This is a genomic window from Pusillimonas noertemannii (assembly GCF_003096595.1).
Classification (GTDB): domain Bacteria; phylum Pseudomonadota; class Gammaproteobacteria; order Burkholderiales; family Burkholderiaceae_B; genus Pusillimonas; species Pusillimonas noertemannii.
Genome location: NZ_QEKO01000001.1, coordinates 1184607 through 1296418 on the forward strand (window position 1 = coordinate 1184607; position 111812 = coordinate 1296418).

A 111812-nucleotide genomic window follows, 5' to 3' on the forward strand; every position below is an offset into this window, starting at 1 on the left:
GCCGGCGTTCGTTGGCCCACATGGTCTTTACCGTCGAGGTGCGCAACGGCGAGCAGATCAGCCGGGCCCTGACCGCGCTCAATGAGCTGTCCGGCGTGACGGCGGTTCGCCAGTAGGCAGGCGCGGGTCGGCGCAAGCGGCGCGGCACTGGTAAAATCAGGGATTAGGCCTTGAACCTGCGTGCCTTGCTACCCGCACACAACACAAAGAGTCATTCATTGAAACCTTATAGCTTGCCTGATGACCAGGGGCATTTTGGTCAGTATGGCGGTTCGTTCGTATCCGAAACCCTTGTCCATGCGCTGGACGAGCTCAAGCAGGCTTACGAAAAATACCGCAACGACCCCGATTTCCAGAACGAGTTCGCCTATGAACTCAAGCATTTCGTGGGCCGCCCCAGCCCGGTGTATTACGCACGTCGCTGGTCCGAGCGCCTGGGGGGCGCGCAAATCTGGTTCAAGCGCGAAGACCTCAACCATACGGGCGCGCACAAGATCAACAACTGCATAGGCCAGATACTGCTGGCCCGGCGCATGGGCAAGCCGCGCATCATCGCCGAGACCGGCGCCGGCCAGCACGGCGTGGCCACCGCCACGGTGGCTGCCCGCTACGGGCTCGAATGCGTGGTGTACATGGGCAGCGAAGACACGCGCCGCCAGGCTTCCAATGTGTATCGCATGAAGCTGCTCGGCGCCACCGTGGTGCCGGTTGATTCGGGTTCCCGCACGCTCAAAGACGCCCTCAACGAGGCCATGCGCGATTGGGTGACCAACGTCGAAGACACGTTCTACATCATCGGCACGGTGGCGGGCCCGCATCCGTATCCCGCCATGGTGCGCGACTTCCAGGCCGTGATCGGCAACGAGTGCCTCGAGCAGATGCCGGTCAATGCCGGCCGCCAGCCCGACTACGTCGTGGCAGCCGTGGGCGGGGGGTCGAACGCCATGGGCATCTTCCATCCGTACATCAACCACGAAAACGTCCGGCTCATCGGGGTCGAGGCGGCGGGCGAGGGCCTGGAAACCGGCCGGCACGCCGCTTCGCTGAACGCGGGAGCGGTAGGGGTGCTGCACGGCAACCGCACTTATATCATGCAAGACGAAAACGGCCAGATCATCGAAACCCACTCGGTTTCGGCGGGGCTGGACTACCCCGGCGTGGGTCCCGAGCATGCCTGGCTGAAAGACAGCGGCCGGGCCGAATATGTCGGCATTACCGATGAAGAGGCCCTGCAGGCCTTTCATGATTGCTGCCGAACCGAAGGCATCATGCCGGCGCTGGAGTCGTCGCATGCCATTGCGCACGCGGTTCGCCTTGCACCCACCCTGCCCAAAGACAAAATCATTCTGGTCAATCTTTCGGGCCGGGGCGACAAAGACATGCATACCGTTGCCGAGCGCAGCGGCATCACGCTGTAGATCAAGGTAGCACAAGCCATGAATTCCCCCAATAACCGGCTGGCCGCGGCGTTTGCCAAGGCGGCTCCGCGCGCGGCACTGATTCCCTACGTCACGGCGGGCGAACCTTCCGCCCAGGCCACGCCCAAGCTCATGCACGCTCTTGTGCAGGCGGGTGCCGACGTCGTCGAGCTGGGCGTGCCTTTTTCCGACCCCATGGCCGACGGGCCGGTCATCCAGCGAGCGGGCCAGCGCGCCATCGAACGGGGCGTCGGCCTGGCCCAGGTGCTTGAAATGGTGGCGCAGTTTCGCCAGCAAGACGACATGACGCCGGTGGTGCTGATGGGCTATGCGAATCCCATCGAGCGCATGGGCCAGCAGCATTTCGTCGACGCGGCGGCCAAGGCGGGCGTCGACGGCGTGCTGGTGGTCGACTATCCTCCTGAGGAAACGGGCGAATTCGCCGCCATGCTCGAGCGCGCGGGCCTGGCGCCCATCTTCCTGCTTGCCCCAACCTCTACCGAAGAGCGCATCGCAAAAGTTGCCCAGATCGCGCGCGGCTATGTGTACTATGTGTCATTGAAGGGTATTACCGGGGCGGGCCACCTTGATACGGGTGCCGTCGAGCAGCGGCTGGCCGACATCCGCCGCCACGTGCGTGTACCCGTGGGCGTAGGCTTCGGCATACGCGATGCTGAAAGCGCCCAGCGCATTGGCCGGTTTTCCGACGCCGTGATCATAGGTACCAAGCTTATCGAAACCATGGAAAAAGCCGCCCACGATGCGGTCGGGCAGGGAATTTCCGACAGCGGCCAGATCGACGCGAAGGTCATCGATGCCGCGTCCGGCTGGCTGGCCGGCATACGCAAGGCGCTTGGCTAGGCCTCGGCCCGGTATCGCGACAAAAATCAATATCAGGGATACTCAATGAGTTGGATCGAGAAAATTCTACCCCCCCGGATCAACCGCAACGACAGCAGCACGCGGCGGGTGCCGGAAGGCTTGTGGGTCAAGTGCCCGGGCTGCGAAACGGTGCTCTACAAAGAAGACCTGCAGGCCACCTTTAACGTCTGCCCCAATTGCAGCCATCATATGCGCATCGGGTCAAGGGCCCGCATCGACGCCTTGCTCGACCCCGAGGGCAGGGTCGAGATCGGCCAGCATACCCGGCCGGTCGACCCCCTTAAATTCAAAGATTCGCGCAAGTACCCCGAGCGTGTCGCCGAGGCCACCAAGCAAACCGGTGAATCCGAGGCCATGGTCACCATGAGCGGCAGCATCCACGCCATTCCGGTCGTGCTGTCCTGCTTCGAGTTCGAGTTCATGGGCGGGTCCATGGGTTCGGTGGTGGGAGAGCGCTTCGTGCGCGGCGTGCAAGAGGCCATCAAGAACCGTATCCCCTTCATCTGTGTCGCTGCCTCCGGCGGTGCGCGCATGCAGGAAAGCCTGTTCTCCCTGATGCAGATGGCCAAGACCAACGCCATGCTGACTCGCCTTGCCGATGCCGGCCTGCCTTTCATCAGCGTCCTTACCGACCCCACCATGGGCGGGGTCTCGGCAAGCTTCGCCTTCATGGGCGACGTGGTCATTGCCGAACCCAAGGCGCTGATCGGTTTTGCCGGGCCGCGTGTCATCGAGCAGACGGTGCGCGAGAAACTGCCCGAGGGTTTCCAGCGGGCAGAGTTCCTGCTCGACAAGGGTGCCATCGACATGGTGATCGACCGCCGTGAAATGCGCAGCGAACTGGCGCATCTGCTGGCTTTGCTCACACGCCAGTCGGTGGACGTCATCGCCGGGGTCGAATAAAGGTCAGGCAGGCGCCGGCCGGGCTTGCCCACGCCGGCCCGGCTTTCGGCCCGCAAATAAAAACCCCGCCAGGAAATTTCCGGCGGGGTTTTTATTTGGCTGTCTGTCCAGGCCTGCGGCCCCGGCTGGACCGCCCCGGACAGGCCGACGGCATGGAGCCGAGCCGGCCTTCATCCGCTGTTACGGCCCGGGGGAACCCGGGCCGGAAGCAGGGATCAGGAGCGCGTCTCGACCTGTTGCAGGGGCTCGCTGGCCGCGACCGCTGCGGCCTTGCGGGCACGACCCAGGCGCTCGACCGGTTCGGGGGCGCTGGCGGGCGCATCGGAACGGGTTTCGATCAGTTGCATGCCCGCGGCACGAACGATTTCGTCGAGTGAGCTCGAGTGCGCCGCCGCGACGCCATTGGCAAGGCCGACGGCGGGGGCCGACCCGTTGATCAGAGCGGGGGCCTCTGCTTCAGCGTCTTGAGGATCGATCTGGTCGTCGGCGGGCTCGGAGGCCGGGGCAGGGGCTTCGGAGGCCTCTTGCGCCTGAGCCTGCTGGTGTAGCGGTTCGGAAACCGCAACGACCGCGCTGGCGGCGGCAACGGCGACAGAGGTGCCGGTGGTCGACTCGATCGGCTCGACCGCTTCGTCAGGGGTGACGGAATCGGCCTGCTCGTCAGCAATCGCTACGGCTTCGGGCGAGGCGTGCACCGGCGCTGCGATGCCGGCCTCGTCATCGGCCTGTCCGTCTTGGGTAGCGCCGGCCTGGCCGACGGGCTGTTCGGCGACAGGTTGAGCGGGCTCGCTTGCCGCATGGGCGGAGACGGGAGTGGCTTCGTCCTGGTCCGCATCGGCGTTCTGCTGGGCATCGGCCGCGTCGGCCTGGCCCTCGCCCGAGCGACGGCCGCGGCGGCTGCGGCGGCGGCGCTTGCGTTCGGGATCGGCCTGCTCGCCGTTGGACTCGGGAGCGCCGTCGGCTTCGACCATGCCGGTGTCTTCGGCCTGCAGGGTTTCCGCCGGAGTCTGTGCGACGGGCGCGGGAGCTTCATCGCTCGCGGCGACGGCGGCCACCGAGGCTGCCGACGTCGTTTCGACAGCGGTGTCGGCAGACTCTTCGCGGCGGTTGCGTCCGCGTCCGCGGCGCCCGCGTCCGCTGCGCGAGGTGCCGCCTTCGGTATTGTCGGCCGTTTCGCTTATCGGCGTATCGAGCGTTGCCTGCTCGGTTGCGGCCTTGCCGCCGCGGCTGCCTGCATTGCGGCGCTGGCCACGTGCTTGTTCCTGCTCGGCGGAGGCTTCGGCGCCGCGTGTCGATTCGCCACGGCGATCTGTGCGGCGGGAGCGCTGCCGCTCATCGGAGGCACCGCGCTCGCGTCGATCGCCCGAGCGCGCGTTCTTGCGGCGGCCGGGCTGGGCGGATTTCTCGGGGGTCTTGGCTTGGGTTTCGGGCTGGGCCTGTTCAGGGGAGGACGAGCCGGTCAGCCATGCGATGATCCGCGAGAAAAGGCCCGGACGCGCGGCCGTTGCCGCAGGCGTCGGGGCTACGGGAGCCGAGGCGCCGGGAGCAGGCTGGGCGGGCGTGATGCCCTTGACCAGCGCTTCGGGGCGCGCCTTGGCGTCTTCGCCTTTCTGGGCGGACCAGGTCAGCGATTCTTCGGGCGGGCTTTGCACCAGCTCGAAGCTGGTTTCGCTGGCCTCGAGGCGGGGGTCGTCGTAGCGCAGGCGCTCGATGTGGTGGTGGGGGGTCTCGAGGTTCTTGTTGGGTATGAGGACCAGGTTGACCTTGAGCCGGGACTCGATCTTGGTGATGTCGTTGCGCTTTTCGTTGAGCAGGAAAGTGGCCACGTCGACCGGCACCTGGGCGTGCAGGGCCGCGGTGTTTTCTTTCATGGCTTCTTCCTGCAGCAGGCGCAGGACGTGCAGGGCGCTGGACTCGGCGTCGCGGATGACGCCGGTGCCGGTGCAGCGGGGGCAGGTGACGTGCGAGCCTTCATTCAGGGCGGGGCGCAGGCGCTGGCGCGAGAGTTCCATCAGGCCGAAGCGCGAAATCTTGCCCATTTGCACGCGGGCGCGGTCGAAATGCAGGGCATCGCGCAGGCGCTGTTCGACGGCGCGCTGGTTCTTGCTGTCCTCCATGTCGATGAAGTCGATCACGATCAGGCCGCCCAGGTCGCGCAGGCGCAATTGGCGGGCGACTTCGTCGGCGGCCTCGAGGTTGGTGCGCAGGGCGGTCTCTTCGATATCGGCGCCGCGGGTGGAGCGGGCCGAGTTGACATCGATGGCCACCAGGGCTTCGGTGTGGTCGATGACGACCGAGCCGCCCGAGGGCAACTGGATGGTGCGCGAATAGGCGGTTTCGATCTGGTGTTCGATCTGGAAGCGCGAGAACAGCGGGACGTCGTCGCGGTATACCTTGACGCGCTGGACGTTGTCGGGCATGACCACGCTCATGAAGGCGGTGGCCTGTTCGGCGATCTCGTCGGTATCGATCAGGATCTCGCCGATTTCAGGCGAGAAGTAGTCGCGAATGGCCCGGATGACCAGGCTGGACTCGAGATAGATGAGAATGGGCGCGGAGTTGTCGCGGGCTGCCGCGTCGATGGCGTTCCACAGTTGCAGCAGATAGGAAAGGTCCCATTGAAGCTCTTCGACGCTGCGGCCGATGCCGGCCGTGCGGGCGATGATGCTCATGCCCTGGGGCGTGTCGAGCTGTTCCATGGCTTCGCGAAGCTCTTGGCGGTCTTCGCCTTCGACCCGGCGCGAAACGCCGCCGCCGCGAGGATTGTTGGGCATCAGGACCAGATAGCGGCCAGCCAGCGAAATGAAGGTGGTCAGGGCCGCGCCCTTGTTGCCGCGCTCTTCTTTCTCGACCTGGACGATGAGTTCCTGGCCTTCGGCCAGGGCGTCCTGGATACGCGCAGTGCGTACATCGACGCCCTCTTTGAAGTAGCTGCGGGCGATTTCCTTGAAGGGCAGGAAGCCGTGGCGCTCTTCACCGTAGCTGACGAAGCAGGCTTCGAGGCCGGGCTCGATGCGGGTGATGACACCTTTATAGATATTGCCTTTGCGCTGTTCGCGCCCGGCGGTTTCGATGTCGAGGTCGATGAGTTTCTGACCGTCGACAATTGCAACGCGTAATTCTTCTTGGTGCGTTGCATTGAACAACATGCGTTTCATGAGTGTGATTCTCCGTAGTCATGGCGCGCCGGTAATCGGCGCACGACCGCGGGCCACTCGGTGTGCAGCGCAAAATCTTGCGTTTGGGGGCAGGGCTGGCCGAAACGGCAACACCTGCCGTTGTCGTTAGGCAGGCACGGCGTGCCAGCGGGCACGCTGTTCGGTCAGCAGGAAGGTCAGGGTCACGATAGTGGTTGACGAAAAATATTTGCTGGGAACGGCAGACGCACGGTTTGTGGGTGCGGCTGGTGCATAAAACGAGAGCTAAGCTTGCAAGACTACAGCGCCGCACGCGGCAGGCGGAACCTGGAACTTCTGGCTGGCATCTTGCCGCGCCATTGTTGCAACAGGCATCACCCCGGCGACCTTATGGCCCAGGGGCTGAAAACACAGGCAGTACAATGGGATCTTGCTACCGACGGAGACGCATCCATTGCATCTCTACGTCAGGGGTGGTTTCAGCCTCTATAGGCTGGTTCCGATTATATGCCGCTTTTTCACATATGCGCAAAACCGAAGACAGCAAAGCGCCGGCGCCCAGCGTACGGATGTTTCAAATTGATACCGAGCAGGCGGGCCAGCGCCTTGACAACTTTCTGGTGCGCATGTGCAAGGGCGTGCCCAAAAGCCATTTATACAAGGCCATACGAAGCGGCCAGGTGCGTGTGAACAAGGGCCGCACCTCGGCCGACTACCGGCTGCGCCCGGGCGATGTGCTGCGGGTGCCCCCCTTGCGGCTGCCCGCGCCCGACACGCCGCGCCCGGTTCCCCCGGCCGCCTTTCCCGTCGTCTACGAAGACGACGCCTTGCTGGTGGTGAACAAGCCGGCCGGCGTCGCCGTCCACGGCGGCAGCGGAGTCTCGTTCGGGGTCATCGAGCAGTTGCGCGCGGCGCGGCCCCAGGCCCTTCTCGAACTGGCCCATCGCCTCGACCGCGAGACTTCAGGGCTGCTGATGATCGCCAAGAAAAGGTCATCGCTGGTGGCGCTGCACCAGATGCTGCGCGAGGGAAAAGGGCGCAAGCACTACCTGGCCCTGGTCAAGGGCGATTGGGTCAACGACCGCCAGCATCTGCGCGCGCCCCTGCTGAAATGGCTGACGGCCTCTGGAGAGCGGCGGGTCAAGGTCGACCCCGGCGGCAAGCCCGCCCACACCATCATCACCCTGCAAAAGCGCTACGGGGAGTATTCCCTGCTCGACGCCGAGCTTCGCACGGGACGGACGCACCAGATACGCGTGCACCTGGCGGCTGCGGGGTATCCCATCGTGGGCGACGACAAATACGGTTCGGATGAAGTGCGCGCCCGCTTCGCGCGCATGGGCCTGAACCGCATGTTCCTGCACGCCCATCGCCTGGAGATTCCGCACCCGCTTACCGGCGACATGCTGAAACTGCAGGCCGACCTACCCGACGCCTGCCGGGGCATACTCGCCTGCCTGGAGCAAGCATGAACCGCTACAAAGCCGTTGTGTTCGACTGGGACGGCACGGTCATGGACTCTACCCATGCAATTGTCGCGTCGATACAGGGCGCCTGCGCCGACCTGGGCCTGCCGGTTCCCGATGCCCGCCAGGCCAGCTGGGTCATCGGGCTGTCGCTCGAAAGCGCCCTGTACCATGCGGTGCCCACGCTTACCGCCGACCTGTTTCAGGACTTCCAGGACTGCTATCGCAACCATTACCTGCGCCAGGACGGCCAGTTGCCGCTGTTCGACGGCATGGCCGAACTGCTGAACACCTTGGGAGGCCAGGGCATTCTGCTTGGGGTGGCCACCGGCAAGAGCAGGCTGGGCCTGGACCGCGTGCTGACGCAGCGCAATATGCATGGCCGTTTCGACGTTACCCGATGTGCCGACGAGTCGTTCAGCAAGCCGCATCCCGCCATGCTGCTCGAGATCATGGATGCGCTGTGCCTTTCGCCCGACGAAGTGCTGATGGTGGGCGACACCAGCCACGACATGCAGATGGCGCGCAACGCCGGCGTCGACGGCCTGGCCGTCACCTACGGCGCCCACGACCTCGAGGCCCTGAAGGCCGGCGAGCCCCTTGCCGTCGTCGACAGCGTGGCTCAGATGAACGATTGGCTCAGCGGCCGCATTGTGATTTAAGTAGATTGGGGCATCGGGCAGTTCGTCCGCCCGACGGTGCTGTTGAACCAACTGTTGCGGCTAAGTGCAAGCCGATGCCGGCGAACTATCGCGCGCCGGCGCGCTCCAATGAGCAGTAGGGTGCGCGGGGCCTGTTGGCACGAGGTCCGGCATAGCCCGCCTGCAAGCGCTGTATTTTTCAGGACGATGTCATGGCCAAAGTACGTATTCCGGCAGTTCCCGCTTCGCAGATCACGCCCGAGGAAGTCTGGCGCGAAAGGCGTTCATGGTTGAAGCGCTCTGGCCTGGCCGCGGCCGGCCTGGGCCTGATGGGCCTGGGGGCGGGCAGGGCGGTTGCGGCGCCGGCGCCCGGCGGTGCCGAACCGGCCGAAGCCGACAAGCTTTGGAAGGCGGCGCGCAATCCCGATTTTGATTTGTCCGATGCGCTGACTTCCGAGCGAGACGTCACCACCTACAATAATTATTACGAGTTCGGCACCGGCAAGGCCGACCCTGCCCGGCACGGGGGTGAGCTCAAGACCGAGCCCTGGACTGTTTCCGTCGAGGGCGAGGTGGCCCGCCCCGGCACCTTCGACCTTGACGACCTGCGGCGCCTGGCGCCTCTTGAAGAGCGGGTCTATCGCCTGCGCTGCGTCGAAGCCTGGTCCATGGTCATCCCATGGCTGGGCTATCCGTTGGCCAGCCTCATACGCAAGGTCGAACCCACGGGCGACGCGAAGTTCGTCGAGTTCACCACCGTAATGCAGCCGGAGGCCATGCCGGGCCTGCGCAGCCGCATCATCGACTGGCCCTATGTCGAGGCCCTGCGCATGGACGAAGCCATGCATCCTCTTTCATTGCTGGTATTCGGCGTGTATGGTAAGCCGCTGCCTTCGGCGAACGGGGCGCCGCTGCGGGTGGCCATACCCTGGAAATACGGATTCAAGTCAGGCAAGTCCATCGTCAAGATCCGGTTCACGCGTGAACAGCCCCTGACCAGCTGGATGAAGGTGGCGCCGCAAGAATACGGTTTCTACGCCAATGTGAATCCCGACGTGCCGCACCCCCGCTGGAGCCAGGCGACCGAAAGGCGCATAGGCGCGGGGGTGTTCGCGCCGCGTGAAAAAACCCTGCCGTTCAATGGCTATGCCGAGCAGGTAGCTGCGCTTTACCAGGGCATGGACCTGAGGCGCGACTTTTAATGGCCGCGTCGCAAGCGCGCCCCTGGACGGCGAGGCAGATCGGGTTTTTCAAGCCGCTGCTGTTCATCGTGTGTCTTTATCCCGTCATGCGCTGGCTCTGGCTGGGCTTTCAGGGCGCGCTTACCGCCAATCCGCCGGAGTTCCTGATTCGCTCATCGGGCATCTGGGCCCTGGTCGCCCTGTGCCTTACGCTGGCGGTCACGCCCCTGCGCCGCTGCCTGGGCCAGCCTGCGCTGCTGCGCTGCCGGCGCATGCTGGGCCTGTTCACCTTTTTTTATTCCGCCTTGCACGTGCTGGGCTGGGCCTATTGGGAACGAGGCCTGTCGCTGTCCGCCATGTGGGACGACATCGTGCAGCGTCCCTTCATTGCGATCGGAGTGCTGGCCATGGTGCCCATGCTGGCCCAGGCCGTGACCTCGACGCGCGGCTGGATGAGCCGGCTGGGGGCGCGTTGGCACACCTTGCATCGCGCCATCTACCCTGTCGCCATTTTGTCCGTCTGGCATTTCTGGCTGATCAGGGCCGGCAAGAACGATTTTGCCGAGGTGTATGCCTATGGCGCCGTGCTGGGCCTGTTGTTGCTGGCGCGGCTGGTGCCGCTTGAAGGACGCAGGGGCAATCGTCCCTGACCGGACCGATTGCGCCGGGGCAGGCAGACTGTCCCGGGCCTTGCCGGGCGGTTCAGGGCAGGCTCTTGAGTATGCCCAGTGTCTCGGCGTCGGGCTTTCCGTCGTACAGGCTGGGGCGGTAGTGCATCTGGAAGGCCTTGAGCACGTTCTTCGTGGCTTTGTCCAGTTTTCCGCTTTGGGGCGCGTCGTAGCCCAGCCTTTTCAGCTGGCCCTGTATCCAGCGCGCGTCGGGCAGGCCCTTGCGTTCGAATTCGCCCCGGTACTGCGCCGCCAGGGTTTCGTCGTACCAGCGCCCCAGGCCGGCGTCCGCCAGTCTCTTCCAAGGGAACAGTGGCCCCGGATCCACTTTGCGCTGGGGAGCGATGTCGCTGTGCCCGACGATGTTGCGCGTCTTGATCTGGTGGCGCTGTACGATGTCCTGCAGCAGCACGAGCAGGGTTTCGATCTGGGCTTCGGAATAGGGCGCCCAGTTCAGGCCGGCGCCGCCGGCATTGACGATTTCTATGCCTATCGAGGCGGAGTTCATGTCGGTGCGCTGGTACCACTGGCTGACGCCGGCATGCCAGGCCCGGCGGGATTCGTCCACCAACTGGTACACATGGGGCCGGGGTTCGTCGGTGATGAGATAGTGGCTGCTGACATTGCGGCGGGACAGCAGTTCAAGCGACCGCTCGTTTGACGCCGAGGTGTAGTGCAGCACGATGAATTCGACCCGGCTGTTATGGCTTTGGGCCTGAATGCTGCGGTCGATCTCAAGCCCGGGCGGGCCCTTGGGAGCCCCCGCGCAACCCGCAAGCAGCGCGCAGGCCGCCACAAGGCCGAGTGCGGCATGTTTCGGGGGTAAGAGGGTGCTGGACTGAAAGTGCATTGACGGCCGCTTGGCGATGGTCAGCCGGCCAGGAACAGGAAGATGGTCGGCTTCTTGCTAAGGTCGGGCGGCGGCAGTGTTTTCCAGTGCTCGACGGTATGGGTGCGTATCCATTCGTCGCCCGTGGTCAGCGAACGGGCGATGCATAGCCGGGTGCGCCCATGCAGCGCCTGTTTCAGGGTTTCGAACATGGCGTCGTTGCGATAGGGCGTTTCGATCAGTATCTGGCTTTGATGCTGTTTGCGCGATTCGGCCTCCCAGTGCCTGAGGCGCTTGGCCCGTTCGCCGGGCTCGACCGGCGCATAGCCATGGAAGGCGAAGCGCTGGCCGTCCAGGCCGCTGGCCATCAGCGCCAGCAGGATGGACGAAGGCCCCACCCAGGGGGCCACCCGTATGCCCATTTCGTGGGCCATGGCGGCCACCTTGGCGCCCGGATCGGCCACGGCGGGGCATCCTGCCTCGGAAACCAGCCCGATCTCGCCGCCCTTGGCGGCCAGTTCCAGCCATTGCCGGATCTCGCGGGCGTCGGTCTTGGGCCCCAGGGTATGAATGGTGATTTCCTGCAGGGGCGCGGCTGTGCCAACCAGCTTGAGGAAGGCGCGCGCCGTCTTGGCGTTCTCGGCAATATAGGTGGTGAGCCGGCCGGCCAGTTCCTGGACGGACGAGGGCAGCCAGGCCGATACGGGGGCGTCCCCCAGGCCTACGGGAATCAGATGCAGGGTTCCGCTGGGTTTCATGCAGGTGCGCCGTGTGTAATGGGATCGATACCAAAAGAGCGTAACATGCGGCAGAGGGCGATCAGCGGCAGCCCGATGATGGCCGTGGGGTCGTCGCTGTGCATGGCCTGTATCAGCGCGATGCCCAGGCCCTCGGCCTTGGCGCTGCCTGCTGTGTCGAACGGTTGTTCGTGATGCAGGTAGGCGTCGATTTCACCGGCCGCCAGGCGGCGGAATACGCAGCGCGTGATGACATCTTCCGTCTCGTGGCGGTGGCCGTCGTGTACGCACAGGGCACTGTGGAATTCCACGGTGCGTCCGCTGAGCATCTGCAGTTGCTCGCGGGCCCGCTCGAAGCTGCCCGGCTTGCCTATGGGGGTGCCGTCCACGGTCGCCACCTGGTCCGAACCAATGACTACGGCGCCGGGGTGCCGCGCACAGACGGCCTGGGCCTTGGCCAACGAAAGGCGCAATGACAGGGCCGCGGGCGTTTCGCCGGGCAGGGGGGTCTCGTCCACGTCGGGCGACACGGCCGTGAAGGGAATGTTTAGCCGGGACAGCATTTCGCGCCGGTAGCGCGAGCTGGATGCAAGAATGAGACGCATGGTGCTGGACTGGTATCGGGTCGGACTATTGGGTTTGACTGACTAAGCCGGAAAGCGTTATTATCTAATGTTTTCTTAGCTTTCGTTTTTGGTCTAGCCCGCTTTTCATTTTACGTGTTGCTTTGTGAGTGAGCGCTTTCTTTAGGTAGTTAGTAGTGCGTAAGCGTAAGGAAGGAAGAGAGGGCTAGGCGGGTGGAAACCGGCTTTGATGGGCGAAAAAGTTGGGGGCAGGCATGCGTGATGTGGTTGACCTTTTTGCGCTTACGGTCCCAGACGCCGGGAAAGGCAGCGGGGAAAAAGGCATTAAGGACGCCGAGCTTTCGGGCCGGCATGCCCTGGCGGGCTTTAAGCGCCTTGTGGCCGGCTTGCCGGCGCAGGCCGATACGCAGGTGCAGTGGTTTTTGCGCGGCGAGGGTACCGTAGCGGGCAGGCGCTTTATTAATGTGCAGGCCCAGGCCCAGGTTACGCTCGAATGCCAGCGCTGCCTGCAGCCCTTTGTATTGCCGCTGCAGGTCGACAACCGCCTTGAAGTAGTGCGCAGGCAGTCCGACCTCGAAGGCGACGACGATGAAATCGAACGCATTGTCGGCTCGGCGCGTTTCGACGTGCTGGATCTCATCGAAGACGAGCTCATCCTGAGCCTGCCCTCGGTGCCCAAGCATGATGTTTGTCCGTCCGTGCCCGGCGTGTCCGAATCTTCGGACGAACCCGAGGACGAGGCCAGGCGCCCATCGCCGTTCGCGGCGTTGAAGCGGCTAAAGAAAGACAGTTGAATTAATTTTATTTTTGCGGGAAACACGCCAGTAGCGGCGCCCCGTTTTCAGGAGTCATCATGGCTGTTCAGCAAAACAAGAAAAGTCCGTCCAAGCGCGGCATGCATCGTTCGCACGATTTCCTGGGCACGCCGCCCACGGCCATCGAGCCCACCACTGGTGAACTCCACCTGCGCCACCACATCAGCCCCAACGGCTTCTATCGTGGCCGCAAAGTGCTGAAAACCAAGAACGACGAATAATCAAACGGTCTCTGTGCGATCTTTCGCCGGCTTGCACGCTTGATGTCGTCAGCTCCGATACGAATCGCCATCGACTGCATGGGTGGGGACGTCGGCTTGCCGGTAACGGTGGCCGCCGCGTATCAGGTGGCTCAGCGCCATCCTGATACCTGTTTCCTGCTCACGGGCGACACGGCGGCCATTCAAGCCCAGCTAGATGGGCTGGGCTGCACGCGCACCGACTGGTATGAACTATTGCCGGCGTCCGAGGTCGTCACCATGGACGATCCGGTCGAGGTGGCGCTGCGGCGAAAAAAAGACTCGTCCATGCGGGTGGCGGTGCAGGCCGTCAAGGACGGCCACGCGCATGCCTGCGTCTCGGCCGGCAATACCGGCGCCTGGATGGCGATTTCGCGCTACGTGCTCAAGACGCTCGACGGCATTGACCGCCCGGCCATCGCCACGTCCATTCCCAACCAGAAGGGCGGCGCCACCACCATGCTCGACCTGGGCGCCAACGTCGATTGCACCGCCGAGCACCTGCTGCAGTTCGCCATTATGGGCACGGCCCTGGTCACCGCCCTGTATGGCCGTCCACGGCCTACGGTCGGCCTGCTGAACATCGGCGAAGAAGTCATCAAGGGCAACGAAGTCGTCAAGCAGGCCGCCGAGCTGCTGCGCGGCAGCGGCCTGAACTTCTACGGCAACGTCGAGGGCGACGACATCTGCAAGGGCACTGTCGACGTCATCGTCTGCGACGGCTTTGTCGGCAATGTGGTGCTCAAGTCCATCGAAGGCCTGGCCCGCATGGTCAGCCAGATGATGCATGCCGAGTTCAAGCGCGATGTGCTTTCAATGGCCGCGGGCGCCGTGGCCCGGCCGGTTCTCAACAGGTTCCGCGACAAGGTCGACAATCGGCGCTACAACGGCGCCGCGCTGCTGGGCCTGCGTGGTATCGTCATCAAAAGCCACGGCTCGGCCGATGTCTATGCGTTTGGCAACGCCCTTGTCCGGGCGCGCGAGGCCGTGCACAACGGACTGCTGGCGGGAACCACCGCCACGGTAGACCATCTTCGCCAGAGCCTTCAGGCCGCCGCCGCCAGCCAGGCGAAGATTTCCCACGAACTTTCAAGCCCTTACAAGCCGGGCGCTTGACGGAAGCGAATATGTCTTATGCAAGGATAATCGGGTCGGGTTCTTGTCTGCCGCCCAGGGCCGTTTCCAATGACGAACTGGCCGCCGACCTGGCCAAGCGCGATGTCGAAACCTCCGACGAGTGGATCGTCGAGCGCACCGGAATCCGCCAGCGCCATATTGCCGAGGCGGGAACCACGTCGAGCAAGCTGGCCACCGAAGCCGCCCGCATCGCACTCGAAGATGCCGGCCTGGCGCCGCAAGAGGTCGATCTCATCATCGTTGCCACCTCTACGCCCGACTACATTTTCCCCAGCACTGCTTGCCTGGTGCAGGCCAATCTGGGCATCAAGGGCTGCCCGGCCTTCGACGTGCAGGCCGTTTGCAGCGGCTTCGTCTACGCCCTGACCACGGCCAATGCGTTCATTCGGTCGGGCCAGGCCCGCAATGCCCTGGTCATCGGCGCCGAAGTGTTTTCCACCATACTCGACTGGAACGACAGGCGCACCTGCGTGCTGTTCGGCGACGGCGCCGGCGCCGTGGTGCTGAAGGCATCCGAACAGCCGGGCATCATCGGTGCGCAGCTTAACGCCGACGGCAGCCATATGGGCATACTGTACGCTGCGGGCAATGTCGCCAGCGGCCAGGTGGTGGGCGACCCGTTCCTGCGCATGGACGGGCAGGCGGTGTTCAAGCTTGCCGTCAATTCGCTTTCCCAGTCGGCGCATCAGGTCTGCGAGCAGGCCGGCATTTCACTCGACGAGATCGACTGGATGGTGCCGCACCAGGCCAATGTGCGCATTCTCAATTTCCTGAGCCGCAAGCTGGGCATCGCGCCGGAAAAAGTTATTATTACCCTGGACAAGCACGCCAATACCTCGGCTGCCAGCGTGCCGCTGGCCCTCGATGCGGCGCGCCGCGACGGCCGGATCAAAGAGGGGGATCTGGTGCTCATGCAGGGCGTGGGCGGCGGTTTTACCTGGGGTTCCGTACTGGCCAGAATGTAACAACACCAGCCGTAGATAAAAACCATGAAAATTGCTTTTGTTTTCCCGGGGCAGGGGTCCCAGGCGGTCGGCATGCTCGATGCCTGGGCGCAAGACGCCACGGTGTCCGACACCCTGGCGCAAGCCAGCGAGGCCCTGGGCCAGGATCTTGCCTCGCTCATCAGCGCCGGTCCGGCCGAAGAGCTCAACCTTACCACCAACACCCAGCCGGTCATGCTGGCCTCGGCCGTGGCCATGTACCGCGCCTGGCTGCAGGCGGGCGGCCAGGCTCCGTCATGGGTTGCGGGACACAGCCTGGGCGAATACTCGGCGCTGGCGGCCGCAGGCTCGATCGAGCTGCGCGACGCCGTCAAGCTGGTGCGAATCCGCGCCGACGCCATGCAGCAGGCCGTGCCCGTGGGGCAGGGCGGCATGGCCGCCGTGCTGGGCCTTGATGACGACACGGTGCGTTCAGTGTGCCAGCAGGCCGCCCAAGGCGAGGTTGTCGAGGCTGTCAATTTCAATGCGCCCGCCCAGGTCGTCATCGCCGGGCACAAGGGCGCCGTCGAGCGCGCCTGCGAGCTGGCCAAGGCGGCCGGCGCAAAGCGGGCCCTGGTACTGCCGGTTTCCGCGCCCTTCCATTCCAGCCTGCTCAAGCCGGCCGCCGACCAGCTGGCCCAGGCCCTGTCGGACATTCAGATTAGTGCGCCGCAGATTCCCGTGGTCAATAATGTCGACGTGGCCAATGTCAGCGATCCCGCGGCCATCAAAGACGCGCTGGTGCGCCAGGCCTGGCATCCGGTGCGTTGGGTCGAGACCATCCAGTTCATGAAGTCGCAGGGCGTCACCCACGTGGTCGAGTGCGGGCCCGGCAAGGTGCTTTCCGGCCTGGTCAAGCGCATCGACCGCGATCTGGTGGGCCTGTCCATCAGTGATCCTGCGTCGCTGCAGTCAACTTTGGAAACTTTGAAGGGGTAGGCTCGTGCAACAGCAAGAACTCAGCGGCAAGATCGCATTGGTCACAGGCGCGACGCGAGGCATAGGCAAGGCGATCGCGCTCGAATTGGCCGAGCGCGGCGCGAAGGTGGTCGGCACCGCCACCACGCAGGCGGGGGCTGACTCCATCGCCGAGATGCTGGCCGCCTCCGGCGGACGCGGCGTGGTGCTGAACGTGAATGACGCACCGGCCTGTGAGGCCCTGGTGGCCGAGCTCGCCAGCGATGACGGCGGGCCGCACATCCTTGTGAACAATGCCGGCATCACACGTGATACGCTGGCCATGCGCATGAAGGACGACGACTGGGCGGCAGTGCTCGACACCAACCTGACGGCGGTGTTCCGCCTGTCGCGTGCCGTGCTCAAGACCATGATGAAGGCTCGTTCCGGACGCATCATCAACATCACGTCCATCGTGGGTTCCAGCGGCAATCCGGGGCAGGCCAACTACGCGGCGGCCAAGGCCGGTGTGGCCGGCATGACCCGTGCGCTGGCGCGCGAACTGGGCAGCCGCAATATTACGGTCAACTGCGTGTCGCCCGGTTTCATCGAAACCGACATGACCCGCGCCCTGAGCGAGGCGCAGGCTGCGGCGCTGCTTACCCAGATTCCGCTGGGGCGCCTGGGTTCGGCTGCCGACGTGGCCAATGCGGTCGCCTTCCTGGCCGGGCCGCAGGCGGGTTACATTACCGGAACCACCCTGCACGTCAACGGCGGGATGTACATGTAAACAGGCGAACAGGGTAAAATCTGTTCATTTTAGAGGTGTTCCCAACAGGCGATTCGCCGGGCGGTGTAAAACAACCCGTCTTTGGAAATGCCATTTTTTTGTCATGGCCAGCGCCCATACCCGAGACGTTTGGCTATAATTCGCGGGATTTTTTCCCAATTGGAGATCTGCATGGAAAGCATCGAACAGCGCGTCAAGAAGATCGTCGCTGAGCAACTTGGCGTCAACGAAGCCGAGATCAAAAACGAATCTTCCTTCCTTGACGACCTCGGTGCCGATTCGCTCGATATGGTCGAGCTCGTGATGGCACTCGAAGACGAATTCGAAACCGAAATCCCCGACGAGGAAGCCGAGAAGATCACGACGGTTCAGCAAGCCATGGACTACATCAACTCGCACAGCAAGCAGTAATTTCAATCATTAGATGGGGTGCGGCGGCGTCACATGCCGCGCCAGAGGGGCGGTTCCTAGAAAACAGGCCTGCGGCGTCCGATCTCCGGGTCCGGCGTACCAGCGGGCATGTTTGCCTCGAACCGCTCTTTCAATTTAGGGGAGTCATCCGTGAAGCGACGTGTCGTCATTACCGGCCTTGGTATTGTTTCGCCCGTGGGCAACAGTATCGAAAGCGCTTGGGACAATATCGTCAATGGGCGTTCGGGCATCGGGCGCATTACGCGTTTCGATCCATCGGCCTTCAACGCGCAGATAGCGGGTGAAGTCAAAGATTTCGACGTAACCCAATACATGGCCGCCAAAGAAGCCAAGCAGATGGATACCTTCATCCATTACGGTGTTGCGGCGGGCGCGCAGGCCTGGAAGGACTCGGGCCTTGAAATCACCGAGGCCAACGCCGAACGCATCGGCGTCATCGTCGGCTCGGGCATCGGGGGCCTGCCACGCATCGAAGAAACCCAGGTCGACTACCTCGAGCGCGGGCCGCGGCGCATCTCGCCCTTCTTCGTGCCGGCTTCGCTCATCAACCTGGTCTCGGGCCAGCTTTCCATCATGCTGGGCCTGAAGGGGCCCAGCTATGCGGTCGTCTCTGCCTGCACGACCGGGCTGCATTCCATTGGCGATGCGGCACGGCTCATCAAGTACGGCGATGCCGACGTCATGGTGGCGGGCGGCGCCGAATCAACCGTTTCTCCGCTCGGAATAGGCGGCTTCGCAGCCATGCGGGCACTGTCCACGCGCAACGATGATCCCACCACGGCCTCGCGGCCCTGGGACGCCGACCGCGACGGTTTCGTGCTGGGCGAGGGCGCCGGCGTGCTGGTCCTCGAAGAATACGAACACGCACGCAAGCGCGGCGCCAGAATCTACGGCGAGTTCGTGGGCTATGGCATGAGCTCCGATGCCCATCACATCACCTCGCCTGACCGCGAGGGTCCTTGCCGGGGCATGGTCAATGCCCTGCGCGACGGCCAGATCGATCTGCAGGACGTCAGCTACGTCAACGCGCACGGCACCTCCACGCCTCTGGGCGACAAGAACGAAACCGAGGCGCTCAAGCTGGCCTTCGGCGATCATGCGCGCAAGCTGGTCGTCAACTCCACCAAGTCCATGACGGGCCATTTGCTGGGCGCCGCGGGCGGAATCGAGGCCGTGTTCACCACCCTGGCCGTGTACAACCAGATTTCCCCGCCCACCATCAATATCTTCAACCAGGATCCTGAGTGCGATCTTGATTACTGCGCCAACCAGGCGCGCGATCTCAAGATCGACGTGGCTTTGTCCAACTCGTTCGGGTTTGGCGGAACCAACGGATCCATGGTCGTCAAGCGGGTCTAAGTCTGGCTACCCCGACGCCGCAAGGTTTCGAATGGCCGGCCCGGCGGGCCGCATGGGCCCAGGCGGCCGCGTTCTTCCTGGGCGTGGCGGCGCTTGCCAGTCTTTGCATCGCCGTTTCGTGGTGGGCGGCCGTGTTGGCGCTATTGCTGGCGAGGCTTGCCGCAGGGCCCGGCCTGGGCCTGTACCCGCCGGTCCAAGGCCTATTGTCGGCTGACGGCTGGGACGGCGGCTGGGCCTTCGAACACGCGGGCGGGCGCCGTGTCCTGGCCTTGCGACATGTCTGGCACGGCCCCGCCTGGACCACCCTGGGCTTTCATGAACCCTCTGTCGGCGAAGCCCTGCAATTGACCGTCTGGCGCAGCGATGTATCATCGACTGGTTGGCGGCGCTTGCGTCAGCTCGCGGCGCGGGGCTGCAAAGAACCCCGCCTGCGCATCACGGAGGGTCAATGAGCGAACGCGACGTCGATGCCGAGCTGGTCGCCCGGGTACAACGGGGGGATAAAAGGGCCTTCGATATGCTGGTGCTCAAGTACCAGCGCAAGATCATGCGCCTGCTGTCGCGCATGATACGCGACCCGGGCGACGTCGAGGACGTCGCCCAAGAGGCCTTCATCAAGGCCTATCGCGCCTTGCCGCAGTTTCGCGGCGAAAGCGCCTTTTACACGTGGCTGTACCGCATCGCCATCAATACGGCGCGCAACTGGCAGGCGGCCAGCGCGCGGCGCCCCAGTGCTCCAAATGTAATAGAAACCGAAGACGGTGAAACTTTTAGTCAGATCGACAACCTAACCGATATCAGTACGCCAGAGTCGCTGGTGGCCAGCAGGCAGATCGTCGAGACGGTCAATGCCGCCATCAATGCGCTGCCCGAAGAGCTGCGCACCGCGATCGTCCTGCGCGAGATCGAGGGCATGAGCTACGAAGACATCGCGCAGACCATGGGTTGTCCCATAGGCACGGTCCGGTCGCGCATATTCCGCGCACGCGAGGCCATCGCGACGCAGTTGCGTCCTGTTTTGGACACCGACCCAGAACGTCGGTGGTAAGGAGTATTAAATGCAAGGTGTCAAATCCGACGCCCAGGCCGATTCCTGGGAAAGCACCGTATCCGCATGGATGGACGGCGACGGGGAAATCCGTCCCGAAGACCTCGACTCGCCTTATGGCAGGCAGGTGTGGGACACCTATCACCTGATCGGCGACGTCCTGCGCAGCGACGAACTCGCCGTCAAGCCGTCCGACCTGTTCTACGCCCGGCTGTCCAAGGCCATAGACGCCGAACCGGCCATCGTGGCGCCCCAGCGCCGGGCCTTCTCGGTTGCCCGCCTGGGCTTGTCGGGGGCGGCGGTGGCCGCGGCAATCGCCACGGTCATCTGGGTAGCCCTGCCCGAGCTTTCCGGGCAGGCCCCCGAAAACTCCCAGACGCCGGTGCTGGCCGTGGCCGATCAGGGCCAGGTCGATGACTACATCGAGGCCCACCGCCAGTTCGCCGGTGCGAATCCCATTCGCCAGGTGTCATTCGACATGGGAGCCTCGCGCTAATGGCGAAGCAGGTGCTGGCATTCCGGGCGCACAGGCATGCGGTGCGCGAGGGCACGCTGTCGCGGCTGGGAGTGGTGTTCATGCTGCTGGCGTGCACCATGGCCGCCGCCGCACAGGGCGCCCAGGCCGACGATCCGCTGGCGGGCGAAGTTACCCGTTTCCTGCAGCAAACGCAGCAGGCGGCCCGAAACTCCGATTACTCAGGCGTGTTTACCTATCAGCAGGGCGCCAGCATGCAATCTTCGCGCATCGTGCACGTGGTCGACGGCACCGGCGAGCGCGAGCGGCTGGTCATCCTTGACGGCGAACCGCGCGAATTCATCCGCCATAACGACACCGTACAGTGCCTGGTGCCGGCAAAAGAGCTGGTGCTCATTGAAAAACACCGCATGGACCGCTTCCCAGGCGTCTTGCTGGGCGAGGGCCATCATCTCGACGACCATTACACGCTGCGCCTGGGCAAGCACCCGCAGCGCGTGGCCGGCCACGAATGCGTACCCGCCGAAATTCTGCCTCAGGACAACCTGCGCTACGGCTATCGTTTTTGCGTCGACCCGGAAAGCAAGCTGCTGATCAAGGCGCAGACCATCGATGACCGGGGCGAAGTCGTGAATCAAATCGCCTTTACGTCGCTGCAGCAAGGGTCCGAGGTGCAGGCGCGCGAGCTTCAATCGTCCTGGGACATGCGCGGCTGGCGTACCGTCGAGCTTCCCACCAAGGCCGTCGACGTGGCCGGGCTGGGCTGGCGTGTGGCCTTGCCGCCGGGTTTTGTCCACAGTACACAGATTTCCCGCCCCATGAAGTCGGGCAAGCCGGTCATGCAGATGGTGCTAACCGACGGGCTTGCCGCCATATCGGTCTTCATCGAGCAATTCCATCCTGCACAAGAGTCGCGGCTGATGCCCAAGGGGGCGGCCCGCAATGGTGCCATGAGCATCTACGGCACCCGCATCGGCGACCATTGGCTTACCGCCATTGGCGAGGTTCCCGCCGACACTCTGCGTCAGCTTGTAGAGCACATCGAGTATGTGCCGCCCGGCGGCGCGCCGCAGTAATCAAAGCTATCAGTACTAGGAGTCAACAGATGCGTTCAGCATGCATGTCCGTGTATAAATTCAGGCAGTTCTTGTTTCTGGTCACCCTTGGCATCGTAATGGCCTGCGCTTCCATGGCCTCTATGGCCCAGGCGTCGGTGCCGGTTCTGAGCGTGCCCGATTTCACCGAGGTGGTCGCCAAGACCGAGGGCTCGGTGGTCAATATCCGCACCACCGAGACCGTTCCCGTGCGCCCCTCGCCCTTTGGGCCCGGCGGCGGAAGCGATCCCTATGAAATGTTCCGCTGGTTCTTCGGGCCCGATTTCGCGCCCCCGGGCATGCAGCCTTCGCCGCGGCGCAATGCGCCGGCTCCTTCCCAGGAAGAGCAAGAGCGCACCGTGCCGCGCGGGGTGGGGTCGGGCTTCATCATCTCTGAAGACGGCTACATTCTTACCAACAACCACGTGGTCGAAGGCGCCAACGGCATTTTCGTGACCATGACCGACGGCAAAGAGTACACGGCCGAAATCATCGGCACCGATCCGCGTACCGACATTGCCCTCATCAAGATCGATGCCAAGGGCCTGTCGCCGTTGCCCATCGGCGATTCCAAGCAGCTCAAGAAGGGCCAGTGGGTGCTGGCCATCGGCTCGCCATTCGGCCTTGATTCGACCGTAACCTCGGGCATCGTCAGCGCCATCAACCGTGAAACGGGCGACTATCTGCCCTTCATCCAGACCGACGTGGCGGTCAACCCGGGCAACTCGGGTGGTCCGCTCATCAACCTGGCCGGAGAAGTGGTGGGCATCAATTCGCAGATCATCTCCCAAAGCGGCGGCTTCATGGGCATTTCGCTGGCCATTCCCATTGACGAGGTCATGCGCGTGGTCGAGCAGCTCAAAGATCACGGCAAGGTTACCCGCGGCCGCATAGGCGTGCAGATCGGGCAGGTTTCCTCCGATGTGGCCAAGGCGATCGGCCTGGGCGATGCGCGCGGCGCCATGGTCAGCAGCGTCGAACCCGGCGGGCCCGCGGCCGATGCCGGTGTGCGTTCCGGCGACGTCATCACCAAGTTCGACGACAAGGAAATCAAGCACTGGACCGACCTGCCCCGCATCGTCGGCGCCACCAAGCCCGGCAACCGCAGCGAAATCGAAGTCTGGCGCAAGGGCAAGTCGCACTCCCTCAAGGTCAAGGTTGGCGAAATGCCGTCCTCGACCGATACCGTGGCCGCCACGGCGCCTGAATCGAAAGGCACCGCTGCAGACTCCCTGGGCCTGACGGTGGCCGACGTGCCCGCGACGCTGCGCGAGCGGGCCGGCATCAAGGGCGGTGTCCAGGTGTCGCAGGTTCAAGGGCCTTCCGCGGTCGCCGGCATCGCACCGGGCGACATCATTCTTACCATCAACAACGAAGACATCGAAAATGCCGCTCAATTCGCCAAGGTCGTAAAGGGCCTTGACAAAAAGCGCGCTGCCGCGGTGCTTATCTGGCGCGATGGGCAGACGCAGTGGGTTCCCGTTACGCCCGCAAAATAAACGGCTAAAATGTAGCGACAGCAAGAGGGGCGCCCGATGCGCTCCTCTTTTTTACGTGTTGCCGCGCTTTCGGCCTTTTCACAATTGCCCTTTCCGGGCTCGCTTTCGCAGGTTTATGGATCACATCCGCAATTTTTCCATCATTGCCCACATCGATCATGGCAAGTCGACCCTCGCCGACAGGCTGATACAGCGCTGTGGGGGCCTGGCCGACCGCGAGATGTCGACGCAGGTGCTCGATTCCATGGACATCGAACGCGAAAGGGGTATTACCATCAAGGCCCAGACGGCCTCGCTGGAATACAAGGCCCGCGACGGCAAGGCGTACGCCATGAACCTCATCGACACTCCGGGCCACGTCGACTTCTCCTACGAGGTCAGCCGCTCGTTGTCGGCCTGCGAGGGGGCTTTGCTGGTGGTGGACGCCTCGCAGGGCGTCGAGGCGCAGACGGTCGCCAATTGCTACACCGCCATCGAGCTGGGTGTCGAGGTGCTGCCCGTGCTCAACAAAATGGACCTGGCCTCGGCCGACCCCGACGCGGCCCGACAGGAAATCGAGGACGTGATCGGCATCGACGCAGCCGACGCCATCCTGGCCAGCGCCAAGACGGGCATGGGTGTCGACGACATCCTCGAGGCCATCGTGGCCAAGGTGCCTCCTCCCCAAGGCGACCCGGCCAAGCCGCTGCAGGCCCTGATCATCGATTCCTGGTTCGACAACTACGTGGGCGTCATCATGCTGGTGCGCATTGTCAACGGCGTGCTCAACGTCAAGGACAAAGTGCAGCTCATGGCCAGCGGCGCCACCCATCCCTGCGACCAGCTGGGCGTATTCACGCCCAAGTCGCAGCCGCGCACGCGGCTGTCGGCCGGCGAGGTCGGCTTCGTCATCACAGGCATCAAAGAACTCGAACACGCCAAGGTAGGCGACACCCTTACCCTGGCGGGCAGGCCGGCCGACAAGCCGCTGCCCGGGTTCAAAGAGGTCAAGCCGCAGGTGTTCGCGGGGCTCTATCCCGTTGAAAGCAGCGAGTACGACCAGCTGCGCGATTCGCTCGAGAAACTCAAGCTCAACGACTCTTCGCTGATGTTCGAGCCCGAGGTGTCGCAGGCGCTGGGCTTCGGCTTCCGCTGCGGCTTCCTGGGGCTGCTGCACATGGAAATCGTGCAAGAGCGGCTCGAGCGCGAGTTCGACATGGACATCATCACCACGGCGCCCTCGGTGGTGTACGAGGTCGAGCAGCGCGACGGTTCGGTGGTCATGATAGAAAGCCCTTCGCGCATGCCCGAAATAGGCAATATCGCCGAGATCCGCGAACCCATGGTGATTCTTACCCTGTTCATGCCGCAAGAGTATGTCGGGGCGGTAATGACGCTGTGCCTGGCCAAGCGCGGCGTGCAAAAGAACATGAGCTATCACGGCAGGCAGGTGCACCTGGTCTACGAAGTGCCGCTCGCCGAGATCGTGCTCGACTTCTTCGACAGGCTCAAGTCTGTTTCCCGCGGCTATGCTTCCATGGACTACGAGTTCAAAGAGTACCAGCCTTCCGACGTGGTCAAGGTCGACGTTCTCATCAACGGCGACCGGGTCGATGCCCTGTCCATGATGGTGCACCGCAGCAACGCCCGCTACCGCGGGCGCGAAGTGGTGGGCAAGATGCGCGGACTGATTCCGCGCCAGATGTTCGACATCGCCATCCAGGCGGCGATCGGCGCCGACATCATCGCGCGTGAAAGCGTCAAGGCGCTGCGCAAGAACGTTCTGGCCAAGTGCTACGGGGGCGACATCTCGCGCAAGAAGAAGCTGCTCGAAAAGCAAAAGGCCGGCAAGAAGCGCATGAAGCAGGTCGGCAACGTGGAGATACCCCAGGAGGCTTTCCTGGCCATCCTGCAGGTCGAAGACAAATAGGTAAAAACAAAAGGATTAGCTGGGCATGAGCTGGGATTTCGCACTGATACTTTTTGTGCTGTTGGTGATCACGGGCGCGGTCTGGGCCCTGGATTTCTTCTACCTGAGGTCGCGCCGCCTTGAGCGCGCCCAGGCGCAGATGGCGGTGTTCGACGCCAATCCCACCGGGGTTGGCACGGTCGAGGCGGCGCGCCTGCGCCAAGAGGCCTACGACGACGCCCATCGCGTGCCCTGGTGGATCGAATACTGCGTCAGCTTCTTTCCGGTGATCCTGTTCGTGTTCGTCCTGCGCTCCTTCGTGGTCGAACCCTTCCGCATTCCGTCCGGATCCATGTTGCCCACCCTGCAAAGCGGCGACCTCATCCTGGTCAACAAATTCCAGTACGGCATCCGCCTGCCTGTGATCGATAAGAAAATCATCGACATCGGCGAACCCCGCCGGGGAGACGTGCTGGTGTTCCGCTACCCGGTCGACCCGGATGTGGACTACGTGAAGCGGGTCGTGGGCCTGCCCGGCGACGAAATCCTGTACCAGAACAAGACGCTGTCCATCAACGGCCAGCCCGTGGCCCAGACGCGCGCCGGCGACTACTTCGAGCCCGACCGTTCGGTGTACGTGGGGCGTTATACTGAGCAGCTGGGCGAGACCGAACACAGCCTGCTGCTCAACAAGCATGCTCCCCAGGACTACATGCCGATTGCCGACTTTCCCTTCCGCGACCACTGCGAGTACCTTCAGAACGGGGTTCGCTGCAAGGTGCCCGAGGGCCATTTCTTCATGATGGGCGACAACCGCGACAACAGCCTCGACAGCCGCTATTGGGGCTTTGTGCCCGAGCAGAACATTGTCGGCCGGGCCTTTCTCATCTGGATGAACTTCAGCGAACCCAGTCGTATTGGCGGATTCCAATAATGGTGAGCCCGGCAACCCTAGAAACCGCACTCGATTATCGATTCCAGGATGCTTCCCTGCTCGAGCAGGCACTGACGCACCGCAGCCACAGTGCGCGCCACAACGAGCGCCTCGAGTTCCTGGGCGATTCGGTGCTGAACTTCGTGGTCGCCGCCATGCTGTTCAAGCGCTTCGCCAAAATAGACGAGGGCGACCTGTCGCGCCTTCGGGCCAATCTGGTCAAGCAGTCTTCCCTGGCTGAAATCGCCCAGAAGCTGTCCTTGTCGCAATATCTGCGGCTGGGCGAAGGCGAACTCAAAAGCGGGGGGTTTCGCCGGCCTTCCATTCTTGCCGACACTCTTGAAGCGATCTTTGGCGCCATATTCCTGGATTCGGGTTTCGATGCCGCGCAAAAGGCCATCGCCCGCCTGTATATGCCCATCATCCAGGGCGTTGACCCCAAGACTTTGGGCAAAGACCCCAAGACCCTGCTGCAAGAGCTGCTGCAAGGCCGCAAGCTCGATCTTCCCACCTATACGGTGGTCGCTACCCATGGTGCGGCGCACAATCAGATGTTCGACGTAGAGTGTTCCATACCGGCGCTCGACATCAAGGTGTCGGCGCCAGGGTCCAGCCGGCGCGCCGCCGAACAGCTTGCCGCAACCCAGGCCATCGCCGCGGTGCAGGCGCTGGGCCTGGGCAAGGGCGCGGCGCGGCGCGGCAGGGCGCGCAAGTCGGCGCAGTTGTCGCTGCCCGTGGCCGTTTCCCAGGAAAACAAATGAGCACGCCTTTTCGCTGCGGCTTCGTTGCCATCGTCGGCCGCCCCAACGTGGGCAAGTCCACCCTGGCCAATGCCCTGATCGGCAGCAAGATCTCCATCGTCTCGCGCAAGGCGCAGACCACCCGCCACCGCATACACGGCATTCTCACCCGCGAACACGAGCAGTTCGTCTTTGTCGACACCCCCGGCTTCCAGACCCGCCACGGCGGTGCCATGAACCGCATGATGAACCGCGTGGTCACCCAGGCGCTGGCCGACGTCGACGTGGTGCTGCACGTGGTCGAGGCGGGCAAGTGGTCGGCGGGCGACGAGCAACTGCTGCCCCTGCTGCCCAAAACGGGCAATACCATCCTCGTCGTCAACAAGGTCGACGCCATCAAGGATAAAAACGCCATGTTTCCCTTTGTCAGCAAGATCATGGCGCTGCATCCCTATTCGGCCGTCGTGCCCGTCAGCGCCGCGCGCGACATACAGCTCGACAATCTGCTGGCCGAGATCGCCTCGCGCCTGCCCGAGGGCGAACCCATGTTCGAGGCCGACTCCCTTACCGACAGGCCCGTGCGCTTCATTGCCGCCGAGCTGCTGCGTGAAAAAATCTTCCGCCTCGTGGGCGACGAATTGCCCTATGGATGCACCGTCGTCATCGAGCAATGGGAAGAGACCGAGGCCGGCGCGCGGGTGGCCGCCTGCATTCTCATCGAGCGCGAAGGCCATCGGCCCATCCTGCTGGGCGCCGGCGGCGGCCACATGAAGCGCATCGCCTCCGAGGCCCGCCAGGACATGCAGGAATTGCTGGGCAAGCCCGTGCACCTCGAGGTGTACATCAAGGTGCGCAAGGGCTGGTCCGACCGCGAGGGCAGCCTGCGCGAACTGGGATATGACTAGCCGGCGAGCCCATCGTATCCAGGACGCGGCCGGCTACATGCTGCATGCCACCGACTGGAAGGAAACCTCTCTTATCGTTCAGGCTTTCACGCGGGACCACGGCAATGTCGCGCTGGTGGCCAAAGGGGCCAAGCGCCCGTACTCCGTGCTGCGCCCCGTGCTGGCCGCTTTCCAGCCCCTGGCGCTGTCATGGAGCGGCGGCGGCGAAGTCAAGACCCTGGTGCGCGCCGAGTGCGCCGGCGTGCGTCCCCTGGGCGGCAAGTCGCTGATGTCCGCCTGGTACATGAACGAACTGCTGCTGCGCCTGCTGCCGCGCGAAGACGCCCATCCCTTGCTGTACGACGCCTACGACGCTGCCCTCGAGCAGTTGGCGGGCGGCTCCCGCGCCGCGGGGGCCTTGCGCCGCTTCGAATGGACCCTGCTGAACGAGGCGGGCTACGGCCTGGACGAGGCCCCCCCCGATTTTGACGAGCCTGGCATCGAGCCCGCGCTGCGGGTATCGCTGCGCCAGCGGCTGGACGAGCTGTTGACGCGTCCTTTGCAGACCCGCCGCGTCCTGATGGCGCTGCAGCGATTTTGAGCAGGGCGCCCGATATGTGCATGGTTCCCCTGCCGGCTGCGACTTTCCGCCTGGGCACAGCTTCATGAGCAAGGTCTTCGTCATGAGTGCGGCCCGGGACGTGGTTCCGGACATCGTCGTGCTGGACACCTGCGTGCTCATCTCCAACGTGCTGCGCCGCCTGCTGCTGCGGCTGGCCGACCAAGCCTGCTTCCAACCGGCCTGGAGCGAGATCATCGGCGACGAATGGAGGCGCAACGCCGCACGGGTCTGGGAAGTCGAGCCGGACATCATCGCGCAGGAATGGGAGCAGCTTCAGGCCCTCTACCCCGGGGCCGATCAGGGCGACGTCGCGCCTTTCAAGCAGGGCCTGGTGTACAGCGACCCCAAAGACTGGCATGTCATCGCTGCCGCTCGCGCGGTGCTGGCCAAGCGGCCAGCCGCCTCGGTGGCCGTCGTGACACGCAATCTGCGCGACTTCCGCCGCGCTGAACTGCGTCGCCTGGGCATAGAACTGATGGACCCGGATCAATTGCTGGTGCGATGCTGGGAGCACCATCGCGAGCCGCTGCGATCTGCCTTCGAGCATATGCCACTGGACTTGGCCGCCTCGGGCCGGCCCCTTGAAACCCTGGACGTCATCCTGAAGCGCGAGCGCCTGTTCCGGATGAACAAGCTGCGCACGGCAAAGCATTGAGCTCTTGTCGGCGGCACGCGCCTCGATTGCCCGGCGGCCCGCCATGCCTGTCTATGGCGTGCGGACCGGTCCGTCGATGGGCCTACATGTGATGGAGGGCCCGATGGGCTATGCGGAACGCGCCTTCAGTAAGAGGCCGTGCCCCGGACAAGCTCGTGGCTGAAGGGTTCCGTCAGGGGCGCGTTCCGGCCATCCTTCGAAGGCGTCTTCCATGATCGGGAATTCTTCCAGCAGAAGCCGGCCCTCGAAGGTGCCCGAGAGCTGTACGAACAATCCCGGCAAGAAGTGCGGAGCCACCGTCACGCCCTTGAGGGCCGCCATGCGCGCCACCTCCAGGCAAGGGGTCAGCCCGCCAGCCATCGCGAGATCGGGCTGGATGAAGGCGGTGATGCCGTCGTCCAGGTAGACCGAAAAACGATCGAGGCCCTGAAGGTGCTCGCCGAGGGCGATAGGAGTCCCGCTTTTTTGTGCGGCAAGCCGGCGATAGCCCAGGATGTCGGCAGAAGGCAGTGGCTCTTCGATAAAGCTCAGCCCATATTCCGCGCCCAGAGCCAGCAGTCTCGAAGCCGCCTCGAAATTGCCTTTTTCGTTGGCATCGGCCATCAAGCGGGCATTGGTTCCGATAGCGTTGCGTACTGCGTTCAGAACGGCTTCGTCGCCGTTGCCGGCGTTGATCCGGGGTTTCACTCCCGCATAGCCGGCTTCAATATAAGAAGTGGCCAGATCCGCAGTTTTTTCGGGCTCGTCCGTGGCACTGAAGCCGCCGCTTGCGTAAAGGGGGACGGGAAGGATGTCTCCGCCCATGGTGCGCGCCAGGGGCTCGTCTTTAAGCTTTGCGGTCAAGTCCCACAGTGCGACGTCCAGTGCGGCGAGCGCCAGAATGTTTGGACCGTCTCCTGTCCTGTTGAAGCTTTTCTGGATCTCGGTCCAGTGATCCGGCGGCTTCCGTAATGCCGTCCCTTCCAGGAATCGGGCCGCCTGCGCCTGGGCGAGCTGTGCGACAGGCCCGCCACCTCCTCCGATCACGTAGGAAAAACCCAAGCCCTCGGCGCCGTCGGCGTCACGCAGGGTCGCTGTGATGATATCGACGCCAGTTACGCCAGAACCGCCAATCGGTCTGGCGAACTTTTTTTCTATGAGCTGAATTCTTATTGATGCGATGTGCGCCATTGTCTACGTGTTGCTCTTTGATCGGTCAAAAAAAATGGACCGGCGTTGCGTCACCGGCCCATTTTAATGAAACTTCGTCGGCGACTTTTTCAATGAGTCGTCGACAGCGGCATTTCAGCCTACTCGCGGTCGCCCCCGAAAATGCCCAGCAGCATCAGCAGATTGGCGAAGATGTTGTACAGGTCGAGATAGATCGCCAGGGTGGCCGAAATGTAGTTGGTTTCGCCGCCGCGGATCACCCGCTGCAGGTCGACCAGCAGAAAGGCCGAGAAAATTCCGATGGCCAGCACAGAAACGGTAAGCACCAGCGCAGGCAGTTGCAGGAAGATATTGGCCACCGCCGCGACGATAAGAATTACCACGCCGATGAACAGGAACTTCTGCCAGTGCGAGAAATCGCGCTTGGTGGTCGACGCCACGCTTGCCATTGCGCCCAGCACCAGGGCCGTGCCGCCAAAGGCCAGCATGATCAGCTGCGAGCCGTTTGAAAAGCCCAGCACGTGGCCGATGAGCCGCGACAGCATGATGCCCATGAAGAAAGTGAAGGCCAGCAGCAGGGCCACGCCCAGCGAGCTGTTCTTGTTGCGCTCGATCAGGAACATGAGGCCGAAGGCCCCCACCAGGAAGACCACCACGCTCAGCCCGGGGCTGGTGGCCATGACCGCGTTCAGGCCCGTATTGAGGCCCACGAAAGCGCCCAAAACGGTAGGAATGAGCGATAGCGCAAGCAGCCAATAGGTATTGCGCAGCACGCGGTTGCGCACGACCTCGCTCTGGGCGGCATGGCCGCTGCGCGACAAGGTGGTTTGATCGTTCATATTGGTTTCCTGTTTCTGTATGAAATGCCATCGGCCGGGCGTGCTTGACCGCACGGGCGCCCTTGACGACGATTATTTAAAGTACCTAAAGAGGTTAACTTACAAAATACTGAATAATCAAGCTCTGTTTGACACATCATGGGCGTGCAGCTCGTGGCCCGCGTCCTTGTATTCGCGCCAGCGCCGCCGCGCTGCCAATACCGACTCTTCGTCCTGCGAAACGATCTCGAGCACGCGTTCGTACTGTTCCGCCCCGGGCGGGCAGCGGGCGTCAAGGTTGACCAGCCACGGCGAGGGCGATGACCCTTCGGGCGGTGTAACGGCCTTGCCCGAGAGCAGTATGGGTGTTTGTGCCGCCAGCGGGTCGCCGGCGTCGACGTGGGGAATGAAAGCCGTAGGCTCGAACCCCCACAGCATGAGGTCGAAGCGTTCGAGCAGTACCGCATCGCTGCAATATACGACCAGGCGCCGGCCCTTGTCATGGTGCTTGGCCACGACCTCGCAGGCCATGCGCAGGCGGTCGGGCGCGCCGAAGGCGAAGTCCACGCGCGCCATCAGCGCCCCCGGTGCTCGGCAGGCATGGCTGCTGGCCTGGCGGGCTGGCCGGGCATGGTTCAGGCCTGGTCCATCAGGAACTGCACCAGCAGCGGCACCGGGCGTCCTGAAGCGCCTTTGTCTTTGCCGCTGCGCCATGCCGTACCGGCGATGTCGAGGTGGGCCCAGCGGTATTTGCCGGTGAAGCGCGACAGGAAGCAGGCCGCCGTTACCGAACCGGCCGGAGGCCCGCCGATATTGGCCATGTCGGCGAAGTTGGAGCGCAATTGTTCCTGGTAGGCATCGTCGAGCGGCATGCGCCAGGCCGTGTCGTTCGCTGCGCGGCCCGCCTTGAGCAGGCCTTCGGCCAGTTCGTCGTCCGGCGAGAACAGGCCTGTGTTGACATGTCCCAGCGCCACGACGCAAGCGCCGGTAAGCGTGGCAATGTCGATGACGGCCGCGGGCTTGAAGCGTTCGGCGTAGGTAAGGGCGTCGCACAGCACCAGGCGCCCCTCGGCGTCGGTATTGAGGATTTCGATGGTCTGCCCCGACATGCTGGTCACCACGTCGCCGGGCTTGTTGGCCTGGCCGCTGGGCAGGTTCTCGCAGGCGGGGATGAGGCCTATGACGGGCTGGCTGATGCCCAGCTCGGCGACGGCGCGCAGGGTGCCCAGCACGCTGGCGGCGCCGCACATGTCGTACTTCATTTCGTCCATGTTGGCGGCCGGCTTGATGGAGATGCCGCCGGCATCGAAGGTGATGCCCTTGCCCACCAGCACAATGGGAGCGCCCTTGGCGGCGCGTGCGCCGGCCGGCGTGTACTTGATCTCGATGAAGGCCGGGGGTTGCGAAGAGCCCTTGGCGACCGACAGGAAGGAACCCATTTTCAGGGCCTCGATCTGCTTGGTGTTGAGCACGCGTGCCGATAGGTTCTTGAATTCGCGGGCAAGTTGCTTGGCAGTGCTGCCCAGATAGGTGGGCGTGCATACATTGCCCGGCAGGTCGCCCAGCTTGCGGCTAAGTTGCATGCCGTTGGCGATGGCGCGGCCCGCCGCCAGACCCTGCTGGGCCTGCGAAGCCTGGCTGCGCTCTACATGGACGGCGATTTTCTTGAGCTTGGGCTGGCTGTCGCGGTCACGCTTGCCCAGCGTTTCGTCGTAGCGATAAAGGGCCTGGCCCGCCGCAATGGCGCATGCCTGGGCGCGCCCGCGTAGCGTGGTGCCGGTGCACTCGATGGAGGCCAGGGCGGAGACGCCCTCGGCAAGCCGCGCCTGGACGCAGTAATTGGCGAAGGTTTGCTCGGCGCCCGAATGGGTCTTGGCGCTGTAGGCCTGCTGTTTGCCCAAGCCGATTAAAATGACGCGTGCGGCGGCAACCCCGGGCAGCTTGCGCAGCACCAGATGCGTATTGGGCTTGGCCGGAAATTCGGATTTGAGCACTTCGCGAATGGCGCCGTTGCTCGCGTTGTCGATGATGTCGGCCGCGCTGCTTAGCACGCCGTCGGCAAAGACGCCGACCGCCAGCGCCGCAGTCTTGATCTGATGCAAAGAAGCCGAAGTCTGTGTGCTAAATTCCATACGAGTTTCCCCAAGGTGTCTACAGGATGCTATTGAGTGAACTGCCGATTATCCTGCATATTGTCTCATGTCACTATTCAAGCGTTCCGTCGTATCCGAAATCATGAGCCATGCCGGCGTGGTGTTTTCCACTCTGCTGGTCGTATGGCTTAGCGTGCTGCTGGTGCGCCTGCTGGGCGAGGCCGCCAACGGCTCGATCGGCGGGGACGTCGTGCTGGGACTGGCCACTTTTTCAAGCATCACCGCCTTGCCGGTGATTCTTTCCGTTTCCCTGTTCATCGCGGTGCTTACCACGGTAACCCGCAACTTTCGCGAATCCGAAATGGTCGTGTGGTTTGCCAGCGGCCTTTCGCTCAAGGACTGGATTCGGCCGGTGCTGCGTTGCACGGTGCCCATCGCGCTGCTGATCGCCTTTCTGACTCTCTTCGCTTCGCCCTGGGCCTACCGCCAGATCGAAGAGTACCGCCAGCGCTATGAACAGCGCTCCGACATATCCAAGGTAACCGTAGGGCAGTTCATCGAAACCCAGGACGGTGCGCGCGTCTTCTTTGCCGAAGAGCCCGCCACGCCCGGCGACGAGCTGGGGCGCGTGGTGGCGCGAGTCATCGATCCCGAGTGGCTCAGCGTGGTCACCGCCGAGAGCGCCCGCATCGAGACCCAAGAGAACGGCGACCGCTTCCTCGTCCTGAGCGAAGGGCACCGCTACGACCTGAAGGAAAAGACGTCCGAGTTTCGCCTGTTCGATTTCGACAAGTACGGCTTCCGCCTTGAAAGCCGCGCCGAGGTCACCTCGCCGCAGGCGATGCGCGAACTGGCCGAGCGCCAGATCAAGGCCAGGCCCACCGAGCAGCTGTTTCGCGACGGCAACAACACGGCCTGGTCGCAGGTCATGTGGCGGCTGGCCCTGCCCCTGGCCGCCCTGAATCTGGCCTTGCTGGCCATTCCGCTGGGGGCGGTGAACCCGCGCCTGGGACGCTCCGGAGACCTTCTAATGGCCGGCCTGATCGGCTTGCTGTACATGAACCTCATCAACCTCTCGCGGGGATGGATAGGCAGCGGCCAGCTTGATTTTGGGCTGGGCGTGTGGCTGGTTCACGGGGTGTTCGCCGGCCTGATGGTCTTCATGTTGTGGCGCAAGCTTCGCATCAAGGCGCCGCGCGAGGCGCGCAGGCGACCTGCCCGGACGGCATGAGCGCGGCCGCTTGCGCCGCGCTCACAGGGGCTGGTCCCGGCGTTCCCGCATATATGTATATATAAAAAAATAATTTGGAATTGTTTCTATATTACTTATAATGGGTTGGTCCCAATCGGCCTAACCATTATGAACCTGCAACAATTCCGTTTTGTGCGCGAAACCATACGCCGCAATTTCAATCTTACCGAAGCGGCGCGGGCGTTGTTCACGTCGCAGCCCGGCGTCTCCAAGTCCATTATCGAATTCGAGGACGAACTGGGCGTCAAGATATTCGAACGCCACGGCAAGCGCATAAAGGGGCTGACCAAGCCGGGCGCCGTCGTGGCGCAGGTCATCGAGCGCATCATGCGCGAGGTGGACAATCTCAAGAAGGTCAGCGACGAGTTCGCCCATCGGGACGAGGGCGGCGTGGTCATCGGCTGCACGCATGCCCAGGCACGCTATATATTGCCGCGCGTCATACCCGCGTTTCGCGAGCGCTTTCCCAAGGTAAGGGTGTCGCTGGCCGAAGGCAATCCGCCCACGCTTGCGCAGATGGTGCTGCACGAGCAGGCAGATCTTGCCATTGCCACCGAATCTCTTTCCCGCACGCCCGGGCTGGCGACGCTGCCGGTTTATTCGTGGGAACACGTGATCGTGATACGGCCCGACCATCCTCTGGCCGAACTGACCTCCAGCGAAGCCAGAGAGCTGTCGCTCGCCAAGCTGGCCGAGTATCCCATCATTACCTACGACAGGCAGTTCTCGGGCCGCTGCACCATCGACGAGGTCTTTGCTTCCAGCGGCATCACGCCCGACATCGTGCTCGAGGCCATCGACGCCGACATCATAAAAACCTATGTGGACGTGGGGCTGGGCGTGGGCATCATTGCCGGCATGGCTTTCGATCCGCGCCGCGACAAGGGCATGGTGGGCATTCCCGCGGGCCATCTGTTCGGCACCCATACCACGCGGGTCGCGATCAAGTCGGGGGTTTTCCTGCGCGACTACGTCTACGTGCTGCTTGAAATGCTCTCGCCTGAATTGAACCGCGACGTCGTGCAAGAGGCGCTCGATTCCGAGCCGCTGCGCCAGGTCGTCAACGGCTGATTCCTCTCTGTTTGGCCGTTTCCCGTCGCGCTTGGCCTGGCGGCGCGGCATGAAGGGGAGCCGTCCTCCGCTTCCCCGTATGTAGTCTCTCCTTTATTCCATATCGTTCATCCCCCGGTCCGTCCTGCGTTCTGCCAGCTTGCCGTGTCTGGCTTACCGGACCTGGACCTGGACCTGGACCTGGACCTGGACCTGGACCTGGACCTGGTAGGCGCAGGGCAGGGGACCGAGAGCAGCCTTCGAGGAGAATGTAAGAGGGCGGTAGGAGGCCCCTGGGTAAACCCTGATTCAAAATAAGAATGATTCTTATTGACTAATGAGATAGGAATGATTATCGTTACCACAACATCGACCAACGGAGATCTTCATGACAGAACTCGTCAAGGCAGTAGTGGTGGGAGCAGATCGCTTGGGCAATATTCCCGAATTGCTCAAGGGGCACAACATTGCTATCAGGCACCACATCAGCGGGCGCGATCCTGCCCATCAGAAGAAAACCCTGCAGCTTCCCTCGGGCACCGATCTATTGATCCTGCTTACCGACTTCCTGGGTCACAATGTGATGAAGACTTTCCGCGCCGCGGCCCAGCGCTCGGGGGTAAAGGTGCTGGTATGCAGGCGCTCGGTGTGCTGCATGAAGCGGGCGCTGACCCAGGGCGGCTATTGCGAGGCGTGTCCGGCCGAAGTGGAAGGCCGTTCAAGCAATAAAAAAGCCTTAAGATTTGCGGCCTGAGGGGCAGCGAGGAATGCTTGGGTGAGCGGCCGAAAAGGCCGAAGAGACTTCGAGAGGGTGGCTTGGGCCACCCTTTTTATTTGCTGGCGGTGTTCGTTGCCACCAGGCGGCGTGCGCCGTTGTAGCGCTTTTTCCAGTAGGCAATGTTCATGTCTTCGATGCGTACCACCGCGCCGGTGCGGGGGGCGTGCACGAACTTGTGGTCGCCCAGGTAGATGCCTACATGCGAGAAGCGAGAGCCCCGGGTGTTGAAGAACACCAGGTCGCCCCGCTTGAGTTCGGAACGCTTGACCGAAATGCCCTGGCGGGCGATGTCGGCCGATCGGCGCGGAAGCTTCAGGCCCAGGGATTTTTCCGCCGCATAGCTGACCAGGCCGCTGCAGTCGAAACCAGTGTTGGGGGATTCGCCGCCGTACTTGTACTTGACGCCCAGGAACCCCAGCGCGGTGCCGACCAGTGTTGGGGTACGGGGTTCTGAATAGGCGCCGCCGGCCAGGGCGCGATTGAAGTCTCGGCTTGCCAGGTAGGCACCCAGCGGGTCGGACTTGGTCTTGGAAAGATAGCTGTCGCGGATGAAGAGATGGGCGCTGTTTTCGGCTTGCTGCTGCGCATTCTGGTTGGCGGCGCATCCGGTCAGGGCAAGGGCGGAGGCCAACAGCAGGATCTTTCCGGCACGCCATAGACTTCGAGGGATGAGCGTCGGAATCGATGGAGTGTAATGTGGCGGCATGGGCGTTTGGGCTATTCGGCTGAAAAAAATACGTACACGTCTGGCGCGGCTAAAAGCCGGCCTTGCCTGCTGTGGCACGCAGTGGGCAAAAGAACGGGGAACGCGCAGAAATCAAGCGCCTGGAAAAAACTGCCCCGAGTTTAACCAAATCCACTCAAGGGGTAAAGCAAGGTTACAAAAATCGCGCCCGCTTTCAGGGCGGGCGGCCAGGGCAAGTATGGCATCATGTCGAGCGCAAGTATGTCGTATGCATTCACCCATGAGGAGACTCCATGAACACCAAGAAAACGCTCGCACGTGCTGATGTACAGGCCATTCTCGACGCCGCCGAGCGGCATGCGCGGGACAACTCCTGGGCCGTCACCATTGCCGTCGTCGACGACGGCGGCCATGCCCTTGGGCTAATCCGCCTAGATGGTGCGGCGCCCATGTCGGCCAAGATCGCCCAGGCCAAGGCCCACACGGCCGCGGTCAGCAGGCGCGAAACCAAGGCGTTCGAAGACATGATCAATCAAGGGCGCAACGCTTTCCTGTCGGCGCCGGGCATTGAAGGGCTGATGGAGGGCGGCGTACCCGTCATCGCCGACGGCCAGGTGGTGGGCGCAGTGGGCGTATCGGGTGTCAAGTCCCCGGACGACGCCGCCATTGCGCGTGCCGGAGCCGCCGCCGTCGCATCATGAGCGGCCCGGCCCGGCCCGAGCCGGCCCAGGCCGACGAGCCCGGTGATTCAGAAGGCCGTGCCGGGCTGTTCCGCAGCGCCCTGAAACCGGGCGTACGCCGGCGCGAAGTCTGGGCATGGGCCATGTACGACTTCGCCAACTCGGGCTATACGACGGTCGTCATCACGACTGTCTTCAGCACCTACTTCGTCAGCGTGGTGGCGGCCGGCAGGTCATGGGCGACCCTGGCCTTCACATTGGCCCTGTCCCTCTCTTATCTGGCCATCATGCTCAGCATGCCGGCCCTGGGTGCGCGCGCGGATGCGCGCGCCGGCAAGCGGCGGCTGCTGTTCACCAGCACGGTGGGCTGCGTGGCCGCGACGGCGCTGCTGGCGCTGGTCGGGCCCAACGACATCGCGCTGGCCCTGGTGCTGCTGGCCCTGTCCAATTACTGCTACTGCGTGGGCGAATCCGTGGTGGCTGCCTTCCTGCCTGAAATGGCCCGCCCCAATGCGCTGGGACGCGTATCGGGCTGGGGCTGGGGCTTTGGTTATTTTGGCGGCATGCTCACCCTGGGGCTGTCTCTCGCGCTGGTGGGCTGGGCTTCGAGCCGGGGCGCGGAAGCCCATCAGTACGTGCCTTATGTCATGCTGCTGACAGCGTTCGTGTTTTCGATATCGGCGATACCTTCCTTCGTGTTTCTGCGTGAACGCAGCGCCCCCAGCAACCGGCCGGCGCTTGGATGGCTGAAGCGGCTGGCGACGGCGTGGCACGAAACCGGCGAGCACTTCCGCGATTTTCGCCTGCTGCTGATATGCGGGGCCTTCTATCATGCGGGCATCTCCGTGGTGGTGACGCTTGCCGCCGTGTACGCCAACCAGGCCATGGGCTTCACCATGGCCCAGACCATGGTGCTGGTCTTTACGGTAAACATTGCCGCCGCCGCCGGAGCGCTGAGCTTCGGGCATTTCCAGGACAAAGTGGGGCACAAGCGGGCCTTGACAATCACCTTGTGGGGCTGGATCGTCATGGTGCTGGTGGCCTATTCGGCCGTGCAGGTCTGGGTGTTCTGGATCGCCGCGACACTGGCCGGCCTTTGCATGGGCACCAGCCAAAGCGCCGGCCGCGCCATGGTGGGCGGCCTGGCTCCCAGCCGCAGGCTGGCCGAGTTCTATTCCCTCTGGACTTTCGCCACCCAGCTGGCCGCCGTGGTGGGGCCGCTGTGCTATGGCCTTGTCACGTGGCTTACCGACGGCAACCACCGGCTTGCCCTGCTTATTACCGGCTTGTTCTTTGTAGCGGGCCTTGTGGTGCTTACCCGCCTTGATTTTGCGCGCGGTGCCCGTGTGCGCGATACTGTGCTGATGTAAGCGTCCAGTCAGAGTAGGCGGTTATTAAGTATATGGGGACAACAACCAATACAGGAGTCAAGAATCATGTCTAGTGCGATCGAATCCGTCCTGGTCGAGAAACGGGTGTTTCCGCCTTCGAAGGCGCTTGTCGAGCAGGCCAATATATCGGGCATGGACGCATACCTGGCCTTGTGCGCAGAGGCCGAGAAATCTCCCGACGAGTTCTGGGGGCGGCTTGCGCGTGAGAACCTGGTCTGGAACAAACCCTTCTCGCAGGTGCTCGACAGCTCGAATGCGCCTTTCTACAAGTGGTTTCCGGACGGCGAACTGAACGTGTCGGCCAACTGCCTGGACAAGCACCTGAACACGCCCAGGGCCGACAAAACCGCCATTATTTTCGAGTCCGACGACGGCAAGGTCGCCAAGGTAAGCTACCGCGAGCTGCACGCGCGCGTATGCCGGTTTGCCAACGGCATCAAGTCGCTGGGCTATAAAGCCGGCGAACGGGCCATCATCTACCTGCCCATGTCCATCGAGGCTGTCGTGGCCATGCAGGCCTGCGCGCGTCTGGGCATTATTCATTCAGTGGTGTTCGGCGGCTTTTCGGCCAAGAGCCTGAACGAGCGCATCGTCGACGTCGGAGCCTCGCTGGTGATCACGGCCGACGAGCAGATGCGGGGCGGGCGCAGCATACCGCTCAAGCCCGCCGTGGACGAGGGCCTGGGCATGGGCGGGTGCGAGGCTGTGCGCAACGTCATCGTGTATCGCCGCACTGGCGGCGCCATCGACTGGACTGAAGGCCGAGACCTCTGGATGCACGACGTGTGCGCCGATCAGCCCGACACCTGCGAACCGGCGCCCGTCAACGCCGAACATCCGCTCTTCATTCTGTACACATCGGGGTCCACGGGCAAGCCCAAGGGTGTCCAGCACGCTTCGGGCGGCTTCCTGCTGTGGGCGCTGCTTACCACTCAATGGACTTTCGACGCCAAGGACAGCGACGTTTATTGGTGCACGGCCGACGTCGGCTGGGTTACCGGTCATACCTACATCACCTATGGCCCGCTGGCCGCGGGCCTGACCCAGATCGTGTTCGAGGGCGTGCCCACCTATCCGGACGCGGGCCGCTTCTGGGACATGATCCAGCGCCACAAGGTCACTGTGTTCTACACGGCGCCTACGGCCATCCGTTCACTGACCAAGGCGGCCGAAAGCAACGCCGACATTCACCCGCGCCGCTACGACCTGAGCAGCCTGCGCATCATCGGGTCGGTCGGCGAGCCGATCAACCCCGAGGCCTGGATGTGGTACTACACCAATGTGGGCGGTGAGCGCTGCCCGGTGCTCGACACCTGGTGGCAAACCGAAACCGGCGCCCACATGATCACGCCCCTGCCGGGCGTCACGCCGCTCAAGCCCGGTTCGTGCACGCTGCCGCTGCCCGGCATTGCGGCGGCCATCGTCGACGAGGCGGGCAACGACGTTCCCCCGGGCACGGGCGGCTTCCTGGCGGTCAAGCGGCCCTGGCCCGGCATGATCCGCGCCGTGTGGGGCGACCCCGAGCGTTTCAAGAGCAGCTATTTCCCACCCGAGCTCAAGGGCTATTATCTGGCCGGCGACGGGGCCCAGCGTGATACCGACGGCTACTTCTGGATCATGGGCCGCGTAGACGACGTGTTGAATGTGTCGGGGCACCGCCTGGGCACCATGGAGGTCGAGTCGGCGCTGGTGTCGCATCCCATGGTGGCCGAGGCTGCCGTGGTGGGCCGTCCCGACAGCACCACCGGCGAGGCCGTGGTGGCCTTCGTGGTGCTCAATCGCGACCTGCCGCAGGGCGACGAGGCGGCGGCCATCGCCAAGCAGCTGCGCGACTGGGTGGCGCAAGAGATCGGTCCCATCGCCAAGCCCCGCGACATCCGCTTTGGCGAGAACCTGCCCAAGACGCGCTCGGGCAAGATCATGCGCCGCCTGCTGCGCGTGGTCGCCAAGGGCGAAGAGGTTACCCAGGACGTGTCCACGCTCGAGAATCCCGCGATTCTGAACCAGTTGTCGCAATCGGTATAATGCGCGGATAGGGCTCCAGGCCGGGCCGCATGGCCCCCGCCTGGAGTTCGATCTTATCGGCTCGCTGGGGCGACGCGCCGCCCGGCGCGAAAAACCGGGTCTTCAGCCCGAGAGGGCCTGTCTTGCGGCGGGACGGTGAGACAGGACGTTCAGCAGTTTTCCTGTAGGGTCGGTCAGGTAGAAGCGCCGCACCCCCCAGGGCTCGTCGGTCAGCTCGTATACGATCTCAAGACCCAGGCGCTTGGCGCGCTGATACACATCGTCGACATCATCGACCTCGATGGAAAGGTCCGGCACGGGCGTGCCGGAACCGCCTTCGGCGGCGATGCCGATCTGTGTCAGGGCCTGTTCACCCGAGGCCAGGGTGACGAGCCAGCCATGGTCCATGACAGGATGCAGGTCGAACAGCGTTTCGTAGAAACGCCGTACTTCGGCTATCGACGATGTGCCGATGTTGGATACGATGCGCCGTACCGCCATGGCGGCCTCCTGTGCGACCGTGGCCTTACATTCCGCTATAGACGGGGCCTTCGCCACCCTGCGGCGCCACCCACACGATGTTCTGGGTGGGATCCTTGATGTCGCAGGTCTTGCAGTGCACGCAGTTCTGCGCGTTGATCTGCAGGCGGTCATCGCCGCCGTCGTCCTTGACGAATTCATAGACGCCCGCGGGGCAGTAGCGCGCTTCGGGACCGCCATACTTGGCCAGGTTCACGGCCACCGGCACCGAGGCGTCTTTGAGCGTCAGGTGGACGGGCTCGTTCTCGTCGTGGTTGGTGTTGGAAATGAATACCGAGCTAAGGCGATCGAAGGTCAGCTTGCCGTCGGGCTTGGGGTATTCGATGCGCGCGCATTCAGAGGCCGGCTGCAGACAGGCGTGGTCGGGCTTGCTGTGGCGGATGGTCCAGGGCATCTTGCCCTTGAACAGCCACTGCTCGATGCCGGTCATCAGGGTGCCTATCGTGCGGCCCTTCTTGAACCATTGCTTGAAGTTGCGCGATTTGTTCAGCTCGGCATGCAGCCACGATTTCTCGAAGGCCTGGGGGAAGGCGGTGAGTTCATCATGGCTGCGCTCGGCGGTTAGGGCCTCGAAGGCTGCCTCGGCGGCCAGCGAACCGCTCTTGATGGCCGCGTGGCTGCCCTTGATGCGCGAGGCATTGAGGAAGCCGGCTTCGCAGCCGATCATGGCGCCGCCCGGGAACACCAGCTTGGGCAGCGAAAGAAGGCCTCCGGCCGTGAGCGAGCGCGCGCCATAGGCGATGCGCTTGCCGCCCTCGAAGGTGGAGCGGATGGCCGGGTGGGTTTTGTAGCGCTGGAATTCTTCGAACGGCGACAGCCAGGGGTTGGCATAGTCGAGGCCGACTACAAGGCCCACCACCACCAGGTTGTCGGCCAGGTGGTACAGGAAGGAACCGCCATAGGTGTCGGAATCGAGCGGCCAGCCCGAAGTATGCAGCACCAGGCCGGGTTGCGACTGGGCCGGGTCGACCTCCCACATTTCTTTGATGCCTATGGCATAGCTTTGCGGGTCGCGGCCTTCGTCGAGCTTGTAGCGCGAGATCAGCTGGCGTCCGAGTTGGCCGCGCGAGCCTTCGGCAAAAAGCGTGTAGCGGGCGTGCAGCTCCATGCCGGGCTGGTAATTGGGCGTGTGCGAACCGTCGCGGGCCACGCCCATGTCGCCGGTGGCCACGCCCTTGACGGCGCCGCTGTCGGTGTACAGGACCTCGGCGGCGGCAAAGCCGGGAAAGATTTCGACGCCCAGGGCTTCGGCCTGTTCGCCCAGCCAGCGCGTGACATCGCCCAGGCGCACCACGTAGTTGCCGTGGTTCTGGAAGCATTCGGGCAGCAGCCAGTTGGGCGTCTGGCGCGCGCCCTTGTCGGTCAGGAACAGGAACTTGTCTTCAGTAACGGGCACGTTCAGCGGCGCGCCTTTTTCCTTCCAGTCGGGAATGAGCTCGGTAAGGGCCCGGGGGTCCATGACCGCGCCCGACAGGATGTGGGCGCCGACTTCGGCCCCTTTTTCGAGCACACAGACGCTGATCTCGCTTTGCCGCTGGGCGGCCAGCTGCTTGAGGCGGATGGCGCTTGCCAGCCCCGCGGGCCCGGCTCCGACGATGACGACGTCGTATTCCATTGATTCGCGCTCGGCCATGAGTATGGATCTCCCGTATCGATGTATTGTCTGCGGCGGCAACGTCCGGCGCGCCTCGTGCCGCGGTTTTTATGATTGTATAGAAATGGTTCAAGCCGATTGTATTGCAGACCGGGCGCGCGTTGGGCCGGCGGGCGCCGGCTTTGAAGCGGCATGCTTGCCGTTATACTTAACTTTCTTATATTTTTGCCGCCTGACCGACGCCGCCATGTTGCAAGACGCCGCCTCCGCCATACCCCGCATAGGCCATGTATTCGAATGCGTGATCCCGGTCCGCTGGGGCGACCAAGATGCCCTGCACCACGTCAACAATACCGTTTACTTTCGCTACAGCGAAGAAGCCCGCGCGCTGCTGTACATGCAGGCGGGCTTTCCCGTGCCGGGCGAGCGCGAGGCCGTGCTGGCCCACGCGTCCTGCGATTTCCTCAAGCCGCTCATGTATCCGGCCACTGTGGTGGTCAGGCTCGAGTTCAAGAGGCTGGGGCGCTCCAGCATGGAATACGACTTCATCATCGAGCGCCAGGACGAACCCGGCGTCGTCTATGCGCGCGGCAAGAACATCACCGTCAACACCGATGCCCGCACCGGCAAGTCGTGCGCCTGGTCTGAACCAGAACTCGCGGGATACGCGCGTTGTTTCGTTGCTCCCGGGGGCCAGCTTCGGGAACCATGATTTTTTGAACTGCCCAGTACCCGTGCAAGTTCACTTGTGCGAACCGGGCGAATTTTTTGGGATGGAGTAATGGATAAAGTCTATGCAAGCGCCGCAGAAGCGTTGAAAGGCATTGTAGCCGACGGGCAGACCATTGCCGTAGGAGGCTTTGGCTTGTGCGGTATTCCCGAGGCGCTGATCGCGGCGCTGCGCGATTCCGGCGTTCAGGGCCTGACCTGCATCAGCAACAATGCGGGCGTCGATGGCCTGGGGCTGGGACAGCTTCTTGTCACGCGGCAGATCAAGAAAATGATCTCTTCCTACGTGGGTGAGAACAAAGAGTTCGAGCGCCAGTACCTGGCCGGAGAGCTCGAGCTCGAATTCACGCCCCAGGGCACGCTGGCCGAGAAGCTGCGTGCGGGCGGGGCGGGCATTCCCGCATTCTTTACGCGCACCGGGGTGGGCACCATCGTGGCCGACGGCAAAGAAGTGCGCGAGTTCGACGGCGAACAGTTCGTGCTGGAGCGCTCACTGGTACCCGATGTGTCCCTGGTCAAGGCCTATATCGCCGACCGCAGCGGCAACCTGATCTTTCGCAAGACAGCCCGCAACTTCAATCCCAACGTCGCCATGGCGGGCAAGATCACCGTGGTCGAGGTCGAGAAGCTGGTCGACGTCGGCCAGCTCGAACCCGATTCAGTGCATCTGCCCGGCATCTACGCGCACCGCATAGTGCTGAACGAGAACCCCGAGAAACACATCGAGCACCGCACTGTGCGCAACGCTTAAGGAGACGACGAAAATGGCTTGGAATCGAGACGAAATGGCGGCGCGCGCGGCGCGCGAGCTGCAAGACGGTTTCTACGTGAACCTGGGCATAGGCATGCCCACCCTGGTGGCCAACCATGTGCCGCCGGGCGTCGAAGTATGGCTGCAGTCCGAAAACGGCCTGCTGGGCATCGGCCCGTTCCCCGCTGAACAGGAAATCGACGCCGACCTCATCAATGCGGGCAAGCAGACGGTGACCACGCTGCCCGGCTCTTCCTTCTTTTCGTCGGCGGATTCGTTCGCGATGATACGCGGCGGCAAGATCAACCTTGCCATCCTGGGGGCAATGCAGGTGTCCGAAAAAGGCGACTTGGCCAACTGGATGATCCCGGGCAAGATGATCAAGGGCATGGGCGGCGCCATGGACCTCGTCGCCGGCGTGGGCCGCGTCGTCATCCTGATGGACCACGTGGCCCGCAAGAAAGACGGCACCGAAGACTTCAAGCTTCTGCCCGAGTGCACCCTGCCGCTTACCGGCGTGGGCGTGGTCGACCTCATCATCACCGACCTGGGCGTGATGGAGGTCGGCGACGATGGGCTGAAGCTGATCGAGCTTGCGCCGGGCGTTACAGTCGAAGAGATCCAGTCCAAGACGAAGGCTAGGCTGGACGTCTCGGCGGTCGGCTAAAGGGCTTGCCCGCGCCGGGTACGCGGCGCGGCCTTTCCGCAGCGCCTGTCGCCGATGGCGGGCGCTGTTTTCATTTGCATCGAGGCATTGTTCATCATGGTTTCCTCCGTTCACGCCGATCGCATCGATTTATTGCGCCGGGCAATGGCCGGGCGCAAGGTCGACGCCTGCATCGTGCTGTCGTCCGATCCGCACCTGTCGGAATATCTTCCCGATCATTGGCAGGCGCGCGCATGGCTGAGCGGCTTCGAAGGGTCGGCCGGCACTTTGCTGGTAACCGCCGCATTCGCCGGCATATGGACCGACTCCCGCTACTGGGAGCAGGCGGCCGGTGACCTGGCGGGCACGGGAATCGAAACCATGAGGGCCGGCGCCGACGGCGTACCCGGCATGCTTGACTGGCTGTGCCAGCATCTGGACGAGGGTTCGCGGGTGGCCGTGCACGGCCTGACGCTCAGCGTGCAAATGCATCAGGAATGGCTGGGCACCCTGCAGGCCAGGCGCATCGAGCTACTGACGGAGCTTGACCTGCCCGGCGACATCTGGCCCGACAGGCCCGCCTTGCCCGCAGCGCCCCTGTACGAGCACCAGCCCCCCTTCGCCTGCCGCAGCCGCGCCGAGAACCTGGCCGCCGTGCGCCAGGCCATGCAGCGCGAAGGCGCGCGCTGGCACTGGATATCGTCGCTGGACGACATCGCATGGCTGCTCAACCTGCGCGGCAGCGATGTCTCTTACAACCCCGTTTTCCTGGCTCATGCGCTGTTGGGCCAGGACGAAGTCCGGCTGTTCGTCGACGAGTCGCGCGTCGATGCCGCCTTGCGCCAGAGGCTTCAGCACGACGGCGTCCGCCTGCTTTCCTACGAAGACGCGGGCCAGGCGCTGGCCGGATTGCCGGCCGGGGAAAAAGTGCTGATCGATCCGGCGCGCACCACGGTGGGCATCACCGGGCAGGCCGGGGCCGAGCTGATCCACGCGCTGAACCCGTCGCAACTGCTCAAGTCGCGCAAGAACGATGCCGAGATCGACCACGTGCGCCGCGCCATGGAGCAGGACGGCGCGGCTTTGTGCGAGTTCTTCGCATGGTTCGAATCCGCATTGGGCACCGAACGCATCACCGAACTGACCATCGACGAAAAAATCACCCAGGCGCGTGCCCGGCGCGAACATTTCGTGTCTCCCAGTTTTTCAACCATCGCGGCGTACCGTGCCAACGGCGCCATGCCGCATTACCACGCCACGCCCCAATCGCATGCGGTCATCGAGGGCGATGGCCTGCTGCTCATCGATTCGGGCGGGCAGTACCTGGGCGGCACCACCGACATCACCCGGGTAGTGCCCGTGGGCAACGTCGATGCCGAGCAAAAGCGCGACTACACCCTGGTGCTCAAGGGCATGATCTCCCTCTCGCAGGCGGTGTTTCCGGTGGGCGTCGCCGGCTCGGTGCTGGATGCCTTCGCACGCCAGCCCATCTGGCAGGCCCTGGCTGATTTCGGGCACGGCACGGGACATGGCGTGGGCTATTTTCTGAACGTGCACGAAGGCCCGCAGTCGATTTCCTTCAGGGCGCCGTCCCGGCCCTCCTCGGGCATGCAAGAGGGCATGATCACCTCGAACGAACCTGGCCTGTACCGGCCCGGCAAGTGGGGCATACGCATCGAGAACCTGGTGGCCAACCGGCCGGCGGGCACTTCCGAGTTCGGCCGCTTCCTGCAGTTCGAGACCCTTACCCTGTGCCCAATCGACACGCGCTGCGTGCTGCCCGAATTGCTGACCGAGGGCGAACGCAACTGGCTCAACGCCTATCACGCCCATGTGCGTGAGCGGCTCGAGCCCCTGGTCGAGGGCGCCGCGCTGGCCTGGCTCGAAGAGCGTACCCAGGCGCTCTGAAACGGCGCTGCCGCGGCCGGGCGGGCGTGGGCCGTGCGCGATGCCGTGCCGGCGTCGCGGCGGATGCGGCCTGCCATGGCGCATCGCTGTAAGGCGCCCGGAAGAAGAATTGGCATATTTGCCCGCAAGGGCGGCGAGACAGCGTCTGCTCTCGGCTATAATTCCAATTTCCCGCTCATGCCCGGCCACCCCGGGCGCCAATTACGATGACCAAATATGTATTTGTCACGGGTGGGGTAGTGTCCTCCCTAGGAAAGGGCATTGCTGCTGCTTCTCTCGCCGCGATCCTCGAGTCTCGCGGCCTGCGCGTCACCATGTTGAAGCTCGATCCGTATATCAACGTCGATCCGGGCACCATGAGCCCCTTTCAGCATGGCGAAGTCTTCGTCACTGAAGACGGCGCCGAAACCGACCTCGATCTGGGCCATTACGAGCGCTTCATCTCGGCCCGGATGCGCAAGTTCAACAATTTCACCACCGGCCAGATCTACGAGTCCGTACTGCGCAAAGAGCGCCGCGGCGATTATCTGGGCAAGACGGTCCAGGTCATTCCGCACATCACCAATGAAATCCAGGAGTTCATCGCGCGCGGCGCCAAGGCCGCCTGGAACGGTGAAACCGACGTCGCCATCGTCGAGATAGGCGGCACGGTTGGCGACATCGAGTCCCTGCCTTTCCTCGAGGCGGCACGCCAGATGAGCCTGCGCCTGGGACGCAACAACGCGGCCTTCGTGCACCTTACCCTGGTGCCCTTCATTGCCTCGGCCGGCGAGCTCAAGACCAAGCCCACGCAGCACTCGGTGCAAAAGCTGCGCGAGATCGGCATCTATCCCAATGCATTGCTGTGCCGGGCAGATCGCCCGGTGCCCGACGACGAGCGCGCCAAGATCTCGCTGTTCTCGAACGTGCCGCTGGATGCCGTCATCTCCGTGTGGGACGCCGACTCCATCTATCAGATTCCTTCCATGCTGCACAAGCAGGGCCTCGACAACCTGGTGTGCGATGCGCTGGCCCTGTCGCCTCCGCCCGCCGACCTTACCGTCTGGGACCGCCTGGTCGATGTCATCGAGCATCCCCGCAACCAGGTGCGCATCGGCATGGTCGGCAAGTACGTCGATCTTACCGAGTCGTACAAGTCGCTTACCGAGGCGCTGGTGCATGCGGGCATTCATACGCATTCCCACGTCAGCATCGAGTACATCGACTCTGAAAGCATCGAGTCCGACGGCACCGAGTGCCTGGCCCATCTCGATGCCATCCTGGTACCGGGGGGGTTCGGCAAGCGGGGCACCGAAGGCAAGATCGCCGCGATCCGCTACGCGCGCGAAAACGGCGTGCCCTATCTGGGCATCTGCCTGGGCATGCAGCTGGCCGTCATTGAATTCGCACGCAACGTGGCCGGCCTGCAAGACGCCAACAGCACCGAGTTCAATCCTTCCACCCCGCATCCCGTGGTGGCCCTGATTACCGAATGGCAAGACCGCGAGGGCCAGATCGAGCGGCGCGACGCCGCATCCGACCTGGGGGGCACCATGCGCAAGGGTGCGCAGCGCTGTCCGGTCAAGGCGGGCAGCCGCGCCCAGTCCATCTATGGCAACGAAGTCTACGAGCGGCACCGCCATCGCTACGAGGTCAACAACGCCTACGTCCCGCGCCTCGAAGAGGCCGGCATGGTGATCAGCGCCCGCACGCCCACCGAACAGTTGCCCGAAATCATGGAGCTTCCGCAGCATGCCTGGTTCATGGGCGTCCAGTTCCACCCTGAGTTCACCTCCACGCCGCGCGACGGCCACCCGCTTTTCACCAGCTTCATCAATGCGGCATTGCAGCACCAAGCGCAGCAGGCCCCAAAGGAAAAGGTCGCCCCATGAAGCTCGGCGCGTATCAGGTAGGTCTGGACCACCCCTTTTTTCTGATTGCGGGCCCCTGCGTCATCGAGTCGCGGCAGCTCGCTTTCGATACGGCGGGCCGCCTGCAAGAGATCACGCGCAAGCTGGGCATTCCCTTTATCTATAAAAGTTCGTTCGACAAGGCCAACCGCAGTTCGGGCGAATCTTTCCGCGGTCCCGGCATGCAAGAGGGCCTGCAGATCCTGGCCGACGTGCGCGAGCATTTCGGCGTGCCCGTGCTTACCGACGTGCACACCACCGAGCAGGTGGCCGAGGTGGCTGCCGTGGTCGACATCCTTCAGACGCCGGCCTTCCTGTGTCGCCAGACCGACTTCATCCGCGCCTGCGCGGCATCGCTCAAGCCCGTCAACATCAAGAAGGGCCAGTTCCTGGCGCCGCACGACATGGTTCAGGTGGTGAACAAGGCTCGCGCGGCAGCCATCGAGGCAGGCGGCGACGGCAGCAATATCATGGTGTGCGAACGCGGCGCATCGTTCGGCTACAACAACCTGGTCTCCGACATGCGGTCGCTGGCCATCATGCGTGAAACCGGTTGCCCGGTGGTGTTCGACGCCACGCATTCGGTGCAGCTGCCCGGCGGACAGGGCAGCAGTTCGGGCGGGCAAAGCGAATTCGTTCCTGTTCTGGCGCGCGCCGCGGTGGCGGTCGGCATCTCGGGCCTGTTCATGGAAACACATCCCGATCCGGCCAAGGCCTTGTCGGACGGCCCCAATGCGGTGCCGCTGGACCGCATGGCGGCGCTGCTCGAGTCCCTCGTGGCCATCGACCGCATCGTCAAGCAGGGCGGCGCGCTGGCACAGGGCCTATGAATTTGTGCAAGGGCCTGCAACAGGGTGGTCAAGCCCGCGCTTTTGCACAGTACAATCAATTTTTTACGGTCATCCGGCGCGCAGCGCCGCGGTAAACGTCGATTCCCAATCCATCAGGCAGGATAATCAATACTATGAGTGCAATCGTAGACATCATCGGACGCGAAATTCTTGACTCACGCGGCAACCCCACTGTCGAGTGCGACGTCTTGCTCGAATCGGGCGCCATGGGCCGCGCCGCAGTGCCTTCGGGTGCATCCACCGGCTCTCGCGAGGCGATCGAGCTGCGTGATGGCGACAAGGCCCGCTACCTGGGCAAGGGTGTGCTGCGCGCGGTCGAGAACGTCAACACCGAGATCTCCGAAGCATTGATGGGCCTCGACGCGCAAGAGCAGACCTTCGTTGATCGCACCCTGATCGATCTCGACGGCACCGAGAACAAAGAGCGCCTTGGCGCCAACGCCATGCTGGCGGCCAGCATGGCCGTGGCCCGGGCGGCGGCCGACGACTCGGGCCTGTCGCTGTACCGTTATTTCGGCGGCAGCGGTCCTATGCAGATGCCCGTACCCATGATGAACGTCATCAACGGCGGGGCGCATGCCAACAACACGCTCGACATGCAAGAGTTCATGATCCTGCCCGTGGGCGCCAGCAGCTTTCGCGAATCGCTTCGCATGGGCGCCGAAGTCTTTCATGCGCTCAAAAAGCTCATCCACGACCAGGGCATGTCCACCGCTGTGGGCGACGAGGGCGGTTTCGCGCCCAACGTCGCCAACCACGAGGCGGCCATCCAGTTGATCCTGCAGGCCATCTCCGAGGCCGGCTACGAAGCGGGTTCGCAAATCGCGCTGGGCCTTGATTGCGCCAGTTCCGAATTCTATCGCGACGGCCGCTACCACCTGGCCGGCGAAGGCGGCGTGGCGCTCAGCTCGCAAGATTTCTCCAACCTGCTGGCCACGTGGTGCGACAAATACCCCATCATCACCATCGAAGACGGCATGGCCGAAAACGACTGGGAAGGCTGGAAGGTTCTTTCCGACCAACTGGGCAAGAAGGTGCAGCTGGTGGGCGACGACCTCTTCGTCACCAATACGCGCATCCTCAAGCAGGGCATCGAACAAGGCATCGCCAACTCCATCCTCATCAAGATCAACCAGATCGGCACGCTTACCGAAACCTTCGCGGCCATTGAGATGGCAAAGCGCGCGGGCTATACGGCCGTCATCTCGCATCGCTCGGGCGAAACCGAAGACTCCACCATCGCCGATATCGCCGTGGCCACCAATGCCATGCAGATCAAGACCGGCTCGCTGTCGCGTTCCGACCGCATGGCCAAGTACAACCAGCTCCTGCGCATCGAAGAAGAACTCGCCGACGTCGCCACCTATCCCGGCCGCGACGCTTTCTATAATCTGCGTTAACAGCCAGAGCCCGGTGCCTGGCCCACGGGCGGCTGACGACCATGCGACTGTTACTCATTGTTCTGGTCCTGCTGACGGCATTCATCCAATACCCTTTGTGGCTGGGAAAGGGCGGATGGATGCGCGTCCACGAGCTTGAGCAGCAGATCGCGGCGCAAAACGAAACCAACGAAGCCCTGGTGGCCCGCAACAATGCGCTGGCCGCCGAAGTGCAAGACCTCAAGTCGGGCACCCAGGCGGTAGAAGAGCGCGCGCGCGGCGAGATGGGCATGGTCAAAGAGGGCGAGGTCTTTGTCCAGCTGCTGGCGCCCAACGAGAAACAGCCCGTGGTGTCCAAGCCCAAGACGCCTTCGCGCCAACACAGCCGCTAACCGGCTTTCGCCCGCCTTCTTCAGCATCGGGCGCATGCATCTTGCAAATGCGCCTCGCTTTAGCTAACCCGTTACGCAACACAGCACTGTTCCGCAGGCGACGTCGTCCGCAGGGGGCAGGCCCGGGCTATCGGGTGGCGGCGGCTGCGCGCCGGGCGGCATGTCGACGGGGTGCTCGGCGGCAGGCGGCGTGGTGGAGGGAGGGCCCGATGCCGGCGGAAGGGTGCCCGAGCCAGGCATCGCCGGCATGTGTGGGCCCGACGAGACCGGGCGTGCGCGTTCGCACCATATGCCTCTGCAAGCCAGGGTCGTTCCTGGGGGCGGGCCGGCCTCGAACGCAGGTTCCGACGCCCCCAGAACCTTGGCGCCCGAATGCGGCCAGGCCACCGGGTGGGATTGCATGGCCAGGCGCAATGTCTGGCGCAGAGGCAGGTAGCCGCCCGCCAGCGCCTGCCGGGCGTGGCCGGTGGATCCCGGCGACAGCAGGCGCAGCAGCGCGCCCATGCCCGGCACCAGCGGCTCGTGCATGTAGCTAAGGTGCAGGGCCAGTTCGTTGGCTTCGAAGATGGTGGCGCCCGATAGCGGGCCGAGCCCGCTTGCCCACCCTTGCTGCTGGTGGCGCAGGTGTTGTTCGGCCTGGTAGTTGTTGTCGATGGCCGCCAGCCCGTCCGCGCCGGCGACCTTCAGGCCGGGAGAGGCGAAATCCAGGAAGGCCGTGGCCTGCGGCGCAATGACCTTGATCTGCCATGGGGGCGCCCCGGTGGCGGCCTGCCGCCGTTCAAATGCCTGTTGCATGTGCTGCCGCGCGCCGTGCGCGGAAGGGGACGGGAACAACGGGAGCAGGGCGTGCTCGAAGGCCGCCTCGATGGATGCGGGTCGGGCATGGTCGACAATGCCTGCTCTTGCGGCCTCAAGCAGGGCCAGGCTGATGGCTTGCTTGACGAAGAACCAGCGGCCAAGCTCGATTGCGCCCAGCCCGGCCAGCAGGATGGGTATGGCGGCCAGGGTGAACTCGACCGCGCTCGAACCCCGCTGGCGGCCCGAAGCGAAGCGGCACGAATGGATGGGCATTCGTGGAGTGTGCCCCGGGGCGGGGTCGGGCGTCGATTGTGGAAAATGCCCTGTGCGAATTTACTCAGTGGATCGAGCCGGCGCCCGAGGGCGGGGTATCTTGGGGGTTGGTGAACAGCCGGGTGCAATCGATGGCGTCGAATTGATAAGGCTTGCCGCAAAAATTGCACGACACGTCGATCTGGTTGCGCTGCGAGAGGATGTCTTCGACTTCTTCCTGGCCCAGCATGCGCAGCATGTTGGCCACTCGTTCGCGAGTGCAGGGGCAGTGCCAGCGCACTGCCTGGGGGTCGAAGGCCAGCAGGCTTTCTTCCCAGAACAGCCGGTGTATCAGCGTGTCGGTATCGAGTTCCAGCAATTCGCCGGGCTCGAGCGTAGAGGCCAGGGCCACGGCTCTTTCCCAGGTATCGTGCCCGGGCTCGGGCCCTTGTACGCCGCCCTGGTCGGGCATGCGCTGCAGCAGCAGGCCTGAGGCATGGCCTGCGTCGGCGGCAAGCCAGAGCCGGGTGTCGAGTTGTTCAGAGGTGCGCATGTAGTGTTCGAGCACTTGGGCGACGCTGTCGCCCTCAAGCGGCACGACCCCCTGGTAGGGCTGCATGGTGGCGTTTCTTTGCCGGGGGTCGAGCACCACGATGAAACGGCCCTGCCCCTGGCTGTTGAGCAGGCTTTGCAGGCTGCCGTTGCGAGGCACGGCAAGGCCTTCGCGCAGGCTGGCCGTGGCGCGTATGGAAAGGTCGGAAGTGCATTCGACGACAATCAGCGAAACAGGCCCGTCGCCCTGCAGTTGCAGCACCAGCGAGCCGTCGAACTTGATGTTGGCGGCCAGCAGCACGGCTGCCGCGGCAAGTTCGCCCAGCAGCCTTTGCACGCAGGGCGGGTAGCTTTGATGGGCCAGGCCGGTGCGCCACGCCTCGTCGAGCTTGAGCGCTTGCACGCGCACGCTGTGGTCTTGAAACAGGTACTTCTTGAGTAGATCGGCCATGATCAGGAAACCCGTTTCAGGCTCTGGCGGTACTCGCGGGCGCGCAGCACATAGCTTTCGGTGTTTTCGTGCATGAACCGGATTTCGTTCTCGGACAGCTGGCGCACGATCTTGCCCACGCCCACCACCAGCGAGTTGTCGGGAATCTGCCGGCCCTCGGGAATGAGGGCGCCGGCGCCGATAAGACAGTTGCGGCCGATATGGGCATTGTTGAGCACGATGGCCTGGATGCCTATGAGGGCGCCGTCTTCGATGGTGCAGCCGTGCAGCATGGCCTGGTGGCCGATGGTAACGTTGGCCCCGACGGTAAGAGGCACGCCGGTGTCGACGTGCAGGACGCTGTTTTCCTGGACGTTGCTGTTGCGGCCTATCTTGATGACTGCGTTGTCGCCGCGAATGCTGGCGTTGGACCAGACGCTGACGCCGGCTTCGAGCACGACATGCCCGATGATGTCGGCGCTGTCGAAGATGAAAGTGTCTTTGTCTATGATGGGAGCGAGCCCGTCGAACTCGTAAATGGCCATGGAAATCCCGTGTAGTGTTGAGAGTAGCTCAAGGGGATTGTATAGCGGACGTGCAGGAGCCCATGTACCAGAAGTTGCCGTGCCGGTCGACCCGGGCCTGTACGCCGCTGAGCCACCAGTCGCCGATGAAGCGGGCATGCGTTGCGTCGGGGTCGTTCCAGTAGTTCTGGAACAGGGCCGGATCGGGATGGCCATTGACGTCGTAGCGATTGACCGCGAGTTCGCCGGCGACGTCGGCGGGGCAGGGCAGGCCCTGGGGGTCGAGCACCGTGACCAGGTGGCCGGGATAGGGGCGGCCTATGCTGCCCGGCGCGGCGGGCCATTTGTGCTGGCTGTTGCCTATGAACAGCGGCGCCTCGGGGGTGCCCAGCACGATGTTGGGGGCGATGCCCAGATGTCGCTCGCACCACTGGTACATGGCTTCGTTGCGATCGCCCGCGCCATTGAAGGCGATGGCGCGCAGGGACAGCTGCATGTCAGGGGCGGTTGCCGGCTCTGCCTCGGAGGCCATCTGTTCGAGCTGATGCGCGGGAAAGTACGCGTGGGTGACGCCGTAGCGGTCAAGGATCTCGAGTGCGCGGGCGCCCGAGAACCGCCCCAGGGCGGCCACGACCGGCCGTCCGAAATACAGGGCGGGCAGCAGCGCCGACATCAGGCCTTCGGCCGACATCCAGTCGGCGGGGCTCCAGAAAGGCCCGGCCATGCTGGGAAACCAATTTTGCGAGGCGACAAAACCCGGCAGGCTGCCGATGAGCGCCCCATGGGAGATGAGCACGCCCTTGAGCGGCTTGTCGGCGGGGTTCTTGTACACCAGCAGGGCGGGCCGCGAAGCGTTGAGCAGGGTGGGCTTGAAGGTGGCGGGCTGGCGGGCCAGCAGCGTGCGCCACGGGATGATGTTGTCATGCTGAAAGCCCAGGCCCACGATTTGTGAAAGCTCGGGGTAGTTCATGTGGGCCTGCAGCAGGTCGGGGCCCGAAAGGGTATCGACCAGCGCCACCCGCGCCTGGGCATGCCGCAGGCAGGCTTCGATGGCGCCTGATTCGAGCGAGCCCGGAAGCGGGACGGCCATGGCGCCTACGCTGAATATGGCCATATAGCTGGCAACGGCTTCAGGGCGCTGCCCCATGGCGATGCCCACCCGGTCTCCGGGCTGCACACCCATGCGCAGCAGGCCATTGGCCAGCTGGTTGCTGGTTTCGGACAGGCGAGTATAAGACCAGCTGTCTACGTGGCCGAGTTCATCTTCTGTGTAGATGGCGGTGCGCCGGCCTTCATGGGAGTTTTCGGCCCAGCGGTGCAGGCACGCCTGAGCCATATTGAATTGTGAAGGGACAAGCCATTGGTAAGAAGAGTACAGCTCCGCGTATTGATCGTTCATTTCTGTGGAGAATCAGCTTGGCAGATGATGGCGTGGGCTTCTGGTACCCCGCAAGCATGAACGACAAGCGGGTTCTGTGCAATCCCCCGCGTTTCAGAAAGTGTCCGTACTAGGGTTTATACCGCCTTTGCCGCCTTGGTATCGGTGTGGACCAGCCGGGTGCCCAGCAGGCGATCATGAAGGAACTGGCCCTGCGGGTCGAGCCAGGTCCACAGGAAGACGGTGAAGGGGGCGAATACGATCAGCATATCGGTGGAACGGTAGCCGGTAAGGTGTGAAGCCCCCTGGATCAGCAGGGCGGCGACCAGCGGGATGGGCCACATCAGTATGTAGCGCAGAACCAGGCGGCTGAGCACGGGCGTGCGGCCGTCACGGTCGACCAGACGGATGTTCCAGGTCTTCATGGGCAAGGTCTGGCCGCTGTAGCGCCAGCACATGACGAAATAGACCCCTATGGCCACGAAAAGCACGACCTGCCGCAGACTGCGCAGGGTCAGGCCGCTGCGGCTCTGGGTAAGGGTGTCGAACAGATAGCCGGCCAGGAAGACCACCGCGAAAAGCAATACGCCTTCGTACATCATGCTGGCGAAGCGGCGCCATCGGCTGGGTACGGTGGCGGTAAGACCCGAGTCGAAGGTGATGGGATGTTGCATGGCAAAAAGACCGGACGGTGGAGGTTGGGCGCCCAACTTGGGCGAATCCCTCTATTATCCTGCATAAATGCGGCGCTTTGCCGCCCGGGGCCCGACGGCAAAAAAGCCGCGATTGCGGCTTTTTTCAGTGGCCGGGTTCATCCGGCATGGCCGCCGAAAGGGCGGCCCGTCGCGATGGACCGATCAGGCGGCCGATTCGGCGTTGCGGGGTGCAACTTTCACGCCGGCGGCTTGCTTGGAAGAACCATTCAGCTTAACGAACAGGTTCTTGAGGGCCTTGCCGGGCTTGAAGCGAGCCTGCTCTTCGATCGCTTCTTGCATCAGCTGGCGTTCGAGTTCATCGGTCAGACGGATTTCGCTATTCAGGTGGATCATGATTGGCCTCTCTACATGAAATGAACGTTTCGTTCAGGGTTAACCCTATTATAGGGTTAACCCTAGCCAATAGCAAGCCAGAATGTTGCGCTGCGACAGAGTGTTGCTTTTTAGTCTGATCCGTCGCCGCGGGCGGGACGCCGATAGCCCGATTCGACCATCTCGAAGCTGAAAAGCCGGCAATCGAGGGGGCCATTGTGCAGCGGTCGGCGCCGCAGGGGTTTCAGCCGCATGCGCTGGGGAAGGTCCAGGTCGCTGGAAATCACATGTACCTGCCAGCCGCTGTAGTTCTTCTTGAGATTCTGTGACCATTCGCGCCAGAGTTCGGGCTCGTCGCCGGGCAGGCGTTCGCCGTAGGGCGGATTGGTGACAATCCAGCCCTGTTCGGCAGGCGGCTGCACGGTGCGCGCATCACCCACTTCGAATCGTATGGTGTCGGGGGTAAGCCAGGCGCGCTCGACGTTCTGCCTGGCGGCATCGATGACGGCCGGGTCGAGGTCGACGCCGACCAGCGGCGCGTCCAGGCGTGTCGCAATGCGGCTGCGCGCATCTTCCTTCAGATCGCGCCAGTGGCGGGCGTCGTGGTTGCGCAGCCGTTCGAAGCCGAACGGCCGCCAGATGCCGGCGGGCACGCCCAAGGCGATCCAGGCGGCCTCGATGAGTATGGTGCCGCTGCCGCAGAAAGGGTCGAGCAGCGCCTGGGCCGGATCCCAGTCGGCCAGCGCCAGCAGGCCTGCCGCCAGATTCTCGCGTATGGGCGCCTCGCCCTTGTCGAGGCGCCAGCCGCGCTTGAACAGCGATTCGCCAGTGGTGTCGAGGTACAGCGTGGCCGTATCTTCGGCAAGAAACAGATGCACCCGGGCGTCGGGGCGCACGGTGTCGATGTCGGGCCTGCTGCCTTCCCGGTCGCGCAGCCGGTCGCAAATGCCGTCCTTGGCGCGCAGATTGCAGTACTGCAGGCTTTTCATGGGGCTGCGGATGGCCGAGGTGTCTACCCGCAGGGTCTGCTCCGCGCCGAACCAGCGCTCCCATTCGGTGTTGCGGGCAAGCTCTAGGATGTCGTCTTCGTGCCGGACGGGCCCTTGCGACACCTGTACCAGTACACGGGTGGCCAGGCGCGAGTAAAGATTGATGCGCAGGATGCCGGTCCAGTCGGTCCGCAGGCGGCAGCCGGCGCGATCGGCCGAGGCGTCTTCGAAGCCCAGGGCCTGCAGTTCGAGCGCCAGTGCCTCTTCCAGGCCATGGGGGCAGGGCGTGAACACCGCGAATATTTCGGCCAGTCGCCTGGAAGAACCCTGTGCCGGGCGCGCCGCGCGGCGGCGTGTCGTCACTCGGGGCGCCTCGTCGCTTTCGGTTCGGCCGGCGGATTCGGCTTGCGCCGTTGGTCGCCTGGCTTCGACTGGATTGCCGGCCCGTGGCGTATCGTGCTGCTGGCGCTCGCGCAGGGCAACCTGGCGGGCGCGGGCGCCCGATCGCTTGCGCTTGTCGTCCTCTGTGCCGGACGGAGCGGCAGGCTTTTTCTTCAGGGAGAGCGTCTTGCCGGGCTTGTTGGAATCGGTCATGGAAGTAGGGGGCTGCTTGGGTTGGGCGGGGCGGCGCTAGAAAGGCCGCACAATGACCAGGATGAGCACGGCCAGCAGCAAAAGCACCGGAATCTCGTTGAACCAGCGGTAGAAGCGATGGCCGCGCGTGTTGCGTCCGGCCGCAAATTTCTTGAGCAGGCGGCCGCAGGCGTGATGGTAGCCCAGCAGCAGCAGCACGCACAGCAGCTTGGCGTGCATCCAGCCCTGGCCCATGCCCAGGCCATAGCCCAGGAACAGCCACAAGCCCAGCAGCAGCGCCGGAATGGCCAGTATGGTCATGAAGCGGTACAGCCGCTGGGCCATGCCCAGCAAATGACGCTGCACGGCAGGCTCGGTGCTTTGCGCCAGGTTGACGTAGATGCGCGGCAGGTAGAACAGCGCTGCAAACCACGAAATGACGAAAAGCAGGTGAAAGGTCTTGATCCAGAGCATGGGGTCAGCCGCGCAGCTGGCCATCGCCGGTCAGTACCCACTTGTAGGTGGTAAGGCCTTCGAGGCCGACCGGGCCGCGCGCATGCAGCCTGTTGGTGGAAATGCCGATCTCGGCGCCCAGGCCGTACTCGAAGCCATCGGCAAAACAGGTGGGCAGGTTGATGTAGACGGAGCTGGAGTCGACTTCGCGCTGGAAGCGCGTGGCGGCCGGGAGGTTTTCGGTGACGATGGATTCGGTGTGGCCGGAGCTCCAGCGCGCGATGTGCTCGATGGCCTGCTGCAGGTCGTCGACCACCCTGATGGCCAGGATGGGCTCGAGGTATTCGGTGGCCCAGTCTTCGTCGGTGGCGGGGCCGACGCCGGACACCAGCGCCTGGGTCTGTTCGCAGCCGCGCAGCTCGACGCCCTTGTCGCGCAGGGTGGCAGCCAGCCTGGGCAGGATGGCGCCGGCTACGTCGCGATGGACCAGCAGGGTTTCCATGGTGCCGCAGATGCCGTAGCGGTAGGTCTTGGCATTGACGGCGATGTCGTGCGCCTTGTCGAGGTCGGCCGCCGCGTCGATGTAGACATGGCAGTTGCCGTCAAGGTGCTTGAGCAGCGGCACCTTGGCTTCCGCGGCCAGGCGGGCGATAAGCCCCTTGCCCCCGCGCGGGATGATGACGTCGATGTGTTCGGTAAGGGTGACGAGTTCGCCCACCAGGCCGCGATCGGTGGTGCCGGCGACCTGCACGGCGTCTTGCGGCAGGCCCGCGTCTTTGAGGCCGGCGCGGATGACCTCGCCCAGGGCCTGGTTCGAATGAAAGGCCTCGCTGCCGCCGCGCAAAATGGTGGCGTTGCCGGATTTCAGGCACAGGGCCGCGGCGTCGATCGTGACGTTGGGCCGCGATTCGTAGATGATGCCGATGACCCCCAGGGGAACCCGCATCTGGCCGACGCGCATGCCATTGGGGCGGACGACCGAGGTGGACTGGATGCCGACCGGGTCGGGCATGGCGGCAATTTGCTGAAGGCCGGCTGTCATGGTGGCCAGCGCCTTGTCCGAGAGGGTAAGGCGGTCGACCAGCGCCGCGGGCAAGTTGTTGCGGCGGGCCGCTTCGAGATCTTTGGCGTTGGCTTCCTGCAGGGCCTGTTTGCCTTGCTGCAGGCGTTCGGCCATGGCGCGCAGGGCTGCCGATTTGGCAGAGTCGGGGGCGCTGAGCATGAGGCGGGCCGCGGCGCGTGCGCGCTGGCCGAGCTCGAGCGCCGCTGCGCGGGTGGACTGTTCGACGGCGTGGGTGTCGTTGGAACCGGGGCTGTTCATGCTGGGCTCTGCAAAGAAAAGGTGCTGCGCCGCGGGCGCAGAAGAAACCTCTATTGTAATGGTGTCAGCCGGCCCGTGCCGCGCGCGGCGCCGCTACCCGCAGCACGAGCCTGGCGAGTTCTTCCCAGGGGTCGTCGAGCCGGCCCGATGCCTTCAGCCCCTTGATCAGCCGGTCGATGTCATGGGCATGCTGGACCGCCACGGGCCACAGCGCGGCGGGCAGGCGGCGCAGCGTCTGGCGCAGCATCTGTTCGCGCGGGCCGAAGACCCGTTGCTGTCGCATGGCGCCGCCGATGTCCTGGCCCGCCGCCTGCGCCGCGGCCAGCCTGGCCAACAGGCGGATTTCATCGCCCACCGCCCAGAGGACCAGCGGCAGGCCTTCGCCTTCGGCTTTCAGGCCGGCCAGGATGCGCAGCGCCCGGTTCGCCTGCCCGGACAGCATGGCGTCGCGCAGCCCGAAGACGTCGTAGCGCGCCACATCGAGTACGGCTTGCTCGACGTCCTTGGGGCTGATGGGGCCTTCGGGGTGCAGCAGGCCGAGTTTCTGGATTTCCTGGTGGGCCGCCAGCAGATTGCCTTCGACCTTGTCGGCCATCCATTCCAGGCTTTCGGGCTGAAGGCTCTGGCCCTGCCGCTGCAGGCGCTGGCGGATCCAGTCGGGCAGATGCTGGCGCTCGATGGTGGGCACTTCGATGAAGGCGTTTGCCTGCTGCAGCGCCGTGGCCCACTTGGCGGCGCGGGTGGAGCGGTCGAGCCGGGGCAGGCTGATGAGCACGACGGTGTCGGGCAGCGCCGAGCCGCCTGAAAGCCCAGCCAGGTTGACCAGCGTGTCGCCGCCGACCTTGCCCGGCTTGCCGCCGGGTATCTTGAGTTCGATGAGGCGGCGGTCGCCGAAAAGCGAGACGTTCTGTGTTGCGCCCAGCACAGCCGACCAGTCGCTGCGCGCATCCATGACCAGGCTGGTACGTTCGAGGTAGCCCGCCTTGGTGGCCAGCGCGCGCAGGCCGTCAAGCGCCTCGGTAAGCAGCAGCGGCTCGTCGCCCGAGATCACGTACAGGCCGTCCAGGCTGCGGCCCGACTGGCTTGCCTGGTCGAGTTGCCGCAAGAGGCCTTCGATGCCGAGCCCGCGCGCCATGGCTGCCTAGTACGAGGACGAGGGGATCATGTCGGGCCCTGGCAAGGGGGTGTAGTCGAGCGGAGGCATCGAATCGTCGGGGACGGCGGGCGTGGCAGGGGCGATGCCTTGGGTTGCGGGCTCGACGGCCGGGAGGTTGCGGTAGGCCTCATTGACCTCGGGAGAGGTGATGCGGCGTACGATGCGGTCTATCAGACTGCGCTGCATCTCTTGGAACAGCGAGCCGATCTCGCCCTGTTTGGCTTGCAGTGCGTCCGGGTCGTAGGGAACCTCGCGCGTGGAGCTCAGGGTCGTGGGGGGCAGCAGCTCGCGCCCCTGGGCATCGCTTAGTTTGAAGACGAAGACGAGATTGAGCTCGTATTCTTCGACGCGGCCTTCGGGGCTGATGGAGATTTCACGCATCGAGCGCTGCATCGAGATCTGGGTGAGGCGCACCTGGGCCTCGGTAACGTCGTCGACGAAACGGGTGTTGGGCGACGTAGCCACGATGAGGCGGCGCAGGTCGGCGCCAAACGCCGAGTTTTCGTTGATGTTGGTGTAAAGCGTGTCGAAGGGCAGGGGCGAAGTGCCCTTCAGCCGGAACCCGCAGGCGGCCAGCACAGCCAGCAGCAGCACGCAGGCGAGCCCGCGCAGCCCCAGGCGGGACGGAGTCGAGGTAGGGCGGTGCGCGAAGAGGTGCATGGTTTATCCGACGTTATCCGACGACATTGACGAGTTTACCGGGGACCACGATAACCCGCTTGACCGGGCGGCCTTCGAGGAAGCGGACCACGGCTTCGTGCCCGGCGGCCTGCTGCTCGATCTGGGGCTTGGGCGTACCGTTTGCCACCAGGATGGAGCCGCGCAGCTTGCCGTTGACCTGCAGCATGAGCTCGACTTCGTCGGCGACGAGGGCCGCTTCGTCGACTTGCGGCCAGGGGGCGTCGAGGATGTCGCCGTGGCGCTGCTGGTAGCCCAGTTCGCGCCAGAGCAGCCACGTAACGTGCGGCACCACTGGGTAAAGCACGCGAAGCAGCACGCCCAGCGCGTCGGCCATGCCCTGGCGGGCGATGGGCGTGTCGGGCAAGGCGGCCGACTCGAGGGTATTGAGCATTTTCATGCAGGCCGACACCACGGTGTTGTACTGGATGCGCTGGTAGTCGTAGTCGGCCTGCTTGAGCTGGCCGTACACTTCGCGGCGCAGGGTCTTGGTGGTGGAGTCGGCTTGGGACCAGTCGGCCTGTTCGGGGCCGAGGTCGCGAAGGGCCGCCTGCTGGGCATGGCACAAGCCCCATAGCCGGCGCAGGAAGCGATGCGCGCCCTCGACGCCGGAGTCGGACCATTCAAGGGTCTGCTCGGGCGGACTTGCGAACATGACGAAGAGACGGGCCGTGTCGGCGCCCATGGAGTCGATCAGCGATTGCGGGTCGACGCCATTGTTCTTGGACTTGGACATCGTGCCGATGCCGCCGTACTGCACGGCGGATCCGTCGGAGCGCAGGCGCGCGCCCACGATGACGCCCTTGGCGTCATGGATGTCTTCGACCTCGTCGGGCCAGAAGTATTCGATGCCGCCCTGTTCGTTCTTGCGTGAATAGATGTGGTTGAGAACCATGCCCTGGCAAAGCAGGCGGGTGAAGGGTTCGTCGAAATTCACCAGGCCCAGGTCGCGCATGACGCGCGTCCAGAAGCGCGCGTACAGCAGGTGCAGAACGGCGTGTTCGATGCCGCCGATGTACTGGTCCATGGGCATCCAGTAATCATTGCGGCTGTCGACCATGGCCTGGTCGTTGCCCGGTGAGGTATAGCGCATGAAATACCAGGACGAATCGACGAAGGTGTCCATGGTGTCGGTTTCACGCCGGGCGGGCTTGCCGCAACTGGGGCAGGTGCAGGAAAGAAAGGCCTCATGCTTGGCAAGCGGATTGCCGCTGCCGTCGGGGATGAGGTCGTCGGGCAGCACCACCGGAAGGTCTTTTTCGGGTACCGGCACCGGCCCGCAATGCTCGCAGTGGATGATGGGAATGGGGGTGCCCCAGTAGCGCTGGCGCGAGATGCCCCAGTCGCGCAGGCGCCAGGTGGTCTGCTTTTCGCCCAGGCCCTTGGCCGCCAGGTCGGCGGCCACCGCGTCGACCGTGGCCTGGTGATCGAGGCCGTCGTACTTGCCCGAATTGACGGTGCGGGCCTGCTGCTTGTCGCCGTACCATTCCTGCCATGCGTCCGTCGAAAACGTCTTGCCCTGGACGGCGATGACGTCCTGGATGGGCAGGCCGTACTTCTTGGCGAAGGCGAAGTCGCGTTCGTCGTGGGCCGGCACGCCCATGACGGCGCCGTCGCCGTAGCTCATGAGCACGTAGTTGCCCACCCAGACCTCGACGTCGTCGCCGGTAAGGGGGTGGGTGACCACAAGGCCGGTGCGCATGCCTTCTTTTTCGCGCGTGGCCATCTCGGCTTCGGTGGTGCCGCCCAGCTTGCAGGCCTCGATGAAGGCCGCCAGTTCGGGGTTGTTGCGAGCCGCGTGCGTTGCCAGGGGGTGCTCGGGCGCGACGGCGCAGAAGGTGACGCCCATGATGGTGTCTGCACGGGTGGTGAAGACGTACATGCGGCCGTCCTGGATGAGCTGGCCGTCATGGTCGTGAATAGTGTGGGTGAACGCGAAGCGCACGCCCTGGCTCTTGCCTATCCAGTTTTCCTGCATCAGGCGCACGCGCTCGGGCCAGCCGGGCAGGCCGTTCTGCACTTGGTCAAGCAGCTCTTCGGCGTAGTCGGTAATGCGCAGGTAGTAGCCGGGAATCTCGCGCTTCTCGATGGGCGCGCCCGAACGCCAGCCGCGGCCGTCGATGACCTGCTCGTTGGCCAGTACGGTCTGGTCGACCGGATCCCAGTTGACGACCTGGGTCTTGCGGTAGGCGATGCCTTTTTCGAGCATCTTGAGGAACAGCCACTGGTTCCACTTGTAGTAGTCGGGGTCGCAGGCGCACATTTCGCGCGACCAGTCTATGGCCAGCCCCATCGCCTGCATCTGCTTCTTCATGTAGGCGATGTTGTCGTAGGTCCATTTTGCGGGCGGAACCTTGGACTTGATGGCTGCGTTCTCGGCCGGCATGCCGAAGGCGTCCCAACCCATGGGCATCAGAACGTTGTATCCGCGCATGCGCAACTGGCGCGCCATCATGTCGTTGATGGTGTAGTTGCGTACGTGGCCCATGTGCAGCTTGCCGCTGGGGTAGGGCAGCATCGAGCAAGCGTAGAATTTGGGCTTGGGCTGGCCGTTGGCATCGACAGCGTGTTCGATGACGCGATAAGCGTCGCGCGCCTGCCAGTCTTGCCGGGCGGCCGCTTCGACTTCGGCGGGATTGTAGCGTTCCTGCATGGGTTCGGATTCTTTGTTTTGGGTTAGGCAAACGTCACATTATAGGACGCTGCTTGAAACCAAAATGCCCCGCCTGTTGGGGCGGGGCATTCGTGGGGTACGGCGCCGGGTCGATTACTTGAGCTTGGTCTCTTTGTAGTCGACGTGCTTGCGAGCAACGGGATCAAATTTTTTGATCAGCATTTTCTCGGGCATGTTGCGCTTGTTCTTGGTGGTCGTGTAGAAGTGACCGGTGCCAGCCGTGGATTCGAGTTTGATTTTCTCGCGGATGCCTTTAGCCATGATGTGCTCCTAGATGGGTTTACCGGTGCGGAAATTAAACCGCTTGGCCGCGGGCACGCAGGTCGGCCAGAACGGATTCGATGCCGTTCTTGTCGATGGTGCGGATGGCGCTGGCCGAAACACGCAGGCGAACCCAGCGGTTTTCGCTTTCGACCCAGAACCGGCGCGATTGCAGGTTGGGTAAAAAACGACGCTTGGTCTTGTTGTTAGCGTGCGAAACATTGTTGCCCGTGCGCGGGCCCTTGCCGGTAACTTGGCATACGCGTGCCATGATCATACCCCTAAAAAAATTGGTGCCCTGCCGCTATGTGCTGCCCGTATATGGGCGCCGGGCTATAAGGCGCGGGTGCCTGCTCTATAGAAGGCGCGGGTGCCCAGGCTTAAAGGCGCCAAAGGCACCCAAAGCGACAAGGCAAAGCCACGCTATTAAAGAATCGGGCTATCTGTAAAGCCATGTATTCTATAACGAAAAACAGGTCTTTATCAAGCAGGTGTTTGGAAAGCCTGGGTCCGGCGCGCTATTTGCCTGCCGCGGCGGCGCGGCGGGCCAGATGGCCGAACAGCCACGAGAGCACCATGCAGGCGGCCAGGATGCCGGTGAGGGGCAGGGCGGTATCCGATTGCCAGTGGCTGATGCTGACCCCGGCCAGTGTGCCGCTGAGCAATTGCACCGCGCCCATCAAGGCCGAGGCCACGCCCAATCTGTGGCCTTGGCGCGACAGGGCCAGGGCCGCCGCGTTGGGGTTGACGAAGCCCTGGCTGGCCATGAAACCCATCAGGCACAGTATCAGCAAGGGCAGCGTCAGCCAGCCGGCTAGGGTCAGGGCCAGGCCGATCAAGGTGACCACGACCACGCTGACCTGCGCCACCTTGAGCAAGCGGTCGGGCGGATGGCGGTCGAGCAGGCGGGCGCTGAGCTGCGAGGAAAAGATCAGCGCGGCGGCGCACAGGCCGAACAGGAAGCCGAAGTACTGGGGCTCTACCCCGTAGATATTGATGAGCACGCGGGGAGAGCCCGATATATAGGTGAAGATGCCCGCCCCGCCTATGCCGCCCGCCAGGGCATAGCAGATGAACTCGCGGTCGCGCAGCAGGCCCCAGTAGTTGCGCGCGATGGTGCCGATGCGCAGCGGCACGACTTTTTCGGGGGGCAGGCTTTCCTGCATGTTGCGCAGGGTCATCACCAGCAGCAGCACGCCGACCGCGGCCATGATGCCGAAGATGCCGCGCCAGCCCGCTATGAACAGCATCTGGCCGCCCAGAATGGGACCCAGGATGGGCATGACGCCCATGATCAGCAGGAGCAGCGACAACGCTTTGGCGGCATCGCGCGTGTCGAGGTTGTCGCGCACCACCGCCCGGGGCACCACGATGCCCGCGGCGCCCCCCAGCGCCTGCACGATGCGCCAGAGCGTCAGGTGTTCGATGTCGTTGCTGAAGGCGCAGGCGACCGATGCGATGGTAAAGATGGTAAGCCCCGCCATCAGCGGCTTCTTGCGGCCGTAGCGGTCGGCCAGCGGCCCGTATATGATCTGCGCCACCCCCATGCCCAGCAGGTAGCTGGCCAGCGTGCGCTCGACCTCGCCCTGGGTGGCGCCCAGGCCCTCGACAATGGCCGGGAACGAGGGCAGGTACATGTCGATGGCCAGGGGGCCCAGGGCGGTCAGGGCGCCCATGAGCAGCAGCCAGCCGGGTATGGTGCGAGTCAGTTGTCTGGAAGACATGAAAGAGGCGTGGCCCACGGGCCCCGGAGAAAAGAAGCGAGTAGTCTAACAGTGATTGGCGATACGGGCCGAACGGGCGGGCCGTGGGCGCCAGGCATGCCGACGGTCGCATTTGGTGATAAATTGACGGGCAAGCAGCCCGTCCGGACAAGAACGAGAACCCGGGCCGACTTGCCGCCAGCATCGGCAGTGACCAGAATATAAATATAGAACGAGGACTTCGCTGTCCGATTGAGGATTCGATTTCAGCTAAGTAAAAAGGGAGTTGAGAACGTGAGTGCTGTCTTGTCTTTGGTAGAAAAAAAGCTTGCTTCATTGCCGTTGCCCGTGCAGGTGGTGCTGCCCAGCGGAGAAACCGCCGGGCCGGCCGATGCGCGCATCCGGCTGAAGGTCAAGGATAATTCCACCTTGCGCCACCTGGCCTCGGGCGAGGCGGGCACGCTGGGCGAAGACTATGTCGAGGGAAAGTTCGATTTCGATGGCTCGATGCGCGACCTGATGCTGCTGGCCTCGTCGATCTTGCCCGATTCGCCCATTGAAACGGCCAAGGGCAACTGGTTCACCAGCATGAAGCGACACTGGGTCTCCATCCAGCGGCATTCACAGGCGCGCGATGCGCGCCAGATCCAGTTCCACTACGACTTGTCCGACGAGTTCTACCAGCTTTGGCTCGACCCGCGCCGGGTCTATTCCTGCGCCTATTTCCGCGAGCCCGACATGACAGTGGCCCAGGCCCAGGAAGCCAAGCTCGACCACATCTGCCGCAAGCTGCGCCTGCATGAGGGCGAGCGCTTTCTGGACATCGGCGCCGGCTGGGGCGGCCTGCTGCTGTGGGCGGCCGAGAACTACGGCGTCGACGCCACCGGCATCACGCTGTCCAAGAACCAGCACGCCTACGTCAACCGGCTCATCGAAGAAAAAGGCCTGTCGGGCCGGGTTCGCATGACCTTGCTCGATTACCGCGAGCTGGACGAAGCCTGGCCCTATGACAAGATCGCTTCGGTCGGCATGTTCGAGCACGTCGGCCGCGCCCAGCTGTTCGAATATTTTTCCAAGCTGCGGCGCCTGCTCAGGCCCGGCGGCCTGATCATGAACCACGGCATCACGGCGGGCGGCGTCTATAACGCCGAAGTGGGCGCCGGCATGGGCGAGTTCATCGAAAAATACATTTTTCCCGGCGGCGAACTGACCCACATCAGCAACGAATTGGCCCAGATTGCCGATGCCGGCCTTGAAGACGTCGATGTCGAAAACCTGCGCCCGCACTACGCCCGCACGCTTTGGGCCTGGAGCGACGCGCTCGAGGCCCGGCTCGACGAAGCCCGCAAGACGCTCAAGGGCGAGAACGCAGAGCGTTCGCTGCGCGCCTACCGCATCTACCTGGCCGGCTGCGCCATGGGGTTCGAGCACGCATGGATAGCGCTGCACCAGGTGTTGCTGCAGCACAAGCCCGCAGTCGGACGCCGCGACGAGCTCGACCATCCCGCCGACCTGGCCTACCCCTGGCGGCGCGACTACATTTACCGCTGATCACCCTTGCCGGGCGTGGCGCCGCACCACGCGCCAGTACCAAAGGTGCTGAAGCAGGGCCGACAGTCCCAGGCCGATGGCCGCCATCAGCCACATCGTCGAGGCGCCCTGCGGGGCGCCCGGCATGATGATGTCCAGTACGGGCTTCAGGCTGCCGGCCAGGGGGCCGAAGCCCAGCCACCAGCCGCCTATCAGGCCTATGCCCGTCAGTGCGATTACCTGCATCAGCAGCGGCACCACGGCCACCTTGTAGGCGCGCAGCAGGTATGAATTGATGCACTGCATGGCGTCGCACAGGTGAAAATAAGGAACGATCTGCAGCAGGGCGGCAGCCATGGCCGCCACCTTCAGGTCGTCGGTATAGGCGGCGAGAATGGCAGGACGCCCGCCCATCACCAGCGAAATGGTAATAATCGCACCCGCCAGGGTAATGGTCAGCCCGGCCAGGCCGGTCTGGCGCGCCCGGGCCATGTCGCGCGCGCCGATGGCCTGGGCCGTAAGCGAAGCCGAGGCGATGCCCACCGACATGGGAAGCATGTAGCACAGGGCCACGAGGTTGGCCGTAATCTGGTGGCCGCCTGCGGCGTACATGCCCTCGCGCGCGATCAACAGGGCCATGAAGCTGAAGGCGCACACTTCTACCAGGTATGAGCCTCCCATGGGAACGCCCAGGCGCAGCAGTTCTTTGAGATCGGCCCAGCGGGGCCGGTCCAGGCGCGGCTGAAATTGCCTGAAGAACTTGTCATGGTGAATGATCCACAGGCCCGCCGCCAGGCTGAACCAGCTGGTGATGGCGGTGGACAGGCCGGCGCCCGCCGCGCCCATGGCAGGGGCCCCGAACTTGCCGAAGATAAGCACCCAGTTGAACAGGCCCTTGACCACGATGCAGGCCAGATTGATACCCATGACGACCTTGGGGCGGGACACGGCCGTGCCCAATGCATAGATCGAGCGGAACACCAGGGCAGCAGGCAGGGCAAGAATCAGGGCGCGTAAATACCAGGTGACGCCGCTGCGAACGACCGGGTCGACGTCGCCCGACAGCATCAGCCAGGCGTCGGGGAACAGCATGGCCGCCGCCCCGATCGCGGACAGGCCCAGGGCAAGCCATACACCCTGGCCCCAGGCGCGGCCGACCTCGATCAGCCGCTTGGCGCCGTAGTGCTGGCCGATGATGGGAATGAGGGCGTGGATCACGCCCATCAGTCCGACAAAGATGGTGATGTAGATGGAGACGGCCAGCGACATGGCCTGCAGGTCGGCGGCGCTGGCGTGGCCGGCCATGGCGGTGTCCATCACGCCGAAGGCCATGCTGGCCCAGGCGCTGACCAGTACGGGCCAGGCCTGCCGCAGCGTTTCGCCGACATGGTGCCGGAAGGACCGCGCCACAGGAGGGTTCATCAGGGTTCTATGCGAAGCAGGCGGAATATCTCGCGCCGGTCGGCGCCGCGCTTGCCTTCCCACAGCACGCGGGCATGCGGCGTGTAGTCGGCGGCGCCCGATTGCACGGCCTCGGGCGAAGTCTGCTGCAGCACCAGCGAGCAGTCGGCGCTGTAGCTGAACCTGAGGTCATTGAATACAAGGAAAGAAGCGCGCTGGCCCGTACCGAGCGCCAGGCCGCGCACGCATTCACCGGGCCGCTGATGGGTTTGCAATGCTTCGGCCAGGTGTCCGGACACTTCGCGATAGCTGCGCACATAGTCGAGGGCGGGCAGCCAGAGCGTGACCAGCAGGAGCCAGGTGAGCACGATGCCGCAGGCCGACAGCACGGTGCCGCGCCACAGGGCGGCCGGCTTGGTGTGCAGGCGCCAATAAACGATGGCGATCCACGAGAGCGTGCCAAGCAGGGCGATGGCCACGGCCGGCCAGGACACGAAGGCTTCGTAGCCGCGCGTCTGCCGGGCGATGTTGTGCGAAATCTGTTCCGGCCAGCCGGCCTGCAGGGCGATCCAGCCCAGCCAGACGGTGGCGCAGGTGAGCGAAAAGCACATCACCGCGAACCAGTCGAGCGAGTTGACCACGCCGCGGCGCAGCGTGGGCAGGGCGAAGGCGGCCAGCACCGCCGCCGGCACGGCCATGAGGCTGTATTCGGGTTCGAATGCGTCGGCCAGGAACAGCATGACGACGAAGGGCCACAGCATGAACATCAGGGGAATCCAGATGTGCGGAGCGAACAGCCAGGCCCGCCAGCGCCAGAGGGCCAGCAGGGCGAAGGGCCAGGTGGGCCACAGGAACCAGGGCAGGTCGCGCAGCACGCTGAGGACTTCCTGGTAGCGCGGCAGGCCGAAGGACGTGGCGTTCCAGAGCCACCAGTTGTGTATCCAGTACGTGCTGAAATGATTGGCGGGTATCCACCAGAGCAGGCCCAGGAAGACGGCCAGCACGGCGCTGATGATCAGCCAGTGCTTCATGGGCCACAGGGCGCTGCGCGGAATGAAGATGCAGGGCACGGCCAGGAGGATGGGCAACGACCCGATCCATCCGCGCGTCAGGAAGGCGGCGGCCAGGGCCACGCCCAGCGTGACGGCGCCGGACAGTGGATGGTCGAGCATGCGCGCGACCGCGTAGAAGGCCAGGGCCTGGAAGGCGATAAGCGCGGGTACCTCGGAGGTTTCGTGCAGGCGCCAGATAATGCCGACCGTGGCAAGAATGAGCAGCAGGGCGGCGTCGGCGATCATGCGGCCGTAGTCGCGCACCGTGGGCTCGCCGCCGAACGGCAGCGCCAGCGGCTGGGGCTCGGGCCGGCGGCCCAGCAGATACGTGCCGTACCAGACCGAGCCGGTGATCAGGCCGAACCACAGCAGGTTCGGCAGGCGGGACGCGATGAGCGCTGCTTCGAGCGGCGAGGTGAAAATTTCGAACAATGGCCCGAAGAGCCATATGCTGAACGCGCCCACCCAGGTAATGAGGGGGCCGTTCTGGGCGTAGGCCATATTGCCTATCTGCGGCAGCAGCCAGGTTTGCCACGAACCCTCGAGCGCGGTCAGCATGGTGGCCAGACCCGCCACGTCATCGGTTTTCCAGGGGTCGCGGAAAAACAGCCCCGCCAGAATGTAGACCAGCCCCAGGGCCAGCAGAAGCAGCCGGGGAAGCTTGGTGGTCGCTGTTGCGGTCAACCGCGCAGGCGTTGAAAGAGAGTCTTGCAGAGCCACAGGGCAGTTTGGTAAGTGACGGGACAGGGCCATCTTAAAGTAAAAAGGCAGCCCTGAGGCTGCCTTTTCGAGACCGGTCAAGAGGCCTGGGTTGCCGCACGGGGATGCCGTTGCGCGGCAGGCTTCCGTGAAGGCGCTGCGCCGCAAGCCGGCGCGCCGGAAACTTAGGAGGCTTTCTTGACGGTGCCGGCGGTGCGGGCGAAGCGGGCGCGGAATTTCTCGACACGGCCCGTTTCGACGATGCGCGTTTGCGCGCCGGTGTAGAAGGGGTGCGACTCCGAGGTGACTTCACACTTGAACAGCGGGTAGGTCTTGCCATCGACGTCGATGGTTTCGCGGCTGTTCAGCGTGGAACGCGAAACGAACGTGTTGCCGGTTTGCTGGTCAAGGAATACGACTTCGCGGTATTCGGGGTGGATGCCTTCTTTCATGGTAATTTCCTGTGGCTTGCGCCTTTGCTGTGGGGGTCGCCGGTCTGAAAGCAAGGCGGCATGCCAAGGTGGCGTCTAAGGCCACCTATATTTCGCCACGTATTTCAGCCACGTATCCAAAGTAACTCGTAAGTTTAGCATGCAGTGTTTGTTTCTTTCAAGCAGTTTTGATAAGAAGGAATCAGACCTGCCCCCGCTCGGCCAGCGACACGGCGCCTTGGCCGGTGACGATGAGATGGTCGAGCAGCCGGATGTCGACCAGGGCCAGCGCGTGCTTGAGGTGGCGGGTAAGGGCCAGGTCGGCCTGGCTGGGCTCGGCCACCCCCGAAGGGTGGTTGTGGGCCAGAATGAGCGCCGCCGCATGGTGGCGCAGCCCCGCGCGCACCACTTCGCGCGGATATACCGATGCCTGGCTGAGCGTGCCCCGGGCCAGTTCTTCGGTGGCGACGAGACGGTACTGGCTGTCGAGGTAGAGCGCCATGCAGTGCTCTACCCGCAGGTGGCCCAGCATGGCCGTGCAATAGTGCTTGACCCTCTGGGGCTGGGCCAGGTCTATGCCGGCCTGCAGCGACTCGGCCAGCGCGCGGCGGTTCAGCTCGTTGATGGCAAGCAGTTCGCAGGTCTTGGCCGGCCCCAGGCCCGGCACCTTGAGCAGCGCCTGCGCGTCGGCCGATAACAGGCCGCGCAGCCCCTTGAAGCGGTTGATGAGGCTGCGGCCGAGGTCGACGGCGTCGCTGCCGCGTGGGCCGGTGCGCAGGACAATGGCCAGCAGCTCGGCCGTGGTAAGCACCTGGGCGCCATGGGCGAGCAGGCGTTCGCGCGGGCGCTCGGCCTGCACGGGTGGGGGATCGAAAGGCATAAAGGCTCTAAAATAGAGAAATATCAGACTTTTGTACGGTGACAGATTTTGACCTCGCAAGCCCATCCGGTGAACGCTTTTGTCCGCCCCGACTCCTACCTGACCCTGCATTACCGCATCGAGATCGTCAGCGGCCCGGCCGCCGGATCGGCGTTTGCCGATACCTTCGGCGATCGGCCGGCCACATTGCAGCTTGGGGTCGGCCAATGGGCCCCCGGCATGGAAGAGGCCCTGGTCGGCCGCGAAGAAGGCAGCCGCTTTTCGTTCCAGTTGCCCGCCTCGCAGGCATATGGCGACCGCAATCCCGAGCTTCTGCTGCGCGTCACGCAGGCCATGCTCGACGCCAACACAGAGCCCGGCACGGTGTTCCAGCCGGGCGACATCGTCGAATTCGCCGCTCCCAATGGCGGCCGGTATTCTGGCGTATTCAAAGAACGGGGCGAGGGCTGGGCCCTGTTCGACTTCAATCATCCGTTGGCGGGCGCAGACCTGCTTATCGAGGTCTCGCTGCTTGGAGTACTGTAATGACTGACAACACGGCCGCCGGCGGCGGCACGGGCCCTGAAGTCGTGCTGGCCCAGCCGCGCGGCTTCTGTGCGGGGGTCGACCGCGCCATCGATATCGTCGAACGCGCAATCGAACTGCACGGCGCGCCCATCTATGTGCGCCACGAAATCGTCCACAACCGCTACGTGGTGCAAGATCTTCGGGCGAAGGGCGCCGTGTTCATCGACGAACTCGACGAAGCCCCCAGCGGGGCCATCGTGGTCTTTTCGGCCCACGGCGTCTCCAAGGATGTGCGGGCGCAGGCCGAGCGCATGGGCTTGCGCGTATTCGACGCCACCTGCCCGCTGGTTACCAAGGTACACGTCGAGGTGGCCCGGATGCGTGCCGCGGGCAAGGAAATCGTCATGATCGGCCACCGCGGCCATCCCGAGGTCGAGGGTACGCTTGGCCAATCCGGCGAGGGCATGTACCTGGTCGAAACACCGCAAGACGTCGCCGAGCTGCAGGTTTCCTCGCCCGACAACCTGGCTTTCGTTACCCAGACCACGCTGTCGGTCGACGATGCGGCGCAGGTGGCCAGTGCGTTGCGCGCGCGGTTTCCCAACATCGTCGAACCCAAGAAAAGCGATATCTGCTATGCCACGCAGAATCGCCAGGACGCCGTCAAGATCATGGCGCCCGATTGCGACCTGGTGCTGGTGGTGGGCAGCGTCAACAGTTCGAACTCCAATCGCCTGCGCGAGGTGGCCGAGCGCCGAGGCGCCCGCGCACACCTCATCGACGACCCTGAAATGATCGATCCCAAGTGGCTCGAGCAAACGCGCCGGGTGGGGGTCACGGCGGGTGCATCGGCCCCAGAGGTGCTGGTCGAGCAGGTCATCGCGCGCCTCAAGCAGTTGGGGGCCGTATCGGTGCGCACCTTGCCCGGAACCGAAGAAAACATCGCCTTTCCGCTGCCGCGCGAGCTTTCCCGCAAGCGTGCTGTTTAGAGACTGGATGAACAATGAGAAAAAGCGCTGGTATCCTGACCGCCCTGGCGGTGGTGGTGATCGCCTATGTGGCGGCCACATGGTATGTGGGCAAGCAGGCCCGCGCTGCCATCGAACAGGCCGTTGCACAGGCCAATGAACGCATGGCGCAGGCCATGGTTGCCCAACCCGGGGCAGACAGGGCCACGGTGGCCGTGGTCGAATACCGCCGCCGGATCTTTTCGTCCGACGTCGTCTATTCGCTGCGTTTGCGCAACGAGTCCGGCCAGCTGCAAGAGTTCCTGCTGGGCGACCATCTCCAGCACGGACCCTTTCCGTGGGATGCGGTGCGCGGCGGGCGTTTCGTCCCCATGCTGGCGCTGAGCCAGGCGCAACTGCTGCCCTCGGCCGCAACCCAGGCATGGTTCGACAAGCTCGACGGAAAAACGCCGGTAACCGGCCGCACCGAAGTGCATTTCGGTGGTTCGGCGGTCTCCGACTGGACCTTCAAGCCCCTGAACCTCGCACAGGACGGCGAGGTCCTGAAGTTCTCGGGCGCAACCATGCGTGCGACCTTCGACAATGATTACGCCGACAGCCGGGTCACGGGCGGGTTCGACCTGCTCGATTATTCGAACGGCGAGGGCGAGCGCATGGTCATCGATGCCGTGCGCTTCGAGTACGAGACCGCCACCGAAGCCGAGGCGACACGCATGAACGCCACGACGCAGGCGTCTCGCCTCAGCCTGCAGCTGCCCGACGAAAGCACGGTTTCGCTGGCCGACGCGGTGATGAAGGTTTCGAGCGAGCAAAACGGCGATCTGGCCACCGGTTTCGTGCGCTACGACCTGGGGCAGGTCCGATCCGGGGATGCCGACCTGGGCAGCCTGTCGTTGGGTGTCCGGGGCAAGGACATCAGCATGCCGGCCGTGTCTGAACTGGCACGGGTCTACGACGAGCTCAGTGCGCGGCACGGTCCGCAGCAAGAAAACTGGCGCTTGTCGCCCGAAGAGGCCGCGCTGCTGCAAGACAGGCTTTTTGCACTGCTGGCCAGCAATCCCGTAGTGACTTTCGAGCCCTTGGTATGGAAAAACGACCAGGGTGAAAGCAGCGCCAGCCTTTCGCTGGAACTGACCCGCCCGGCGCAGCCGGAGTCGGCCGCGTCGCTCGATGCGCTGCTTCAGCAGGCGCTGCGCGGCCTTGATCTCGGCATGCGCATCGAAAGGCCCATGTTCGTGCGCGCGCTGGTTCAGCTGCAGGACGGGGCGGACGACCCGCAGATCGCCGCCTTTGCCGGCGAGCTTTACGACAACTATGCCCAGCGTCTGCAGGCGGCGGGCCTGGCCACGTTGGCCGATGGCGCGGCGACGGCAAAGATCGTCTACCGCGACGGGCAGGTCGATGCCAATGGCAAGAAGATGCCTGTGTCCGAGTTCATGCAGCGTGCGCTGCTGGTGCTGCTGATGTAAAAAAAGGCGCAAATCCCTGTGGGCAGGAATTTGCGCCTTTCGCCAATAGGCCGGTTGCGGAGCGGCCCTTATCTGGCGATATTCTGTACGCGCTCCATCAGGGCCGGGTCTTGCTGGATGGCCTGGTTGATGCCGTTGAATTCCTCGACGCTCATGCCTTCCTTGCGAACGACGTCGACCATCTTCTGGTCGGCCTCGCGATATACCTCCTGACGGGTGGCCTCGTCGGTGGACGATTGCAGCTTGGGTGTGTATTCCTGCGAAATGACGGCGACCTTCTTGGATGCACTGACGAACTTCTCGAGCTGCGCATCGGAATAGTTGGCGGCGGGTGCCTGCTGCGCGGCGGGCGCCTGCGCCTGTTGCGCCATCGAGGGGGCAGCGGCGGCGCCCAGGGCGAGCAGCGCGGCCGAGCATGCGGTAGTGATCCATGGTTTCATGCAAACTCCTTTCTGTTGCGGGTGAGTACATCTTCTATGGTGCCAACTCTGGACGTCAGCACAAGGTTTTCGCTGTGAGGGGCATTGTCGAGGGGAAACCTTAGGTTACGGTCCCCTTGCGGGACGCCCGCCCGGGGTGGAACTGGACAGGATTGTTACCGGGCTGAAGCATTTTCATAAGCTCTGTCTTGCCTTGCGCCTGTTCCTCCCGAGCGATGCGACGGTGGAGCCGCCGCGCGAATCTGCGCTATTGGAGTCCGGGTCACGCTCGCGGTGGGAGCCATAGTGGCGCGCGTAGATCCAGGTAAATTCAGCCCCCAGCAGGAAGACCTGGGCGGCATAATAGACCCAGATCAGCAGGATGATGAGGGAGCCGGCGGCGGCCAGCACCGACACCGAGGCGCTCTTCCCGACATACATCCCGATCAGCAGCTTGCCGATCTCGAAAAGCGCGGCGGTGACCAGCGCACCGATCCAGACATCCCTCCAGGCGATGGCGGCCTGCGGCATGAACTTGAAGATCATGGCGAACAGCACGGTGGTGATGCCGAAAGTGATCAGGGTATTGGCCAGCTGCAGCACGGCTTCCATGCCTGGAAAGAAGCTGCCCGCCCATTGGCCCAGCGCGGCCAGGCCGGTGCTGACCACGAGCGAGACAAGCAGCAGGAAGGCCAGGCCCAGCACCAGCCCGAAGGACAGCAGGCGTGCCCGTATGGTGCGCCAAATGCCTTGCGAGCTTTGGGCCCGGGGCACCTCCCAGATACGGTCCAGGGCGCTTTGCAATTCGGCGAAGACGCGGGTCGAGCCCCAGATCAGCACGCCGGCGCTGACCAGGGTGGCGGTCAGGCCCTGGCTGGGCTGGTCGGCGTTGCGTATGAGCGCCTGTATGCCGGCAGCCGCATCCCTGCCGACGATGTCGCCGAGCTGATGGATGAGCTCGCCGCGCACGGCGTCCTCACCCCAGACGAAACCCGCCACCGCGATGATGATGATCATCAGCGGGGCGATGGAGAACGCGGTATAGAAGGCGATGGCCGCCCCCAGGCTGGAGGCATAATCTTCCTGCCATGCGCGGATGGAGTTGCGGGTCAGGTCGAAATAGTCCCTTGGCCGCATGGGGCGGCGGGATCCGGGAATCATACGCGCTCGGGCGGGGTTCCCGGGGGTACCTGGGGCGGCTCGCGCACGTCGGGCGGCGCTTCGCGGGGCGGCAGGTCGATGCCCGGTTCGGGCTCGTCGAGCGGCGGAATGTCGTTCGGATCGTCCGGCGGGATTTCATCGGGGCCGGGCGGGTCGGTCTCGGGCGGGCGCTGGGGCGGTGTGCGGGGGGGCTGGTCGGGCGGGACTTCGGGCACGTGAGCGAATCGCAGCAGGCGCGGATCATGAAGAAGCATTGTGAGGTCTCCTGTGTTGGCCGGCCAGGCCCGGCGGACATGCGTCGATGACGCCGGGATGTGCAAGTTTCGTGCCTGAATCAGGTACCATAGGCGCATTCGGTGTGCCTCGCATCATGGCCACCCTGCGGCCGCGCCGCGCAAACCTCATCCATTCCCAGCCACTTCCATGAATATCGCGTCCCTAGAAGATGACGTGGATCAAGCCGAGCTGATCCGCCACATACTGACCGAGGCAGGACACGAATGTGCGTCGTTCCATACAGGCAAGGCGTTGCTCGACGTGTTGCGCAAGCACCAGCCGTTCGACCTGATGCTGATCGACTGGGAGATCCCGGACATCACCGGCATTGAAGTCGTAAGATGGGTCAGGACGCACGTGGGCTACGATCTGCCTCTCATGTTCGTTACCAGCCGCACGCTCGAAAAGGACCTGGTCGCGGGACTGCAGGCCGGGGCCGACGACTACATTACCAAGCCGGTGCGTTTCGGCGAGCTGATTGCGCGCGTCGACGCCCTGTTGCGGCGGCGCGCGGTCGAAGCCATCAAAGAGCAGCCGATGCTGCAACTGGGCCGCTACGTATTAGACGAGACAAACTATACGGCTTGCCTCGACGGCGAAAACATCGTGCTGGCGCCCAAAGAGTTCGAGCTGGCGGTGCTGTTCTTTCGCAATCCCGGCCGCCTGTTCTCGCGCGACGTGCTCAGCGCCGCTGTCTGGAACCGCGAGATTCCCGCGACGTCACGCACCCTTGACACCCATTTGTCGAACATACGCCAGAAGCTGCGCCTGCGTCCCGAAAACGGTGTGCGCCTGGCCTCGTCGTATGCGCTGGGCTACAGGCTGGAAATCATCAGCGAGGCAGAAGGCGGCCCCCAATAAGGGCGTGTTTTTACCCGCTCCCCCAGTGCTTCCACAACCATAAAATCAAAAGAGTCCTTATGTTTCCGTTTCGTGTTCTTTGCGCCCTGACATTCGCCGGCAGCCTGTTGCTTTCATTGCCGGCGGCCGCCCAACCGGCCGGGGCCAAAGGAGATGATTTCCTCTATCGTGTCATGCAGGGCGACACGCTGGGCGGACTGGCGCAGCGCTATACGATGGACTTCTCCAACTGGTCGGCGCTGCAGCGGCTCAACGATGTCGAAGATCCATTTCGCCTGCCCGTTGCCAAACTGCTTCGCATACCTTTCTCCATGATTCCCTTGCGCGATTCCGGCGCACGGGTGCTTCACCTGGCCGGCCAGGCCTCGGTGGACGGCCGTGCCTTGTCGTCCGGCGCTACCGTGCAAGAGGGGCAAACCGTCGAGACCGGAGCAAACGGCTTCGTCGCCCTGCAGTTGTCCGACGACAGCATCGTCAGCATTCCACCGTCCACCTCGCTGGTCGTAAGGCGCTTGCGCGAGTTCGTGGGGGCCGGGCTGACGGATTCGGTCTTCGACATGAAGGCGGGCACCATCGAGACTCAGGTCGCACCCCACGAGACAGGGGTCGGCCGCTTCGAGGTGCGTACGCCCGTCAGTGTCACGGGGGTGCGCGGCACGCGCCTGCGGGTTCATGCCACGGCCGAAGGCTCGCGCAGCGAAGTGGTCAGCGGGGTGGCGGGCGTCGACGGTTCGGCGGCGCCCGAGGTGATGCTGCGCCGCGAGCAGGGTGTCGCGGTCGATCCTTCCGGAAAAAGCCAGGGGGTCCGCAAACTGCTGCCGGCGCCCCGGCTTTCTCAGCCGGTTCGCGGACCGGGTGGCTGGTCGGCGCAATTCGAGCCTGTGCAGGGCGCGGCTTCGTACCTGGTAAGCGTGGCCCGCGACCCCCAGGGCGGGCAATTGGTGTCGCGCCAGACCATCGATGCGCCGCCGGCCCGTTTTGCCGCGTCGGGGCCCGGCACCCACTACGTATTCGTGCGTGCCCTCGACGAGACAGGCCTGGGCGGCCTGGACGCCCACGAGGAATTCGAGGGCGCCTTCGTGCTGTCCGACCAGTCGGGAAGCCCCATTCTGACAAGTGACGGCACCCTGATCATCGTCGCCGATTATTGAACAGGCCCCGGCCATGCCTACATCAGCCGCATCGGCGCAAGGCGAGAAAAACGGGCTGCAGCGGCGCCTGCGCATCGAGTGGCTCGTTACCGTGCCGGTCCTGATGTCGCTCACTTTCTTCCTCAGTTATTTCGGCCAGCACTTCGGCATGAAAAGGCTGGATCATCTGCTGTATGACCGCACCATGGCGATGGCCACGCACCAGCCCTCGGAAGACATCGTCATCGTGGCGCTGGATGACGCCAGCATCCGTGAACTGGGCTACTGGCCCTGGCGCCGATCGGTCCACGCCCGCTTGCTCGAGCGTCTGGAAGGGGCAAGGGCGGTGGGCATGGACATTGTCCTGAGCGATCCCAACCCTGCCTATCCCGACGACGACGCGGCCCTGGCCCGCGCCATGCGCGAGCATGGCCGCGTGGTGCTGCCGCTGGTCCTGGACCAGGACAATGCACAGAAACCGCTGCCCGTGCTCGCGGAAGCGGCGTCCAGCATGGGCTACATCAATGCCCATATGGACGCAGACAGCGTCGTCAGGTCGATGCGGCTGCGCCAGCAGGCGTCCGGTGTTCCCGTTGAACATTTCGTGTTGGCCATGCTGGATTCGGGAAGCGAAGCCGGCCGCCCGGCCCGCCTGCGCGAACTCGATGACCGCCCCAGGCTGATTTCCTATGCAGGCTACCCGGGCAGCTTCACGATGTATCCTTATGCCCGTGTGCTTGACGGTTCGGTTCTGCCCTCTGCATTCGAAGGCAAGTACGTGCTGGTGGGGGCGTGGGCCGCCGCGCTCGGAGACACTCTGTCCGTGCCGCTGTCGAAGTCGGGAGAGCCCATGGCCGGCGTCGAGATCCTGGCCAACGGCTTGCAGAATGCGCTGGAAAATCGTTGGATCCGTACTCCGGACCGGCTGCAGTCGGCTCTGTGGAGCATGTTGCCCGTGCTGCTGGTCTGCCTGGCATTGCGCCGCCTGTCGCCCAGAAAGTCGTTTTTCTTCATGCTGATCATCGTGGCTCTGATCTTCATCGCCAATTGGCTTTCGATGCGCCACGCCGGCGTATGGGTGGACTCTTCCGCCGCACTGATCGGCATTGTGCTGGCCTACCCCGTATGGAACTGGCGCATGCAAGAGGCGACGCTCAGGCAGGTGGACGCCGAACTCGACCAGCTGTATGAGCAGAACCTGATGCAGGCCCAACTGCCGCCCGAATCAGGCGTTGCGGCGGGCGGGGCTTCGCTGCCCGAGCGCATGGTCAAGCTGCATGGGGCCATGGGCATGCTGCGCCAGGCGATCGGCCAAAGGGAAGAAGCCTTGCGTTTTCTGTCGCATGACATGCGCTCGCCGCAGAACGCCATACTGGCCCTGACCCAGCTGCAGCGCTATGGCAAGGCGCCGCTGGCGCAGCCCGAGCTGCTCGAGCGGATCGATCGGTGCGCTTCGCGCACCTTGGGCCTGGTGGACGGCTTCGTGCAATTGGCCCGCGCAGAATCGACGGTGCTCGATTTCCAGGACATCGACCTGGGCGAATTGCTGCATTCAATATGCGACGAGCGCTGGCCCATGGCCCGCCGCCGCCGGATCGTCGTCGCCGTTGATGCCGCTTCCGGCGCGGCGCATATGATGGCCGATGGCGAAATGCTGGGACGCGCGTTGGGCAACCTGGTGGACAATGCCATTCAATACAGCCCCGATGGCGCGCAGGTGCTGTGCCGCCTTTACGCGCGCGCGGGCGGCTGGGTAGTGGCGGTGAAGGACCAGGGCCGAGGCATGACGGCGGAACAGCAGATGCGCCTTTTCGAGCCCTTTCGCCGTTTTGACGTCGATGCCCCGGGCAATCCGGATGGCAGCGGATTGGGGCTGGCACTGGTGCGAACCGTGGTGCTGCGCCATGGCGGCCGGATCGAGGTCGAGAGCGCGCGGGGCAAGGGCAGCGTTTTTAAGGTCAGTCTTCCGGGTCGTCCTGATTCCGGCGCATCGCGCTGATGGCATCGGCCTGGGCGCCAATGATCGATTCCAGGCTGGAGATCTCGGCGCGCAATTCGCTGGCTTCTTCACGCAGGCAGGCAATGATTTGCAGGTAGCGGACTATTTGCAGGCGCCTGCGGCGCAGCGCAGTGGCGCCCGCTTCGAGATCGCGGCCTCGGGCGCGTCCCTTGTCCTTGCTATTGGCCAGCGTAAGGCCGGCTTTGGGCGGAGGGTCGCTGGGGGGCGGAGGCTCGTCCGGCATGTTCATGTTCATGTTAGTAGTGTGCCAAGGCACTGTTTCCCGGTCTGCTGCTATGCATGGGCTTGCGCAAAAGAGCGCGCAAGAGCCTGTGGTGTCTGTTGTACTGCTGATGCGCATAATATGGCCAGCTGTTTTTAAATGCAACTGGATGAAACTTTGCGGGCGTGGTGATGGGGGGCGGTAGAATCGAATCGCCTCATGGCCGCGGGTCTGGCCGTTTGGCCTCACCGCCATTAAACTTGCCAGTAGTTTCATTTACACGCAGGAGCTTTGCCGCGCATGCCCACCCCCGTTCTGGATCAACGCCCTTCAATCGAAAGCATCGAATGCGTCGATGCGGCCATCGATTCGCGCCAGTCGATCCGTGCCTTCACCAGCCAGCCCGTCGAGCGCGATGACATTCGCCAAATTCTTGCCGTGGCAAGCCGCGCGCCCTCGGGCGCCAACGCGCAGCCCTGGAAGACCTATGTGCTGCAGGGGCGGGCGCGCGACGGCCTGGCCGACAAGGTATGCGCCGCCCATGACGCAATCTATGCCGATCCCGAACAGGCCGCCCTCTATAAAGAGGCCTACGCCTACTACCCGCAAAGGTGGATCGATCCCTATCTTGCGCGGCGGCGCGAGAACGGCTGGGGGCTGTACGGGCTGCTGGGCATCGCCAAAGGCGAGAAAGACCGCATGCACGCCCAGCACCAGCGCAATTTCCGTTTCTTCGACGCGCCGGTGGGCCTGTTCTTCACGGTGAACACCATCATGGGGCAGGGCGCGCTGCTCGACTGCGGCGCCTTCATGCAGAACATCATGATCGCGGCCCGGGCGCGCGGGCTCGACACCTGCCCGCAAGCCGCCTGGAATTCATACGCCAGCATCATCCTGCCCTTCATCGGCGCGGGCGACGACGAGATGCTGGTATGCGGCATGTCCCTGGGTTACGCCGACCCCGACGCCCTGGTCAACACCTTCCGCACCCCCCGGGTTCCGCCGGAAGACTTTACGGTCTGGCGTGACTAATCAGGCGCGATACCTGAAGCTGGATTCCCTCGACGGCTCGGCGCGCCTGGTCGTGAGGGGCGAGTGGGTGCTGGCCAATTATCAGGCGGTCGAGCACGACATCCGCGTCTTCCTGGCGCAGGCGGGCCATGCATCGAGCGCCAGGCAGCGCCGCTTGCCGGCCGCCCTGCAGATCGGGGGCGTCGATTTCACCGGCCTGGAGGCCGTGGATACCGCCGGTGCGGCCCAATTGGCCAGGCTCGTCGGTCCTGCGCGCCTGCGCGAGCTGCTTGCGCTGCAAGATGGCCTTTCCCCAGAGCGGCTGGCCTTGCTCGAGGCGGTGGCCGCGGCCGAGCCCGAAGCCGCCCCCGAAAGGGCGCCTGTTCCCGCCTGGCGCGAATTTCTGGGCAACGTTGGCGTCTCGGTCGAGAACATCTGGAAGCTCATGGTCGATCTGCTGGGCTTCATGGGGCTGACCCTCGAGTCCATGGCTCGCAATGTGTTGCGGCCCGGTCGCTGGCGCATGACGGCAATCGTCGCGCAGGTCCAGCAGTCGGGGCTCAACGCGGTGCCCATCGTGGCCCTGCTCACTTTCATGGTCGGAGCCGTCGTCGCCTTTCTGGGCGCTACGGTGCTGGCCGACTTCGGCGCCACCATCTTCACCGTCACGCTGGTGGGCTTCTCTTTCCTGCGTGAGTTCGCGGTGCTGCTTACGGCCATACTCATTGCCGGCCGCACCGCCAGCGCCTATACGGCCCAGCTCGGGTCCATGAAGGCCAGCCAGGAAATCGACGCGATCCGCATGATGGCGCTGAGCCCGATCGACCTGCTGGTGGTGCCCAGAATTCTGGCGTTGCTCGTCGCCTTGCCGGCCCTGACATTCATCGGCATGGTGTCGGGCATACTCGGGGGCATGGTGGTGTGTGCGCTGGCGCTCGATATTTCGCCCAGCATGTTCCTTACCATCTTCCAGCGCGACATCGCCCTGCAGCATTTTTTCCTTGGCATGGCCAAGGCGCCGATCTTCGCCTACCTCATCGCCGTCATCGGCTGCCTTGAGGGCTTCAAGGTGCAGGGCAGCGCGCAATCCGTCGGAGAACACACCACATCGGCCGTCGTGCAGTCCATCTTCGTGGTGATTCTTGTCGATGCGCTGGCGGCCCTGTTCTACATGGAGATGGGATGGTAGCCGGCGCACAGTCAGATATCGTGCAGGTGCGTGGCCTGGTCAACCGCTTTGGCAGCCATGTCGTGCACGACGACCTCGACCTGGACATCCGCAAGGGCGAGATTCTGGGCGTGGTGGGCGGCTCGGGCTCGGGCAAGTCGGTGCTGCTGCGCTCCATCGTCGGGCTGCAGCCGCCCGCGGCGGGCCGCATACTGTTGTTCGGCGAAGACCTGCTTTCGCTGTCTCCCGAGCGGCGCACCCATATCGAGCGCCGCTTCGGGGTCATGTTCCAGAACGGGGCCCTGTTCTCGTCGCTGACCGTCATCGAGAACGTGGCGGTGCCGCTGATCGAGCAATTGAGGCTTTCAAGATCCCAGGCCGAAGAACTGGCCCGCAGCAAGATCGGCCTGGCCGGCCTGCCTCCTGATGCCGGCGGCAAATACCCCAGCGAGCTTTCGGGCGGCATGGTCAAGCGGGCAGCGCTGGCGCGGGCGCTGGCCCTGGACCCGGACATCCTGTTCCTGGACGAGCCCACCGCCGGGCTGGACCCGATCGGAGCGGGGGCCTTCGACCGCCTGCTGGTCACCTTGCGCGATGCGCTGGGCCTGACGGTGTTCCTGGTCACGCATGATCTGGACACCTTGTACGCCACATGCGACAGGGTGGCGGTGCTGTCTCAAAAAAGGGTGTTGGCGGTCGATGCGCTCGAGCGTGTGCAAGACATCGACGACCCCTGGATACGCGAATACTTTCATGGACCCAGAGGCCGTGCGGCAAACCGTGCGGCAGAATCGCGGAGTGCGAAATAATGGAACCCAGGGCACATCATGTACTGATCGGCGCCTTCACCGTCGCTGTCGCCATCCTGGCGGTGCTGGCCGCACTGTGGCTGGGAAAGGCAGGGCAGAACGCCGGTGAAAGGCATTTTGTCGTGATCTTCAACGAGGCCGTGCGCGGGCTGATGGTGGGCAGCGCGGTGCAGTACAACGGAATCCAGGTGGGCGAGGTGCTCGAGCTTTCGCTCGACCCGACCAACCCGGCCGTGGTCAGGGCGCGCATCAAGGTGCAGGACAATATCCCCATCAAGCAGGACACCCGCGCCCGGCTGGTTCTTACCGGCATCACCGGCGCCTCGGTCATCGGCCTGAGCGGCGGGTCGCCCGACAGCCCAGAGCTGCCGCAGCCCGAATCGGGCGACCCGGTCATCATCGCCACGCCTTCGCCGATTACGCAGTTGCTGGCCAACAGCGACAACCTCATGACCAATCTCACGGCGCTGGTAATGAGCGCCCAGCAGGTCTTGTCGCCCGAGAACGCCGAGCGAATCAGCCAGTCGCTGGCCAATCTCGAGCAGCTCACCGCCGCGCTGTCGGGGCAATCCGGCAATATGTCCGAGCTGACCGAGGCGGTGACCCAGGCGAGCCGCGAGGCAAATGAAGCCCTTGCGCAAGCCACCGTGCTGATGCGGCGCGCCGACACTTTGCTGGACAAGCAGGGCACGGCCACCCTGCAAGGCGTGCAGCGCGCCATGGCTTCGCTCGAAAGCACGGGCAAGAGCCTTGACCTGCTGATCAACGAGAATCGCCCGGGCCTGAACTCCGGAGTCGACGGCCTGCGGCAACTGGGGCCGGCATTGCACGAGCTGCGCGGCACCCTGGCCAGCCTGCAGGAAGTCGTGCGCAAGCTCGGCGACAATCCCACCAATTTCCTGTTTGGACGCACGACGATCGAGGAGTTCGTACCATGAGGCATTCCACCGCGCCAGCGGGCCAATTTGTAAAGACGATCGGGGCTTGCCTGACCGCCGCCTTGCTGCTGCTGTCCGGCTGCGCCTTGCTGCCCGCCTCCGAGACCCTGACCTTCTATCGCCTGCCCCCTTCCGGGCTTGCTCTGCCGGCCGACGGGCAGCGGTCGGCCCCGATGGCTGCCGTGCTGCGGGTGGCCACGCCTGCCGGCAACCGTGCGGTCGACAGCACGCGCATCCTGGTCGTGCCCGAGGCCGATCGGGTCAGCGCCTACAAAGGAGCCAGATGGAGCGACAGGGTTCCCGTGTTGCTTCGCGACCGCCTGATTGAATCGTTTCGCGATGCCGGCCTCTTTCGCGCGGTCGTGACCGACAGCGGAAACCTGGGCGCCGATCTTGAGCTCTCCAGCGATTTGTCCCAGTTCCACGTCATCTATCGATCGGGGTCGCCCGTGGCGGTGGTCTCGCTCGAGGCGACCTTGGTCGGACCGGCTTCTTCGCGCATTCTGGCCGCACGCCGCTTTTACGCCGAGCAGGCGGTGCAGGGCAAGGAAGTGCCCGAAGTCGTGCAGGCCTTTGGTTCCGCCGTCGATCAGTTGACCGTGCAATTGCTTGAATGGACCCGCGCGCAGGCCCAGGCTGGCGGGGGGGCGCGTTGATGGCCGGCAATCTTTTTCAGGGTGGGCTCATGGCTCATGTCGAGGCCTTGTCGCCGGCCTGGAGGTCGGCCTTCAAGGCCGAACACGTGCAGCGAACATTGCATGACCTCGACCGCTTTCTGCAAGACAGGCTCGACGCGGATGTCCAGATTTTTCCGGCCAGCCCGTTTCGGGCCCTGCATGAAGTAGAGCCGCAGGACGTGAAAGTCGTTCTTCTGGGCCAGGACCCCTATCATGGGCCCGGACAGGCGCAGGGCCTGGCGTTTTCGGTGCCCGACGACTGCCGCACGCCGCCCAGCCTGCGAAACATGTTCACCGAACTCAAGCGCGAATACGACGACCAGTTCCAGCCCCAACGCAACAGCCTGGTGCGCTGGGCGACGCAGGGCGTGCTGCTGCTCAACACCGCGCTTACGGTCGAGGCGCATCAGGCGGGTTCGCATTCCCGCTGCGGCTGGACAATCGTGACCGACGCCATCCTGGCACGCGTCCTGCAAGAGGACCAGCCCAAGGTCTTCATGCTGTGGGGTTCGCATGCGCAAGCGCGCGAAGCACTACTGAACGAGCATACCCCCCGCGGGCCCGTGCACGTTTTACGGGCCAACCATCCCTCGCCCTTGTCGGCGCTGCGGCCGCCCCGGCCCTTCATCGGATGCGGGCATTTTGCCATGGCCAACCGCTGGCTCGAGGCCGAGGGGGCCGGGGGCATCGACTGGCTGAGCAACGACGAACCGCCCTTGCGCTCGGCCTCAGCGAAGTAGGCCTTCGGCCCCGGCCCGGGGGCTTGCGGATGTGCCCGTGGCGCCCGCAACCCGCTGCAGCACTTCCAGCCAGTCGCGCACGAAGCGGTCCATATTGAAGCGGGCCATCGCCGTGCGGCGCGCCTCGTCGCCCCACTGGCGGGCCAGTGCGGGCTCGGCGATCAGCTGGCGCATGACGTCGACGATTCTGCGCTTGTCGGTGTGGACGAATCCGTTCCTGCCATTGTCTATGACGGTGGGCAGCTCGGTGGCGGCAACGCCCACCACGGGCATGCCCAGCAGCATGGCTTCGATCAGGGCCAGGCCCAGACTGGTATAGCGAATGGGCGTATAGAAGAAGCGGTAAGGGGCCATGGCCGCCGCCACGTCAAGGTTCGGCACTTCGCCCAGGCCGCCCATCTGTTCGCTTTCCATGCCGATCAGATCGAGCGGCACCCGTTCGCGGCTCCATTCGAACAGGTCGGCGCCCATGCGGCGGCCGCGCTTTTTCAGGCCGTTGATGGCCGTGATTCCGGCAGCCTTCTCGCCCGTGTGCCGCAGTGGGCGATGAAAGGGCACGCCGTGTTCTATCACCTGGGCCGCTTGTTCGCCGCAGTCCCAGTTGAGGGCGTTGTAGTGGGTGACGTGGACGAGGATGCCGCGGTCGTGCTTGAAGGGATGGGGGGTGTCCACCGGATAAGGGCGGGGAGGGTCGTGCTCGATGTAGATACTGGGCAGGGCGCGCTGGGCCGCCGTCAGCAGCATGGGCGCGTCTTGTTCGTAGGCCGCCTGCGATTGATAGATGACGCAATCGAACTCGAGGCGGGCGACGTCCTGTGCGCCTATTTCATGCACGTTGGCGCCCCAGGGTATCTTGCTGCCCAGCGGAGCATAGCCTGCGCGTCCGTCGGCCCGCACCGGAATGAAGAACTCGTGCGGCACCTGGGTCAGCGCATACAGGTAATTGCCGTGAACGTGCCAGGTCAGGATGCGCAGCCTGCGCTTCGGCTGGGGCGAAGCAGTGTCCATAAGCCTCTCGTCGGTCATGAAGTGGGCCGGGTTGCGTATCACCCGGATTGCCGGGGCGCAGCAATCCACATACCCGGGATCCGGGGAAGCGTTGCCCGGGGCGCGGTGCGCCATTGGCGCCGCGGATGCTTTACTATTGCCGGGATTGGCGGCCGCAGTCGGGCGCCGGCGACAAACTGATTCCAGGAGGTTTTCATGGCTTACGACAGCAACAATATTTTCGCCAAGATCCTGCGCGGCGAAGCGCCCTGCATCAAGGTCTACGAAGACGGCGATACGCTGGCCTTCATGGACCTGATGCCGCAGGCCGACGGCCACGTGCTGATCGTGCCCAAAGAGCCGGCCGAAACCTTGCTGGAGCTGTCCGAGGAAGGCGCCATGGCGGCCATCCGCACCACCCGACGCATCGCCATCGCCGTCAAGAAGGCGCTGGGTGTCGAAGGCCTGCACGTGGCGCAGCTGAACGGCGCGGCGGCGGGGCAGACGGTGCCCCACATCCACTTCCATGTGATTCCGCATGCGACCGGAACGGTGCTGCGCATGCACGCCGCCCAGCGGGCCGCCGAAGACGACCTGAAAGCCATGGCCGAGCGCATCAAGGCCTGCCTGGCCCAGGCATGATCAATATCAAAGGCGATGCACGCGCCGGCTGATAGTTTGAAACCTGCCCGCATGCGCAGCACGGGCCCGTAGTCTTCCTTCCATTATCCAAAAGAGGCTAATCATGACGGACAGCGATTTCAACACCAGCCCGGGCTCCGACCGGCTCGCCAAGGCACTGACCGAACTCGGCGCCCACTGGGGCTGGTTCATCGCCCTGGGAATAGTGCTGCTCATCCTGGGGGCCATCGGCTTCGTCCATGTTTTTGCGGCCACACTGGTCAGCGTGATCTTCATAGGCACCCTGATGCTCATCGGCGGAGTGGGCGAGCTGATCCACGCCTGGCGCGTCAAGCAGCTGGCCGGCTTCCTCTTCTGGTCGGCCAGCGGCCTGCTCTATGCGGGGGCCGGCGTCGTGGCGCTGGTCAACCCCGTGGTGGGCGCATCGATCCTTACCCTGCTGCTGGGCGCCACCCTGATCGCCGTGGGAGCCCTTCGCCTGTGGCTGTGGTTCAACAACAGGGGGCAGCGCGGCTGGCCGTGGCTGGCGCTTTCGGGGCTTATCACACTGGCCACCGGCATACTCATCGCCGCCTTGTGGCCGGGCAACAGCATGTGGCTGCTTGGCCTGCTGCTGTCCATCGACCTGCTGTTCCAGGGCTGGTCGGCGCTGCTGCTGGGCTTGGCTTTGAAGCAGCGGCGGGGCTGATCGCCCACCGCGCTTTCAACGTCCGGGGCACGTCCCCACATCACGCCCAAGGGCAGACCCCTTGTCGTGATGAAAATAGGACAGCACGGCAAAACCCAAGTAAAACCCCAGTAAAACCCCAGAAAAACAAAATGCGGCTTTGCAAAAACCTTGCAAAGCCGCATGAATACTGGTGCCGATGAAAGGAGTCGAACCCTCGACCTTCTCATTACGAATGAGCTGCTCTACCAACTGAGCTACATCGGCTAAGCCCAAAATTGTACCACTTTTTTGTGCTTCTACACGGCGGGGTCTTGGGATGGTTTGCAGACCTTGCGGGGGATGGGCGGCCGTGGTGCGCCGCCGGCGGGGCTTTAGCCAAAACCGCGGTTGCGGGCCAGGGCTTCGCGTTCCTGGGCGGTGATGTAGCGCTGTACGCGCGCCAGGGCGGCGCCGCGCAGGCCTTCGAAGGCCAGGCCCAGGTTGCGTAGTTGCTTGCCCGCGCGTTCGAACTCGCGCACATGCACGAGCCTGAGGGTGACCGGGATGGGATCCGTGCCGGGCAGCGTAAGCAGGCAGTCTGAAAAGACCTGCCCGATGTCGGTGGGCACTTCGTGGGCGGCATCCGAGGCGCCAAGCCCGCCAGTGCTGAGGTCTTCGAGCGGCAGTGTTACTGCGCCCTGGGGCAGGGGTATTGTGCATAGCGCCGGCTTGCCGACAGGGGTGGCGATGCGGAAGGCGTCGCGGCGCTGCACCCGGACCAGTTCTGCCGGAAGCGGCAGGCGCAGGGCGGGGCGCTCTTCGAAAAGGCAGGATTCGGCCGGCCCCGTCCGGAAGCTGATGTGGATGCCGTTTTGCGAGGCTTCGAAATGCAGTTTTTCAGCGGCCAGGATGTGCCTGAGCAAGCCGGGGTCGGACGTGCCATCGAATGTCAGCGCGGATTGCTCGGGATCGATGTGCAAAAGGGTGGTCAGAACGGATGTGTGGCCGGCCGGAACGCGCAGCTGGATCAGGCGTTGTTCCGTCGCCAGCGAGCGCAAGGCCCCCCGAACCTCGAATTCGGTTGTCAGGATGTATGCGCTCGGGTCGGATAACGCGTTGGAAATCACGATAACGATGCGATGGCGTTGATGTCAGGAGTTTTCATGCTGCTGCGCCGCGGAGGGGAAGAGATCCCACACGGCCATGAACAGCGCGGCGATGAGGGGGCCGATGACAAAGCCGTTGAGCCCGAAGGTGGTCAGGCCGCCCACCGTGGAAATGAGCACGACGTAATCGGGCATTTTGGTGTCTTTGCCCACCAGCAGCGGGCGCAGTATGTTGTCGACCAGGCCGATGACCAGAACCCCGTAAAGAATGAGAATGCCGCCCAGCCAGTAGTCGCCCGTGACCAGGAAATAGATGGCCACCGGCAGCCAGATGATGGCGGCGCCCACTGCCGGCAGCAGCGACAGCAGCGCCATGATGACACCCCACAGCAGGGCGCCCTCGATGCCCAGTATCCAGAAGATGAGCCCGCCCAGGGCGCCCTGGGTGGCGGCCACCACGATGTTGCCCTTGAGGGTGGCCCGGACCACGGTGACGAATTTCTGGATGAGCATCTGCTTGTGATCGTTGCTGAGCGGGATGACCGTCATGATCTTGCGGGCGAGCTTGGCGCCGTCGCGCAGCAGGAAGAACAGCAGGTACAGCATGATGGCCAGGCCGATGAGGAACTGGAAGGTGTTCTGCCCGATATTGACGGCCTGGGAAGCCAGGAACTTACTGCCTTGCAGCGCCCCGGCGGAAAGCTTTTCCTGGATGCTGAACAGGTCAGTCAGGCCGAATTGTTCGAGCATGCTGTGGATGGAGGGGGGCAGGGCGCCGACGATCTGCTCGAAATACGAGCCCAGGTTGAGGTCTCCGCTTTCGATTCGGCGGTACAGATTGGTGCCTTCTTGCAGCAGGGAGCCGGCCAGCAAGGTTACCGGCAAGATGACCAGCAGCAGGACCAGCAGCACCGTCAGCAGGGCGCAAAGATTGGGCCGGCCGGGCAGGCAGGACACAAGCCGGCGGTGCAGTGGCATGAAGCTGATGGCCAGTATGGCGCCCCAGAACAATGCGGCATAGTACGGCAGCAGCAGCCGGCCGAAGGCGAGCGTGACAATGACCAGCAGGATGATGAAGGTGCGATAGTGCAGTTTGCCATCGTTCATGGGGGCTCCGGGCGCTGTTTGAATGACCGCGGCGGCGTCATGCCCGCGTAGCGCGAGCGCCTAGTATACCGGGGCTACAATCACGCTGCGCGGCCGCCCGAAGAACCTTACGGGCCCTGTGCGAATTGAATCCATTTCAGGGTGGCGAGACATGCAGCACGACAATACCGACAAGATGAATGGCGCCAGGGCGGCGGCGCCGTCGCCGGCCCAGGGCTGGGCCGTGCTGGCTTTCCTGGCGGGCATGGTGGCCTTGTGGACCCTTCTGTGCACGATCAGCCACCGGGCACCCGACCTGGACGGCATGGAAGAGCTGGTGTGGGCCTCGAGCTTCGAGTTCGGCTATACCAAGCATCCGCCCCTGCCGTCGTGGTTCATGTATGCGCTGAGCGGTTTGTTCGGCACGCCCGTCTGGCTGGCGTTTTTCGCGGGTCAGTTGGTGTCGGCTCTGGGCTTGTGGTTCGTCTGGAGGCTGGGCTGCGAGTTCACCTCGCCGCGCCGCGCCCTGATCGCAACGCTGATGGTGTCTACCACGCTTTATTTTTCGCTGCGAGGCACCATCTACAACCACAACACCGCGCAGCTCTGGTCCATCGCCGCCTGCACCTGGCTGTTCTATCGCGCCTTGCGGTACGGGCGCAGCAGCTCGTGGTTGTGGCTGGGGGCGGTGGCGGGGCTGTCCATGCTGACCAAATACAGCGCCGTCATACAGTTCGGCGTGTTCTTCATTTTCATCGTGGTGCAGGGCCATTGGCGCGACGCGGGCGTGCGGCACGGCGTGTTGCACGCGCTAGCGGTGTTTGCAGTGGTGGTCTCGCCGCATGTCTTCTGGCTGGTCGACAACCATTTCGCACCTTTTCGCTACCTGGATAATTCCATCGAGTCCAGTTCCTACGCCGAGGTGCTGAAGGGCATATGGGATTTCTCGATCGACCAGCTGGCCCGCATCAGCCCCATGCTGCTGGTGTGGCTGGCCCTGTATGTCTGGAACCGGCGGCGGCCCATGGCCCAGCGCGGCGAGACCTACGCCGGCGAACTCTCGAGCTGGGACCGGTCCTTCCTGCTGTGGGTCGGGCTGGGGCCGTTCGTGGCCACGGTGTTGATGTCGGCCGTCCTGGGCACCCGCCTGGTGGCATCCTGGGGCACCACCTTCTTCGTCCTGTACGGCTATTTCGCCTTCTGGTGGCTGTCGGGCTCTACGCGCGCCACGCTACGCCGCACGGCCATGATCGTCATCGCCGTGCACGTGCTGATGGCGGTGGGCTATGCCGTGGCGCGCGGCCCGCTGGCCCATTACTCGGGGCGCACGGCGCGCTCCACCTTTCCGGGTCCCGAGATCGCGCAGCGGATGCAGCAGGTATGGAGCCGACATGTTCCCGGCCAGCCCCTGCGCGTGGTCGCTTCCGACACATGGCTGGGCGGTAATATCGCAGTCAATCTAGACCCTGCGGCGCGGGTGTTCATCAACGGAAGCTTCGCCGAGTCGCCCTGGCTTTCGCCGGACACGGCGCTGGATTGCGGCGCACTGGTTGCCTACAGCGACGACACGCGCGGCCATCTGGCCGAAGCGCTGTTGCGCCTGCATGAGCAGGCCCGCTGGACAGGAGTGGAAAGCCTGCGCTGGTCGTCCGAGAAAAGCCCCATGATCGAGATTCAGTGGGGCATCATCCCGCCCTCGGAGGCTTGCCGCGAATAGGCTCGCGCCGCGGGTCGCCCATCGGCGCTTCGGCAACCCGCCGGGGGCTTTGGCGTTAGAATGCCCGCATGAGCAAATCCGCCCCATCCTCAAACAGGCAGCGACCCGCCGCGTCCGGTAAACCGGCTGCCAGGCGGTCGCAGGCGGCCGGCTATTACCGCGGCACGGCTGAATCGCTTGATCCCGAGGTCAGCATCGGCAGCGTGGTCAAGCAGCTCCAGGCCTCGCTGACACGGATGATGGACCAGCGCATGGCGCCCATGGGCCTGACCGCCACCCAGTGGCGTCCGCTGGCCCTTATCCGCTATCACCAGGTCAATACGCCGGCCGAACTCTCGCGCCGCGCGGACATCGATACCGGCGCCATGACTCGCGCACTCGATCGGCTCGAAGCCAAGAAATTCATAACCCGGCAGCGCAGTGCAGATGACCGGCGCAGCGTTCGCATCGAGCTCACCGAAGCCGGCAATGCGGTGGCCGAGCAGATTCTTCCGGCCATTGCGGCTGTTCTCAACACGCATTTGCGCGGCTTCACCAAAGACGAGGTCGAGCTCTTCATCAGCATGGCACTGCGGATGCTGAGCAACGGAGAGCAGGTGCAGCCCTAGGGCCTGTTTCGGCTCTTTTTCGCCCTTCCTTCTACGGACGTGCGATGGCGGTCCCGCCATACACGGACGCGGGGTCGATCTTTACGTCGATCACCAAGGGGCGCTTGCGGTCGTGCGCGGCCACGGCGGCCATCGCGGCCTGCAGCTCGGCACTGCTGGTCACCGTTAACCCCTTGCAGCCAAACGCTTCGGCAATGCGCGCGAAATCACGCGACGGCAGCAGCGAGATCTCGGGATCCATGTCGTGCATGGTCAGGGCAATGTGCTCTGCGCCGTAGCTGCCATCGTTGGCGACCACCACCACCAGGTCCAGTTCTTCGGCCACGGCAGTAGCCAATTCGCTCAGGCCGCTGAGCATGAAACCGCCGTCGCCGGTAACAAGCAAGGTCGGCCGATCTGCGGCCGCTACGGCCGCACCCATGGCGGTGGCCTCGCCGATGCCGATGGAGGAAAAGCCGTTGCCGTCGACATAAGAGCGCGGATTCGGCACCGAAATCACGCTCCAGAACGCGAACATGAAGCGCCCGGAGCCGGTGACGAACACGCGATCCTTGGGCAGCGCCTGGTCCACGGCAAAGGCCAGCTCGTAAAGGTCGACCGTTCCTGCCGGTGTGGAACGCACGAGTTTCTTCTGCGCGTTCTGATGATAAGTATTGAGTTGCTGGAGGAGGTCGTCGTTGCGCGCGCCAGAGCCCGGGATTTCGGCTTCGTCCAGCCATTTCACCATGGCATCGGCGGTTAAACCCGGATCACCCACCAAGCCGACGGTGACTGGCGTGCAGCGCCCCAGTTCACTGGCCAAGGGGTTGATCTGGATGATTCGTTTGTTGCGGGTCAAGCCCCGCTCGGCCGACGTGTATTTGTTCAAGCTGGCGCCGAACACGATCAGGCAGTCGGCGCGGCCGATCACGTCGGTGGCGACGTCGTGGCTTACCGTTCCCGAAAGGCCAAGGTGGAATGGGTCATCGTTGAAAAGCCCTTTGCCACGCACCGAGGTGGCCACGGGCGCCTCGATGCGCTGCGCGAAGCGCAATACCGCCGCTTCGGCTTCCGGGCTATCTACCCCACGCCCCGCGATAACGACCGGCAGGCGCGACGAGGCGATGATGCCGATGGCGTCGTCCATATCGGTGCTGCTTGCAATGGCGCTACGCGTCTCGGGCAGACGCAGGTAAGGTTTCTGGTATTCGACCTCTTTCCACTGGAACTCCACCGGCATATTGAACACGATGGGGCGATGCTCAACGTGGGCGCGATAGAACGCTCGCGCCAAGTCTTCGGCGACGGTTTCGGGGCTGCGCAGCGGCTCGAAACCTGCGCCGGTGGCGGCAACCAGCGCCCGCTGGTCTACGTTCTGCGCGTGCTCGCGGTCGGTTACCGGGGTGTCACCCACAAGCAGCACCATGGAAGTGCCCGCCTTGGCTCCCTCGACCAGGGCGGTGATGGTGTTCGTCAAGCCGGGACCGTGGGTAACGGCCGCCACACCCACCTTTCCGGCCACGCGCGCCCAGCCTTGTGCCATAAGCACAGCACTGCCTTCATGAACGGCCGGCACGTAGCGCCCGTTGCAGTCACGGCGGAAACTGTCGATGACGTATACGCAACCGTCTCCGAGTACCCCGAATAGCTCCGTACAACCCAGATCCGACAACCCTCGGGCAATGGCTTCATAGACTTTCACAATTTCACCTCAATTACTTGATATCGGGTGACCCTGACAGGCGCCTCTCAGTCTAGAGTCTAAGTCTTCTCGAGGATACCAGAGGCATTGACCTTGCTGGGAACGTAGGAATGTTCGATACGGCGGCCGGGCGCTTGTCCGACGGGGCCGAATTTCTATATAATAGCTGCCTAGGCAGTTACTAACTAGGCAGCTATATTCAGCTTGTTGTCAGCATGCAGCGCGAATCACCTGCCTTTGCAAGGCAATCATGAAAGCCCTTTTATCTTTGTTGCTGGCCACCGCCCTGGCGGGTTGTGCGGCCATGGACGCAGGCGAGCCCGGCACGGTCCAGCTGGATGCTGCCCGCCTGGGTCTGCAAGATCACGCAATCGACTGGCCCTCGGATCATTGGTGGGCACGCTACGGCGACGAGCAATTGAGCGGCCTGGTCGAAGAAGCCCTGGCCGGCAGCCCTTCTATGGATGCGGCCCGGGCCAGGCTGGATGCCGCGAACGCGGCAGTGCGCGGGGCGCGCGCCGTGCGCCTGCCCCAGGCCGACGCAGGCCTGAATGTGACGCGGCAGCGTTTCTCCGAGAACTACATCTACCCGCCGCCCTATGGCGGCTCGATGCTGACCGATGCCAATCTGCGTGTCGACGTGGGCCTGGACCTTGACCTGTGGGGCCGCAACCGATCCCGGTTCGCGGCGGCCGTATCCAGCAGCGAAGCCGCCAGGGCCGACCTGGAGATGGCGCGCAACACTTTGATCAGCGCGGTGGTGCAAAGCTACTACAAGCTGCAGAATGCGCTGTCGCAGCAAGCCGTGCTCGAGGAAATCGCCGGGCAGCAGCAGAAGGTGCTGGACATTACCCGCGAACGCGTCGGCGCGGGCTTGGATACCGAGATCGAGGCCAAGCAGGCCGAATCGGCCGTGGCGTCGGCGCGTGTGCAATGGAGCCAGGCCGCCGCCAACGCCCAATTGCTTCGCAACCAGCTTGCGGCACTGCTGGGCGAAGGCCCCGGGCGCGGCGGCGGCATCGAACGGGTGGCGCTGGACGCCATGCCTGCCCAGGTGCCCTCCGAACTGCCCCTGGAATTGCTTTCGCGCCGCCCCGACCTGATCGCCGCGCGTGAGCGCGTGCTGGCCGCCACCAGCGAGGTGTCGGCCGCCAAGGCCGAGTTCTATCCGAATGTGAACCTTGCGGCTTTTGCGGGTTTCATGTCATTGGGGCTGGACAGCCTGTTGCAGGGCGGCAGCAAGACTTATGGCGTGGGGCCGGCCATTTCGCTGCCCATTTTCCATGGCGGCTCGCTGAACGCACAGTTGGACCGGCGCCGGGCCGAGCGCGACCTGGCCATCGCCGACTACAACCAGGCCCTGCTGACGGCCGTGCGCGAAGCGGCCGATGCGGTGGCGTCCATCCAGGCGCTGCAAGGCCAGGCCGTCGACCAGGCCAGAAGCCTGGACGCCATTGCCTCGGCCTACCAGCTTGCCATCAACCGCTATCGCTCGGGGCTGGGCAATTTCATACAGGTATTGCTGGCGCAGAACGAAGTGCAGAAGCAGTCCATCCTGGCCGCGGACCTGCGCGCCCGCGCCTACGAACTGGACGCGCAACTTGCCACCGCCCTGGGCGGCGGCTATGTCAACACGGCCACACATTGAGTCACGAGAAACATTCATGAGAGTCAAGGGAAACCCGGCGTCCAGACGCCAATCGCTATTGATCATCGCCACCCTGGTCTTTGTGGCCCTGGGCATCGTCTATGCCCTGTGGTGGTGGCTGTACGCCTCGCATTTCGAGGACACCGACAACGCCTATGTGCAGGGCAACCTGGTTCAGGTCACCGCCCAGATACCGGGCACGGTGGTGGCCATCGGGGCCGATGAGACCGAACTCGTCCAGCGCGGCGCCGAATTGATCACGCTGGACGGGGGCGACACCGGCCTGGCCTTGCGCAAGGCGCAGGCGGGCCTTGCCCAGGCCCTGCGCCAGACGCGCGGGCTGTTCGCACAGAACGACGCATTGCGCGCCGACATCGAGGCGCGCGACGCGGACGTGGAGCGGGCACAAGCCGATCTGTCCAAGGCGCAGAGCGACCTGAAGCGGCGCCAGGCGCTGGCCAAATCGGGCGGCGTAAGCGGCGAAGAAATCCTGCATGCGCAGACAGCCGTGAAGGCCGCGCAGTCGGGTCTGTCGCAGGCGCGTGCGGCCCTGGCGGTTTCAAAGGCCCAGCTGGAAACCAACCTGGCCCGCACCGCCGGCACGTCGGTGGAGCATCATCCCGATGTCGAACTTGCGGCCGACCAGCTTCGCGAGGCCTTGCTGGCCAGTTCCCGCACGCGCATTCGCGCCCCGGTGGACGGCATGATTGCGGCGCGCTCGGTGCAAGTGGGCCAGCACGTTGCGCCGGGCTCCGCCCTGATGACCATCGTGCCGCTCGACCAGTTGTGGGTCGAAGCCAATTTCAAGGAGGTCCAGCTGCGGCGCATGAAGCCGGGCCAGAAGGTGACGCTTACGGCCGACCTGTACGGCGACGACGTGGTATATCACGGCTATGTGCAGGGGCTGGCTGCCGGCACGGGCGCCGTCTTCTCGCTGCTTCCCGCCCAGAACGCCAGCGGCAACTGGATCAAGGTGGTTCAGCGCCTACCCGTGCGCATCGTGCTTGACCCCGAGGAAGTCGCCAAGCATCCCCTGCGGGTGGGGCTTTCCATGCAGGCCGAAGTCGATCTGCGCGATCCGGCTGAAGAAGACACGCAAAAAGCGCAGGCCATTGCCGACGCGAGCAGCTTGCGCACATCTGTCTTCGATGAACCGGTCGAAGGGGCCGACGCGATGATTTCCAAGATTATCCAAGACAATAGCGGTTCCTGATCATGCCGGAAAAAGAAGACGCCGCACCGGAATCGTCCCGTCCCGCGCACGCCGCCCATCCGCCGTTGGAGGGCAGGGCGCGCACCATGGGAACGATCGCGCTCTCGGCCGCGGTGTTCATGAACGTGCTGGACTCATCCATCGCCAACGTGTCCATTCCGACGATTGCGGGCGACCTGGGCGTGAGCGCGACGCAGGGCACCTGGGTCATTACCTCGTTTGCAGTGGCCAATGCCGTGACGGTGCCGCTGACCGGCTGGCTGACGCAGCGTTTCGGCCAGGTCAGGCTGTTCGTGCTGTCGGTGCTGCTGTTCGTGCTTTCTTCCTGGCTGTGCGGTTTCTCGTGGTCGCTCGAATCGCTGGTGTTCGCGCGCATTCTGCAGGGGGCGGTTGCCGGCCCTTTGATTCCGCTGTCGCAATCATTGATGCTGAGCTCGTATCCCCGGCACAAGGCGGGCATGGCGCTGGCATTGTGGTCCATGACCATATTGGTGGGGCCGGTGGTGGGGCCCTTGCTGGGGGGCTGGATTTCGGACAATTACTCCTGGCCGTGGATTTTCTACATCAACGTGCCGGTGGGCCTTGTGTCGGGCTGGGCCGCCTGGCAGATCTACAAGGAAAGAGATTCGGTGCGGACCAAGCTGCCCATCGACACCATGGGCCTGGTGTTGCTGCTGGTCTGGGTGGGCGCCTTGCAGCTGATGCTGGACAAGGGCAAGGAACTCGACTGGTTCGCCAGCACACAGATTGTCGTGCTTGCGGTAACGGCCGTGGTGGCCTGCACCTTCTTCATCATCTGGGAACTGACCGCCGAGCATCCCGTGGTGGACCTCAGCCTGTTCAAGTTCCGCAACTTCACGGCGGGCGTCATTACCATTTCGGTCGGCTATGGCGTGTTCTTCGGCACCGTGGTGCTGCTGCCGCTATGGATGCAGAGCACCCTGGGCTATACGGCCACCGATGCCGGCATCGCCTCGGCGCCGGTGGGCATACTGGCCATCATCATTTCGCCCATCGTGGGCAAGATGCTGGCCAGGCACGATCCGCGCATCATCGCCACCGTCGCCTTCCTGATCTTTTCATGGATCAGCTTCATGCGCGCCGATTTCAGCACCGACGTGGATATTGGCACCATCATGCTGCCCACCTTCGTACAGGGGGCGGCCATGGCCACCTTCTTCATTCCGCTGACCACCGTGTCGCTGTCGGGGCTCGATCCCCACCGCATACCGGCCGCGGCCGGGCTGTCGAACTTCGTGCGCCTGGTGTTCGGGGCCTTCGGCACCTCTATCACCACCACTTTGTGGGAGAACCGGGCCAGCCTGCATCACGCGCAGCTGACCGAGATAGCGCGCCCGGGAGAGCCCGCCTTCGACGCCGCCATGGCGGGCCTGGCGCAAAAGGGGCTGGACCCGCAGCAGGGCGCGGCCCTGGTAGACCAGTTGATCAACAAGCAGGCCTTCACGCTTTCGGCGACCGATATTTTCTATGCCTCGGGCGTGCTGTTCCTGGTAATGATCGCGCTGATATGGGTGACCAAGCCCAAGATAGGCAAGGCCAGCGACGCTGCCGCGGGGGCGCATTAGGCATTGGCCTGGTAAAGGAATGACGCATGGGCCCCGGCGTGTCGCGGCACGCCGGCCGGCGACGTGGCTGCGTTCCGTCGGCCGCTTTCCGCGGCCCGCTGCCCGGCAACCTGGTCTCGAGACTCGTTCCGCATCGCTAAACCGCCGATATTTTGGATAAACTCGAGCGCATCGTTGGGTATTCATTAAAAAGGGCGAGCGCGAGCGCGCATGAACAAGACCAATCACTTCGGCGGGCAGGGGACGTGACCCCAATGAACCGCGATGCCCTGGAGCGGCATCAGGCCTGGGTCTACCTGGCCGCCATCCTGATCGGCCTGATGGCGGGATCGAGCTTTCCGCAGGCCGGGCCCCTATTCGAACAACTGCTCTGGCCCACGCTGGTCGTGCTGCTGTACGCGACCTTCCTGCAGATGCCCCTGGTGCGCCTGAAACTGGCCTTGCGCGACAGGCGTTTCACCGCTGCCATGCTGCTGGGCAATTTTATTGTGCTGCCTGCCCTGGTGTGGGGCATGGTCGAGCTATTCGGTTTTGATTCGATTACCCGGCTGGGCGTGTTGCTGGTGCTGCTTGTGCCATGCACCGACTGGTTCATTACCTTCAGCCAGTTGGGCAAGGGCGATACGCCCAGGGCCGTGGCCGCCACGCCGCTCAACCTTGCCCTGCAACTGCTTCTTCTGCCTGTGTATCTTTGGCTCATGGCCGATTCCGCCAGCCTTGCCCGTTGGGAAGTGAGCAATCTGCTGCCTGCGGTGTTCGTCGTGCTTGCGCCCCTTGCGGCGGCGGTAGCCACCGAGATCGCGATCAACAGGCATCCCAAGCTGGAACGGGCAAGGAGCGTGGCCGCTTGGGGCCCGGTGCCGCTGTTGGGCCTTACCGTATTTTTCATCGCTGCAGCCCATGCGGGCGCCGTGGCGCAAGCGGCCGTGCAACTGGCCGGCGTCGTGCCCGCCTTCGTGCTTTTCCTGGTGCTGGCCGCGCTGCTGGCCAAGTTCCTGGCTCGATTGTTCGGCCTGCCCGCGGACCAGGGCCGTACCCTGGCCTTCAGTTTCGGCACCCGCAATTCCTTTGTCGTCCTGCCCCTGGCGCTTTCCCTTCCCGCCGGCTGGGAAACCGCCGCGCTCGTCATCGTCGCCCAGTCGCTGGTCGAGTTGTTCGGCATGGTGGCGTATTTGTGGGTGGTGCCCAGGCGGCTGTTTCCAGAATGAAGCGGTGCGCCGGGCCCGATGAGGCGTTTGCCCAGGAAAGAGACCCCACGCTGCGCAGGTTGGCACCTGCTTGCTCATTGAAAACACCCAAAAGTTAGGACAGTGTCCAACTTTTTTGGGGTGCAGCTCACCCCCGAGGAGGCCGTTTTTGCTTTGGGGCGGCCGGCAGCAAAAAAGAGCCCCCGGGAAGGGGGCTTAAACAGACAAAGCAACGGGGTTAGGGCAGCCAGGCACTCATCCGGCCGCCGAATCTGGCATAGCAAGAAACATGCCCGGACTGCGCCATAAATGGATACAAGCTTGCATTGGGTTTGCTTGCATAATGGAGCCGTCCAACCCAAGGAGTGACCGTGAAAAACATCGCCATTGCCGCTTCCGTGCTTTTGCTCGCAGCATGCCAGAGCCCCACCACACCAACCTCGTCCCAGGCCGACGATGAATGCGGCGCCCAGAGCCGCCAGCACCTGGTTGGAACGCCCGAGTCCGATCTTGATCGATCCACGCTGCCCGAATTCAACAGGGTGCTGCACCCCAATACCCCGGCCACCATGGACTACAGGCCCGATCGCTTGAACGTGCTGGTAGATGACAATGGAAAGATCGAGCGGGTGAGCTGCGGTTAAGCTGCCTGAACTTGCGTAACAAGAAAAAAATATGCTATAGTTTTTCTTCTTTGATCCCCGATAGCTCAGTCGGTAGAGCGACGGACTGTTAATCCGCAGGTCACTGGTTCGAACCCAGTTCGGGGAGCCACCGAATACCAAAGAAATCAAGCCCTTAGCGTGTTATGCGCCAAGGGCTTTTTTCTTGGTATGAGACGGTTTATGAGACACCGTCGCATATCCAGTACTTTCAGGCCCCGATCTTCAGGTTGTTTGAAGCGACCGTTTCCCGCCAGCGGCTCTTGACGTAGATTTCAGGGGTGGCCTTGTCCTTGTGTCCGCACAGGGCCTGAATACGCTCGATGCGGACGCCGGCCAGCCACATAAGGTACAGAAGCCTCTTAGAGGTCAAAGGCAACAGTGATTTTTCGCCGGCCATGAAGTTTGCCAGACGCGAGGGTGCAAGACTGTACTTGGTCACCATGGGCCACGGCGTGAAAGGCACCATGCTAGAGCATGCAGACTTGCTTTTGGATGCGCCCTATCAAAAGCCTCCTCGCGGGAACGCTGCCTAGAACGAGAGAGTAAAAGAAAAGCCCTCCGAAGAGGGCTATGTAGAGTCTCGGCCTATGCTGGCTTATTTACCATACTTCGTCTTGGCGTCCGCGATGCACTGGTCCTTGGCGTCGCCCGACATGGCATCGCATTTTTCTTTAGCAACCTTATAGTTCGCGTCGCGCTTTTCTTCCGTGGCGTCATGGCGAGCTTCAGCAGACTTCTTGCCTGCCTTTGCGTCTGCCTGCGCGGCATCACGCTGTGCCTTTGCCTCTTTCTCGCAGACGTCTTTGTCGTTGCCGCTCATTCCATCGCAGTGCTTCATTGCGGCGTCATATTGGGCGTCGATCTGATCATCGGTTTGCACCTGTGCTGCGCCGGCTGATGTGGCCAACGCGATGAACAGGGGAGCAGAGGCAATAGCGATGAGACGCTTCAGGCTTTTTGTGTTTTGCATAGCATCGATCCTTATTTGTTTGTTTTGACTGCGTCACGAACCGCTTCTTTAGCGTCTCCAACTTTACGTTGGGCGGTGCCTACGTTCTTCTCTACCTTTCCTTCAACCTCTGTTTTGGGGTTGTCGGTGGCTTTTCCGAATGCCTCCTTGATGCCGCCTTTCACTTCCTTGGCTGCGCCTTTAACTTGGTCTTTATCCATGTGTATCTCCGGTTTATTGGCCTAGTGGCCAGCGCAGATAGCTTGGCAAGAAGCGTGCCCGGTGTTGAAAAGAGAGACAAAAGAAAACCCGCCTGAGCGGGTTTCTAATATCCCCTTATAGGAAGGGGTGCGCGCGATTACTGCGATTACTTCTTATCTTCGTGCTGCGGTCCGGGCTTTTGCCCGGATTGGCCTTGATCGGGCTTGTGCCCGCCTTGTTGCTGATTGGATTTGTTCTGATCTTGCTGGCCGGAGGCTTGCTGTTTTCCAGGCTGGTTCGATTGGTTTTGTGTCATGGTGGTGCTCCAGGGGGTGTCCGCGCCTCTCAGAATGATTAGCTACGACTTTGTTCGGTTAGAGTAGGGCAGCAGGTCTGCCGGGCCGTACTGCTGCTTTAATAAGGCAGGCCGGGATATTTTTCTTTCATCAAGCGAAGTACTCGGCGGCGAACTTGCGCCCGCCTTTTGCTGTGGCCGATTTCATCGAATGGCGATGGCGGGGGAGGCGGCCAGTCCATGTTGACTGCCTTCAATCCGGGCGTCGGGAACCGCAGGACATTGAGGTTATTCGTCATAAGAACTCCAAGAGCATCCTAGCGGGTCCGCATAATGGCTGGGCTAGGACTATTTCCCTTGGCGGATCATTGCGGCCTCGATGAAGCCGGTGCGCAAAGGGCGCATGTGGGGTGCACGCTTTAAGAGGGGAAGGAAGGTCGGCTGGGTGTGTCGTGGTGTGTCGCCGCTTCCTTAGCTGATAAATTCAGTGTGGGGCCCGCAGCGAATTAAAGATAGCGTTACTTTGTATCTCTTGTTACCGGCAAAAGAAAACCCGGCGCGAGGCCGGGTTGAGGGGTTGAGGTTGACGCGTTAGCGTTTATGCCATTTCTACGCCGTTCTCTTCTTCGCCATAGTGCTCAATCTTTTTGGTGGAGATTTTAGACGTCCAGCCTTTCCCTGTATCTTTCATTACGAAATTGATGGCGCGCTCTACATCGTTCATTGCGTGAATGATGTTTTTGACCTTTTCGTTGCCGTCGGCATGCGCTGCGTAGAGAACGCGTAGCATTTGATCGGCGAATTTCGGGACATTGCTGGACCTTTCCCACCCGCAATAGATTGATCTGAACGCCCTGTCGCCTTGCCAAGTCCTGCTTGTGACATCAGCATTGCTTGCCGCCAATAGCGAAATTCAGTACCCGATCCCGCCTCTTGCTATCCCGCCAAATCCAAGCCGGTGGGCCGGCCAGTTCAGTAACCGAGCCTGCGAGGGCTCAGGGAGCATGGCAGGCCAAACAGCACCATTGACATCCATTGATCCGATGCCAGGAAGGGCGAAGCTGCCGGGCTTTCGCCATAGCGCTCTCACAGGACGAATGCAGGTCCAAGCTGATTTGGTTCGCGGAGTGCGGCATGAATGCGCACCCTGCCGTCCGGTTGTGAACGTCATAATCTCCGTTGGGTAAACGGCCGTTGTCTAGGATGAAGTGTGGCATTGTCGCTCCCGTGAGTGCGTTCCTCCCTTTCTACGCCTTTACAAGCGAACATCAAACTAAATTCTTACGCTTCGCGGGGGTAATGCCTCAATGGTGTCGTGCTGGCCAATGGCGGCGCGGCGGTCCATGTCGATCTTGGCATTCAGGGCCACCTGCCTGAGCAAGGCTGCAGGTTCCCGAATGACTTGCCCGGCCTGCTGCATGGCCAGCACGCGCACATAACTTTCCTGAGCCATGTCGGCCGCCATGTCGCGGTCTCGCACCTTGCGCATGCAGAAGTTCAGCAGATCTCTGTAATGGCGGGCTAACACGGTTCAGTCAAAGTCATGCACAAACGACGTTACCCGGCGTGCGTATGCGGCGATGTTTTGCGGCTGAATCTGTAGCGCGGATAGGTAGCGAACGAGCGGGTGATTGATCATTATATCGCAACAATGCGAATAATTCTCATATAGAAACACAGGCCATGAGCTGCTCGTCCGCCTTGGCGATGCGCCAGGCCGGTATGGGCGGCTACCGGCGTCATACTCGGGCTGCCGCTAAATAGCGAACGCATTGCGAAACCGCCTCGTTTGCCAGATACACCTTGGCTATTGCCAGGTCGGGCAGCATAACGCCTAGCTGCGCCCGTTTATATGGCGTCTGCGCAACATAAATACATTAAAGAAATTAAAGGCTAGCGCTGGAAGAAAATTTTTGTTTCATTTCGGTTTGGTAATCCATATAATGTGTTGAAACGTAACATAATTAGAACATTGTTAACTTTATAAGTTGATGTTTTAAAAGACAAATCAATACAGTGCACCTTTATTCAGCGACTGTATTGAAATATTTCAATGCATCAGAGCAGTTGTCTGCTCAAGGAGTGCCATATGTCCGGCTTCAACGTGTTTAGATCTGTCCCCAAGTTTGCCGTCTCGTCGCTTGCGGCGGCCCTGGTTGCCGCTTTTCCAGCTGCGCATGCAGCAGGCCCCAGCTATGGGCATGGCCATGTAATAAAGACGGGCGATACCAAGGTGCATAAATCAGGAAGGGACTACACCTATCTTGAGGCGGATCGCGGAGGCAAGATCGTCGGCTGGAATGTGGATGTCGACGACCGTCCCGGCACGCTCGTCTATGCCAAGAGGGGCGGTTACATCAGTTTGAAAAACGCGGACATCGAAGCCGAAAACAGCCGCAATGATTCCAGGTCCTCCAAGCAGGGGCCCGCAGTCAAGGCAAGCGGCAGCAGCTTCCATCAGTCCAGCCAAATACGCCTGGAAGACGGCTCAGTAAGAACACATAATCAGAAGTCACCGGCATTGCAGGCCAGCGATGGCGGCACCATACATGTGGACGGCACAAAGCTTCGCACTTCCGGCAAGCAGAGCGATGTGGTCCAGGCCGTTAGCGGCGGGCAAGTCACTCTGCGCGACGCCGATATTCTGAGCACTGGAAGAGAAGCCGACGGCGTCTATGTGGCGGGCCGGAATTCAAAGGTATCCGTCACGGGCTCCGATATTGAAACGCGTGGCAATGGCTCCAACGGCGTAAGCGTCAGGGACGGCGGAAAAGCCAACATTGTGCGCTCAGACATTGAAACGGAAGGCCATGGCTCCGACGGCGTCAATGTTTCTGGCCGCAGGTCTATTGCTTCCATTACATCGTCCGAGATCAGCACGGACGGCTATGGTTCCGACGGTGTCAGTGTCAGCCATGACGGCCGGGCCGACATTGCCCGTTCCCGCATCCGCACAGACGGGCAAAACGCCCATGGCGTCAACGTCAACCGGGGCGGCGCGGCCACAGTTACGCGTTCCCTTATAGACACGGACGGAAATAACGCTGACGGCGTGAATGTATCGGGTGACGACTCCTTGGCTTTCATCAAATCGTCCACGATCAAAACCGATGGCCATGGTTCCGATGGCGTCAACGTCAGCGATGACGGCAAGGCCGTCATTGTCCGTTCCCGTATCTACACGGATGGGAGACATTCTGATGGCGTCAGTGTCAGCAGGGGCGGCGAGGCGCTGGTTCATGAGAGTTTCATCACTACTCTTGATGACGATTCGGCCGGCGTCAATGTGAATCGGGGCGGTGAAGCGCTGGTCAACGAGTCCCTCATCGCCACGCTTGGCGAAGACTCTGTCGGCGTCGACGTCAGCAAGGGTGGCGAGGCGTTGGTCAACAAATCCCTCATCACCACGCTTGGCAAAGACTCTGTCGGTGTCGATGCAAGCGAGGGCGGCGAGGCGCTGGTCAACAAGTCCGCCATCGCCACGCTGGGCAGGAACTCTGTCGGCGTGGATGTAAGCGAGGGTGGCGAGGTGCTGGTCAACAAGTCTGCCATCACCACGCTGGGCAAGAACTCTGTCGGCGTGGATGTAAGCAAGGACGGTGAAGCACTGGTCAACAAATCCCTCATCACCACACTTGGCAAGAACTCCGTCGGCGTCGATGTGAGCGAAGGCGGCGAGGCATTGATCAATAAATCCCTCATCGCCACGCTTGGCGAAGATTCTGTCGGCGTCGATGTGAACCGGGGCGGCGAGGTGTTGGTCAACAAGTCCGCCGTCGCCACGTTGGGCAAAGACTCCGTCGGTGTCGATGTGAGCCGGGGCGGTGAGGCGTTGGTCAACAAATCCCTCATCGCCACGCTTGGCAGGGATTCTGTCGGTGTCGATGTAAGCGAGGGCGGCGAAGCGCTGGTCAACGAATCCGTCGTCGCCACGCTTGGCAAGCGTTCTGTCGGCGTCGATGTGAGCAAGGGCGGTGAGGTGCTGATCAACAAGTCCGCCATCGCCACGCTTGGTGAAGACTCCGCCGGTATCGATGTAAGCAAGGGTGGTCAGGCTCTGGTCAACGAATCCCTCATCGTTGCGCTTGGCGAAGATTCTGTCGGTGTCAATGTTGGCGATGGCGGCCTTGCCGTGCTCATCGACACAAGCGTAAAAACGAAGGAGCATGGTTCGCACAGCCTGGTCGCCTCGGATGAGGGCTCGGTGCTGGTGGGCGACAATGTTCGCATCTCTACAATGGGCAATGGCTCGACCGCAGTCGTGGTTGACGATGGCGCCTTGGCGGTGCTTGCCGATTCCCGTATCCGCACCGATGGACGCAACGCCGACGGTGTCAAGGTCAGCGATGATGGCATGGCCATCATTGCCGATTCTCGTATCTACACAGATGGAAGAAACGCCGACGGTGTAAGGGTTAGCGATGACGGCAAGGCCTTCATTACCGATTCCCGCATCCATACCGATGGCAGAAACGCCGACGGCGTCGACGTCAGCGCCGGCGGCAAGGCCGTCATCAAACGCTCTGTCATCGCCACGGACGGCGATCGCGCCCAGGGTGTCGACGTAAGTGGGGGCGGCAAAGCCATTGTTACGCGTTCCCTTATTGACACTGATGGAAGCAACGCCGACGGCCTGCGCGTCTCGGGCGCCGACTCTGTGGCTTACGTCAAGTCGTCCCGGATCAGGACGGAAGGCTATGGCTCCGATGGTGTCGACGCCCGCGATGGCGGCAAAGTCATCATCACCGATTCCCGCATCCGCACGGAAGGAGAGCGTGCCGATGGCGTCGATATTGAAGCGGGTACGGCTGAGATCAAGTCGTCCAGCATCCAAACGGCGGGGAACGCCTCGGACGGCATCAATGTTGGCGGACAGGGCAGTCTTGTTCTGGAGGACAGCAAGGTCGAAGCGGCTCATGGTGTCGGCGTGGGCGTTTCCGGCAAATCTCAGGCTCTGTTGAAGCTCAGCGAAATACAGGGCGGCAGCACCGGTGTTGCGGTTCAAGGCGGCTCAAGCGTTACCGTAACAGGCAGCGCTGTTTCAGCGGCCAACACCGCATTGTCCATCCAGGGCGCAGGCAGCAAGGCCACCCTGTCGGGATCCGAACTGGCGGCGAACTTCGCCGGCGGCACTGCGCTGGATGTTCATTCGGGCGCCGAGGCTCATTTCGAAAATACCAAGCTGAACGCCCAGGGAACCGGCCTGCGTGCCGATGGCGCAGGCACCAAGGTGTCTGGCGATAAAAGCTCCATCACGGCCGGAACAGCCCCGGGGCAAAACACCCTGCTCGTGGCCCCGCCGACCCCGCCGGCTGCGGCGGTGGCTGTCTCGGCTACCAATGGAGCCCAGGTCAATCTTTCCGCCAGCAATGTGCTTGCTCATGGAAACGAAGGCGTGGCCGCCAAGGCAAAGGGCGGAACATTGTCCATCAAAGGGGGCACGATCAGTGCCACGGGCGCCGGCTCTACGGCTGTTTGGGCAGAGAGCCCGGCCGGCCAAGGGCAGTCGAAAATCAATGTGGCCGGCGCGGCCGTCTCGACCGGCGGGAACGGTGCCGTGGCCGTCAAGGCAACGGGAGGCCACAGCGCCATCCTGGTCGAAAAGGCTTCTTCCATAAGCACCCAGGGGCAAGGAAGCTATGGCTTGTTGTCCGAGCAGGGAGGCTTGATCACCTTGCAAGACAGCAAGGTAAACGTGGCCGGCGCCAATACCGCCGCCGCGCGTGTTCAATCGGTGGTTGCGGATCAAAATGCCGCTTCCCGATTGGTGGTCAAAGGAAGCACGCTGGTCGCCGCGGGCGCCAATGCCACCGGCATCGAGCTCGAGAACAGCGCCCGTGTCACACTGACCGACAGCACGGTCCGTGCAACGGGCGCAAGCATGGTGTCCACGCTTAGCCAGGGCGGGCAGACACAAGACATCGTCGTGGGCAGCGGCGCCACGATGGTGGAAAACAACGGCACCCTGCTGCAGGTCAATCGCAGCGGCGAAGGCGGCAGCAGCAAGGTTCTGCTCGATTTGCAAAACCACTCGGTAACCGCCGGAAACATCATCGATGGCCTGCAGACTGCCTTGACCGGCCAGGGTGGCACGTATGTGACGCTGGGCGCGCTGGCCACTTTCAATGGTTATGTCTCCGGGGTGCGGCAGATCACCACGAAGGGCGGGAATCAAAAGCTGAAGTTCGACGCCGGCAGTACGATGGATGAGCTTTCGATCGACAACCATGCCAGCACCAGCGGCGGAACCATAGACAACCCCATTGTCGTTTATGGCAATGTCTCGGTGGATAATGCCACGCTGGGCGGAAACTGGACCATCCAGGGTGTATTGATCAGCACGAACGGCGGCGTCGTCAGTCCGGGTAATTCCGTGGGTGTGATCAGTGCGAACAGCATCAACTGGGGCCCCGGCACGATTTATCGGGCCGAAATCAACCAGGCCGGCCAAGCCGATCTGATGCAAGTCACAGGCTCCAGCGCCGCCGATATCAGCAACGCCAGTTTGGTGGTCAGCCCCGAGAACGGCGTGGGTGGCTTCCGCTTGGCCCACGACTATACGATTCTGACGGCCAATGGCGGCGTGCAGGGAGAATTCGCAAGCACCGAGTGGACCGGGACGAAGTATCCGCTCATTGCGATGGACACGCTTTACTCGCAGAACGCGGTGGCGGTTCGCATGGACGTCGACAAGCAAGCCTTGAACACCATGGACTTCACGCCCAATCAGCGCTCCGCGGGTTTTGGCGCCGCATCGGTGGTGGGCAAGAACGCCTCGGCCGATGCCGCTTTCTTCTCGTCGAATCCCGCGCAGGCATTTGATCAATTGTCCGGCGAAGTGCATGCGACGGCTCGCTCTTTGCTCTTCTCCGACCTGTTGTCCACCAGCGGTCTCATGCAGTCGCAAATGCGGTCGAACCTGGGCGCCGTCGCGCAGCCTGGCCAGCAGCAGGCTTCCGCAGGGGCGGCCGCCACGGTTGACCGTCCGCTCTGGGTACAGTTGAATGCGGGAAGCCTGCATGCCGACGGCGACGGAAACGCGGCGGATGCGCATCGTTCGAGCACCCGTCTCATGTTCGGCGGCGACAGCGCCGTCGGCGCCGGATGGCGCCTGGGCGCGGCGGGCGCCGTCAGCTCAGGAGACTTCACCGTCGACGGCCGAGGCTCCGATGGCAGGCTCAGCAGCTACACAATGATGCTGTATGGCGGCAATAGCTGGAACCTTGGGGCGGGCAAGCTGAACCTTCTGCTTGGCGGCGGTTATACCAAGCACGATGTGGACACGAAGCGCAATGTGAATGTGGCCAGTGCCCAGACACTACGCGCCGACTATCACGGCTCGACCTGGCAAATGTTCGGTGACCTGGGGTATGCCATTCCTTGGGGCGGAACCCATAACGTCGAGCCGTATGTCAACGTCAGTTGGTTCAACCAGCGCATGGACAGCTTCAATGAAGCGGGTGGAGACGCCGCGCTTCGTTCGGGCTCTGGTTCCAACAGCCTGTCGAGCTACACCCTGGGCCTTCGGTCGGCGCTGGTGTTCCCCGGCACGACCAACGCATTCACCCTTCGCACCAATCTTGCATGGCGCCATGCCGCCGGCGACCGCACGCCGAGCCGCTCGATGTCGTTCATCGAGGGTGCGGGCGGCGCATTCTCGATTGCCGGTGTGCCCATCGCCAAGGACAGCCTCCTGGTGGGCGTAAGTGCCGAGGTAAGCCTGGACGAGCATGCCGCCATGGGGCTGAGCTACACCGGGGAATACGGTTCCGGCTACTCTGACAGCACGGGTTCCTTGTTCTTGAAGCTGCGTTTCTAGCTAGCAGCCTGACGCTCTGCCGGTGCGCGGGGGAAGCCTTTGGCTTCCCCCGCGCATTTTTTTGTGCGCATGCTGTTCAGTACATATCAGTACATAGAAACAGTTCGCGGCGGGCAGCCACGTTTCGCTTCCGATGGCTTCTCTATTAGAATGGGTTGGTTCCCCCGGCGGCTGCGGGCAGGCGCCGGCCTTTCCCACCTTTTCTTGTCACTACCGCCATGACCACACCTCAAATATATCGCGCCGACCAGGTCGGCAGCTTTCTGCGCCCAAAGTATTTGCTGGATGCGCGAGCCCAGTTCGCCAAGGGCGAGATCAACGCCGCGCAGTTGCGCGAAGTCGAAGACAAGGCCATTGCCGAGATCGTCAAGTTCCAGGAAGACGTGGGCCTTAAAACCATTACCGACGGCGAGTTTCGCCGCACTTTCTTCCATGTCGACTTCCTGAAGCAGATCGGGGGCGTGCAAAGCGACGAGCCCTTCGCCTTCCAGAAGCCCGACGGCACGATGGAACTGGCGCCGCCCACCATACGCGTGGTCGACAAGGTGCGGCACGTAAAGGATATTCAAAAAGCCGATTTTGAATACCTGAAGTCGCAGGTTTCAAAGGGCCACACGCCCAAGGTGTGCATTCCTTCGCCCACCATGCTGCATTTCCGCGGCGGACGCGGCGGCATCAGCAAAGAACACTACCCCGAGCTCGATCCGGTTTTCTACCAGGACGTGGCCGACGCCTATGGCGACGAGCTGCGCTCGCTGGCGGCGGCCGGCTGCACCTATGTTCAGATGGACGACACCAACCTGGCGTATCTGTGCGATGAAAACATGCGCGAAGCGGCGCGCAACCGGGGCGACGACCCCAACGAGCTGCCGCACCGCTATGCCAGCTTCATCAATCGCGTGGTTGCGCAGCGGCCCGAGGGCATGACGCTGGGCATACACCTGTGCCGCGGCAACTTCAAAAGCACCCATGCGGCCTCGGGCAATTACGAGCCGGTGGCCGAAGCATTGCTTTCCGAAATGCATGTCGATACCTACTTCCTTGAATACGACGATGAGCGCAGCGGCGATTTCCGTCCGTTGCGCTTCTTGCCCAAGGGCAAGCTGGTGGTGCTTGGCCTGGTCACGACCAAGTTCGG

The 111812-nt window shown here is 63.4% G+C and carries 110 protein-coding genes and 2 tRNA genes (2 of these 112 cut by a window edge); 66 read left to right on the forward strand and 46 right to left on the reverse strand.

Features of this window, described 5'->3' with window-relative positions; translation table 11 throughout:
• The 4 genes from C7440_RS05710 to accD form a co-directional block, all read left to right on the forward strand.
• Positions 1 to 116, forward strand: the end of a protein-coding gene (locus C7440_RS05710) for a RelA/SpoT family protein (RefSeq protein ID WP_116517759.1). Its footprint begins 2107 nt before the window's first position; 116 of the gene's 2223 nt are visible here — the last part of the coding sequence; its start codon lies beyond the left edge, outside the window; the stop codon is at positions 114 to 116.
• A gap of 102 nt (positions 117 to 218) precedes the next feature.
• Positions 219 to 1418 carry a tryptophan synthase subunit beta gene (trpB, locus tag C7440_RS05715; RefSeq protein ID WP_116517760.1) on the forward strand — a complete coding sequence of 400 codons (1200 nt, stop codon included), beginning with the start codon at positions 219 to 221 and terminating at the stop codon, positions 1416 to 1418.
• An 18-nt stretch (positions 1419 to 1436) separates the two neighbouring features.
• Positions 1437 to 2279: a tryptophan synthase subunit alpha gene (gene trpA, locus C7440_RS05720; RefSeq protein ID WP_116517761.1), complete on the forward strand. Its 843-nt coding sequence runs from the start codon at positions 1437 to 1439 to the stop codon at positions 2277 to 2279.
• A gap of 45 nt (positions 2280 to 2324) precedes the next feature.
• Entirely contained in the window at positions 2325 to 3203 is an 879-nt protein-coding gene (gene accD, locus C7440_RS05725) for an acetyl-CoA carboxylase, carboxyltransferase subunit beta (protein WP_017524541.1), read from the forward strand.
• A gap of 215 nt (positions 3204 to 3418) precedes the next feature.
• Here accD and C7440_RS05730 read toward each other — a convergent pair whose 3' ends face one another.
• The gene (locus tag C7440_RS05730; RefSeq protein WP_116517762.1) at positions 3419 to 6361 is read right to left on the reverse strand and encodes a ribonuclease E/G; all 2943 of its coding nucleotides are present in this window, start codon (positions 6359 to 6361) and stop codon (positions 3419 to 3421) included.
• A 503-nt stretch (positions 6362 to 6864) separates the two neighbouring features.
• Between C7440_RS05730 and C7440_RS05735 the strand changes: the two genes are divergently transcribed.
• From C7440_RS05735 to C7440_RS05750, 4 genes are all read left to right on the forward strand, one after another.
• On the forward strand, positions 6865 to 7812 hold the full coding sequence (locus tag C7440_RS05735) for an RluA family pseudouridine synthase (RefSeq protein WP_116517763.1): 948 nt from the start codon (positions 6865 to 6867) through the stop codon (positions 7810 to 7812).
• Entirely contained in the window at positions 7809 to 8468 is a 660-nt protein-coding gene (locus C7440_RS05740) for an HAD-IA family hydrolase (protein WP_116517764.1), read from the forward strand. The genes C7440_RS05735 and C7440_RS05740 overlap by 4 nt, the downstream gene beginning before the upstream one ends.
• Positions 8469 to 8659: 191 nt before the next feature.
• Complete coding sequence (msrP, locus tag C7440_RS05745) at positions 8660 to 9649, forward strand: protein-methionine-sulfoxide reductase catalytic subunit MsrP (RefSeq protein ID WP_116517765.1); 990 nt, start codon at positions 8660 to 8662, stop codon at positions 9647 to 9649.
• Positions 9649 to 10278, forward strand: coding sequence for a protein-methionine-sulfoxide reductase heme-binding subunit MsrQ (locus C7440_RS05750; RefSeq protein WP_116517766.1), 630 nt, complete (start codon positions 9649 to 9651; stop codon positions 10276 to 10278). Before msrP ends, C7440_RS05750 begins: the two co-directional genes overlap by 1 nt.
• Before the next feature lie 52 nt (positions 10279 to 10330).
• Here the strand turns inward: C7440_RS05750 and C7440_RS05755 are convergent, their stop codons facing one another.
• Genes C7440_RS05755 through C7440_RS05765 form a run of 3 tightly spaced genes read right to left on the reverse strand, consistent with a single transcriptional unit; the run spans position 10331 to position 12467 of the window.
• A complete protein-coding gene (locus tag C7440_RS05755; RefSeq protein WP_116517767.1) occupies positions 10331 to 11146 on the reverse strand; it encodes an N-acetylmuramoyl-L-alanine amidase in 816 nt (271 codons plus the stop codon).
• Between the two features lie 20 nt (positions 11147 to 11166).
• Positions 11167 to 11883 (reverse strand): SAM-dependent methyltransferase, encoded by a 717-nt coding sequence (locus C7440_RS05760; protein WP_116517768.1) that lies wholly within the window; start codon positions 11881 to 11883, stop codon positions 11167 to 11169.
• Positions 11880 to 12467, reverse strand: a complete 588-nt coding sequence (locus C7440_RS05765; RefSeq protein WP_116517769.1) for a Maf-like protein — start codon at positions 12465 to 12467, stop codon at positions 11880 to 11882. The genes C7440_RS05760 and C7440_RS05765 overlap by 4 nt, the downstream gene beginning before the upstream one ends.
• A 233-nt stretch (positions 12468 to 12700) precedes the next feature.
• Between C7440_RS05765 and C7440_RS05770 the strand changes: the two genes are divergently transcribed.
• The 19 genes from C7440_RS05770 to C7440_RS05860 all read left to right on the forward strand — a co-directional run bounded on the left by C7440_RS05770 (position 12701) and on the right by C7440_RS05860 (position 28937).
• On the forward strand, positions 12701 to 13240 hold the full coding sequence (locus C7440_RS05770; protein ID WP_116517770.1) for a YceD family protein: 540 nt from the start codon (positions 12701 to 12703) through the stop codon (positions 13238 to 13240).
• Positions 13241 to 13299: 59 nt separating this feature from the next.
• Positions 13300 to 13482, forward strand: a complete 183-nt coding sequence (gene rpmF / locus C7440_RS05775) for a 50S ribosomal protein L32 (RefSeq protein WP_017524531.1) — start codon at positions 13300 to 13302, stop codon at positions 13480 to 13482.
• Positions 13483 to 13524: 42 nt separating this feature from the next.
• The gene (gene plsX, locus C7440_RS05780) at positions 13525 to 14616 is read left to right on the forward strand and encodes a phosphate acyltransferase PlsX (RefSeq protein ID WP_116517771.1); all 1092 of its coding nucleotides are present in this window, start codon (positions 13525 to 13527) and stop codon (positions 14614 to 14616) included.
• 11 nt (positions 14617 to 14627) lie between these two features.
• Positions 14628 to 15602: a beta-ketoacyl-ACP synthase III gene (locus tag C7440_RS05785; RefSeq protein WP_116517772.1), complete on the forward strand. Its 975-nt coding sequence runs from the start codon at positions 14628 to 14630 to the stop codon at positions 15600 to 15602.
• Positions 15603 to 15626: 24 nt separating this feature from the next.
• The gene (gene fabD / locus C7440_RS05790; RefSeq protein WP_116517773.1) at positions 15627 to 16559 is read left to right on the forward strand and encodes an ACP S-malonyltransferase; all 933 of its coding nucleotides are present in this window, start codon (positions 15627 to 15629) and stop codon (positions 16557 to 16559) included.
• Between the two features lie 4 nt (positions 16560 to 16563).
• Positions 16564 to 17307 (forward strand): 3-oxoacyl-ACP reductase FabG, encoded by a 744-nt coding sequence (gene fabG, locus C7440_RS05795; RefSeq protein WP_116517774.1) that lies wholly within the window; start codon positions 16564 to 16566, stop codon positions 17305 to 17307.
• 171 nt (positions 17308 to 17478) lie between these two features.
• Positions 17479 to 17718 (forward strand): acyl carrier protein, encoded by a 240-nt coding sequence (gene acpP, locus C7440_RS05800; protein ID WP_017524526.1) that lies wholly within the window; start codon positions 17479 to 17481, stop codon positions 17716 to 17718.
• Between the two features lie 150 nt (positions 17719 to 17868).
• The gene (fabF, locus tag C7440_RS05805; protein WP_116517981.1) at positions 17869 to 19098 is read left to right on the forward strand and encodes a beta-ketoacyl-ACP synthase II; all 1230 of its coding nucleotides are present in this window, start codon (positions 17869 to 17871) and stop codon (positions 19096 to 19098) included.
• Positions 19099 to 19229: 131 nt separating this feature from the next.
• Positions 19230 to 19550 carry a hypothetical protein gene (locus C7440_RS05810; protein ID WP_133244269.1) on the forward strand — a complete coding sequence of 107 codons (321 nt, stop codon included), beginning with the start codon at positions 19230 to 19232 and terminating at the stop codon, positions 19548 to 19550.
• Entirely contained in the window at positions 19547 to 20146 is a 600-nt protein-coding gene (rpoE, locus tag C7440_RS05815; RefSeq protein WP_017524523.1) for an RNA polymerase sigma factor RpoE, read from the forward strand. Before C7440_RS05810 ends, rpoE begins: the two co-directional genes overlap by 4 nt.
• Positions 20147 to 20156: 10 nt before the next feature.
• Positions 20157 to 20642: a sigma-E factor negative regulatory protein gene (locus C7440_RS05820; protein WP_017524522.1), complete on the forward strand. Its 486-nt coding sequence runs from the start codon at positions 20157 to 20159 to the stop codon at positions 20640 to 20642.
• Positions 20642 to 21697 carry a MucB/RseB C-terminal domain-containing protein gene (locus C7440_RS05825; RefSeq protein ID WP_017524521.1) on the forward strand — a complete coding sequence of 352 codons (1056 nt, stop codon included), beginning with the start codon at positions 20642 to 20644 and terminating at the stop codon, positions 21695 to 21697. The genes C7440_RS05820 and C7440_RS05825 overlap by 1 nt, the downstream gene beginning before the upstream one ends.
• 29 nt (positions 21698 to 21726) lie before the next feature.
• A complete protein-coding gene (locus C7440_RS05830; protein ID WP_165832457.1) occupies positions 21727 to 23214 on the forward strand; it encodes a DegQ family serine endoprotease in 1488 nt (495 codons plus the stop codon).
• Between the two features lie 115 nt (positions 23215 to 23329).
• On the forward strand, positions 23330 to 25123 hold the full coding sequence (lepA, locus tag C7440_RS05835) for a translation elongation factor 4 (protein WP_017524519.1): 1794 nt from the start codon (positions 23330 to 23332) through the stop codon (positions 25121 to 25123).
• Between the two features lie 25 nt (positions 25124 to 25148).
• Positions 25149 to 26036: a signal peptidase I gene (gene lepB / locus C7440_RS05840; RefSeq protein ID WP_017524518.1), complete on the forward strand. Its 888-nt coding sequence runs from the start codon at positions 25149 to 25151 to the stop codon at positions 26034 to 26036.
• A gap of 2 nt (positions 26037 to 26038) precedes the next feature.
• Entirely contained in the window at positions 26039 to 26797 is a 759-nt protein-coding gene (gene rnc, locus C7440_RS05845; protein WP_165832484.1) for a ribonuclease III, read from the forward strand.
• A complete protein-coding gene (era, locus tag C7440_RS05850) occupies positions 26794 to 27681 on the forward strand; it encodes a GTPase Era (protein ID WP_017524516.1) in 888 nt (295 codons plus the stop codon). The genes rnc and era overlap by 4 nt, the downstream gene beginning before the upstream one ends.
• On the forward strand, positions 27674 to 28261 hold the full coding sequence (recO, locus tag C7440_RS05855) for a DNA repair protein RecO (RefSeq protein WP_040549039.1): 588 nt from the start codon (positions 27674 to 27676) through the stop codon (positions 28259 to 28261). The genes era and recO overlap by 8 nt, the downstream gene beginning before the upstream one ends.
• A 64-nt stretch (positions 28262 to 28325) precedes the next feature.
• The gene (locus tag C7440_RS05860) at positions 28326 to 28937 is read left to right on the forward strand and encodes a PIN domain-containing protein (RefSeq protein ID WP_116517778.1); all 612 of its coding nucleotides are present in this window, start codon (positions 28326 to 28328) and stop codon (positions 28935 to 28937) included.
• 108 nt (positions 28938 to 29045) lie between these two features.
• Here C7440_RS05860 and C7440_RS05865 read toward each other — a convergent pair whose 3' ends face one another.
• The 4 genes from C7440_RS05865 to C7440_RS05880 form a co-directional block, all read right to left on the reverse strand.
• A complete protein-coding gene (locus C7440_RS05865; RefSeq protein WP_116517779.1) occupies positions 29046 to 30107 on the reverse strand; it encodes an enolase C-terminal domain-like protein in 1062 nt (353 codons plus the stop codon).
• 119 nt (positions 30108 to 30226) lie between these two features.
• Complete coding sequence (locus C7440_RS05870) at positions 30227 to 30925, reverse strand: Bax inhibitor-1/YccA family protein (RefSeq protein WP_017525869.1); 699 nt, start codon at positions 30923 to 30925, stop codon at positions 30227 to 30229.
• Between the two features lie 117 nt (positions 30926 to 31042).
• Positions 31043 to 31480, reverse strand: a complete 438-nt coding sequence (locus C7440_RS05875; protein ID WP_116517780.1) for a DNA polymerase III subunit chi — start codon at positions 31478 to 31480, stop codon at positions 31043 to 31045.
• A gap of 59 nt (positions 31481 to 31539) precedes the next feature.
• On the reverse strand, positions 31540 to 33036 hold the full coding sequence (locus C7440_RS05880) for a leucyl aminopeptidase (protein WP_116517781.1): 1497 nt from the start codon (positions 33034 to 33036) through the stop codon (positions 31540 to 31542).
• A gap of 67 nt (positions 33037 to 33103) precedes the next feature.
• Here C7440_RS05880 and lptF point away from each other — a divergent pair, with 67 nt between their 5' ends.
• The 3 genes from lptF to C7440_RS05895 all read left to right on the forward strand — a co-directional run bounded on the left by lptF (position 33104) and on the right by C7440_RS05895 (position 36053).
• Positions 33104 to 34228, forward strand: a complete 1125-nt coding sequence (lptF, locus tag C7440_RS05885) for an LPS export ABC transporter permease LptF (protein WP_017525872.1) — start codon at positions 33104 to 33106, stop codon at positions 34226 to 34228.
• Between the two features lie 129 nt (positions 34229 to 34357).
• A complete protein-coding gene (locus tag C7440_RS05890) occupies positions 34358 to 35320 on the forward strand; it encodes a CysB family HTH-type transcriptional regulator (protein ID WP_040549642.1) in 963 nt (320 codons plus the stop codon).
• A 367-nt stretch (positions 35321 to 35687) separates the two neighbouring features.
• Positions 35688 to 36053: a DUF2325 domain-containing protein gene (locus C7440_RS05895; RefSeq protein WP_116517782.1), complete on the forward strand. Its 366-nt coding sequence runs from the start codon at positions 35688 to 35690 to the stop codon at positions 36051 to 36053.
• 76 nt (positions 36054 to 36129) lie between these two features.
• Here C7440_RS05895 and C7440_RS05900 read toward each other — a convergent pair whose 3' ends face one another.
• Entirely contained in the window at positions 36130 to 36708 is a 579-nt protein-coding gene (locus tag C7440_RS05900; protein WP_017525875.1) for a C40 family peptidase, read from the reverse strand.
• A gap of 347 nt (positions 36709 to 37055) precedes the next feature.
• Here C7440_RS05900 and C7440_RS05905 point away from each other — a divergent pair, with 347 nt between their 5' ends.
• From C7440_RS05905 to acs, 3 genes are all read left to right on the forward strand, one after another.
• Positions 37056 to 37463 carry a GlcG/HbpS family heme-binding protein gene (locus C7440_RS05905; protein WP_017525876.1) on the forward strand — a complete coding sequence of 136 codons (408 nt, stop codon included), beginning with the start codon at positions 37056 to 37058 and terminating at the stop codon, positions 37461 to 37463.
• Positions 37460 to 38812, forward strand: coding sequence for an MFS transporter (locus tag C7440_RS05910; RefSeq protein ID WP_116517783.1), 1353 nt, complete (start codon positions 37460 to 37462; stop codon positions 38810 to 38812). The genes C7440_RS05905 and C7440_RS05910 overlap by 4 nt, the downstream gene beginning before the upstream one ends.
• Before the next feature lie 66 nt (positions 38813 to 38878).
• Positions 38879 to 40858, forward strand: coding sequence for an acetate--CoA ligase (gene acs, locus C7440_RS05915; protein WP_116517784.1), 1980 nt, complete (start codon positions 38879 to 38881; stop codon positions 40856 to 40858).
• 102 nt (positions 40859 to 40960) lie between these two features.
• Here acs and C7440_RS05920 read toward each other — a convergent pair whose 3' ends face one another.
• The gene (locus C7440_RS05920) at positions 40961 to 41338 is read right to left on the reverse strand and encodes a VOC family protein (protein WP_116517785.1); all 378 of its coding nucleotides are present in this window, start codon (positions 41336 to 41338) and stop codon (positions 40961 to 40963) included.
• Positions 41339 to 41363: 25 nt separating this feature from the next.
• Positions 41364 to 43010, reverse strand: a complete 1647-nt coding sequence (locus C7440_RS05925) for an electron transfer flavoprotein-ubiquinone oxidoreductase (RefSeq protein WP_165832458.1) — start codon at positions 43008 to 43010, stop codon at positions 41364 to 41366.
• A 208-nt stretch (positions 43011 to 43218) separates the two neighbouring features.
• On the opposite strand from C7440_RS05925, the gene C7440_RS05930 reads away from it, so the two are divergent.
• From C7440_RS05930 to ftsB, 8 genes are all read left to right on the forward strand, one after another.
• Complete coding sequence (locus tag C7440_RS05930) at positions 43219 to 43683, forward strand: acyl-CoA thioesterase (RefSeq protein ID WP_116517786.1); 465 nt, start codon at positions 43219 to 43221, stop codon at positions 43681 to 43683.
• A 69-nt stretch (positions 43684 to 43752) separates the two neighbouring features.
• Entirely contained in the window at positions 43753 to 44451 is a 699-nt protein-coding gene (locus C7440_RS05935; RefSeq protein ID WP_017525882.1) for a CoA transferase subunit A, read from the forward strand.
• A gap of 13 nt (positions 44452 to 44464) precedes the next feature.
• On the forward strand, positions 44465 to 45118 hold the full coding sequence (locus tag C7440_RS05940) for a 3-oxoacid CoA-transferase subunit B (protein ID WP_026068223.1): 654 nt from the start codon (positions 44465 to 44467) through the stop codon (positions 45116 to 45118).
• A 96-nt stretch (positions 45119 to 45214) separates the two neighbouring features.
• On the forward strand, positions 45215 to 47005 hold the full coding sequence (locus C7440_RS05945) for an aminopeptidase P family protein (RefSeq protein ID WP_026068224.1): 1791 nt from the start codon (positions 45215 to 45217) through the stop codon (positions 47003 to 47005).
• Positions 47006 to 47211: 206 nt separating this feature from the next.
• Positions 47212 to 48876, forward strand: a complete 1665-nt coding sequence (locus C7440_RS05950) for a CTP synthase (protein WP_026068225.1) — start codon at positions 47212 to 47214, stop codon at positions 48874 to 48876.
• On the forward strand, positions 48873 to 49724 hold the full coding sequence (kdsA, locus tag C7440_RS05955; RefSeq protein WP_116517787.1) for a 3-deoxy-8-phosphooctulonate synthase: 852 nt from the start codon (positions 48873 to 48875) through the stop codon (positions 49722 to 49724). The genes C7440_RS05950 and kdsA overlap by 4 nt, the downstream gene beginning before the upstream one ends.
• 134 nt (positions 49725 to 49858) lie before the next feature.
• Positions 49859 to 51145 (forward strand): phosphopyruvate hydratase, encoded by a 1287-nt coding sequence (gene eno, locus C7440_RS05960; protein ID WP_017525887.1) that lies wholly within the window; start codon positions 49859 to 49861, stop codon positions 51143 to 51145.
• A gap of 41 nt (positions 51146 to 51186) precedes the next feature.
• Complete coding sequence (gene ftsB, locus C7440_RS05965) at positions 51187 to 51516, forward strand: cell division protein FtsB (RefSeq protein ID WP_017525888.1); 330 nt, start codon at positions 51187 to 51189, stop codon at positions 51514 to 51516.
• Positions 51517 to 51579: 63 nt separating this feature from the next.
• On the opposite strand, the gene C7440_RS05970 is transcribed toward ftsB, so the two are convergent.
• The 15 genes from C7440_RS05970 to C7440_RS06040 form a co-directional block, all read right to left on the reverse strand.
• Positions 51580 to 52587 carry a TadE/TadG family type IV pilus assembly protein gene (locus C7440_RS05970; RefSeq protein WP_116517788.1) on the reverse strand — a complete coding sequence of 336 codons (1008 nt, stop codon included), beginning with the start codon at positions 52585 to 52587 and terminating at the stop codon, positions 51580 to 51582.
• A 64-nt stretch (positions 52588 to 52651) separates the two neighbouring features.
• Positions 52652 to 53569, reverse strand: a complete 918-nt coding sequence (gene hslO / locus C7440_RS05975; protein WP_116517789.1) for an Hsp33 family molecular chaperone HslO — start codon at positions 53567 to 53569, stop codon at positions 52652 to 52654.
• Between the two features lie 2 nt (positions 53570 to 53571).
• Positions 53572 to 54093 carry a gamma carbonic anhydrase family protein gene (locus tag C7440_RS05980; protein WP_116517790.1) on the reverse strand — a complete coding sequence of 174 codons (522 nt, stop codon included), beginning with the start codon at positions 54091 to 54093 and terminating at the stop codon, positions 53572 to 53574.
• A gap of 28 nt (positions 54094 to 54121) precedes the next feature.
• Positions 54122 to 55408, reverse strand: a complete 1287-nt coding sequence (locus C7440_RS05985) for an AMP-binding protein (protein WP_243410829.1) — start codon at positions 55406 to 55408, stop codon at positions 54122 to 54124.
• A 179-nt stretch (positions 55409 to 55587) separates the two neighbouring features.
• On the reverse strand, positions 55588 to 56124 hold the full coding sequence (locus C7440_RS05990) for an RDD family protein (protein ID WP_017525893.1): 537 nt from the start codon (positions 56122 to 56124) through the stop codon (positions 55588 to 55590).
• A gap of 183 nt (positions 56125 to 56307) precedes the next feature.
• A complete protein-coding gene (locus tag C7440_RS05995; RefSeq protein ID WP_017525894.1) occupies positions 56308 to 56499 on the reverse strand; it encodes a hypothetical protein in 192 nt (63 codons plus the stop codon).
• Positions 56500 to 56609: 110 nt separating this feature from the next.
• Positions 56610 to 58061, reverse strand: a complete 1452-nt coding sequence (locus C7440_RS06000) for a THUMP domain-containing class I SAM-dependent RNA methyltransferase (protein ID WP_116517792.1) — start codon at positions 58059 to 58061, stop codon at positions 56610 to 56612.
• A gap of 36 nt (positions 58062 to 58097) precedes the next feature.
• Positions 58098 to 58514, reverse strand: a complete 417-nt coding sequence (locus tag C7440_RS06005) for a CopD family protein (protein ID WP_026068227.1) — start codon at positions 58512 to 58514, stop codon at positions 58098 to 58100.
• A 4-nt stretch (positions 58515 to 58518) separates the two neighbouring features.
• Positions 58519 to 59814 carry a glutamate-5-semialdehyde dehydrogenase gene (locus C7440_RS06010; protein ID WP_116517793.1) on the reverse strand — a complete coding sequence of 432 codons (1296 nt, stop codon included), beginning with the start codon at positions 59812 to 59814 and terminating at the stop codon, positions 58519 to 58521.
• Between the two features lie 64 nt (positions 59815 to 59878).
• On the reverse strand, positions 59879 to 60949 hold the full coding sequence (gene holA / locus C7440_RS06015; protein WP_116517794.1) for a DNA polymerase III subunit delta: 1071 nt from the start codon (positions 60947 to 60949) through the stop codon (positions 59879 to 59881).
• Between the two features lie 6 nt (positions 60950 to 60955).
• Positions 60956 to 61630: an LPS-assembly lipoprotein LptE gene (locus tag C7440_RS06020; RefSeq protein ID WP_116517795.1), complete on the reverse strand. Its 675-nt coding sequence runs from the start codon at positions 61628 to 61630 to the stop codon at positions 60956 to 60958.
• Positions 61631 to 61643: 13 nt separating this feature from the next.
• A complete protein-coding gene (gene leuS / locus C7440_RS06025) occupies positions 61644 to 64301 on the reverse strand; it encodes a leucine--tRNA ligase (RefSeq protein ID WP_116517796.1) in 2658 nt (885 codons plus the stop codon).
• A gap of 114 nt (positions 64302 to 64415) precedes the next feature.
• On the reverse strand, positions 64416 to 64583 hold the full coding sequence (gene rpmG, locus C7440_RS06030) for a 50S ribosomal protein L33 (protein WP_003810296.1): 168 nt from the start codon (positions 64581 to 64583) through the stop codon (positions 64416 to 64418).
• Between the two features lie 34 nt (positions 64584 to 64617).
• Positions 64618 to 64854: a 50S ribosomal protein L28 gene (gene rpmB, locus C7440_RS06035; protein WP_026068229.1), complete on the reverse strand. Its 237-nt coding sequence runs from the start codon at positions 64852 to 64854 to the stop codon at positions 64618 to 64620.
• Between the two features lie 247 nt (positions 64855 to 65101).
• Entirely contained in the window at positions 65102 to 66307 is a 1206-nt protein-coding gene (locus C7440_RS06040) for a multidrug effflux MFS transporter (protein ID WP_017525902.1), read from the reverse strand.
• Positions 66308 to 66580: 273 nt separating this feature from the next.
• Here C7440_RS06040 and C7440_RS06045 point away from each other — a divergent pair, with 273 nt between their 5' ends.
• Positions 66581 to 67837, forward strand: coding sequence for a class I SAM-dependent methyltransferase (locus tag C7440_RS06045; RefSeq protein WP_026068230.1), 1257 nt, complete (start codon positions 66581 to 66583; stop codon positions 67835 to 67837).
• Here C7440_RS06045 and C7440_RS06050 read toward each other — a convergent pair whose 3' ends face one another.
• The 4 genes from C7440_RS06050 to radC form a co-directional block, all read right to left on the reverse strand.
• Positions 67838 to 69238: an MATE family efflux transporter gene (locus tag C7440_RS06050; protein ID WP_017525904.1), complete on the reverse strand. Its 1401-nt coding sequence runs from the start codon at positions 69236 to 69238 to the stop codon at positions 67838 to 67840.
• Positions 69238 to 71022, reverse strand: a complete 1785-nt coding sequence (locus tag C7440_RS06055; RefSeq protein WP_051019337.1) for an ArnT family glycosyltransferase — start codon at positions 71020 to 71022, stop codon at positions 69238 to 69240. Before C7440_RS06055 ends, C7440_RS06050 begins: the two co-directional genes overlap by 1 nt.
• Positions 71023 to 71153: 131 nt before the next feature.
• Positions 71154 to 71420: a type B 50S ribosomal protein L31 gene (locus C7440_RS06060; protein WP_017525906.1), complete on the reverse strand. Its 267-nt coding sequence runs from the start codon at positions 71418 to 71420 to the stop codon at positions 71154 to 71156.
• A 181-nt stretch (positions 71421 to 71601) separates the two neighbouring features.
• Positions 71602 to 72279, reverse strand: a complete 678-nt coding sequence (radC, locus tag C7440_RS06065) for a RadC family protein (protein WP_017525907.1) — start codon at positions 72277 to 72279, stop codon at positions 71602 to 71604.
• Positions 72280 to 72327: 48 nt separating this feature from the next.
• Here radC and C7440_RS06070 point away from each other — a divergent pair, with 48 nt between their 5' ends.
• From C7440_RS06070 to C7440_RS06080, 3 genes are read left to right on the forward strand one after another with little or no spacing between them, the layout of a single operon-like run.
• The gene (locus C7440_RS06070; protein WP_116517797.1) at positions 72328 to 72804 is read left to right on the forward strand and encodes an FKBP-type peptidyl-prolyl cis-trans isomerase; all 477 of its coding nucleotides are present in this window, start codon (positions 72328 to 72330) and stop codon (positions 72802 to 72804) included.
• Positions 72804 to 73775 carry a 4-hydroxy-3-methylbut-2-enyl diphosphate reductase gene (gene ispH / locus C7440_RS06075; RefSeq protein ID WP_017525909.1) on the forward strand — a complete coding sequence of 324 codons (972 nt, stop codon included), beginning with the start codon at positions 72804 to 72806 and terminating at the stop codon, positions 73773 to 73775. Before C7440_RS06070 ends, ispH begins: the two co-directional genes overlap by 1 nt.
• Positions 73776 to 73789: 14 nt before the next feature.
• Positions 73790 to 75223, forward strand: coding sequence for a YdgA family protein (locus C7440_RS06080; protein WP_116517798.1), 1434 nt, complete (start codon positions 73790 to 73792; stop codon positions 75221 to 75223).
• 68 nt (positions 75224 to 75291) lie between these two features.
• Here C7440_RS06080 and C7440_RS06085 read toward each other — a convergent pair whose 3' ends face one another.
• From C7440_RS06085 to C7440_RS06095, 3 genes are all read right to left on the reverse strand, one after another.
• Positions 75292 to 75663 (reverse strand): DUF4168 domain-containing protein, encoded by a 372-nt coding sequence (locus C7440_RS06085; protein ID WP_116517799.1) that lies wholly within the window; start codon positions 75661 to 75663, stop codon positions 75292 to 75294.
• 174 nt (positions 75664 to 75837) lie between these two features.
• Positions 75838 to 76779 carry a YihY/virulence factor BrkB family protein gene (locus tag C7440_RS06090; RefSeq protein ID WP_017525414.1) on the reverse strand — a complete coding sequence of 314 codons (942 nt, stop codon included), beginning with the start codon at positions 76777 to 76779 and terminating at the stop codon, positions 75838 to 75840.
• A 20-nt stretch (positions 76780 to 76799) separates the two neighbouring features.
• Positions 76800 to 77057, reverse strand: a complete 258-nt coding sequence (locus tag C7440_RS06095; protein WP_017525413.1) for a hypothetical protein — start codon at positions 77055 to 77057, stop codon at positions 76800 to 76802.
• A 169-nt stretch (positions 77058 to 77226) separates the two neighbouring features.
• Here C7440_RS06095 and C7440_RS06100 point away from each other — a divergent pair, with 169 nt between their 5' ends.
• From C7440_RS06100 to C7440_RS06110, 3 genes are read left to right on the forward strand one after another with little or no spacing between them, the layout of a single operon-like run.
• Entirely contained in the window at positions 77227 to 77940 is a 714-nt protein-coding gene (locus C7440_RS06100) for a response regulator transcription factor (RefSeq protein WP_017525412.1), read from the forward strand.
• 59 nt (positions 77941 to 77999) lie between these two features.
• Positions 78000 to 79091, forward strand: coding sequence for a FecR family protein (locus tag C7440_RS06105; protein WP_017525411.1), 1092 nt, complete (start codon positions 78000 to 78002; stop codon positions 79089 to 79091).
• 13 nt (positions 79092 to 79104) lie between these two features.
• Positions 79105 to 81069 carry a CHASE2 domain-containing protein gene (locus C7440_RS06110; RefSeq protein WP_116517800.1) on the forward strand — a complete coding sequence of 655 codons (1965 nt, stop codon included), beginning with the start codon at positions 79105 to 79107 and terminating at the stop codon, positions 81067 to 81069.
• On the opposite strand, the gene C7440_RS06115 is transcribed toward C7440_RS06110, so the two are convergent.
• Positions 81029 to 81325, reverse strand: a complete 297-nt coding sequence (locus tag C7440_RS06115) for a hypothetical protein (RefSeq protein ID WP_017525409.1) — start codon at positions 81323 to 81325, stop codon at positions 81029 to 81031. The genes C7440_RS06110 and C7440_RS06115 overlap by 41 nt on opposite strands.
• Before the next feature lie 267 nt (positions 81326 to 81592).
• Between C7440_RS06115 and C7440_RS06120 the strand changes: the two genes are divergently transcribed.
• From C7440_RS06120 to C7440_RS06145, 6 genes are read left to right on the forward strand one after another with little or no spacing between them, the layout of a single operon-like run.
• The gene (locus C7440_RS06120; protein WP_017525408.1) at positions 81593 to 82324 is read left to right on the forward strand and encodes a nitroreductase; all 732 of its coding nucleotides are present in this window, start codon (positions 81593 to 81595) and stop codon (positions 82322 to 82324) included.
• Positions 82317 to 83492 carry an MlaE family ABC transporter permease gene (locus tag C7440_RS06125; RefSeq protein ID WP_017525407.1) on the forward strand — a complete coding sequence of 392 codons (1176 nt, stop codon included), beginning with the start codon at positions 82317 to 82319 and terminating at the stop codon, positions 83490 to 83492. Before C7440_RS06120 ends, C7440_RS06125 begins: the two co-directional genes overlap by 8 nt.
• Positions 83486 to 84280, forward strand: a complete 795-nt coding sequence (locus C7440_RS06130) for an ABC transporter ATP-binding protein (protein WP_017525406.1) — start codon at positions 83486 to 83488, stop codon at positions 84278 to 84280. Before C7440_RS06125 ends, C7440_RS06130 begins: the two co-directional genes overlap by 7 nt.
• Positions 84280 to 85218 carry an MlaD family protein gene (locus C7440_RS06135; RefSeq protein WP_116517801.1) on the forward strand — a complete coding sequence of 313 codons (939 nt, stop codon included), beginning with the start codon at positions 84280 to 84282 and terminating at the stop codon, positions 85216 to 85218. The genes C7440_RS06130 and C7440_RS06135 overlap by 1 nt, the downstream gene beginning before the upstream one ends.
• Complete coding sequence (locus C7440_RS06140; protein ID WP_017525404.1) at positions 85215 to 85874, forward strand: ABC-type transport auxiliary lipoprotein family protein; 660 nt, start codon at positions 85215 to 85217, stop codon at positions 85872 to 85874. Before C7440_RS06135 ends, C7440_RS06140 begins: the two co-directional genes overlap by 4 nt.
• On the forward strand, positions 85874 to 86635 hold the full coding sequence (locus C7440_RS06145; RefSeq protein ID WP_017525403.1) for a uracil-DNA glycosylase: 762 nt from the start codon (positions 85874 to 85876) through the stop codon (positions 86633 to 86635). The genes C7440_RS06140 and C7440_RS06145 overlap by 1 nt, the downstream gene beginning before the upstream one ends.
• On the opposite strand, the gene C7440_RS06150 is transcribed toward C7440_RS06145, so the two are convergent.
• A complete protein-coding gene (locus C7440_RS06150; protein ID WP_051019312.1) occupies positions 86624 to 87643 on the reverse strand; it encodes a glycosyltransferase family 4 protein in 1020 nt (339 codons plus the stop codon). The two genes, C7440_RS06145 and C7440_RS06150, sit on opposite strands and share 12 nt — an antisense overlap.
• A 195-nt stretch (positions 87644 to 87838) precedes the next feature.
• Between C7440_RS06150 and C7440_RS06155 the strand changes: the two genes are divergently transcribed.
• Positions 87839 to 88264 (forward strand): HIT family protein, encoded by a 426-nt coding sequence (locus C7440_RS06155; RefSeq protein ID WP_017525401.1) that lies wholly within the window; start codon positions 87839 to 87841, stop codon positions 88262 to 88264.
• A 103-nt stretch (positions 88265 to 88367) separates the two neighbouring features.
• A complete protein-coding gene (locus C7440_RS06160) occupies positions 88368 to 88952 on the forward strand; it encodes an HdeD family acid-resistance protein (RefSeq protein WP_017525400.1) in 585 nt (194 codons plus the stop codon).
• A gap of 170 nt (positions 88953 to 89122) precedes the next feature.
• Here the strand turns inward: C7440_RS06160 and C7440_RS06165 are convergent.
• The 3 genes from C7440_RS06165 to C7440_RS06175 all read right to left on the reverse strand — a co-directional run bounded on the left by C7440_RS06165 (position 89123) and on the right by C7440_RS06175 (position 91126).
• Positions 89123 to 89198, reverse strand: a tRNA-Thr gene (locus C7440_RS06165).
• A 107-nt stretch (positions 89199 to 89305) separates the two neighbouring features.
• Positions 89306 to 90040, reverse strand: a complete 735-nt coding sequence (locus C7440_RS06170) for a flagellar brake protein (RefSeq protein ID WP_017524377.1) — start codon at positions 90038 to 90040, stop codon at positions 89306 to 89308.
• A 24-nt stretch (positions 90041 to 90064) separates the two neighbouring features.
• Entirely contained in the window at positions 90065 to 91126 is a 1062-nt protein-coding gene (locus C7440_RS06175) for an AI-2E family transporter (protein WP_116517802.1), read from the reverse strand.
• 151 nt (positions 91127 to 91277) lie between these two features.
• On the opposite strand from C7440_RS06175, the gene C7440_RS06180 reads away from it, so the two are divergent.
• Positions 91278 to 92822: a glycosyltransferase family 39 protein gene (locus C7440_RS06180; RefSeq protein ID WP_116517803.1), complete on the forward strand. Its 1545-nt coding sequence runs from the start codon at positions 91278 to 91280 to the stop codon at positions 92820 to 92822.
• 68 nt (positions 92823 to 92890) lie between these two features.
• Positions 92891 to 93430, forward strand: coding sequence for a MarR family winged helix-turn-helix transcriptional regulator (locus tag C7440_RS06185; protein ID WP_017524380.1), 540 nt, complete (start codon positions 92891 to 92893; stop codon positions 93428 to 93430).
• Between the two features lie 31 nt (positions 93431 to 93461).
• Here the strand turns inward: C7440_RS06185 and C7440_RS06190 are convergent, their stop codons facing one another.
• Positions 93462 to 95111: a thiamine pyrophosphate-binding protein gene (locus C7440_RS06190; protein ID WP_116517804.1), complete on the reverse strand. Its 1650-nt coding sequence runs from the start codon at positions 95109 to 95111 to the stop codon at positions 93462 to 93464.
• 250 nt (positions 95112 to 95361) lie between these two features.
• Here C7440_RS06190 and C7440_RS06195 point away from each other — a divergent pair, with 250 nt between their 5' ends.
• The 6 genes from C7440_RS06195 (at position 95362) to C7440_RS06220 (ending at position 101519) form a co-directional block, all read left to right on the forward strand.
• A complete protein-coding gene (locus C7440_RS06195; protein WP_116517805.1) occupies positions 95362 to 96759 on the forward strand; it encodes an efflux transporter outer membrane subunit in 1398 nt (465 codons plus the stop codon).
• Positions 96760 to 96775: 16 nt separating this feature from the next.
• A complete protein-coding gene (locus tag C7440_RS06200) occupies positions 96776 to 97972 on the forward strand; it encodes an HlyD/EmrA/EmrK family protein (protein ID WP_026067927.1) in 1197 nt (398 codons plus the stop codon).
• 2 nt (positions 97973 to 97974) lie between these two features.
• Positions 97975 to 99558 (forward strand): DHA2 family efflux MFS transporter permease subunit, encoded by a 1584-nt coding sequence (locus C7440_RS06205; protein ID WP_116517806.1) that lies wholly within the window; start codon positions 97975 to 97977, stop codon positions 99556 to 99558.
• Positions 99559 to 99812: 254 nt separating this feature from the next.
• Positions 99813 to 100766: an arsenic resistance protein gene (locus C7440_RS06210; RefSeq protein ID WP_116517807.1), complete on the forward strand. Its 954-nt coding sequence runs from the start codon at positions 99813 to 99815 to the stop codon at positions 100764 to 100766.
• Positions 100767 to 101116: 350 nt separating this feature from the next.
• Positions 101117 to 101389 (forward strand): I78 family peptidase inhibitor, encoded by a 273-nt coding sequence (locus tag C7440_RS06215; protein ID WP_017524386.1) that lies wholly within the window; start codon positions 101117 to 101119, stop codon positions 101387 to 101389.
• A 54-nt stretch (positions 101390 to 101443) separates the two neighbouring features.
• Positions 101444 to 101519 (forward strand) — tRNA-Asn (locus C7440_RS06220).
• Between the two features lie 99 nt (positions 101520 to 101618).
• Here C7440_RS06220 and C7440_RS20055 read toward each other — a convergent pair.
• From C7440_RS20055 to C7440_RS06250, 7 genes are all read right to left on the reverse strand, one after another.
• Positions 101619 to 101852 carry a hypothetical protein gene (locus C7440_RS20055; protein WP_243410831.1) on the reverse strand — a complete coding sequence of 78 codons (234 nt, stop codon included), beginning with the start codon at positions 101850 to 101852 and terminating at the stop codon, positions 101619 to 101621.
• A 153-nt stretch (positions 101853 to 102005) separates the two neighbouring features.
• Positions 102006 to 102380 (reverse strand): hypothetical protein, encoded by a 375-nt coding sequence (locus tag C7440_RS06230; RefSeq protein WP_017524388.1) that lies wholly within the window; start codon positions 102378 to 102380, stop codon positions 102006 to 102008.
• Positions 102381 to 102391: 11 nt separating this feature from the next.
• On the reverse strand, positions 102392 to 102580 hold the full coding sequence (locus C7440_RS06235; RefSeq protein ID WP_017524389.1) for a CsbD family protein: 189 nt from the start codon (positions 102578 to 102580) through the stop codon (positions 102392 to 102394).
• Positions 102581 to 102726: 146 nt separating this feature from the next.
• Positions 102727 to 102876 carry a hypothetical protein gene (locus C7440_RS19805; protein ID WP_017524390.1) on the reverse strand — a complete coding sequence of 50 codons (150 nt, stop codon included), beginning with the start codon at positions 102874 to 102876 and terminating at the stop codon, positions 102727 to 102729.
• Positions 102877 to 102974: 98 nt separating this feature from the next.
• Complete coding sequence (locus C7440_RS19720; RefSeq protein ID WP_133244270.1) at positions 102975 to 103154, reverse strand: hypothetical protein; 180 nt, start codon at positions 103152 to 103154, stop codon at positions 102975 to 102977.
• 299 nt (positions 103155 to 103453) lie between these two features.
• Complete coding sequence (locus C7440_RS06240; RefSeq protein ID WP_017524391.1) at positions 103454 to 103645, reverse strand: hypothetical protein; 192 nt, start codon at positions 103643 to 103645, stop codon at positions 103454 to 103456.
• 483 nt (positions 103646 to 104128) lie between these two features.
• Complete coding sequence (locus tag C7440_RS06250) at positions 104129 to 104344, reverse strand: hypothetical protein (RefSeq protein ID WP_207775381.1); 216 nt, start codon at positions 104342 to 104344, stop codon at positions 104129 to 104131.
• A gap of 600 nt (positions 104345 to 104944) precedes the next feature.
• On the opposite strand from C7440_RS06250, the gene C7440_RS06255 reads away from it, so the two are divergent.
• Complete coding sequence (locus C7440_RS06255) at positions 104945 to 110674, forward strand: autotransporter domain-containing protein (protein ID WP_165832459.1); 5730 nt, start codon at positions 104945 to 104947, stop codon at positions 110672 to 110674.
• 218 nt (positions 110675 to 110892) lie between these two features.
• Positions 110893 to 111812: the 5' portion of a 5-methyltetrahydropteroyltriglutamate--homocysteine S-methyltransferase gene (locus C7440_RS06260; protein ID WP_116517810.1), read on the forward strand. The gene runs 196 nt beyond the window's last position; the window shows 920 of its 1116 coding nt (coding positions 1-920); the start codon lies at positions 110893 to 110895; its stop codon lies off the right edge, out of view.

Coding starts and splice junctions, on each gene's coding strand:
- trpA (WP_116517761.1), top strand. CDS start 1,437: ATGAATTCCCCCAATAACCGGCTGGCCGCGGCGTTTGCCAAGGCGGCT.
- accD (WP_017524541.1), top strand. CDS start 2,325: ATGAGTTGGATCGAGAAAATTCTACCCCCCCGGATCAACCGCAACGAC.
- C7440_RS05730 (WP_116517762.1), bottom strand. CDS start 6,361: ATGAAACGCATGTTGTTCAATGCAACGCACCAAGAAGAATTACGCGTT.
- C7440_RS05735 (WP_116517763.1), top strand. CDS start 6,865: ATGCGCAAAACCGAAGACAGCAAAGCGCCGGCGCCCAGCGTACGGATG.
- C7440_RS05740 (WP_116517764.1), top strand. CDS start 7,809: ATGAACCGCTACAAAGCCGTTGTGTTCGACTGGGACGGCACGGTCATG.
- msrP (WP_116517765.1), top strand. CDS start 8,660: ATGGCCAAAGTACGTATTCCGGCAGTTCCCGCTTCGCAGATCACGCCC.
- C7440_RS05750 (WP_116517766.1), top strand. CDS start 9,649: ATGGCCGCGTCGCAAGCGCGCCCCTGGACGGCGAGGCAGATCGGGTTT.
- C7440_RS05755 (WP_116517767.1), bottom strand. CDS start 11,146: ATGCACTTTCAGTCCAGCACCCTCTTACCCCCGAAACATGCCGCACTC.
- C7440_RS05760 (WP_116517768.1), bottom strand. CDS start 11,883: ATGAAACCCAGCGGAACCCTGCATCTGATTCCCGTAGGCCTGGGGGAC.
- C7440_RS05765 (WP_116517769.1), bottom strand. CDS start 12,467: ATGCGTCTCATTCTTGCATCCAGCTCGCGCTACCGGCGCGAAATGCTG.
- C7440_RS05770 (WP_116517770.1), top strand. CDS start 12,701: ATGCGTGATGTGGTTGACCTTTTTGCGCTTACGGTCCCAGACGCCGGG.
- rpmF (WP_017524531.1), top strand. CDS start 13,300: ATGGCTGTTCAGCAAAACAAGAAAAGTCCGTCCAAGCGCGGCATGCAT.
- plsX (WP_116517771.1), top strand. CDS start 13,525: ATGTCGTCAGCTCCGATACGAATCGCCATCGACTGCATGGGTGGGGAC.
- C7440_RS05785 (WP_116517772.1), top strand. CDS start 14,628: ATGTCTTATGCAAGGATAATCGGGTCGGGTTCTTGTCTGCCGCCCAGG.
- fabD (WP_116517773.1), top strand. CDS start 15,627: ATGAAAATTGCTTTTGTTTTCCCGGGGCAGGGGTCCCAGGCGGTCGGC.
- acpP (WP_017524526.1), top strand. CDS start 17,479: ATGGAAAGCATCGAACAGCGCGTCAAGAAGATCGTCGCTGAGCAACTT.
- rpoE (WP_017524523.1), top strand. CDS start 19,547: ATGAGCGAACGCGACGTCGATGCCGAGCTGGTCGCCCGGGTACAACGG.
- C7440_RS05820 (WP_017524522.1), top strand. CDS start 20,157: ATGCAAGGTGTCAAATCCGACGCCCAGGCCGATTCCTGGGAAAGCACC.
- C7440_RS05825 (WP_017524521.1), top strand. CDS start 20,642: ATGGCGAAGCAGGTGCTGGCATTCCGGGCGCACAGGCATGCGGTGCGC.
- C7440_RS05830 (WP_165832457.1), top strand. CDS start 21,727: ATGCGTTCAGCATGCATGTCCGTGTATAAATTCAGGCAGTTCTTGTTT.
- lepA (WP_017524519.1), top strand. CDS start 23,330: ATGGATCACATCCGCAATTTTTCCATCATTGCCCACATCGATCATGGC.
- lepB (WP_017524518.1), top strand. CDS start 25,149: ATGAGCTGGGATTTCGCACTGATACTTTTTGTGCTGTTGGTGATCACG.
- era (WP_017524516.1), top strand. CDS start 26,794: ATGAGCACGCCTTTTCGCTGCGGCTTCGTTGCCATCGTCGGCCGCCCC.
- recO (WP_040549039.1), top strand. CDS start 27,674: ATGACTAGCCGGCGAGCCCATCGTATCCAGGACGCGGCCGGCTACATG.
- C7440_RS05860 (WP_116517778.1), top strand. CDS start 28,326: ATGAGCAAGGTCTTCGTCATGAGTGCGGCCCGGGACGTGGTTCCGGAC.
- C7440_RS05865 (WP_116517779.1), bottom strand. CDS start 30,107: ATGGCGCACATCGCATCAATAAGAATTCAGCTCATAGAAAAAAAGTTC.
- C7440_RS05870 (WP_017525869.1), bottom strand. CDS start 30,925: ATGAACGATCAAACCACCTTGTCGCGCAGCGGCCATGCCGCCCAGAGC.
- C7440_RS05875 (WP_116517780.1), bottom strand. CDS start 31,480: ATGGCGCGCGTGGACTTCGCCTTCGGCGCGCCCGACCGCCTGCGCATG.
- C7440_RS05880 (WP_116517781.1), bottom strand. CDS start 33,036: ATGGAATTTAGCACACAGACTTCGGCTTCTTTGCATCAGATCAAGACT.
- lptF (WP_017525872.1), top strand. CDS start 33,104: ATGTCACTATTCAAGCGTTCCGTCGTATCCGAAATCATGAGCCATGCC.
- C7440_RS05890 (WP_040549642.1), top strand. CDS start 34,358: ATGAACCTGCAACAATTCCGTTTTGTGCGCGAAACCATACGCCGCAAT.
- C7440_RS05895 (WP_116517782.1), top strand. CDS start 35,688: ATGACAGAACTCGTCAAGGCAGTAGTGGTGGGAGCAGATCGCTTGGGC.
- C7440_RS05905 (WP_017525876.1), top strand. CDS start 37,056: ATGAACACCAAGAAAACGCTCGCACGTGCTGATGTACAGGCCATTCTC.
- C7440_RS05910 (WP_116517783.1), top strand. CDS start 37,460: ATGAGCGGCCCGGCCCGGCCCGAGCCGGCCCAGGCCGACGAGCCCGGT.
- acs (WP_116517784.1), top strand. CDS start 38,879: ATGTCTAGTGCGATCGAATCCGTCCTGGTCGAGAAACGGGTGTTTCCG.
- C7440_RS05920 (WP_116517785.1), bottom strand. CDS start 41,338: ATGGCGGTACGGCGCATCGTATCCAACATCGGCACATCGTCGATAGCC.
- C7440_RS05925 (WP_165832458.1), bottom strand. CDS start 43,010: ATGGCCGAGCGCGAATCAATGGAATACGACGTCGTCATCGTCGGAGCC.
- C7440_RS05930 (WP_116517786.1), top strand. CDS start 43,219: ATGTTGCAAGACGCCGCCTCCGCCATACCCCGCATAGGCCATGTATTC.
- C7440_RS05935 (WP_017525882.1), top strand. CDS start 43,753: ATGGATAAAGTCTATGCAAGCGCCGCAGAAGCGTTGAAAGGCATTGTA.
- C7440_RS05940 (WP_026068223.1), top strand. CDS start 44,465: ATGGCTTGGAATCGAGACGAAATGGCGGCGCGCGCGGCGCGCGAGCTG.
- C7440_RS05945 (WP_026068224.1), top strand. CDS start 45,215: ATGGTTTCCTCCGTTCACGCCGATCGCATCGATTTATTGCGCCGGGCA.
- C7440_RS05950 (WP_026068225.1), top strand. CDS start 47,212: ATGACCAAATATGTATTTGTCACGGGTGGGGTAGTGTCCTCCCTAGGA.
- kdsA (WP_116517787.1), top strand. CDS start 48,873: ATGAAGCTCGGCGCGTATCAGGTAGGTCTGGACCACCCCTTTTTTCTG.
- eno (WP_017525887.1), top strand. CDS start 49,859: ATGAGTGCAATCGTAGACATCATCGGACGCGAAATTCTTGACTCACGC.
- ftsB (WP_017525888.1), top strand. CDS start 51,187: ATGCGACTGTTACTCATTGTTCTGGTCCTGCTGACGGCATTCATCCAA.
- C7440_RS05970 (WP_116517788.1), bottom strand. CDS start 52,587: ATGCCCATCCATTCGTGCCGCTTCGCTTCGGGCCGCCAGCGGGGTTCG.
- hslO (WP_116517789.1), bottom strand. CDS start 53,569: ATGGCCGATCTACTCAAGAAGTACCTGTTTCAAGACCACAGCGTGCGC.
- C7440_RS05980 (WP_116517790.1), bottom strand. CDS start 54,093: ATGGCCATTTACGAGTTCGACGGGCTCGCTCCCATCATAGACAAAGAC.
- C7440_RS05985 (WP_243410829.1), bottom strand. CDS start 55,408: ATGGCTCAGGCGTGCCTGCACCGCTGGGCCGAAAACTCCCATGAAGGC.
- C7440_RS05990 (WP_017525893.1), bottom strand. CDS start 56,124: ATGCAACATCCCATCACCTTCGACTCGGGTCTTACCGCCACCGTACCC.
- C7440_RS05995 (WP_017525894.1), bottom strand. CDS start 56,499: ATGATCCACCTGAATAGCGAAATCCGTCTGACCGATGAACTCGAACGC.
- C7440_RS06000 (WP_116517792.1), bottom strand. CDS start 58,061: ATGACCGATTCCAACAAGCCCGGCAAGACGCTCTCCCTGAAGAAAAAG.
- C7440_RS06005 (WP_026068227.1), bottom strand. CDS start 58,514: ATGCTCTGGATCAAGACCTTTCACCTGCTTTTCGTCATTTCGTGGTTT.
- C7440_RS06010 (WP_116517793.1), bottom strand. CDS start 59,814: ATGAACAGCCCCGGTTCCAACGACACCCACGCCGTCGAACAGTCCACC.
- holA (WP_116517794.1), bottom strand. CDS start 60,949: ATGGCGCGCGGGCTCGGCATCGAAGGCCTCTTGCGGCAACTCGACCAG.
- C7440_RS06020 (WP_116517795.1), bottom strand. CDS start 61,630: ATGCACCTCTTCGCGCACCGCCCTACCTCGACTCCGTCCCGCCTGGGG.
- leuS (WP_116517796.1), bottom strand. CDS start 64,301: ATGCAGGAACGCTACAATCCCGCCGAAGTCGAAGCGGCCGCCCGGCAA.
- rpmG (WP_003810296.1), bottom strand. CDS start 64,583: ATGGCTAAAGGCATCCGCGAGAAAATCAAACTCGAATCCACGGCTGGC.
- rpmB (WP_026068229.1), bottom strand. CDS start 64,854: ATGGCACGCGTATGCCAAGTTACCGGCAAGGGCCCGCGCACGGGCAAC.
- C7440_RS06040 (WP_017525902.1), bottom strand. CDS start 66,307: ATGTCTTCCAGACAACTGACTCGCACCATACCCGGCTGGCTGCTGCTC.
- C7440_RS06050 (WP_017525904.1), bottom strand. CDS start 69,238: ATGAACCCTCCTGTGGCGCGGTCCTTCCGGCACCATGTCGGCGAAACG.
- C7440_RS06055 (WP_051019337.1), bottom strand. CDS start 71,022: ATGGCCCTGTCCCGTCACTTACCAAACTGCCCTGTGGCTCTGCAAGAC.
- C7440_RS06060 (WP_017525906.1), bottom strand. CDS start 71,420: ATGAAAGAAGGCATCCACCCCGAATACCGCGAAGTCGTATTCCTTGAC.
- radC (WP_017525907.1), bottom strand. CDS start 72,279: ATGCCTTTCGATCCCCCACCCGTGCAGGCCGAGCGCCCGCGCGAACGC.
- ispH (WP_017525909.1), top strand. CDS start 72,804: ATGACTGACAACACGGCCGCCGGCGGCGGCACGGGCCCTGAAGTCGTG.
- C7440_RS06080 (WP_116517798.1), top strand. CDS start 73,790: ATGAGAAAAAGCGCTGGTATCCTGACCGCCCTGGCGGTGGTGGTGATC.
- C7440_RS06085 (WP_116517799.1), bottom strand. CDS start 75,663: ATGAAACCATGGATCACTACCGCATGCTCGGCCGCGCTGCTCGCCCTG.
- C7440_RS06090 (WP_017525414.1), bottom strand. CDS start 76,779: ATGCGGCCAAGGGACTATTTCGACCTGACCCGCAACTCCATCCGCGCA.
- C7440_RS06095 (WP_017525413.1), bottom strand. CDS start 77,057: ATGCTTCTTCATGATCCGCGCCTGCTGCGATTCGCTCACGTGCCCGAA.
- C7440_RS06100 (WP_017525412.1), top strand. CDS start 77,227: ATGAATATCGCGTCCCTAGAAGATGACGTGGATCAAGCCGAGCTGATC.
- C7440_RS06105 (WP_017525411.1), top strand. CDS start 78,000: ATGTTTCCGTTTCGTGTTCTTTGCGCCCTGACATTCGCCGGCAGCCTG.
- C7440_RS06110 (WP_116517800.1), top strand. CDS start 79,105: ATGCCTACATCAGCCGCATCGGCGCAAGGCGAGAAAAACGGGCTGCAG.
- C7440_RS06115 (WP_017525409.1), bottom strand. CDS start 81,325: ATGAACATGAACATGCCGGACGAGCCTCCGCCCCCCAGCGACCCTCCG.
- C7440_RS06120 (WP_017525408.1), top strand. CDS start 81,593: ATGCCCACCCCCGTTCTGGATCAACGCCCTTCAATCGAAAGCATCGAA.
- C7440_RS06130 (WP_017525406.1), top strand. CDS start 83,486: ATGGTAGCCGGCGCACAGTCAGATATCGTGCAGGTGCGTGGCCTGGTC.
- C7440_RS06135 (WP_116517801.1), top strand. CDS start 84,280: ATGGAACCCAGGGCACATCATGTACTGATCGGCGCCTTCACCGTCGCT.
- C7440_RS06140 (WP_017525404.1), top strand. CDS start 85,215: ATGAGGCATTCCACCGCGCCAGCGGGCCAATTTGTAAAGACGATCGGG.
- C7440_RS06145 (WP_017525403.1), top strand. CDS start 85,874: ATGGCCGGCAATCTTTTTCAGGGTGGGCTCATGGCTCATGTCGAGGCC.
- C7440_RS06150 (WP_051019312.1), bottom strand. CDS start 87,643: ATGGACACTGCTTCGCCCCAGCCGAAGCGCAGGCTGCGCATCCTGACC.
- C7440_RS06155 (WP_017525401.1), top strand. CDS start 87,839: ATGGCTTACGACAGCAACAATATTTTCGCCAAGATCCTGCGCGGCGAA.
- C7440_RS06160 (WP_017525400.1), top strand. CDS start 88,368: ATGACGGACAGCGATTTCAACACCAGCCCGGGCTCCGACCGGCTCGCC.
- C7440_RS06175 (WP_116517802.1), bottom strand. CDS start 91,126: ATGAACGATGGCAAACTGCACTATCGCACCTTCATCATCCTGCTGGTC.
- C7440_RS06180 (WP_116517803.1), top strand. CDS start 91,278: ATGCAGCACGACAATACCGACAAGATGAATGGCGCCAGGGCGGCGGCG.
- C7440_RS06185 (WP_017524380.1), top strand. CDS start 92,891: ATGAGCAAATCCGCCCCATCCTCAAACAGGCAGCGACCCGCCGCGTCC.
- C7440_RS06195 (WP_116517805.1), top strand. CDS start 95,362: ATGAAAGCCCTTTTATCTTTGTTGCTGGCCACCGCCCTGGCGGGTTGT.
- C7440_RS06200 (WP_026067927.1), top strand. CDS start 96,776: ATGAGAGTCAAGGGAAACCCGGCGTCCAGACGCCAATCGCTATTGATC.
- C7440_RS06205 (WP_116517806.1), top strand. CDS start 97,975: ATGCCGGAAAAAGAAGACGCCGCACCGGAATCGTCCCGTCCCGCGCAC.
- C7440_RS06210 (WP_116517807.1), top strand. CDS start 99,813: ATGAACCGCGATGCCCTGGAGCGGCATCAGGCCTGGGTCTACCTGGCC.
- C7440_RS20055 (WP_243410831.1), bottom strand. CDS start 101,852: ATGGTGACCAAGTACAGTCTTGCACCCTCGCGTCTGGCAAACTTCATG.
- C7440_RS06230 (WP_017524388.1), bottom strand. CDS start 102,380: ATGCAAAACACAAAAAGCCTGAAGCGTCTCATCGCTATTGCCTCTGCT.
- C7440_RS06235 (WP_017524389.1), bottom strand. CDS start 102,580: ATGGATAAAGACCAAGTTAAAGGCGCAGCCAAGGAAGTGAAAGGCGGC.
- C7440_RS19805 (WP_017524390.1), bottom strand. CDS start 102,876: ATGACACAAAACCAATCGAACCAGCCTGGAAAACAGCAAGCCTCCGGC.
- C7440_RS19720 (WP_133244270.1), bottom strand. CDS start 103,154: ATGACGAATAACCTCAATGTCCTGCGGTTCCCGACGCCCGGATTGAAG.
- C7440_RS06240 (WP_017524391.1), bottom strand. CDS start 103,645: ATGCTACGCGTTCTCTACGCAGCGCATGCCGACGGCAACGAAAAGGTC.
- C7440_RS06250 (WP_207775381.1), bottom strand. CDS start 104,344: ATGCGCAAGGTGCGAGACCGCGACATGGCGGCCGACATGGCTCAGGAA.
- C7440_RS06255 (WP_165832459.1), top strand. CDS start 104,945: ATGTCCGGCTTCAACGTGTTTAGATCTGTCCCCAAGTTTGCCGTCTCG.